The organism is Lentzea sp. NPDC058450, from assembly GCF_042721395.1.
GTDB lineage: Bacteria > Actinomycetota > Actinomycetes > Mycobacteriales > Pseudonocardiaceae > Lentzea.
This window is the reverse complement of sequence record NZ_JBHXLO010000008.1, coordinates 1-113,765: the sequence shown is the minus strand read 5'-3', so window position 1 is coordinate 113,765 and position 113,765 is coordinate 1. Positions and strand designations below refer to the sequence as shown.

At 69.6% G+C, this 113,765-nt stretch carries 108 protein-coding genes and 1 rRNA gene (1 of these 109 running past the window's edge); 37 read left to right on the top strand and 72 right to left on the bottom strand.

The features are described from left to right. Positions 1–883: the 3' portion of a thiamine pyrophosphate-binding protein gene (locus ACFWNN_RS15240; protein WP_382440507.1), read on the top strand. 734 nt of this gene lie to the left of the window's left edge; the window shows 883 of its 1,617 coding nt (coding positions 735–1,617); its start codon lies beyond the left edge, outside the window; its stop codon occupies positions 881–883. Then, a complete protein-coding gene (locus ACFWNN_RS15235) occupies positions 880–2,268 on the top strand; it encodes an aminobutyraldehyde dehydrogenase (protein WP_382440506.1) in 1,389 nt (462 codons plus the stop codon). Before ACFWNN_RS15240 ends, ACFWNN_RS15235 begins: the two co-directional genes overlap by 4 nt. Here the strand turns inward: ACFWNN_RS15235 and ACFWNN_RS15230 are convergent. Both ACFWNN_RS15230 and ACFWNN_RS15225 read right to left on the bottom strand, forming a co-directional pair. After that, on the bottom strand, positions 2,243–3,061 hold the full coding sequence (locus ACFWNN_RS15230) for an oxygenase MpaB family protein (RefSeq protein ID WP_382440505.1): 819 nt from the start codon (positions 3,059–3,061) through the stop codon (positions 2,243–2,245). The genes ACFWNN_RS15235 and ACFWNN_RS15230 overlap by 26 nt on opposite strands. 189 nt (positions 3,062–3,250) lie before the next feature. Continuing rightward, positions 3,251–5,068, bottom strand: coding sequence for a penicillin acylase family protein (locus ACFWNN_RS15225; RefSeq protein WP_382440504.1), 1,818 nt, complete (start codon positions 5,066–5,068; stop codon positions 3,251–3,253). A 97-nt stretch (positions 5,069–5,165) separates the two neighbouring features. Between ACFWNN_RS15225 and ACFWNN_RS15220 the strand changes: the two genes are divergently transcribed. Next, on the top strand, positions 5,166–6,110 hold the full coding sequence (locus ACFWNN_RS15220) for a zinc-binding dehydrogenase (protein WP_382440503.1): 945 nt from the start codon (positions 5,166–5,168) through the stop codon (positions 6,108–6,110). A gap of 52 nt (positions 6,111–6,162) precedes the next feature. Here the strand turns inward: ACFWNN_RS15220 and ACFWNN_RS15215 are convergent, their stop codons facing one another. The 5 genes from ACFWNN_RS15215 to ACFWNN_RS15195 all read right to left on the bottom strand — a co-directional run bounded on the left by ACFWNN_RS15215 (position 6,163) and on the right by ACFWNN_RS15195 (position 9,808). Beyond that, positions 6,163–6,870: an anti-sigma factor family protein gene (locus ACFWNN_RS15215; RefSeq protein WP_382440502.1), complete on the bottom strand. Its 708-nt coding sequence runs from the start codon at positions 6,868–6,870 to the stop codon at positions 6,163–6,165. Continuing rightward, the gene (locus ACFWNN_RS15210) at positions 6,867–7,418 is read right to left on the bottom strand and encodes a sigma-70 family RNA polymerase sigma factor (protein ID WP_325516962.1); all 552 of its coding nucleotides are present in this window, start codon (positions 7,416–7,418) and stop codon (positions 6,867–6,869) included. The genes ACFWNN_RS15215 and ACFWNN_RS15210 overlap by 4 nt, the downstream gene beginning before the upstream one ends. A gap of 123 nt (positions 7,419–7,541) precedes the next feature. After that, complete coding sequence (locus tag ACFWNN_RS15205; RefSeq protein WP_382440501.1) at positions 7,542–8,480, bottom strand: DUF1996 domain-containing protein; 939 nt, start codon at positions 8,478–8,480, stop codon at positions 7,542–7,544. A 58-nt stretch (positions 8,481–8,538) separates the two neighbouring features. Beyond that, positions 8,539–9,186, bottom strand: a complete 648-nt coding sequence (locus tag ACFWNN_RS15200) for a GntR family transcriptional regulator (RefSeq protein ID WP_382440500.1) — start codon at positions 9,184–9,186, stop codon at positions 8,539–8,541. Positions 9,187–9,304: 118 nt separating this feature from the next. Beyond that, positions 9,305–9,808: an anti-sigma factor gene (locus ACFWNN_RS15195; RefSeq protein WP_382440499.1), complete on the bottom strand. Its 504-nt coding sequence runs from the start codon at positions 9,806–9,808 to the stop codon at positions 9,305–9,307. A 246-nt stretch (positions 9,809–10,054) separates the two neighbouring features. Between ACFWNN_RS15195 and ACFWNN_RS15190 the strand changes: the two genes are divergently transcribed. Genes ACFWNN_RS15190 through araD form a run of 3 tightly spaced genes read left to right on the top strand, consistent with a single transcriptional unit; the run spans position 10,055 to position 13,294 of the window. Next, positions 10,055–10,699 carry a GntR family transcriptional regulator gene (locus ACFWNN_RS15190; RefSeq protein ID WP_382440703.1) on the top strand — a complete coding sequence of 215 codons (645 nt, stop codon included), beginning with the start codon at positions 10,055–10,057 and terminating at the stop codon, positions 10,697–10,699. After that, entirely contained in the window at positions 10,686–11,591 is a 906-nt protein-coding gene (locus ACFWNN_RS15185; protein WP_382440498.1) for a dihydrodipicolinate synthase family protein, read from the top strand. The genes ACFWNN_RS15190 and ACFWNN_RS15185 overlap by 14 nt, the downstream gene beginning before the upstream one ends. After that, positions 11,588–13,294 (top strand): L-arabinonate dehydratase, encoded by a 1,707-nt coding sequence (gene araD, locus ACFWNN_RS15180; RefSeq protein ID WP_382440497.1) that lies wholly within the window; start codon positions 11,588–11,590, stop codon positions 13,292–13,294. Before ACFWNN_RS15185 ends, araD begins: the two co-directional genes overlap by 4 nt. Here the strand turns inward: araD and ACFWNN_RS15175 are convergent, their stop codons facing one another. Beyond that, complete coding sequence (locus ACFWNN_RS15175; RefSeq protein ID WP_382440496.1) at positions 13,295–14,167, bottom strand: alpha/beta hydrolase family protein; 873 nt, start codon at positions 14,165–14,167, stop codon at positions 13,295–13,297. Positions 14,168–14,270: 103 nt separating this feature from the next. On the opposite strand from ACFWNN_RS15175, the gene ACFWNN_RS15170 reads away from it, so the two are divergent. Next, positions 14,271–14,831 (top strand): TetR/AcrR family transcriptional regulator, encoded by a 561-nt coding sequence (locus ACFWNN_RS15170; protein ID WP_382440495.1) that lies wholly within the window; start codon positions 14,271–14,273, stop codon positions 14,829–14,831. Here ACFWNN_RS15170 and ACFWNN_RS15165 read toward each other — a convergent pair. Then, positions 14,824–16,893, bottom strand: a complete 2,070-nt coding sequence (locus ACFWNN_RS15165) for a PQQ-dependent sugar dehydrogenase (protein WP_382440494.1) — start codon at positions 16,891–16,893, stop codon at positions 14,824–14,826. The genes ACFWNN_RS15170 and ACFWNN_RS15165 overlap by 8 nt on opposite strands. A 138-nt stretch (positions 16,894–17,031) precedes the next feature. Between ACFWNN_RS15165 and ACFWNN_RS15160 the strand changes: the two genes are divergently transcribed. Genes ACFWNN_RS15160 through ACFWNN_RS15140 form a run of 5 tightly spaced genes read left to right on the top strand, consistent with a single transcriptional unit; the run spans position 17,032 to position 21,986 of the window. Beyond that, entirely contained in the window at positions 17,032–18,225 is a 1,194-nt protein-coding gene (locus ACFWNN_RS15160) for an extracellular solute-binding protein (RefSeq protein WP_382440493.1), read from the top strand. Further along, a complete protein-coding gene (locus ACFWNN_RS15155) occupies positions 18,222–19,268 on the top strand; it encodes an ABC transporter ATP-binding protein (RefSeq protein WP_382440492.1) in 1,047 nt (348 codons plus the stop codon). Before ACFWNN_RS15160 ends, ACFWNN_RS15155 begins: the two co-directional genes overlap by 4 nt. Next, the gene (locus ACFWNN_RS15150; RefSeq protein ID WP_382440491.1) at positions 19,265–20,143 is read left to right on the top strand and encodes an ABC transporter permease; all 879 of its coding nucleotides are present in this window, start codon (positions 19,265–19,267) and stop codon (positions 20,141–20,143) included. The genes ACFWNN_RS15155 and ACFWNN_RS15150 overlap by 4 nt, the downstream gene beginning before the upstream one ends. After that, the gene (locus tag ACFWNN_RS15145) at positions 20,140–20,952 is read left to right on the top strand and encodes an ABC transporter permease (RefSeq protein ID WP_382440490.1); all 813 of its coding nucleotides are present in this window, start codon (positions 20,140–20,142) and stop codon (positions 20,950–20,952) included. The genes ACFWNN_RS15150 and ACFWNN_RS15145 overlap by 4 nt, the downstream gene beginning before the upstream one ends. A gap of 50 nt (positions 20,953–21,002) precedes the next feature. After that, positions 21,003–21,986 (top strand): LacI family DNA-binding transcriptional regulator, encoded by a 984-nt coding sequence (locus ACFWNN_RS15140; protein ID WP_382440489.1) that lies wholly within the window; start codon positions 21,003–21,005, stop codon positions 21,984–21,986. A gap of 256 nt (positions 21,987–22,242) precedes the next feature. Here the strand turns inward: ACFWNN_RS15140 and ACFWNN_RS15135 are convergent, their stop codons facing one another. The 4 genes from ACFWNN_RS15135 to ACFWNN_RS15120 are packed head-to-tail and all read right to left on the bottom strand — an operon-like array spanning position 22,243 to position 27,926. After that, the gene (locus ACFWNN_RS15135; RefSeq protein WP_382440488.1) at positions 22,243–24,024 is read right to left on the bottom strand and encodes an AMP-dependent synthetase/ligase; all 1,782 of its coding nucleotides are present in this window, start codon (positions 24,022–24,024) and stop codon (positions 22,243–22,245) included. A 29-nt stretch (positions 24,025–24,053) separates the two neighbouring features. Further along, positions 24,054–26,192, bottom strand: a complete 2,139-nt coding sequence (locus ACFWNN_RS15130; RefSeq protein WP_382440487.1) for a molybdopterin-dependent oxidoreductase — start codon at positions 26,190–26,192, stop codon at positions 24,054–24,056. Positions 26,193–26,224: 32 nt separating this feature from the next. Continuing rightward, positions 26,225–26,872: a zinc-binding dehydrogenase gene (locus ACFWNN_RS15125; protein ID WP_382440486.1), complete on the bottom strand. Its 648-nt coding sequence runs from the start codon at positions 26,870–26,872 to the stop codon at positions 26,225–26,227. A gap of 55 nt (positions 26,873–26,927) precedes the next feature. Then, positions 26,928–27,926: a polyprenyl synthetase family protein gene (locus tag ACFWNN_RS15120; RefSeq protein ID WP_382440485.1), complete on the bottom strand. Its 999-nt coding sequence runs from the start codon at positions 27,924–27,926 to the stop codon at positions 26,928–26,930. A gap of 84 nt (positions 27,927–28,010) precedes the next feature. On the opposite strand from ACFWNN_RS15120, the gene ACFWNN_RS15115 reads away from it, so the two are divergent. Continuing rightward, positions 28,011–28,973 carry an MASE1 domain-containing protein gene (locus ACFWNN_RS15115; RefSeq protein ID WP_382440484.1) on the top strand — a complete coding sequence of 321 codons (963 nt, stop codon included), beginning with the start codon at positions 28,011–28,013 and terminating at the stop codon, positions 28,971–28,973. On the opposite strand, the gene ACFWNN_RS15110 is transcribed toward ACFWNN_RS15115, so the two are convergent. Further along, positions 28,955–30,142 carry a serine hydrolase domain-containing protein gene (locus ACFWNN_RS15110; protein WP_382440483.1) on the bottom strand — a complete coding sequence of 396 codons (1,188 nt, stop codon included), beginning with the start codon at positions 30,140–30,142 and terminating at the stop codon, positions 28,955–28,957. The two genes, ACFWNN_RS15115 and ACFWNN_RS15110, sit on opposite strands and share 19 nt — an antisense overlap. Here ACFWNN_RS15110 and ACFWNN_RS15105 point away from each other — a divergent pair. Beyond that, positions 30,142–32,991, top strand: coding sequence for an ATP-binding protein (locus tag ACFWNN_RS15105; protein ID WP_382440482.1), 2,850 nt, complete (start codon positions 30,142–30,144; stop codon positions 32,989–32,991). The two genes, ACFWNN_RS15110 and ACFWNN_RS15105, sit on opposite strands and share 1 nt — an antisense overlap. 413 nt (positions 32,992–33,404) lie before the next feature. Here the strand turns inward: ACFWNN_RS15105 and ACFWNN_RS15100 are convergent, their stop codons facing one another. After that, on the bottom strand, positions 33,405–34,976 hold the full coding sequence (locus ACFWNN_RS15100; protein WP_382440481.1) for an alpha/beta fold hydrolase: 1,572 nt from the start codon (positions 34,974–34,976) through the stop codon (positions 33,405–33,407). Positions 34,977–35,062: 86 nt separating this feature from the next. Beyond that, positions 35,063–35,476, bottom strand: coding sequence for a DUF3237 domain-containing protein (locus ACFWNN_RS15095; RefSeq protein ID WP_382440702.1), 414 nt, complete (start codon positions 35,474–35,476; stop codon positions 35,063–35,065). 108 nt (positions 35,477–35,584) lie between these two features. On the opposite strand from ACFWNN_RS15095, the gene ACFWNN_RS15090 reads away from it, so the two are divergent. Next, complete coding sequence (locus tag ACFWNN_RS15090; RefSeq protein WP_382440480.1) at positions 35,585–36,571, top strand: PHP domain-containing protein; 987 nt, start codon at positions 35,585–35,587, stop codon at positions 36,569–36,571. Here ACFWNN_RS15090 and ACFWNN_RS15085 read toward each other — a convergent pair. Further along, a complete protein-coding gene (locus tag ACFWNN_RS15085) occupies positions 36,534–37,112 on the bottom strand; it encodes a hypothetical protein (protein ID WP_382440479.1) in 579 nt (192 codons plus the stop codon). The genes ACFWNN_RS15090 and ACFWNN_RS15085 overlap by 38 nt on opposite strands. 154 nt (positions 37,113–37,266) lie before the next feature. On the opposite strand from ACFWNN_RS15085, the gene ACFWNN_RS15080 reads away from it, so the two are divergent. The 5 genes from ACFWNN_RS15080 to ACFWNN_RS15060 all read left to right on the top strand — a co-directional run bounded on the left by ACFWNN_RS15080 (position 37,267) and on the right by ACFWNN_RS15060 (position 42,087). Then, on the top strand, positions 37,267–38,628 hold the full coding sequence (locus ACFWNN_RS15080; protein WP_382440478.1) for a DNRLRE domain-containing protein: 1,362 nt from the start codon (positions 37,267–37,269) through the stop codon (positions 38,626–38,628). 20 nt (positions 38,629–38,648) lie between these two features. After that, entirely contained in the window at positions 38,649–39,854 is a 1,206-nt protein-coding gene (locus ACFWNN_RS15075; RefSeq protein WP_382440701.1) for an MFS transporter, read from the top strand. Continuing rightward, positions 39,851–40,807 (top strand): TolB family protein, encoded by a 957-nt coding sequence (locus tag ACFWNN_RS15070; RefSeq protein WP_382440477.1) that lies wholly within the window; start codon positions 39,851–39,853, stop codon positions 40,805–40,807. The genes ACFWNN_RS15075 and ACFWNN_RS15070 overlap by 4 nt, the downstream gene beginning before the upstream one ends. A gap of 96 nt (positions 40,808–40,903) precedes the next feature. Further along, complete coding sequence (locus tag ACFWNN_RS15065) at positions 40,904–41,209, top strand: putative quinol monooxygenase (protein WP_382440476.1); 306 nt, start codon at positions 40,904–40,906, stop codon at positions 41,207–41,209. After that, entirely contained in the window at positions 41,209–42,087 is an 879-nt protein-coding gene (locus ACFWNN_RS15060) for an alpha/beta hydrolase (protein ID WP_382440475.1), read from the top strand. The genes ACFWNN_RS15065 and ACFWNN_RS15060 overlap by 1 nt, the downstream gene beginning before the upstream one ends. Here ACFWNN_RS15060 and ACFWNN_RS15055 read toward each other — a convergent pair. The 7 genes from ACFWNN_RS15055 to ACFWNN_RS15025 all read right to left on the bottom strand — a co-directional run bounded on the left by ACFWNN_RS15055 (position 42,084) and on the right by ACFWNN_RS15025 (position 49,113). Continuing rightward, the gene (locus ACFWNN_RS15055; protein WP_382440474.1) at positions 42,084–42,392 is read right to left on the bottom strand and encodes a hypothetical protein; all 309 of its coding nucleotides are present in this window, start codon (positions 42,390–42,392) and stop codon (positions 42,084–42,086) included. The genes ACFWNN_RS15060 and ACFWNN_RS15055 overlap by 4 nt on opposite strands. 79 nt (positions 42,393–42,471) lie before the next feature. Next, entirely contained in the window at positions 42,472–43,728 is a 1,257-nt protein-coding gene (locus ACFWNN_RS15050; protein WP_382440473.1) for an ABC transporter substrate-binding protein, read from the bottom strand. A 41-nt stretch (positions 43,729–43,769) separates the two neighbouring features. Then, positions 43,770–44,870, bottom strand: coding sequence for a branched-chain amino acid ABC transporter permease (locus tag ACFWNN_RS15045; RefSeq protein WP_382440472.1), 1,101 nt, complete (start codon positions 44,868–44,870; stop codon positions 43,770–43,772). Beyond that, the gene (locus ACFWNN_RS15040; RefSeq protein WP_382440471.1) at positions 44,867–45,754 is read right to left on the bottom strand and encodes a branched-chain amino acid ABC transporter permease; all 888 of its coding nucleotides are present in this window, start codon (positions 45,752–45,754) and stop codon (positions 44,867–44,869) included. The genes ACFWNN_RS15045 and ACFWNN_RS15040 overlap by 4 nt, the downstream gene beginning before the upstream one ends. After that, positions 45,747–47,567, bottom strand: a complete 1,821-nt coding sequence (locus tag ACFWNN_RS15035; protein ID WP_382440470.1) for an AMP-dependent synthetase/ligase — start codon at positions 47,565–47,567, stop codon at positions 45,747–45,749. The genes ACFWNN_RS15040 and ACFWNN_RS15035 overlap by 8 nt, the downstream gene beginning before the upstream one ends. Further along, positions 47,564–48,352 (bottom strand): ABC transporter ATP-binding protein, encoded by a 789-nt coding sequence (locus ACFWNN_RS15030; RefSeq protein WP_382440469.1) that lies wholly within the window; start codon positions 48,350–48,352, stop codon positions 47,564–47,566. Before ACFWNN_RS15030 ends, ACFWNN_RS15035 begins: the two co-directional genes overlap by 4 nt. Continuing rightward, complete coding sequence (locus ACFWNN_RS15025; RefSeq protein WP_382440468.1) at positions 48,340–49,113, bottom strand: ABC transporter ATP-binding protein; 774 nt, start codon at positions 49,111–49,113, stop codon at positions 48,340–48,342. Before ACFWNN_RS15025 ends, ACFWNN_RS15030 begins: the two co-directional genes overlap by 13 nt. A 218-nt stretch (positions 49,114–49,331) precedes the next feature. Here ACFWNN_RS15025 and ACFWNN_RS15020 point away from each other — a divergent pair, with 218 nt between their 5' ends. From ACFWNN_RS15020 to ACFWNN_RS15010, 3 genes are read left to right on the top strand one after another with little or no spacing between them, the layout of a single operon-like run. Beyond that, positions 49,332–49,796, top strand: coding sequence for an SRPBCC family protein (locus ACFWNN_RS15020; RefSeq protein WP_382440467.1), 465 nt, complete (start codon positions 49,332–49,334; stop codon positions 49,794–49,796). Between the two features lie 12 nt (positions 49,797–49,808). Beyond that, positions 49,809–50,528: a SigB/SigF/SigG family RNA polymerase sigma factor gene (locus ACFWNN_RS15015; RefSeq protein WP_382440466.1), complete on the top strand. Its 720-nt coding sequence runs from the start codon at positions 49,809–49,811 to the stop codon at positions 50,526–50,528. Positions 50,529–50,570: 42 nt separating this feature from the next. Continuing rightward, positions 50,571–50,996 carry a DUF4383 domain-containing protein gene (locus ACFWNN_RS15010; RefSeq protein WP_382440465.1) on the top strand — a complete coding sequence of 142 codons (426 nt, stop codon included), beginning with the start codon at positions 50,571–50,573 and terminating at the stop codon, positions 50,994–50,996. A 6-nt stretch (positions 50,997–51,002) separates the two neighbouring features. Here ACFWNN_RS15010 and ACFWNN_RS15005 read toward each other — a convergent pair whose 3' ends face one another. Continuing rightward, entirely contained in the window at positions 51,003–51,764 is a 762-nt protein-coding gene (locus tag ACFWNN_RS15005; protein ID WP_382440464.1) for a DNA topoisomerase IB, read from the bottom strand. A 49-nt stretch (positions 51,765–51,813) separates the two neighbouring features. On the opposite strand from ACFWNN_RS15005, the gene ACFWNN_RS15000 reads away from it, so the two are divergent. The 3 genes from ACFWNN_RS15000 to ACFWNN_RS14990 are packed head-to-tail and all read left to right on the top strand — an operon-like array spanning position 51,814 to position 54,033. Continuing rightward, positions 51,814–52,881, top strand: coding sequence for a glutamate--cysteine ligase (locus ACFWNN_RS15000; RefSeq protein WP_382440463.1), 1,068 nt, complete (start codon positions 51,814–51,816; stop codon positions 52,879–52,881). After that, positions 52,881–53,648 carry an iron-containing redox enzyme family protein gene (locus ACFWNN_RS14995; protein WP_382440462.1) on the top strand — a complete coding sequence of 256 codons (768 nt, stop codon included), beginning with the start codon at positions 52,881–52,883 and terminating at the stop codon, positions 53,646–53,648. Before ACFWNN_RS15000 ends, ACFWNN_RS14995 begins: the two co-directional genes overlap by 1 nt. A gap of 22 nt (positions 53,649–53,670) precedes the next feature. Next, positions 53,671–54,033 (top strand): STAS domain-containing protein, encoded by a 363-nt coding sequence (locus ACFWNN_RS14990; RefSeq protein ID WP_382440461.1) that lies wholly within the window; start codon positions 53,671–53,673, stop codon positions 54,031–54,033. Here the strand turns inward: ACFWNN_RS14990 and ACFWNN_RS14985 are convergent. Genes ACFWNN_RS14985 through ACFWNN_RS14970 form a run of 4 tightly spaced genes read right to left on the bottom strand, consistent with a single transcriptional unit; the run spans position 53,984 to position 58,381 of the window. After that, positions 53,984–55,165 carry a pentapeptide repeat-containing protein gene (locus ACFWNN_RS14985; protein ID WP_382440460.1) on the bottom strand — a complete coding sequence of 394 codons (1,182 nt, stop codon included), beginning with the start codon at positions 55,163–55,165 and terminating at the stop codon, positions 53,984–53,986. The genes ACFWNN_RS14990 and ACFWNN_RS14985 overlap by 50 nt on opposite strands. A 31-nt stretch (positions 55,166–55,196) precedes the next feature. Beyond that, a complete protein-coding gene (locus ACFWNN_RS14980; RefSeq protein WP_382440459.1) occupies positions 55,197–55,592 on the bottom strand; it encodes a hypothetical protein in 396 nt (131 codons plus the stop codon). Between the two features lie 10 nt (positions 55,593–55,602). After that, positions 55,603–56,046, bottom strand: a complete 444-nt coding sequence (locus ACFWNN_RS14975) for a nucleoside deaminase (RefSeq protein WP_382440458.1) — start codon at positions 56,044–56,046, stop codon at positions 55,603–55,605. 10 nt (positions 56,047–56,056) lie between these two features. Beyond that, positions 56,057–58,381, bottom strand: a complete 2,325-nt coding sequence (locus ACFWNN_RS14970) for an immune inhibitor A domain-containing protein (protein ID WP_382440457.1) — start codon at positions 58,379–58,381, stop codon at positions 56,057–56,059. Between the two features lie 165 nt (positions 58,382–58,546). On the opposite strand from ACFWNN_RS14970, the gene ACFWNN_RS14965 reads away from it, so the two are divergent. Continuing rightward, positions 58,547–60,025, top strand: a complete 1,479-nt coding sequence (locus ACFWNN_RS14965) for an Nramp family divalent metal transporter (RefSeq protein ID WP_382440456.1) — start codon at positions 58,547–58,549, stop codon at positions 60,023–60,025. Here the strand turns inward: ACFWNN_RS14965 and ACFWNN_RS14960 are convergent. Together ACFWNN_RS14960 and ACFWNN_RS14955 are read right to left on the bottom strand one after the other, a co-directional pair. Continuing rightward, positions 60,015–60,458: a hypothetical protein gene (locus ACFWNN_RS14960; RefSeq protein ID WP_382440455.1), complete on the bottom strand. Its 444-nt coding sequence runs from the start codon at positions 60,456–60,458 to the stop codon at positions 60,015–60,017. The genes ACFWNN_RS14965 and ACFWNN_RS14960 overlap by 11 nt on opposite strands. Before the next feature lie 38 nt (positions 60,459–60,496). Beyond that, a complete protein-coding gene (locus ACFWNN_RS14955; protein WP_382440454.1) occupies positions 60,497–60,826 on the bottom strand; it encodes a TfoX/Sxy family protein in 330 nt (109 codons plus the stop codon). Positions 60,827–60,944: 118 nt separating this feature from the next. Here ACFWNN_RS14955 and ACFWNN_RS14950 point away from each other — a divergent pair, with 118 nt between their 5' ends. Continuing rightward, a complete protein-coding gene (locus ACFWNN_RS14950; RefSeq protein ID WP_382440453.1) occupies positions 60,945–61,184 on the top strand; it encodes a YggT family protein in 240 nt (79 codons plus the stop codon). Here ACFWNN_RS14950 and ACFWNN_RS14945 read toward each other — a convergent pair. The 5 genes from ACFWNN_RS14945 to ACFWNN_RS14925 form a co-directional block, all read right to left on the bottom strand. Beyond that, positions 61,147–62,700: an FAD-binding oxidoreductase gene (locus ACFWNN_RS14945; protein ID WP_382440452.1), complete on the bottom strand. Its 1,554-nt coding sequence runs from the start codon at positions 62,698–62,700 to the stop codon at positions 61,147–61,149. The two genes, ACFWNN_RS14950 and ACFWNN_RS14945, sit on opposite strands and share 38 nt — an antisense overlap. A 25-nt stretch (positions 62,701–62,725) precedes the next feature. Further along, on the bottom strand, positions 62,726–62,890 hold the full coding sequence (locus tag ACFWNN_RS14940) for a DUF397 domain-containing protein (protein WP_382440451.1): 165 nt from the start codon (positions 62,888–62,890) through the stop codon (positions 62,726–62,728). 10 nt (positions 62,891–62,900) lie between these two features. After that, positions 62,901–63,731, bottom strand: coding sequence for a helix-turn-helix domain-containing protein (locus ACFWNN_RS14935; RefSeq protein ID WP_382440450.1), 831 nt, complete (start codon positions 63,729–63,731; stop codon positions 62,901–62,903). Between the two features lie 85 nt (positions 63,732–63,816). Next, positions 63,817–66,405 (bottom strand): CHAT domain-containing protein, encoded by a 2,589-nt coding sequence (locus ACFWNN_RS14930; RefSeq protein ID WP_382440449.1) that lies wholly within the window; start codon positions 66,403–66,405, stop codon positions 63,817–63,819. Further along, positions 66,402–66,806 carry a hypothetical protein gene (locus ACFWNN_RS14925; protein ID WP_382440448.1) on the bottom strand — a complete coding sequence of 135 codons (405 nt, stop codon included), beginning with the start codon at positions 66,804–66,806 and terminating at the stop codon, positions 66,402–66,404. Before ACFWNN_RS14925 ends, ACFWNN_RS14930 begins: the two co-directional genes overlap by 4 nt. Here ACFWNN_RS14925 and ACFWNN_RS14920 point away from each other — a divergent pair. From ACFWNN_RS14920 to ACFWNN_RS14900, 5 genes are all read left to right on the top strand, one after another. Then, on the top strand, positions 66,786–67,682 hold the full coding sequence (locus ACFWNN_RS14920; protein ID WP_382440447.1) for a S8 family serine peptidase: 897 nt from the start codon (positions 66,786–66,788) through the stop codon (positions 67,680–67,682). The two genes, ACFWNN_RS14925 and ACFWNN_RS14920, sit on opposite strands and share 21 nt — an antisense overlap. A gap of 54 nt (positions 67,683–67,736) precedes the next feature. After that, entirely contained in the window at positions 67,737–68,354 is a 618-nt protein-coding gene (locus tag ACFWNN_RS14915; RefSeq protein WP_382440446.1) for an RNA polymerase sigma factor, read from the top strand. Next, positions 68,332–68,775, top strand: coding sequence for a hypothetical protein (locus tag ACFWNN_RS14910; RefSeq protein ID WP_382440445.1), 444 nt, complete (start codon positions 68,332–68,334; stop codon positions 68,773–68,775). Before ACFWNN_RS14915 ends, ACFWNN_RS14910 begins: the two co-directional genes overlap by 23 nt. Before the next feature lie 264 nt (positions 68,776–69,039). Next, the gene (locus ACFWNN_RS14905; RefSeq protein ID WP_382440444.1) at positions 69,040–69,840 is read left to right on the top strand and encodes an SAM-dependent methyltransferase; all 801 of its coding nucleotides are present in this window, start codon (positions 69,040–69,042) and stop codon (positions 69,838–69,840) included. Continuing rightward, entirely contained in the window at positions 69,840–71,672 is a 1,833-nt protein-coding gene (locus ACFWNN_RS14900; protein WP_382440443.1) for a diguanylate cyclase domain-containing protein, read from the top strand. The genes ACFWNN_RS14905 and ACFWNN_RS14900 overlap by 1 nt, the downstream gene beginning before the upstream one ends. A gap of 43 nt (positions 71,673–71,715) precedes the next feature. On the opposite strand, the gene ACFWNN_RS14895 is transcribed toward ACFWNN_RS14900, so the two are convergent. The 6 genes from ACFWNN_RS14895 to ACFWNN_RS14870 all read right to left on the bottom strand — a co-directional run bounded on the left by ACFWNN_RS14895 (position 71,716) and on the right by ACFWNN_RS14870 (position 78,566). Then, entirely contained in the window at positions 71,716–72,237 is a 522-nt protein-coding gene (locus ACFWNN_RS14895) for a snapalysin family zinc-dependent metalloprotease (RefSeq protein WP_382440442.1), read from the bottom strand. Positions 72,238–72,512: 275 nt separating this feature from the next. Next, positions 72,513–73,367 carry a hypothetical protein gene (locus ACFWNN_RS14890; protein ID WP_382440441.1) on the bottom strand — a complete coding sequence of 285 codons (855 nt, stop codon included), beginning with the start codon at positions 73,365–73,367 and terminating at the stop codon, positions 72,513–72,515. Between the two features lie 141 nt (positions 73,368–73,508). Further along, a complete protein-coding gene (locus ACFWNN_RS14885) occupies positions 73,509–74,105 on the bottom strand; it encodes an ATP/GTP-binding protein (protein WP_285644521.1) in 597 nt (198 codons plus the stop codon). Positions 74,106–74,127: 22 nt separating this feature from the next. Then, positions 74,128–74,550, bottom strand: a complete 423-nt coding sequence (locus tag ACFWNN_RS14880; RefSeq protein WP_065917166.1) for a roadblock/LC7 domain-containing protein — start codon at positions 74,548–74,550, stop codon at positions 74,128–74,130. Further along, positions 74,547–77,252, bottom strand: coding sequence for a nitrate- and nitrite sensing domain-containing protein (locus tag ACFWNN_RS14875; protein ID WP_382440440.1), 2,706 nt, complete (start codon positions 77,250–77,252; stop codon positions 74,547–74,549). The genes ACFWNN_RS14880 and ACFWNN_RS14875 overlap by 4 nt, the downstream gene beginning before the upstream one ends. A gap of 297 nt (positions 77,253–77,549) precedes the next feature. Beyond that, the gene (locus ACFWNN_RS14870) at positions 77,550–78,566 is read right to left on the bottom strand and encodes an ABC transporter substrate-binding protein (RefSeq protein WP_382440439.1); all 1,017 of its coding nucleotides are present in this window, start codon (positions 78,564–78,566) and stop codon (positions 77,550–77,552) included. Between the two features lie 179 nt (positions 78,567–78,745). On the opposite strand from ACFWNN_RS14870, the gene ACFWNN_RS14865 reads away from it, so the two are divergent. Both ACFWNN_RS14865 and ACFWNN_RS14860 read left to right on the top strand, forming a co-directional pair. Beyond that, positions 78,746–79,915 (top strand): 4-hydroxybenzoate 3-monooxygenase, encoded by a 1,170-nt coding sequence (locus tag ACFWNN_RS14865; protein ID WP_382440438.1) that lies wholly within the window; start codon positions 78,746–78,748, stop codon positions 79,913–79,915. A 177-nt stretch (positions 79,916–80,092) separates the two neighbouring features. Continuing rightward, entirely contained in the window at positions 80,093–80,809 is a 717-nt protein-coding gene (locus ACFWNN_RS14860; protein ID WP_382440437.1) for an IniB N-terminal domain-containing protein, read from the top strand. A 179-nt stretch (positions 80,810–80,988) separates the two neighbouring features. On the opposite strand, the gene ACFWNN_RS14855 is transcribed toward ACFWNN_RS14860, so the two are convergent. From ACFWNN_RS14855 to ald, 14 genes are all read right to left on the bottom strand, one after another. Next, the gene (locus tag ACFWNN_RS14855) at positions 80,989–81,789 is read right to left on the bottom strand and encodes an ABC transporter ATP-binding protein (RefSeq protein WP_382440436.1); all 801 of its coding nucleotides are present in this window, start codon (positions 81,787–81,789) and stop codon (positions 80,989–80,991) included. Further along, positions 81,773–82,540 (bottom strand): ABC transporter permease, encoded by a 768-nt coding sequence (locus ACFWNN_RS14850; protein ID WP_382440435.1) that lies wholly within the window; start codon positions 82,538–82,540, stop codon positions 81,773–81,775. The genes ACFWNN_RS14855 and ACFWNN_RS14850 overlap by 17 nt, the downstream gene beginning before the upstream one ends. Then, positions 82,537–83,115, bottom strand: a complete 579-nt coding sequence (locus ACFWNN_RS14845; RefSeq protein ID WP_382440434.1) for an ABC transporter permease — start codon at positions 83,113–83,115, stop codon at positions 82,537–82,539. The genes ACFWNN_RS14850 and ACFWNN_RS14845 overlap by 4 nt, the downstream gene beginning before the upstream one ends. 245 nt (positions 83,116–83,360) lie before the next feature. Then, positions 83,361–86,111 (bottom strand): helix-turn-helix domain-containing protein, encoded by a 2,751-nt coding sequence (locus ACFWNN_RS14840; RefSeq protein ID WP_382440433.1) that lies wholly within the window; start codon positions 86,109–86,111, stop codon positions 83,361–83,363. A 115-nt stretch (positions 86,112–86,226) separates the two neighbouring features. Next, positions 86,227–88,941 carry a helix-turn-helix domain-containing protein gene (locus tag ACFWNN_RS14835; RefSeq protein ID WP_382440432.1) on the bottom strand — a complete coding sequence of 905 codons (2,715 nt, stop codon included), beginning with the start codon at positions 88,939–88,941 and terminating at the stop codon, positions 86,227–86,229. 177 nt (positions 88,942–89,118) lie between these two features. Further along, on the bottom strand, positions 89,119–91,836 hold the full coding sequence (locus ACFWNN_RS14830; RefSeq protein WP_382440431.1) for a helix-turn-helix domain-containing protein: 2,718 nt from the start codon (positions 91,834–91,836) through the stop codon (positions 89,119–89,121). A 167-nt stretch (positions 91,837–92,003) separates the two neighbouring features. Beyond that, positions 92,004–92,738 (bottom strand): pseudouridine synthase, encoded by a 735-nt coding sequence (locus ACFWNN_RS14825; RefSeq protein ID WP_382440430.1) that lies wholly within the window; start codon positions 92,736–92,738, stop codon positions 92,004–92,006. Then, a complete protein-coding gene (gene scpB / locus ACFWNN_RS14820; protein WP_382440700.1) occupies positions 92,731–93,612 on the bottom strand; it encodes an SMC-Scp complex subunit ScpB in 882 nt (293 codons plus the stop codon). Before scpB ends, ACFWNN_RS14825 begins: the two co-directional genes overlap by 8 nt. 323 nt (positions 93,613–93,935) lie before the next feature. Then, on the bottom strand, positions 93,936–94,787 hold the full coding sequence (locus tag ACFWNN_RS14815) for a segregation and condensation protein A (protein ID WP_382440429.1): 852 nt from the start codon (positions 94,785–94,787) through the stop codon (positions 93,936–93,938). Further along, positions 94,784–95,134: a hypothetical protein gene (locus tag ACFWNN_RS14810; RefSeq protein ID WP_382440428.1), complete on the bottom strand. Its 351-nt coding sequence runs from the start codon at positions 95,132–95,134 to the stop codon at positions 94,784–94,786. Before ACFWNN_RS14810 ends, ACFWNN_RS14815 begins: the two co-directional genes overlap by 4 nt. After that, positions 95,131–96,054 (bottom strand): ParA family protein, encoded by a 924-nt coding sequence (locus ACFWNN_RS14805; RefSeq protein WP_382440427.1) that lies wholly within the window; start codon positions 96,052–96,054, stop codon positions 95,131–95,133. Before ACFWNN_RS14805 ends, ACFWNN_RS14810 begins: the two co-directional genes overlap by 4 nt. Before the next feature lie 101 nt (positions 96,055–96,155). Continuing rightward, the gene (locus ACFWNN_RS14800; protein WP_285644500.1) at positions 96,156–96,485 is read right to left on the bottom strand and encodes a helix-turn-helix transcriptional regulator; all 330 of its coding nucleotides are present in this window, start codon (positions 96,483–96,485) and stop codon (positions 96,156–96,158) included. Between the two features lie 24 nt (positions 96,486–96,509). Continuing rightward, entirely contained in the window at positions 96,510–97,430 is a 921-nt protein-coding gene (gene xerD / locus ACFWNN_RS14795; protein ID WP_382440426.1) for a site-specific tyrosine recombinase XerD, read from the bottom strand. Beyond that, a complete protein-coding gene (gene ald / locus ACFWNN_RS14790) occupies positions 97,394–98,464 on the bottom strand; it encodes an alanine dehydrogenase (RefSeq protein ID WP_382440425.1) in 1,071 nt (356 codons plus the stop codon). The genes xerD and ald overlap by 37 nt, the downstream gene beginning before the upstream one ends. Positions 98,465–98,517: 53 nt before the next feature. On the opposite strand from ald, the gene ACFWNN_RS14785 reads away from it, so the two are divergent. Beyond that, the gene (locus tag ACFWNN_RS14785; protein WP_382440424.1) at positions 98,518–99,117 is read left to right on the top strand and encodes an NINE protein; all 600 of its coding nucleotides are present in this window, start codon (positions 98,518–98,520) and stop codon (positions 99,115–99,117) included. Here ACFWNN_RS14785 and ACFWNN_RS14780 read toward each other — a convergent pair. The 3 genes from ACFWNN_RS14780 to ACFWNN_RS14770 are packed head-to-tail and all read right to left on the bottom strand — an operon-like array spanning position 99,114 to position 101,812. Next, positions 99,114–99,479 carry a DUF2752 domain-containing protein gene (locus ACFWNN_RS14780; RefSeq protein ID WP_382440423.1) on the bottom strand — a complete coding sequence of 122 codons (366 nt, stop codon included), beginning with the start codon at positions 99,477–99,479 and terminating at the stop codon, positions 99,114–99,116. The genes ACFWNN_RS14785 and ACFWNN_RS14780 overlap by 4 nt on opposite strands. A gap of 39 nt (positions 99,480–99,518) precedes the next feature. Continuing rightward, positions 99,519–100,133, bottom strand: coding sequence for an NUDIX domain-containing protein (locus ACFWNN_RS14775; protein WP_382440422.1), 615 nt, complete (start codon positions 100,131–100,133; stop codon positions 99,519–99,521). Beyond that, complete coding sequence (locus ACFWNN_RS14770; RefSeq protein WP_382440421.1) at positions 100,130–101,812, bottom strand: CTP synthase; 1,683 nt, start codon at positions 101,810–101,812, stop codon at positions 100,130–100,132. Before ACFWNN_RS14770 ends, ACFWNN_RS14775 begins: the two co-directional genes overlap by 4 nt. Before the next feature lie 179 nt (positions 101,813–101,991). Here ACFWNN_RS14770 and ACFWNN_RS14765 point away from each other — a divergent pair, with 179 nt between their 5' ends. After that, entirely contained in the window at positions 101,992–102,675 is a 684-nt protein-coding gene (locus ACFWNN_RS14765; RefSeq protein ID WP_382440420.1) for a hypothetical protein, read from the top strand. Here ACFWNN_RS14765 and ACFWNN_RS14760 read toward each other — a convergent pair. From ACFWNN_RS14760 to rrf, 13 genes are all read right to left on the bottom strand, one after another. Continuing rightward, complete coding sequence (locus tag ACFWNN_RS14760; protein ID WP_382440419.1) at positions 102,672–103,610, bottom strand: copper transporter; 939 nt, start codon at positions 103,608–103,610, stop codon at positions 102,672–102,674. The genes ACFWNN_RS14765 and ACFWNN_RS14760 overlap by 4 nt on opposite strands. Then, positions 103,607–104,791, bottom strand: a complete 1,185-nt coding sequence (gene steA / locus ACFWNN_RS14755) for a putative cytokinetic ring protein SteA (protein ID WP_382440418.1) — start codon at positions 104,789–104,791, stop codon at positions 103,607–103,609. Before steA ends, ACFWNN_RS14760 begins: the two co-directional genes overlap by 4 nt. A 63-nt stretch (positions 104,792–104,854) precedes the next feature. After that, positions 104,855–105,295, bottom strand: a complete 441-nt coding sequence (locus ACFWNN_RS14750) for a hypothetical protein (protein WP_382440417.1) — start codon at positions 105,293–105,295, stop codon at positions 104,855–104,857. Then, entirely contained in the window at positions 105,292–105,723 is a 432-nt protein-coding gene (locus ACFWNN_RS14745; protein ID WP_382440416.1) for a hypothetical protein, read from the bottom strand. The genes ACFWNN_RS14750 and ACFWNN_RS14745 overlap by 4 nt, the downstream gene beginning before the upstream one ends. Further along, positions 105,720–106,352 (bottom strand): hypothetical protein, encoded by a 633-nt coding sequence (locus ACFWNN_RS14740; RefSeq protein ID WP_382440415.1) that lies wholly within the window; start codon positions 106,350–106,352, stop codon positions 105,720–105,722. The genes ACFWNN_RS14745 and ACFWNN_RS14740 overlap by 4 nt, the downstream gene beginning before the upstream one ends. Further along, positions 106,345–106,941 (bottom strand): hypothetical protein, encoded by a 597-nt coding sequence (locus ACFWNN_RS14735; protein WP_382440414.1) that lies wholly within the window; start codon positions 106,939–106,941, stop codon positions 106,345–106,347. The genes ACFWNN_RS14740 and ACFWNN_RS14735 overlap by 8 nt, the downstream gene beginning before the upstream one ends. Before the next feature lie 29 nt (positions 106,942–106,970). Continuing rightward, positions 106,971–108,752, bottom strand: a complete 1,782-nt coding sequence (gene recN / locus ACFWNN_RS14730) for a DNA repair protein RecN (protein ID WP_382440413.1) — start codon at positions 108,750–108,752, stop codon at positions 106,971–106,973. Positions 108,753–108,832: 80 nt separating this feature from the next. Beyond that, entirely contained in the window at positions 108,833–109,723 is an 891-nt protein-coding gene (locus ACFWNN_RS14725; RefSeq protein WP_382440412.1) for an NAD kinase, read from the bottom strand. Continuing rightward, complete coding sequence (locus tag ACFWNN_RS14720) at positions 109,720–110,517, bottom strand: TlyA family RNA methyltransferase (RefSeq protein WP_382440411.1); 798 nt, start codon at positions 110,515–110,517, stop codon at positions 109,720–109,722. Before ACFWNN_RS14720 ends, ACFWNN_RS14725 begins: the two co-directional genes overlap by 4 nt. 6 nt (positions 110,518–110,523) lie before the next feature. After that, on the bottom strand, positions 110,524–110,691 hold the full coding sequence (locus ACFWNN_RS14715; protein ID WP_191300801.1) for a hypothetical protein: 168 nt from the start codon (positions 110,689–110,691) through the stop codon (positions 110,524–110,526). A 4-nt stretch (positions 110,692–110,695) separates the two neighbouring features. Then, a complete protein-coding gene (locus tag ACFWNN_RS14710) occupies positions 110,696–111,490 on the bottom strand; it encodes an HAD-IIA family hydrolase (protein ID WP_382440410.1) in 795 nt (264 codons plus the stop codon). After that, positions 111,487–113,577 carry a hypothetical protein gene (locus tag ACFWNN_RS14705; protein WP_382440409.1) on the bottom strand — a complete coding sequence of 697 codons (2,091 nt, stop codon included), beginning with the start codon at positions 113,575–113,577 and terminating at the stop codon, positions 111,487–111,489. The genes ACFWNN_RS14710 and ACFWNN_RS14705 overlap by 4 nt, the downstream gene beginning before the upstream one ends. Positions 113,578–113,672: 95 nt before the next feature. Next, positions 113,673–113,765, bottom strand: a 5S ribosomal RNA gene (gene rrf, locus ACFWNN_RS14700); the annotation flags it as partial.

Here is a 113,765-nt window from a genome sequence, read left to right as displayed (position 1 = left end):
GTGGGACCACCCGCTGTCGGCGCAGTCGTGGCTGGAGGACTGGCACACCACCGAGTTCCTCGCCGACGCGGACGTGCTGCTGGTCGTCGGGTCGGGGCTGGGTGAGCTGTCCAGCAACTACCGGACGTTCCGGCCGCGCGGCACGGTGGTCCAGGTCGAGGCGGACCTCGGCAAGCTGGAGTCCAACTACCCCGCGCTCGGCATCCACGCCGACGCCGCGCACACCCTGAGCGCGTTGACCAAGGCCACCAGGCGGAAACCCTCCGACGGGGTCGCCGAGGAACGGGTGCTCGGGCTGCTCGCGAGCGTCCGGGAACGGCTCGCGGCACAGCACCTCGACCTCGAGTGGCAGGTGCTGGACGCCGTGCGCGAGGCCGTGCCGGACGGGACGCCGACCTGCTGGGACATGACGATCCTGGCCTACTGGGCCTGGTCGGCGTGGGACCCGCGGGGTGGCGCGCAGTTCACGGCGCAGGGCGCGGGCGGGCTCGGGTACGGGTTCCCCGCCGCGCTCGGGGTCGCGGCCGCCACCGGCGGGCCCGTGCTCGCGGTGTCCGGCGACGGCGGCGCGATGTACGGGATCTCCGAGCTCGCGACGGCCGCGCAGCACGGGTCGCGGGTGGTGTGGCTGATCGTCGACGACGGCGGCTACGGCATCCTGCGCGAGTACATGACCGACGCGTTCGGCCAGGCCACCGCCACCGAGCTGGCCCGCCCGGACTTCGTCGCGCTCGCGCGGGCGTTCGGGGTGCCCGCCACCCGCAGCACGCCCGAGTCGTTGCGCGAAGATCTGGCCAAGGCGTTCGCCGGGGACGGCCCGCACGTGGTGGTGCTGCCCGCGGTCCTGCGCATGTTCGCCCCCACGCACCTGGAGCACACGTGATCGTCGCGAACTTCGTCAACGGCACCTCCGCGAGTGCCGAGGAGACCTCTCCGCTCGTCGATCCCCGCACCGGCGAGGAGTTCGGCCGTGCCGTCGTCTCGCGCGCGGACGAGGTGGACGCCGCCGTCCAGGCCGCCGCGCAAGCGTTTCCGCGGTGGTCGCGCACGACACCGGGCGAACGGCAGCAGGCGTTGCTGAAGCTCGCGGACCTGCTGAAGGCGAACGCCGAGCAGGTCGCGGACGCCGAGGTGCGCGAGACCGGCAAGATCCGGTCGGTGCTGCTGGACGAGGAGATCCCGCAGTGCGTGGACCAGATCCGGTTCTTCGCCGGGGCCGCCCGCGCGCTCGGCACGGCCGCCGCCGGTGAGTACCTCCCCGGCCACACCTCGTACCAGCGCCGGGAGGCCGTCGGGGTCATCGCGCAGATCACGCCGTGGAACTACCCGCTGATGATGGCGGTGTGGAAGATCGCGCCGGCGCTGGCCGCGGGCAACGCGGTGGTGCTCAAGCCCGCCGACACCACGCCGTCGTCCACGGTGCTGCTGGCCGAGCTGGCGTCCCGGGTGCTGCCTGCCGGAGTGTTCAACGTCGTGCTGGGCGATCGCGACACCGGGCGGCTGCTGGTCGAGCACCCCGTGCCGGCGATGGTGTCGCTGACCGGGTCGACCAGGGCCGGGGTCGAGGTGGCGCGCAGTGCCGCCGCGACGGTGAAGCGCACGCACCTCGAACTCGGGGGCAACGCGCCGGTGCTGGTGTTCGACGACGTCGACGTGGCCAAGGCCGCGGAAGGGATCGTCGGGGCCGCGTTCTACAACGCAGGTCAGGACTGCACGGCCGCCAGCCGCGTGCTGGTGCACTCGGCCGTGCACGACGAGTTCGTGGCGGCACTGGTGAAGGTGGCGTCCGCGACCGTTCCCGGCACGGACTTCGGTCCTCTCAACAGCCAGGCGCAGCTGGACCGCGTGCTGGGCCTGCTGTCCCGGTCGTCCGCCACCGTCCACTGCGGAGGCAGGCGGCACGGCGACGAGGGCTTCTTCCTGGAGCCCACGGTGATCTCCGGGCTGGGTCAGGACGACGAACTGGTGCAGGAGGAGGCGTTCGCGCCGCTGATCACCGTGCAGTCGTTCGCGGACGACGACGAGGCCATCGCGCTCGCCAACGGTGTGCCGCAAGGGCTTGCGTCGTCGGTCTGGACCCGCGACACCAGCCGGGCGGCGGCACTGACGGCCCGGCTCGACTTCGGCATCGTCTGGGTCAACACGCACGGCGCGGTGGCGTCCGAGATGCCGCACGGCGGTTTCGGCGCGTCAGGTTATGGCAAGGACCTGTCGATGCACGGCCTGGAGGACTACACGCGCGTCAAGCACGTGATGATCGCGCACTGAGCATCGCCTGGTACGGCACGGGGTAGTGCAGCAGGCTCGCCGGGACGACCGCGGAGACCACCCGGATCGCGCGGATCCACCGGCGCAGCCTGCGGTCGTCCCGGTCCGTCCACTCCAGACCGAGCTTGTCCCGCAACGCCTCCGGCAGCGTCCCGACGGCGAAGTCCGGCAACACCTGCGCCGCGACGGGCCGCACCAACGGCCACAGGGCGCTGGGCACGTGCTCCGCGCCCGGCGCCTTGCCGGTCCGCAGCTCGAACGCCTCCAGCAGGCCGTCCACGCCGTCGGTCGGCTTGAGCTGGGTGGCGATCACGTCGTCCAGGTACTCCCGCAACGCCGTGAGGTCGCTCGGCATCGTCCTTATGCCGAGCGACCGTCCCGTCTCCCGCCACTCGCGGTACAGCCGCTCCTCGCGGATCGCCGGCATCCTGGGCCGCAGCAACCGGTACGCGGTGAGCAGCGAGTCGAAGCTGGTGGCGTGCACCCACCGGAACAGCTCCTCGTCCGCACCCGGAATCGACGCGTGCGAGCGCACCAGCCGGTCCGACTCCACCGATGCCTGCTCCCCGCCGAACAACCGCAGCTGCGACGACGTGATCGTCCGCGTCAACCGCGCGAACGGATCGGCGCGGTAGCCGTCGCGCACGGCGGCCGCGATGACCGGGTGGGCGACCTGCATGAGCACCGCGCGGCCCAGCACCACCAGCTCGAACCGGGTGTACCAGCCGAGCCGCCACGTCACCGACTCAGGTCCCAGCGTCACGTCCATGATCATTCCGAAGTAGACGGACACGTTGAAGGTCCTTACCCCGAAAGGATTAGGGCCTGTGTCGAAGTCTGATTCGATGAGAGTCGCGCCTGAGGTGGTTCCTGGTCGTGCGGCCGGGTGGCCCGCGCACCGGTGTTGTACGTGGGCCACCCGGCCGTGCCGCCAGGGGCCGCCTCAGGCCCGGCTATCGCGGATCAGACTTCGACACAGGCCCTAGCAGAGGGCGCCCTTCTGCCACTTCTTCGCGCCGTAGAGGTCCGGCCGTGCGGGCGCCATCAGCGTGTACGCGGTCGGGCAGGCCCGATCCGTGTACTCGACGGCGAAGACGAAGCTCGACCCGTCGCTGACCTCCTGCTTCTCCCAGTCCATGTTGATGAGGTTGTAGACGCCGGACAAGCCGGACCCGCCGTGCAGCGGGATCTTCCTCCCGTCCCGCACCACGTACTGGTTCTCCCCCAACGGCTGGTGGATCTTCGGCCCGAGCCTCGCCACCACCTCGTCGAACGCCTTCTCCGTGCCACCGGCCGCGAACCACTGGTCGAACAGCAACGCCCCCACGCTGCCGACCTCGTTGCGGCGGTCCCACTTCCGCAGCACCTCGCACTCCGGGCGGCCGCACGGCATCGAGTCCAGGTACTTCTCGGCGGCGGTGTTCCTGTTCTCCAGCACCAGCTTCCGCATGGTCGCCGCGTCGAACCGACCCAGGTGACGTGGAATCTCCCCCAGTCCGAACTCGGTGCGCAGGTTCGCGATGGTCTCGTCGCCGAACACCGGAGGGAACCCGGTCAACGGCTTGTCCGCGCGCACGAAGGCGTGCGACGCGTTGGAGTTCGTGGCGTAGGTGTCGCTCTCGATCCACGGCATCCGGTCCACCGGCAGCAGTCCCGCCCGGCAGGACGACCGCGTGCCGTCGACGATCGCGACCCCGGTGCGCTCCAGGAACCCCTGGTCCACCACACAGTCCCGCTCCACGTCCGGCACGACCTGGATGCCGGCGTAGAGCGTCTGCCCGCGCCGGTCCGCCGCGACGATGTTGGTGCGCACGGTGCCGCCGAACCGGTCGAGGCCCGCCTTGAGGTCGGCGGTGGTGCGCGCCTCCAGGAAGGTCGCGACCGAGTTCAGCGTCGTCAGCCGGTCCGCCGCGAGGTCGGTGACGGCGTAGGCCTCGGTGTCGGTCCACGGCAGCGGGGTCATCTCGTGGCCGGTGAGGTGCGGGTTGGTGCGGAGCAACCGGGTGACCGGGCCGTAGCGGGTGTCCCAGTGGGTGCCGCGGTCGACCATCTTCTCCGGCTTCCCGTCGACCACGTAGGTGTGCCGGTCGGCGAGCTTCAGCTTCGTGAGCGTGTAGCTCGACGCCGTCGACACCGTGGCCGACCAGGCGACGCCGCGGTTGTAGCCGTTGAACACGACCGGGATGCCGAGCACGGTGACGCCGTCGACGTCGACCTCGCCCGGGATGGTGAGCCTGGCGTGCCAGAACGACACCATGCCGCGCCACGGCACGTGCGGGTTCCCCAGCAGCACGCCACGACCTCCGTTGGTACCCCTCGAACCAACGGCGATCGTGTTGCTGCCCCGCTCCTTCACTTCCTTGGACAGCGACGGCCAGATGCCCTCGTACGCCCGGAAGACGCCTTCGTTGAACGCCACGTGGTTGAACCGGTAGAGCTCGGCCTCGGTGATCGGCCGCGCTCCACAGCCCGGATTCCGCGCCGCGTAACGGTTGTAGCCCTGCACGTACCCGGTGAACAGGTCTCGTACCTGCCGCGTCGGGCCGATCGGCGGCGGTTGGGCGACTATCCCCTCGACCACCTTCCGGCGTTCCAGGTCCCGGAACTGGGGATCGGCGGCGAACTCGGTGAACAGCTTCGCGAGGTCGCACAGGTGCGCCTTCGCCTGCCCGTACCCGATGCCGTCCCCCAGGCCGCGGTGATGCGCCGCGACGACGTGCGGCACCTGCTCGGGTCCGGCCGCGGACGCCACGGGCGCCGAGGTGACCAGGAGCAGGCTCGCGATGACGGTTTTCCACACGACCGTGTTTTTAGCACAGTCGTGTCACCAACCGCCACCGAGTTGCGTCGTCACGGCTGTTGACCTCCAGTTAGGTGGAGTTCCTACGGTCAGACGCATGTTCGCGATTCGGCAGTACGAGTTCGGCCCGGCGGAGAACCTGCGCTTCGAGGAGGTTCCCGACCCGGAGCCCGCGGCGGGCCAGGTCCGCGTCACCGTGGCCGCCGCCGGCGTCCACCTCGTCGACACCACCATCCGCCAGGGCGGCTTCGGCCCGGTCGAGTTCCCGATGACGCCCGGCCGCGAGGTCGCCGGGGTCGTCACGGCGCTCGGCGAGGACGTGGCGCCGGACTGGCTCGGCCGCCGGGTCGTCGCGCACCTCGGCACGGCCAACGGCGGGTACGCCGAGCTCGCGGTGGCGAACGTCCAGGCACTGCACGCGCTGCCCGACGCCGTGTCGTTCGAGGCGGCGGTCGCGATGATCGGCACCGGGCGGACGGTCGTCGGGGTGCTGGACGCCGCGAAGCTCACGAAGGACGACGTCGTGCTCGTCCTGTCGGCGGCGGGCGGCATGGGCACGTTGTTCGTGCAGGAGGCGCGCAACGTCGGCGCGCAGGTCATCGGGCTCGCGAGCACCGACAAGCTCGACCTGGTGATGGACAACGGGGCTGACGCCGCCATCGACTACACCCGGCCGGGCTGGGCGGACGGGCTCAAGGACATGACGGTCGTGCTGGACGGGGTCGGCGGCGAGGCGGGCGCGCTGGCGTTGAAGACGCTCGGGCCGGGCGGCCGGCAGATCATCTACGGCTGGGCGTCCGGGAGCTCGACGCCGATCAGCACCGAGGCGTTGTTCGCCAACAGTCTCACCGCGACTGTCGCGTTGGGACCGAACCTGATGCGGAGAGGCCTGCGGACACTGGAAGACGAGTCGATGGCGGGGCTGGCGAGCGGCAGGTTCGTGCCGGCCGTGCACCCGCCGTTCGCGCTGAAAGACGCCCCGCAAGCCCACGAGGCACTGGAGTCCAGGGCCACCGCGGGCAAGGTCGTGCTCAGGCCGTGAAAGAAAAGGGGCCGCTCCCATGCAGCGGAAGCGGCCCCTCGTCATCTCGCGATCACGCCTGCACCGGCACCTCGACGAACTTCTTGCCTTCGAAGTTCTCCACCACCACGGACTTCACGTCCGCGGGGGCGACGAGTGCTGATCCGTCCAGGTTCGTGCCCTCGGCGGCGCCCTTCTTGGACACCACCCACGAGCCGGCCTCCTGGCGGCTGCCGTCCTTCGCCACGACGAAGATCCGGCACTTCTCGCCCTCGGGGATGCCGTTGATCGACATGTTCGTCCGCACCCAACCGGCGGCGGGGACGACCTTGACGGTCATCGACGCCTTCGTGGTCGGATCGGTGAACGTGGCGAGCCTGGTACCGCTCGGATCCGGCGCCACCGTCGGAGTGGGAGAGGCAATGTTCGCATCGGGCGACGTTGCCTTGCCGACGAAAACTCCAGCTCCGAGCACCACCGCGGCCACCACGGCCGCCGCGGCACCGAGCGCGAACTGACGGCGTTTCGCGACGCCGCCCCGTTCCGTGCGCACCTGGCGGAGCGTGCGCTGCAACAACAGGTCGCCGCCCTCGGGCGGCCCGTCCATCATGATCTCCGGCGGAACCTCGCCGAGGAACGCCTCCATGTCGCGGAGCTCGTCGAGTTCACGCGTGCATTCGGGGCAGGACGCCAGGTGCTCGTCCATCTCGCGCACCTCCTGCTCGTCGAGTGCTCCGAGAACGTAAGCACCGAGCAGCTGCGGGTCGTGCTGCGTCGTCATCCAGCCACCCCCTTCAGTGCGACCTTCTGACCTCCGAAGGTCTCCCTCAAGGCTCGCAACGCGTAATACGATCTCGACTTCACTGTGCCAGGTGGCACCCCGAGCGCCTCCGCCGCCTCCGTCACGCTCCGGCCTCGGAAGTAGATCTCCATCAGCACGTCGCGGTGATCCGAGGACAGCCGGTCGAGCGCTTCGAGCACCACCACCGAGTCAACCACCTGGTCAGCGTGGTCGCGCTCGATGGGGGGCGTCGTCGGGGACTCGGCCACCTCCTGCGGGCGTGCCGCCTTCGCACGCACACGGTCCGTGACGATGTTGCGCGCCACGGTCAGCAACCAACCGCGCACCGATCCCTTGCCGTTCACGAGGGCGTCGGGATGGCGCCACGCTCGGACCAGGGTCTCCTGGACCACGTCCTCGGCAGCCGCCCGATCACCGGTCAACCGCGTCGCGTAGGCCAGCAGAGCCCGACCGTGCTCCTCGTAGAGCGATCGGATCAGCGCCTCGTCGGCCGCGGTCTCCCGTTTGCGGGAGAACAAAGCCGCCATCCACCCACTCCTCCCCGCCCGCGAACACCTCGTGCGGGCGTCCTGTTCAAGACCTCAGCCGTCACACGAGCGGCAGAGAGCTTCGGTTCAACGGGTTTCAACTAAAAAATGAGATGCCGGATGCTAGCGGGACCGGTTGAGGTGCCCGACCAGCTCCGCCATCCGCGCCTCCGGCATGACGATGATGGCCATCCCGTGGTCGGTCGCCGGGTCGCGCAGTTCCTCCTTGAAGGAGTCGATGGCGAACGGCCGACCTGCGGGGATGTCGTAGCCCACGGTGATGTGCAGCCGCGGGACGGGGAAGGTCTTGGCCGGGCAGTTGCCACCGGCCAGGGGGAACACCAGGTGCGTGCGGTGCGAGGCGCTGTCCTTGTTGTTGCCGTCCCAGCAGCTGCCGAAGTCGTAGGTGCGCGTGGTGGTCGCGCTTCCACACAGCGGGTACTTCGTCGTGTACCGGCCGGGCTGGTCCGAGCAGCCCCAGCGGGCGCGCGTGTTCGGGCCGTAGTCGTTGGTGAACGCGGCCGGGTCGCCGGTGATCATCCGCAGGAACCCCGGCATCGGCAGCACGTCGCTGGTGGAGCTGCCCTCGTAGCGGATCTCGACGCTCTTCGGGGCGAGCACCTCGCCGGTGTTGCCGTGCAGGCCGCCGCCGTCGGCGTGCGCGTCGTGGCCCGCGCCGTCGGTCAGCCGCAGGACCGGCCAGTAGTAGGTGGAGCGGTCGTCGTTCTCGCACGTCGTGGGCGCCGCCGCGAGGGACTCGTCGGTCGACATCGCGTCGGCCGAGCGGTTGCCGACGTACTCGTGCGTGTGGTGCGCGCCGAACGGGATGCCGGGCGAGACGACCGGGTTGTCCGCGTTGAGGTGCCGTTCCTCGTTGACACCGCACTGGATCACGACGTTCGGCGTCTTCGGTTCGGCGATCACCTGGTCGAGCTCGCTGACGTAGTGCTCTGCGGACGGCGCGCCGTTGGACGTACCGCGCAGCACCACCGTCGCCGAACCCACGACCACGAGGACGGCCACCACCGCGACCGCGAGGGTCGCCGGTTTGTTCCGGGCCACGGTTACAGCCTGCCAATCCGATCGGGCAAACCAAAGTGCCCTGTCTCAATACGACCGCTCACCGCTTCTCCACCAGTTTCACGTAGGACCCGCGCAGGTGTTCTTCCGCCGCACACCCCGCCGCCGCCGGGTCGCCCGTGCGCAGCACGGCCGCGAGACCGGCGTGCTCCGGAACGACTATGTCCTGGTAGGAGGGGTCGTCGGCGACCCTCGCGAGCAGGAAGAGGTGCACCTGGCAGCGGATCGCCCGCCACGCCTCGCGGAGCCGCCGATGTCCGGTCGCAGCGTAGACGGCGTCGTGGAACCTCATGTCCAGCGCGACTCGCTCGGCGTCGGTTCGGGCATCCTTCATTGCCCTGACGACCTCGTCGATCGGGCCCAGATCGGACGCTTTCGCGGCCGCGGTGCGCATCGCGAGGACGTCCAGCGAGGTCCGCAGGGTGTAGAGCTCGTCCACGTCCTCGGGCGTCAGCTCGCGCACCCAGGTGCCGCGGTGCCACTCCGAGACGACGAGGCCCTCGCTCTCCAGCACCACCAGGCCTTCGCGCACCGACCCGCGGCTCACGCCCAGCACGCTCGCGAGCTCGACCTCTTTCAACGCGGTGCCGGCGGCCAGCTCACCGGCCAGGATGGCGTCCCTGATCCGGTCGGCGGCCTCTCCCGCGACACCGCGGCGGGCGACGGGCCGGACGGCGGGAGGGGGCATGTCCGAATGTTGACATTGCCCGATCGAGGGGTCAAATCACTCGACCGAGCGAACGCCCGGCCGAGGATCGACCCCGGCCTTCAAGGGGTGGTAGCGGCGTGGCTGCGGGGCCACGCCGCTACTTCGCGGTCACCAGCGGAAGGCGATCGTGGTTGACGACGCTGACCCCGGCGACGTCCCCTGCCCGCACCAGCGCGGACCCGTTCAGCGTCACTTCACCCTCGTGCGCCCTCCAGGAGCCCGCGGTGAAGGTGCGGCCGTCCTTCGTGTGCACGACCAGCCAGCAGGCTTCCCCGTCCTGCATCCCGGCGACGGTGGCGACCAGCCTCAGCCCGCCCTCGGTGTCGGTGACCTGCACGGCCATGTGCGCACCCGCCGCCGAGGTCCCCTGCAGGACCGCGTCGGTGGTGCCGCCGACCCCCATGCCCTGGCCCATCCAGACGCCTCCGGCGAGGACGCCGGCGACCATCAGGGTCGACGACAGGGCCGTGATGCGCCCACGGCGGCGCACGGCCTGTTGTCTCTCTTCGCGGACCGACCCGAGCGTGCGTTGCAACAGGTGGTCCATGTTCGGTGGAGGCCCGTCGAGCGCGGCCTCCGGTGGCAGTTCTTCCATCAGCATGTCGTTCTCGTTCAACTCGTTGGTGCCCAGGACGTTCGGTGCCAAGCGCTGGCGGACGCGGCTACGGACACGGTTACGCGGAACGATGCACTCAAATTTCTCCTTCTCCAGTCCCGCGTACTGCGGTGACCAACACCTTCAAAACGAGCCGTCGAGGAAGTTGGTTCAAACCAGATACAGGGACGTTGCGCAGCCCACACAAGACGGTTGACCGGCCTTCTACCTGCACCTACGCTCTCATATATGATGTATGACCGGGCTGGAGCCCTTCCGGCGTCCCGGACCGACTTTGTTCTGGAATCGATCAAAGAAGCGATTCTTTATGGAAAACTGAGGCCGGGTCAGGCGCTCGTCGAAAGTGATCTCGCCTCCTCTCTCGCCGTCTCGAAGACGCCCGTGCGCGAGGCGCTCAAGACGCTCGCCGGGTCGGGGCTCGTCGTGATGAGCCCGTACAAGGGGGCGACGGTCCGCACGGTCGACGCCGCCATGGCCGCGTCCGTCTACGACGTGCGACTGCTGCTCGAACCCGAGGCGCTGAGCAGGGCCGTTGCCCTCGGGGCCGACTTCGCCGAGGCCAGGGCGGCGCTGGACGACACCGAGGACCTGGCGGTGCGCAACCTCGCCAACCGCCGGTTCCACCGCGCGCTGTACGCGGGCTGCGGCAACCCGTTGCTGGTCTCCCTGCTCGACGGCCTGCACGACCAGGCCGCGCTCGTCACCGCCGCCGGCTGGGGGCTGCGCCCGACGTGGGAGGCGGAGGCCGCCGAGCACCGGGCGATCCTCGTCACCGCCGAGGAGGGCCACGGCGAGGCCGCGGCCGACCTGCTGCGCCGCCACCTGCGGACCTTCGCCGACCGACTCGCCGAGGAGCTTCCCGATGTCGTTCGATGACCTGACCGAGCAGCTGGCGTCCGTCGTGGCGATCACCGTCACGCCGTTCGACGCCGACGGGGCCGTGGACGAGAAGAGCTACGCGGCCGTCCTGGACCGGATGGCCGACGGCGGGATCTCGGTCGTCACGCCGAACGGCAACACGAGCGAGTTCTACACGCTGTCCGCGGCCGAGACCGAACGCGCCGTGGAGATCACCGTCGACACGGTCGGGGGCCGCGCGGCCGTGGTCGCCGGGGTCGGACATGACGTGGCGTCCGCAGTGGCGTCGGCTCGGTTCGCTGACCGGGCCGGGGCTTCCGGGATCATGATCCACCAGCCGGTGCACCCGTACGTGTCGTTGGACGGGTGGGTGGACTACCACCGGGCCGTCGCGTCCGCGGTACCGGAGCTGAGCGTCGTGTTGTACGTGCGGAACCCGCGGATCGGCGGGGCGCAGATCGCGGCGCTGGCCGACGCGTGCCCGAACGTCGTCGGCGTGAAGTACGCGGTGCCGGATCCCGTCCGGTTCGCGTCGGTGGCGCGGGACGCCGGACTGGAGCGGCTGACGTGGATCGCGGGGCTCGCCGAGCTGTCCGCGCCGGGGTACTTCGCGGTCGGGGCCACCGGGTTCACCTCCGGGCTCGCGAACGTGGCGCCGCAGCTGTCGGTGCAGATGTTCCGGTGCCTGCGGGCGGGTGAGTTCGGCGCGGCGATGGAGTTCTGGGAGTTCCTCCGCGGGTTCGAGGAGCTGCGGGCGGTGCACGAGTCCGCGAACAACGTGTCGGTGGTCAAGGAAGCGTTGGCACAGCTGGGGTTGTGCCGCCGGGACGTGCGGCCGCCTGCCTCGGTGTTGTCAGACGCCGATCGGTCGGCGGTGGGTGTGCTGCTGAACTCGTGGAGCCTCGTGTGAGGCTGCGCAGCTCGGAGTGGTTCGAGGGCGAGGGGCTGCGGGCGTTCTCCCACAACGCGCGCATGCGGCAGCTCGGCGTGAACTCGGTCGAGCACCTCGGCAAGCCGGTGATCGCGATCCTGAACACGTGGAGCGGGATCAACCCGTGCCACATGCACCTGCGGGAACGGGCGCAGCAGGTCGAGCGCGGGGTGTGGGAGGCCGGCGGCTTTCCGTTGGAGTTCCCCGTTTCGACGCTGTCGGAGACGTACCAGAAGCCGACGCCGATGCTGTACCGGAACATGCTCTCGATGGAGACCGAGGAGATCCTGCGGTCCTACCCCGTCGACGGGTGCGTGCTGATGGGCGGGTGCGACAAGACGACGCCCGCGTTGCTGATGGGGGCGGCGTCCGCAGGCCTGCCGACGGTGTTCGTGCCCGCCGGGCCGATGTTGCGCGGGCACTGGCGCGGCGAGCAGCTCGCGTCCGGCACGGACATGTGGCGGTTCTGGGACGAGAAGCGGGCCGGCACGATCTCGGCGGAGGCCTGGGCGGAGATCCAGTCCGGGCTGGCCCGCTCCCCCGGCACGTGCATGACGATGGGCACGGCGTCGACGATGACGGCCGCGGCGGAGGCGCTGGGGCTGACGTTGCCCGGGGCGTCGTCGATTCCGGCCGTCGACTCGGCGCACCACCGGATGGCGGCCGCGTCCGGGATGCGCGTGGTCGAGATGGTGCGCGAGGGGCTGACGATCGGCGACGTGCTGTCGGCCGAGGCGTACGAGGACGCGATCAGGACCGTGCTGGCGCTCGGCGGGTCCACGAACTCGTACATCCACCTGATCGCGATGGCCGGGCGGTCGCAGATCCCGTTGACGCTGGACGACTTCGACCGGTTGTCGCGGGAAACCCCTGTGCTGGCCTCGGTTCAGCCCGCCGGGACGCACCTGATGGAGGACTTCTACTACGCGGGCGGGCTGCGCGGGTTGCTGTCGCGGTTGCGGGAGTCGTTGCACCTCAAGCGGATCACGGTGACCGGCCGGACGTTCGGCGAGGACCTCGAAGGCGCGGAGGTGCACGACTCCTCGGTGATCCGTGAGGTGGACGACCCGATCTCCGCCGAGGGCGGGCTGGCTGTGCTGCGGGGCAATCTGGCTCCGGACGGTGCGGTGATCAAGTACGTGGCGGCTGATCCCGCGTTGTGGAGGCACACCGGGCCCGCCGTGGTCTTCCACGGGTACAAGGACTTGCAGGCACGGATCAACTCGCCGTCGCTGGACGTCACGAAGGACTCGGTGATCGTGCTGGCCGGTGGCGGGCCCAAGGGCGGGCCCGGCATGCCTGAGTACGGGATGCTGCCCATTCCGGACAAGCTGCTGCGCGAGGGCGTCCGGGACATGGTGCGCGTGTCGGACGCGCGGATGAGCGGAACTTCTTACGGCGCCTGCGTTCTGCACGTGGCGCCAGAGGCGCACATCGGCGGGCCGCTGGCGTTGGTGCGCGACGGCGACCTCGTGACGCTGGACGTCGAGGCGCGGGTGTTGCGCGTGGAGATCTCCGACGAGGAGATGACGCGTCGCCGGGACGCGTGGACGACGCCGCCGCCGAAGTTCGAACGCGGGTACGGCGCTTTGTACTACGAGCACATCACGCAGGCCGACGAGGGCTGCGACTTCGAGTTCCTGTCACGGCCGGGGCGCAACCCCGAACCGAACGCGCACTGACTACTTGGACTCGACGCGGCCGTTCGTGACCTCGGCCTTGGCCCAGTCGTCGGTGCCGTGCAGCTGCGTGCGCAGGTACGCCGTGGTGAGGCGTTGCACGTCCGCGACGCGCTCCGGGCTCTCGTCCGTGGTCTCGGCGACGTCGTACCCGCTGACGCCGCCGAACCCGTGCTCGGCGCCGAACAGCGTGAGCAGCACCTTCTCGCCGGGCGCGAGGTGGTACGGGTCGGCGTGCCAGTCCGGGCCCATGGTGGTGAGGTGCGCGGACGCGTCGGCGTCCCCGGCGACGACCAGCGCGGGCGTGGTCATCTCGCTGAAGTCCGTGCTCTGCATGAAGGGGTAGTTCTCCTTCACCACGTCGGTGACGGCGTCGCCGCGGCCGGTCGAGCCGAGCAGCACCCCCGCCGTGATCCGCTCGTCCTTGAGGCTGGTGTTCTCCGTGCGCATGCCCAGCAGCAGGCTCGCGGTGTGGCCGCCCATGGAGTGACCCACGACGGCGACCTTGGCCCGGTTCCACCGGCTTTGCAGCTGCGGCACGGCCTTCTCGATCTCGTCGAGGCGGTCGAGGATCGCGGACATGTCCTCGGCGCGGGAACGCCAGAACAGCGGCGCGCCGGGCGTGGTCGCGGGCAGGTTCAGGCTGCGGCTGCTCAGGTGCGTCGGCTGGAGCACCACGAAGCCCTGCTCGGCCCAGTGGTTCGCGAGCGGCGCGTAGCCGTTGAGCGAGGACAGGTGGTTCGAGTAGCCCTGGCCGTGCGAGAGCAACAGGATCGGCAGGTCGGTGCCCTCGGTCGGCGCGGAGACCTTCACCTGCAGGTCAACGGGCCTGCCGGGGATCTCGAGGACGACGGGGCTCACCGTGAAGACGGTCATCTGGTTCCCTTCGGGTACGCTCTCCGACTGAAGCGGAGCGACGTTCCGGAACGATACGGAGCACTGTTCCGCTTTGTCAACCGCTCACGAGGGGAGTGCGCGCGTGCCACCACGCAAGCGAGCCGATGCCGTGCGCAACGAGCAGACGCTGCTCGCCGCGGCGGCCGAGGTGTTCGTCCGGTCCGGCGTCGACGCGCCCATCCGCGAGATCGCCACCGCGGCGGGCGTCGGCATGGGCACGATCTACCGCCACTTCCCCACCCGCGCGGACCTCGTCGTGGCCGTCTACCGGCACCAGGTGGAGGCGTGCGCGGAGGCCGGCCCCGCACTGCTGTCCACTTCGGACTCCGCCTTCGCGGCTTTGCGTTCTTGGATCGACCTGTTCGTCGACTTCCTGGTGACCAAGCACGGGCTGGCCGGCGCGATGCAGTCGGACAGCAGCGGGTTCCAGTCGTTGCACGCGTACTTCCTCGACCGGCTCGGGCCGGTGTGCGAGGAGTTGCTGACGGCCGCCGCCGACGCCGGGGAGATCCGGGTCGACGTGCGGCCGGTCGAGCTGATGCGCGGGATCGGCAACCTGTGCATCGGACGGGACGACGATCCTCGCTACGACCCGCGCCGGTTGATCGCCCTGTTGCTGGACGGCCTGCGCCGCACTAGTTGAGCGCCACCTTCAGAATCCTCGTGGAGCTGTTGCCCGCCGTGGAGTCCTTGTCCCCGTTGGACGTCGTGACCCACAGCGAGCCGTCCGGCGCGGGTTCCGGGGTGCGGAGCCTGCCGTAGGTGCCCTGGAAGTGCGACGTCGTCGTGCCGACGGACGAGCCGCTGATCTGCATGCGGTACAGGCGTTCGCCGCGCAACGCGGCGAGGAACAGCACGTCGTTCACGATCGCGAGGCCCGACGGCGAGGCGGAGCCGACCGAGAAGGTCTTCTTCGGGGCCACGTAACCGCCGCACGAACCCGAGGTGCCCTCGCACGACGGCCAGCCGTAGTTGCCGCCCTTCTGCAGCAGGTTGACCTCGTCCATGTTCGAGTTGCCGAGTTCCGCCTGCCACAGGAGGCCCTGCGAGTCCACGGCGAGGCCCTGGACGTTGCGGTGGCCGTAGGTCCAGACGTAGCGCGCGTTGCCGCCCTCGCCGAAGAACGGGTTGTCGGACGGCGCCGTGCCGTCCGGGTTGAGGCGCAGCACCTTGCCGCCGAGGTTCTGCTTGTCCTGGGCGTTGGCGCCGTTCTGGCCGTCGCCGGTGCCCGCGTAGAGCTTGCCGTCGGCGCCGAAGCGCAGGCGGCCGCCGTTGTGGAACTTGTTGCGCGGGATGCCGGTCAGCAACGTCGTCCAGCCGGTGAGGGAGTTGCCCTCGACCTTGGCGCGCACGATCCGGTTGTCGCCGGAAGCCGTGTGGTAGACGTAGATCAGGCCGTCGGTGGCGAACGTCGGCGAGAGCTCGATGCCGAGCAGGCCGCCCTCGCCGTTGGTGCCGGAGACGCCGGGGACCTTGCCCAGCGTGGTCTTCGTGCCGGACGGGGTGATCCGGACGATGTCCTGCGCGTCGCGGCGGGAGTAGACGCCGTCGCCGTTCGGCAGGAACGCGAGGCCCCACGGGACGTCGTTGTCGGTCGCGATCTGCGTGACGGCACCGACCTGGTCGCCGCCGGACCTCGTGCGCGCGGTCAGTTCGTTCGACGCGGGTGAGGTGTTGCCGACGGCGTCGAAGGCCTTGGCGGTGAACTTGTACTCGGTGTTGGCCTTCAGGCCGCCGATCACGGCGGACGTCGTGGTCGAGTCACCGATCTTGGTACCACCGCTGTAGATCTCGTAGCGCGTCACGCCGACGTTGTCGGTCGACGGGTCCCAGGCCAGTGAGACGGAGTTCGCCGTGACGCCGGTGGAACGCAGGTTCTTCGGTGCGGTCGGCGGGATCGGGTCCTCCTGGGCCGGCGGGGTCCTGAACTCCACCGTGTTGGAGGCCTGCGAGATGTTGCCCGCCGCGTCCTTCGCGTTGACGTAGAAGCCGTAGGTGGTGTTCGGCTTCAGGCCCTCCATCACCGTGGAGGTGGTGGCGGGCACGGACTTCACGAACTGGCCCAGGTTGTAGATCTCGTACGACGTCACCGCGACGTTGTCGGTCGACGGCTGCCAGGTCAGCTTCGCCGAGTCCGAGCGCACGTCCGAGGCGACGAGGTTCGTTGGCGCCGAAGGAGGTTCGGCGTCAGCGGGGCCGGTGGTGCCGAACACCTGGAACTCCTGCAACGAGTAGCCGTACGAGGAACCCGTGCGGCAGCGCGTGGTGCCGTAGACGCGGACGTACCGGCCACGACCCGAGACCGTCAGGTCCTCGACGCCGCCCTTGCCGTCGGCGGTCGTGTGAACAGCAGTCCACGCCGAGTCGTTCTCGGACGTCTCGACGCGATAGGCCTTGGCGCACGAGAGGTCCCACAGCAACCGGACCCTGCTGATGGTCGCGGACGTGCCGAGATCCACCCGGATCCAGGCGGGGTCAGTGTTCGACTTGCTGGCCCAGCGCGTCGACGAGTCGCCGTCGACGGCGTTGCGCGGCGCGTAGTTCGCGCCACCGGACGCCGACTCGGTCGCCGGTTTGCCTTGGGACAGCAGGACATCCGCGGCGACGGCCTGCGGAGTGGCGGAGACGAGCGAGCTCACCGCCACCGCGAGCGCGGTGGCCAGGATGCCGGTTCTCGCCGGCAACCGCCGTGAACGGGGTGCCACAGAAGCCTCCCACTTTCGTTGGGAACGGGATGTGCGGCGGCGGCGTTGCGTTCGACCCGGCGGCGGGTGTACTGGTGTTACAGAAAAACCGTAAACGTTTTCGCGCGCCAGGTCCAGAGTCAGTTAGGGAGCCGTGAGATGCGCTGGACAAGGAAGTTGCAGCTCGTCATCCCCACCCTGTTGGTCGTCACCGCGTGCGGTGCGCCGGAGGTCCCGCAGGCGCAGGACGCACCCACCGCCGTCCCGGACAAGCCCTCGAAACCGGTCGAGCTGAACGTGCTCGACGTGGCCGGCAACCTGCAGCTCACGCAGGGCATGATCGACGATTTCGTGCGGTCGCACCCCGACGTCGTGTCGAAGGTGAACGCCACCAAGGCGACCGCGCCGGACATGCCCGGCAAGCTCAAGGCCGAGCAGAACTCGGGCACCTCGCAGACCCACCTCGTGCTCACCGGCACCGACGGGCTCGCGAGCGTGATCGACCAGAAACTGGTTCATCCGCTGCTCCCCGAATATTCGGCGAGGCTGCCGAAGCTCGAAGACGTGTACTTGCCCGCCGCGAACGAAATGCAGAAGCTCGCGCAGAACCAGGGCGTCGCGATCACCTACTACCCGGCGGGGCCGCTGCTGGAGTACGACCCGGCGAAGGTGCCGTCGCCGCCGAGCTCCCCCGCCGACCTGCTGGCGTGGGCGCGCGCGAACCCCGGGAAGTTCCAGTACGCGCGGCCCGCGAACTCCGGGCCCGGCCGGACGTTCCTGATGGGGCTGCCGTACCTGTTGGGGGACAAGGATCCCAAGGACCCGGAGAACGGCTGGGACAAGACCTGGGCGTATCTCGAGGAGCTCGGGCAGTACGTCGACAACTACCCCGGCGGCACGACGGACGTCATGAAGAACCTCGCGAACGGCACGTCGTGGATGGTCGCCTCGACCACCGGCTGGGACATCAACCCGCGCGTGCTCGGCACCGTGCCGGACGGCATGAAGATCGCGACCTTCAAGGACTTCCACTGGGTCACGGACGCGCACTACGCCGTGATCCCCAAGGGCGTGTCCGCGGACGTGCTGTCGGCGAACCTCGCGCTGATCAGGTTCATGCTGGAGCCGCAGCAGCAGGCGAAGGCCTACGACAAGGGCTACTTCTACCCCGGCCCGGCGGTCAAGGGCGTCACGCTCGACATGGCGCCGCAGGAGTCGCGGGACGCCATCGCGAAGTTCGGCCGGCCCGAGTACGACGCGCTGATCGAGAAGAACCCGAAGGAGCAGTCGCTGCCGGCCGCGCAGCAGGTGAAGGCGTTCCAGCGGTGGGACCGCGAGATCGGCAGGAAATGAGGTTCGCCGAGCTGCACCTGGACCACGTGCGGCGCGCGTTCGGGGACACCGTCGCGTTGCGGGACATGGATCTCACGATCAAGGGCGGCGAGTTCGTGGCGCTGCTCGGGCCGTCGGGCTGCGGGAAGTCGACGGCGCTGAACTGCCTGGCGGGCCTGCTGCCGCTGACCGGCGGCCGGATCACCCTGGACGGGCGGCGGATCGACGATCTGCCACCCGAGAAACGCGGCTTCGGCATGGTGTTCCAGAACTACGCGCTGTTCCCGCACATGTCGGTGCGGCGCAACATCGCGTTCGGGCTCACGATGCGACGGCTGGCGAAGGCCGAGATCGCCCGGCGCGTGGACGACGCCGTGCGGCTCGTGCAGCTGGAGGAGCACCAGCACAAGTTCCCGGCGCAGCTGTCCGGCGGCCAGCAGCAACGGGTCGCGATCGCCCGTGCGATCGTGCTCGAACCGCCGCTGGTGCTGATGGACGAGCCACTGTCCAACCTGGACGCCTCGCTGCGGCTGGAGATGCGCACGGAGATCCGCCGGCTGCACCAGTCGCTCGGGCTCACCACCGTCTACGTCACGCACGACCAGGAGGAGGCGCTGGCCCTCGCCGACCGTCTGGTGGTGCTGCGGCTGGGCGAGGTGCAGCAGGTCGGGTCGCCGGAGGAGGTGTACGCGCACCCGGCGAACCGGTACGTGGCGGCGTTCATGGGGTATCGCAACCTGATCCCGGTGACCGTCGACTCCCAGGACGGCGAGCGCGCGACCGTCCACACCGGAGACGGCGTGCGGCTCGTCGGCGTGAAGCGCGAGGTGCTTGGGACCCAGGCCGTGGCGGCGGTGCGGCCGGAGGACTTCGTGCTGGACGGGTCCGGCGAGAACACGCTCGAAGCCGTGGTCGAGATCGTCGAGTACCACGGCCGGGAGCAGGCGGTCGAGGCACGGCTGCGCGACGGCACCCGGTTGCACCTCCGGACGGCCTCCCGGCTGGCGCCGGGCGACACGATCGCGGCGAAGGTGCCGGTCGAGCGCGTGCTGGTGTTCTCGTGACGGCCGTGGCGGTGCGGCACCGGCTCGCCGAGAAGGGCGTCGACCGGGTGCTCTGGCTGCTGCTGCCGGGCGCGGTGTTCGTGGTGCTGCTGTTCGTCTACCCGTTCCTGTACGGGTTGCAGCTGTCATTCCAGCCCAAGGGCGGCGGCAACCCGTTCCAGAACTACGTCACGTTCTTCTCCGACCCCTACCTGGCCGAGACGGTGTGGATCACGCTCCGGCTCGGGCTCCCGGCCGCGCTGGTGAACGTGCTGGCGTCGATCCCGATCGCGTTCCGGATGCGCGGGCGGTTTCGGGGCAAGCGGGCGCTCACGACGGTGCTGGTCGTGCCGATCACGCTCGGCACCGTGCTGACGGCCGAGGGCCTGCTCGCGTTCTTCGGCCCCACCGGCTGGTTCAACCGCGTCTGGCTCGCGCTCGGCGCGGACGAGCCGGCGAGGCTCACCCACAACTACTGGGGCGTGCTGTTCAGCCTGGTCATCACCGGGTTCCCGTTCGCGTTCCTGCTGACGCTGTCGTACCTGTCCGGCATCGACCCGACACTGGAACAGGCCGCGGCGACGCTGGGCGCGTCGCGGCGGCAGCGGTTCCGGTCGATCACCATGCCGCTGCTCGCACCCGGTCTCGCGGTGACGTTCTGCCTGAGCTTCGTGCTGGCGTTCAGCGTGTTCCCGTCGGCGGTGATGGTCGGCGACCCGGTGGGCGAGACGCACGTGATGTCGATCGCCGCGTACGAGACCGCGTTGCGGGACAACGACTTCGCGCTGGGTTCGGCGATCGCGATGCTGATGGCGCTGGTGATGCTGGCCGTCATCGGCGTGGTGCTGGTCTGGCGCACGACCCTGTACCGCGGTGCGACGGGAGGCAAGGGATGAGGCCCCTGGTGTGGCTGACGTGGGGCGCTCTGGCGTTCTTCCTGCTGAACCTGCTCGGTGTCGTCGGCGCGGTCGTGACGAACTCGTTCGCGGAGACGTGGTTCGCCACGTGGCTGCCCGACGGCTACACCGGCCAGTGGTACGGCGAGGCGTGGCGCGACTACCGGCTGCTGGACGTGCTGGTGGTGACGTTCCAGGTGGCGCTGTCCGTCGTCGTCGTCTCCGTCCTCATCGGAGTGCCGGCGGCGTACGCGCTGGCCCGCCGCGACTTCCCCGGCAAGAAGCTGCTGAGCGTGCTGTTCCTGCTGCCGATCCTGATGCCACCGATGACGTACGGCATCCCGCTCGCCACGGTGCTCTACAAGTTCGGGTTGGCGGGCAGCATGGCGGGTGTGATCGCGGCGAACCTCGTGCCAGCGGTGCCGTTCGTGGTGCTGACGATGACGCCGTTCATCGAGCAGATCGACACGAAGGTCGAGGCGGCGGCGCGGATGTGCGGGGCGTCGACGTTCGCCCTCTTCACACGCGTCCTGGCACCGTTGCTGGTTCCTGGTGTGCTGGCGGCGTCGATCCTGGTGCTGGTGAGGACGGTGGGCATGTTCGAGCTGACGTTCCTCACGGCGGGCCCGACCAGCCAGACCCTGGTGGTGTCGCTGTACGAGGCCATGTCGTCGGCGGGGATCAGGCCGCAGCAGATGGTCGACTCGATGGCGGTGATCTACACGGGATCGATGCTGGTGCTGCTGGTGGTGGCGCTGCGGTTCGTGAACCCGACCCAGCTCGTCACCAGACTCAAGGACCCGGCCTGACCTCGGACCCGTCATGATTGTTTCAACCGGCTGGTGAGGGTGAGGTACAAGTGGCAGTCACGATCCGCGACGTGGCCCGCAGGGCGCACGTGTCGGTCGCCACCGTTTCGCGTGCGCTGACGTCGCCGGAGCTGGTGCGGCCGGAGACCAGATCACGTGTGCTGGCCGCCGCGACCGAGCTCGGCTACCAGCCGAACAGGGCCGCGCGCGGGCTCATCACGGGCAAGACGGGCAACATCGGCATCGTCGTGCCAGACCTCGACAACCCGTTCTTCACCGGCGTGCTGAAGGCCGTGCAGGCGCGGGCCGTGCAGGCCGACTACGCGGTGTTCGTGGCGGACAGCGACGAGGACCCGGTCACCGAGGCCAAGCTCGTGCACGCGATGGCCAAGCAGGTCGACGGCGTGGTGCTGTGCGCGCCCGGCCTGGAGGACTCGCAGATCTACGAGATGGCCGGGGCCACGTCGCTGGTGCTGCTCAACCGGCGGCTGCCCGGCGTGCCCGCCGCGTTGATGGACTCGGCGGGCGGCATGCACGCGATCATCGACCACCTCGTGGCGCTCGGGCACCACCGGATCGCCTACCTCAACGGGCCGCGCACGTCGTGGTCGAACCAGGAACGCCGGCGCGGGCTGATGAAGGCCGTCGCGAAGCACGAGGTGGACCTGGTCGACCTCGGGCCGTTCGCGCCGCGCTACGAGGGCGGCCTGCAGGCGGCGGACCTCGCGGTGGCGGCCGACACGACGGCGATCGTCGCCTACAACGACATCATGGCGCTGGGCGTGCTGGCGCGGCTGCGCGACCGGGGCATCTCGGTGCCGGGGGACGTGTCGGTGACCGGGTTCGACGACCTCACCTACGCGTCGCTCTGCTCCCCCGCGTTGACGACGGTCGCCATGCCGGTCGCCCAGGCGGGACGCACGGCGGTGAACCTGTTGCTCGACTGGCTCGACTCGGACAACACCGAGGTGCCGCAGATAGTGGCCGAGACGCAACTCATCGTGCGCGGTACGACCACTCCTCCCCGCAAGTAGTGGTGAATTGACAACGGGTCACTTTGTTTCAAAACGAGAAGTTTCGAAACAAAGTGACCCGAGCAGGACACAGGTCCCGAAATGCAAGGCGGCCCCGGCTGGGCGTCTGGGGGGAGTACGCCTTGAGCCGGGGCCGCGAAGCGGCTGGGCCCGAGGGGGGAGGGGGCCTAGCGCCGCTTGGTGTCCCACTCTGCCCTGACCGGAACAAATGCGCCAGGGTGGATGTACCTGTTTTTGGATTTCTCGTACGTACGGGTTACTCGTAGAGCCCTTCGTACAACTCAGAGTGAACTCGGTGCACCACGTTCCGTTTGACCTTCAACGTGGGGGTGAGCTCCCCTTCCTCCTGGGACAGATCACGGGTGAGCAGCACGAACTTCTTCACCTGGGAAACACTGGCGAAGTGCGAGTTCGCTTCGTCAACGACTTCCTGGATGAGCGTTCGCACGTCCGGGTGACCCACCAACGATTCGAGGTCGGACGGCAAGTCACGCTGGGCGGCCCACGGCCCGATCTCGTCGGCGTCGAGTGTGATCAGCGCCACGCAGTACGGCTTGCGGTCGCCGAACAGCACGGCGTGCGAGATCCAGCGGGACTGGCGCAGCACGTTCTCCACGTTGGCCGGCGCGATGTTCTTGCCGCCCGCGGTGATGATGATGTCCTTCTTGCGGCCGGTGATCGTGACGAAGCCGTCCTCGTCGATCTCGCCCAGGTCGCCGGTGTGCAGCCAGCCGTCCTGCAACGTGGCCGCGGTGGCCTCCTCGTTGCGCCAGTAGCCCGCGAAGACGTGCGGGCCGCGCATGAGCAGCTCGCCGTCCTCGGCCACCTTCATCTCCAGGCCCGCGATGCCGGACGCGCCGACGGAGCCGAGCTTGAACGCGTGCAGGGTGTTGATCGTGCCGACGGCCGTGGACTCGGTCATGCCGTAGCCCTCCAGCACCGGGACGCCGGCCGCGTGGAAGAACTGGAGCACCTCGCGGGAGATCGGCGCGGCACCGGACAGCGCCTGCACGAGCCTGCCGCCGAACGCACCGCGGACGTTCGCGAACAACGCGTCGACCTGCGCGAACGCGGCCGCCATCTCGGCGGGCACCGGCTCGCCGGCAGCACGCCGGCGACGCACCTCCAGGCCGAGCTGGACGGCCTGCGCGAGCTGTTCCGCGGGCACGCTGGAGGTGACGAACGTGTAGATCTTCTCGAAGATCCGCGGCACTGACGGCAGGAACGTCGGCTTGACCTCGGCGAGCTCCGGCACGATCGCCTTCATGTCGCCGCCGAAGTACGCGAGCGCGCCGCCCCGGTACATCGTGCCGAACATGATGATCTGCGCGAAGACGTGCGCCAGCGGCAGGAACAGGTAGACGACGCCGGTCATCGCGTCGATGCGGGCCTGCTCCGCGACTCGGCAAAGCGCGACCCAGTTGGCGTTGGTCAGCACGCAGCCCTTGGGCGGGCCGGTGGTGCCCGAGGTGTAGATGATCAGGCTCGGGTCCTCGGGCCTGATCGCCGCGCGGCGGGAGTCCAGCACGTCGGCGAGCGGGGAGGTGCGGCCGGAGTCCTGGACCTCGGCGACGCGCGGGCGGTCACCGGCCGGGTCGATCGAGAAGACCGTGCGCAGCTCGGGGAGCTCGGGCGCGACGACCTCGACCTTGACGCACTGCTCCTCGTTCTCCGCCACCACGATCGACGCGCCGGAGTCGCCGACGACCCAGGCGATCTCCTCGGAGGTGCTCGACGGGTAGATCGGCACGACGATGCCGCCCGCCGCGAGCACCGCGAGCTCGACGGCCGTCCACTCCGGACGGGTGTTCGCGAGCACGCAGACCCGGTCGCCCGCCTTCAGTCCGGCGTGGACGAACCCGGACGCGAGGTCCAGCACCACCTCGGCGACCTCGGCGTAGGTCTGCTCGTGCCACTGCCCGTCCCGCTTGAACCGCCACGCCACCGCGTCGCCGTACGCCTGCTCCGCGAGGAACGGCAGGTCGGCTATCCGGCGGACGGCTTGCACCGCGTTCGGGCTGGTGACTCCGGCGGTCATGGCGGCTCCTAGAGGCGCTGAGGGGTTCTTCAGGCGGGCACGACCTGCACGCGGGTGCCGTTCAGGACGGCGGTGCCCGAGAGCGGGTCGAGGCGGAGGTCGTCGGTCAGCAGGTTCACGTTCACCCCGGCGTGCTCGCTCGCGACGGTGAGCCGGGTGCCGGGCTGGTCGTGCCCCCAGCCGTGCGGCATCGACACGACGCCGGGCGCGATGTCGTCGGTGACCTCGACCAGCACCTCGACCTCACCGACGCGCGAGGTGACCTGGGCGGGTTTGCCGTCGGCGAGGCCGAGCCGGTCGGCGTCGCCGGGGTTGACCAGGAGCGTGCACAACGGCTTGCCCTTCACCAGCGCGGGCACGTTGTGCATCCAGGAGTTGTTGGTGCGCAGGTGCCGGCGGCCGACGAGGACCAGGTCGGTCTCGGACGTGCCGAGCGCCTCCCGCACGCGCGGCAGGTCGTCCACGATCGGCTGCGGGGTGAGCTCGACCTTGCCCGACGGCGTGCGGAGGATCTCCGGCAGGCGCGGGGTGAGCGAGCCGAGGTCTATGCCGTGCGGGTTGTCCAGCAACTGCTGGAGGCTCACGCCGTACGCGCCGGTGCGGAGCTTGAGGTCCAGCAGGCGTTCCTCGCGCGTCTCGCCGTCCGGTTCGAAGTCGACGCCGGCCTTCTTCTTCAGGTCGTTCAGCTGGAACTCCGCGATGGCGTCGAGGTCGGCGGCCGGGCCCATGCCGGAGAAGATCGTGATGAGGCGGAAGAAGATGTCCGTCTCGTCGACCCTGCCTTCTTCCAACGGGATCGCGGCGCGCGAGTACTTCACGACGTTGCGCACGGTGTGGTTGAGGAACGCGATGTCGTAGTGGACGCGGCGGGACGGCGGCGGCGTCGGCAGGATGACGTCGGCGTGCCGGGTGGTCTCGTTGAGGTAGGGGTCGACGCTGACCATGAAGTCCAAAGAGGACAGCGCGGTGGTCACGCGGGCGGAGTTCGGCAACGACAGCGCGGGGTTGCCGCCGATCGTGAACAGCGCGCGCACCTGGCCGTCGCCGGGCGTCTCGATCTCGTCGACCAGCGTGACGGCCGGGTACTCCCCCATCACCTCGGGGTGGCCCGCGACGCGGCTGTGCCAACGGCCGACGGTGAACCCCTTGCCGCTGCCCTTGCCGCGGTTCAGGTGCGCGGGCAGCGGCCACATCATGCCGCCGGGCCGGTCGAGGTTGCCGGTGAGGACGTTGAGGACGTCGACCGCCCAGGACGCGACCGTGCCGAACTCGACGGTCGTCGTGCCGATGCGGCCGTAGACGGCGGCCCGGTCCGCGTCGGCGAGTTGCCTTGCCAGCGAACGGATCGTGGCCGCGTCGATGCCGGTGCGGTCCGCGACGGCCTCGGGGCTGAACGACTCGACGTGCGCGCGGATCGGGAGGTGGTCGGTGACGTGATCGGCGAGGTCCCTGAGGTTCACCAGGTCCTGCGCGAACAGTTCGTGGATCAACGCCAGCAGCAGGAACACGTCGGTGCCCGGCCGGATCACGACGTGCTGGTCCGCCGCTGCCGCCGTGCGACTGCGGCGCGGGTCGACCACGACGAACCTGCCGCCGCGCTTCTGCAACGCCTTGAAGCGGCCAGGCGCGTCCGGCACCGTCCACAGGCTGCCGTTGGACGCGAACGGGTCGGCGCCCAGCACCAGCATGAAGTCGGTGCGGTCGATGTCGGGCACGGGGATCGAGAAGATGCCGCCGAACATGTGGCCGACCTGGACGTGCTTGGGCATCTGGTCGACGGTGCTGGCGGAGAAGATGTTGCGGCTGCCGAGCGCCTTGCGCAGCGGTCCGGCGTAGAGGCCGCCGGCGAGCGAGTGCGCGACGGGGTTGCCGAGGTACATGGCGACGGCGTTGCGGTCCGGGAAGTCCTTCAGGCGTTCGTCGACGTACGCGAACGCCTCCTCCCAGGTGACCTCGTGGAACTCGCCGTCGCGCTTGACCATCGGGGCGCGCAGCCGGTCCGGGTCGGCGTCGAGCGTGCCGAGCGAGGCGCCCTTGGGGCAGAGGAACCCCTTGCTGAACTCGTCCTCCCGGTCGCCGCGCACCTTCGTGATGCGGTCGCCCTCGACCGTCAGTTCCAGCCCGCACGTGGCTTCGCAGAGCGGGCAGGTCGTGAACACGGTCCTCATGGGTCCCCTTATCGGCTTGTTACCAACGAGTACTAGCTGTCCGCCATCGGACGCAATCGCCCAGCCGAGGTCAACCCGAACAGCTCACTGACAGCCCTGGCGACCATTTCCGGCTGGTCGAGAGTGTCGTCGAAGCGAAATCCGATGATCGCCCGCGACCCGCTCAGCAGACCGGTCAGCTTGATGGATTCGTCCTGGTCAGGGCCGTAGCAGACGACCCTGCCGAACGGCGCGAGGGCGTCCAGCGAGGACCCCAGCGCACCACCGGGATCGAGCGCCACGTCGACCTGTTCACCCTCGTTCGCGGCGACCAATCGTGCAGTCAGACCGTCTCGATTGGAGTCGACGGCCACGTCCGCACCGAGCCGGACGGCCTGCCTGCGGCGGGCCTGAGTGGACTCGGTCGCGATGACCCGGCCGGCCGCGAACCCACGAGCGAGCTGAACCGCGATAGCGCCGACCTCGCTCATCGCGTCGTGCACCACGATCGACTCGTCCGGCCGCATGTGCGCGCACGTGCGGAGGAGGTGCCACGCCGTCGTGCCGGCCCTCGCGAGGGTCAGCGCCTGCTCGTCCGTGACGCCCGCGGAGACCGGCAGGCACACGCGGCCCGCGATGACGACCACGCGGCGCCCACCGTCCTCCACCTGGATCTCGTCGGCGGCCTCGGCTGTGCGCATGCCGTCCATCTCACCGGGTCCGCGGCGGCAGGGTGTAGTGCGGCTTCCACAACAGCTAAGAGTCCGCGCTGTTCAGGGACCGGTAGTAGGCGAAGGCGAGCTTCGCGAGGGTGGTCAGTTCGGGCGTTTCGTACGGCTGCACGGACGTGAGCGCGAGGTCGACGCGGCGGTGGATCTCGGCCTCCGCCCACTCCCGCGCGCCCGTCCGCGCGACCAGTTCGGCCGCCTCACGGGTCTGCGCGGGGTCGAGCTCGACGCCGCGTGCGTACAGCTCGGCGAGCCGCGTGCCCGCCTCGGTCCCCGACCGGAGCGCGCGGATCACCGGCAGGGTCTTCTTGAGGCGGGCGAGGTCGGAGCCGGTGGGCTTGCCGGTCGCGCGCTCGTCGCCCCAGATGCCGAGCAGGTCGTTGGCGAACTGGAAGGCGATGCCGAGTTCCGTGCCGAAGTCGTGGAACGCGCGGAAGGCGGCGGTGTCCGCGCCCGCGTTGAGGGCGGTGAGGGAGCAGGCGGTGCCGATCAGGACGCCGGTCTTGCCCACCGACATCCGCAAGCAGTCCTCCAGGCTCACGTCCGCGCGGCTCTCGAACTCGATGTCGAGGCTCTGGCCCTCGCACAGGTCGACCGCGCAGCCCGCGAGCAGGCCCGCGCCCTTGTGCCCGGACAGGGTCTGGATCCCGGCCGCCAGCAGGGCGTTGCCGACGAGCAGGGCCTCCGACGTGCCGCAGACCGTCCAGAGCGCCGGACGGCCGTGGCGTTCCGCGTCCTGGTCGTGCACGTCGTCGTGGATCAGGGTGAAGTTGTGGACCAGCTCGACGGCCGCGGCGACGGTGAGGGCGCGGTGCTCGTCGGCGCCGAGGGCGCGGGCGGTGGCGAGGACGAGGGCGGGGCGGACGGCCTTGCCGGTGCCGCTGCCGGGGACGTCCCAGCCGAAGTGGTGGACCGCGCGCTCGCGCAGGGTCGGCGGCAACAGGCCGACCCTGCGCCGCAGCACGGGTTCGACGGCTTCGCGGGCGTCGTCGAGCAGCTGGATCTTCACCACGTGATCATCCTCCACCGCACCACCTACGGGGTGAGTCCAGGTGGGTACGCCCTGTCAGGAGGTATGGCCATCGTGTGTGCACAGGTGCAGCATGTTGCGGTGAACGCCGCACTCCGGACCGTCGCCACGATCGCCGTCGTCGCGCTCGCGTACTTCGCGACCGCGCAGGTCGGCCTGGTCCTGGCCCTGGTGCAGGGTCAGGTCACTCCACTGTGGCTGCCGACGGGGATCTCCGTGGCGGCACTGCTGTTCTTCGGCCGCGGGATCTGGCCGGGCATCGCGCTTGGCGCGTTCGCCGCCAACATCGCCCTGACCGCGCCGCTGTTCTCGGCGGTGCTGATCACCGCGGGCAACACCGCCGCGCCCCTGCTGGCCTGGTACCTGCTGACCCGCTTCGGTTTCCGCCCGGCGATCGACCGGCTGAAGGACGCGCTGCTGCTGGTGTTCGCGGGCGCGCTGGGCGCGATGCTGGTGAGCGCGCTGGTCGGCACGATGGCGTTGCGGATCGGCGGCGTGATCCCGTGGCGGGACGTGCCCGCGGTGATGTCGGTGTGGTGGACCGGGGACGCGATGGGCGTGCTGGTGTTCACGCCGTTGCTGCTGACGTTGCCCAAGCAGTGGCGGGCCCCGCCCGCCCGGCTGGCCGAGGCGGTCGTGCTGCTGGTGTCGACGGCGCTGGTGGCGTCCTTCGTGACGACGTCGAGCGAGCGGCTGCTGTTCCTGGTGTTCCCGATGCTGATCTGGGCGGCGCTGCGGTTCCAGCACGCGATCGCGGCCCCGTGCGCGGCGATCATCTCCGTGGCGGCCGTGATGTCGGCCGCCGGCGGCCACTTCTCCGCGAGTTCGTTGCTCACCACGATGATCGTGCTGCAGGCGTTCAACGGCTCGGTGGCGCTGACCAGCCTGATCCTCGCCGCGATCACCAGTGAGCGCAACGAGGCGAAGCGGGCGATCGAGCGGGCGTGCGAACAGCTGGCCGCCACCGTCGCGCGCTCTCAGGAGGAGAACGCGCGCAGGCGGTTCGGCCGGGTCGTGCCGCCCGGTCAGGCGAGCGCCCGGTAGACGGCGTCCACAAGGGACTGACCGCGCTCGTTCAGGGCGAGCCCCGGTCCCTGCCGGTTCATGGTGTACCCGAACGACAGCCGTGCCCCCGGGTCGGCGAACCCGAGCGAGCCGCCCATTCCGGTGTGCCCGAACGCTTCCTCCGGCAGCAGCAGCCCTTCCCGGTCGTTCGGCGGCAGGTAGCGGTTGTCGGTGGCCTTCTGGAAACCGAGCGCGAACCGCGACGGCACCATGACCACCGCGTCCATCCCGGCGACCGCGACGGTCGACATCAACGGCAGCTGGAACTCCTCGACCAGCCGCACCCCCTGGTACGCGCCGCCGAGCGCGAGCGGCCGGTAGAGGCCGGCGAGGCCCCTGGCGTTGGAGATGCCGCCGATCGCGCCCATCTCGGCGGCGTGGGCGGCGCGGGAGTCGGACTCGCCGGGCAGCATGTAGCCGCCGTTGTTGAGCAACATCAGGCCCGGCAACGACTCCGGCTGGGTGAGCGCCGTGACGAACATCGACGGCAGCAGCACCCCCGGCTGCGTCGGGTCGACCGGGATCGTGGGGGCGACGTGGGGTTCGAGGTCCTCGGGCAGGCCCAGCCAGAAGTCGAGGCCGAGCGGTCCGGAGACCTCCTTCTCGAAGAACCGCCCGAGCGTGAGCCCGCTGACCCGCCGCACGATCTCGCCGACGAGGAACCCGAACGTCAGCCCGTGGTAGCCGTGCCGCGTGCCCGGTTCCCACAACGGCCGTTGCGCGGCGAGCGTCGAGGTCATCAGGTTCCAGTCGTAGAACGCCCCGGCGGGCAGCGGCGACGTCACGGCGGGCAGTCCCGCCTGGTGCGCCAGCACGTGCCGAACGAGCGTCGCCTCCTTGCCCTCGGCGCCGTACTCGGGCCAGTAGCGGACGACCGGCGCGTCGAGGTCGAGCTCGCCGCGCGAGGCGAGGACGTGCGCGGCGAGCGCGGTGGCGCCCTTGGTGCACGACCACACGTGCCCGACGGTCTCCTCGGACCAGAGTCGCCCGCTCACCGGATCGGCGACACCGCCCCAGAGGTCCACCACGGGTTCGCCGTCGAGCGTCACGTGCACGGACGCGCCGATCTCGTCCCGTTCGGCGAAGTTGCGTTCGAACTCCTCGCGCACCTCGGCGAACCGCGGCGCACAGCTTCCCTGGATCGACATTGATCCTCCTCGGACGGCGGGGCCACCAGACCACCACCGGCGGCGGCCACGCGTCAGTAGGGAAGCCTCAACGTCTAACGCGTGGAAGACTTCGAGACAGCCCGACCCACCCGGAGGCCGTCATCGCCGACACGCCGCTAGTTGGCCGCGACCAGGAGCTGCGCACGGTGCTGGCCTGCGCCGCCGGCTCCCCCGCGACCGGCCTGGCCGTGATCGGGATCAGCGGCGAACCGGGCATCGGCAAGACGTCGCTGCTGGCCGAGATCGCCCGCCGCCTGCGCGACGAGCAGTGCGCCGTCCTCACCTCGGCGTCGGACGTCCTGGGCAAGCGCATCCCGTACGGCACGATCACGGCCCTGGTCCGCTCGCTCCCCGCCGACCGGCTCCGCGCGGAAGCGCTGGCAGCACTGGAGACCACGACCGAGGACTCCGGCACGTGGTTCGGCAGGGCCTGCGACCAGGTGGTCCGCCTGCTGACCGCGCTGACCGCCACCCGCCCGGCCGCGGTGCTGATCGACGACCTGGACCACGCGGACGACGACTCCCTGTCCCTGCTGACCCTGGTGCTGCGCCGGCTGACCTCCGCCCCGCTGGTCCTGGTCACCACGAGCCGTTCCGCCGACCCCGGCCACCTGGACCGCGTGGAGGAGCACGCCGAGACCGTCCGCCTGGTCCTGCCTCCGCTGACCGGCGCCGAGGTGACGCGGGTCGTGGAGTCGTTCCTGGACAGCAAAGTGGACGACGGTCTGGCCCGCGAGGTACTGCACCGCTCGGACGGCAACCCGTTCTTCGTCACGGAGATAGCCCGCTCCCTGCGCGACCTGAACCTGCTGGCCGTCGACAACGACCGCGCCCGCCTGGCCGTCTCGCCGGACGCCATCCGCCTGACCCGCCGGGAAGCCCTGCTGCGCCGGGTGGCGCCGCTGGAGAACGACACCCGGCTGGTGGCCAGGGCCGTGGCGGTGTTCCGGCGCGTGCGCCTGGACCAGATCCCCCTGCTCGCCCGAGTCGCGTCCCTGCCGGAACCCACCGTCGCCGAAGCCTTCGACGCGTTGCTGCAAGCGAACATCGTCGTGCACGACGACACCGGCTATCGCTTCTCGCACGCCCTGGTGGGCGAGGCCCTCTACCAGGAACTGGGCCCGGCCCAGCGCCGCCACCTGCACTCCCTGATCTCGGCCCGCCTGCTCGACGACCGCGCCCACCACCTCCCGGTGGACCTGCTCCAACTCGCCTGGCACCTGGCCGAGTCCGCCGCACCCGGCGACCACCGGGCGGTCTCAGTGCTGACCGAGGCGGCCACCGAGGCCCGCACCTCGGCCCCGGAGACAGCGGCCGCCCTCTGCACCCGAGCCCTGCAGCTGCTGCCGGTCAACGCCCCGGACCGGATCCCGTTGCTGGCCCTGCAATGCCGGATCCTGGCCAGGGCCTCCCGTCCGGCCCTGGCCGTCGCCCCGGGCCTGGAAGCTCTGAAGTCCCTGTCCCCTGGCCCGGAACGCACCCGCGTGGCCACCGCGACGATCTCGTCCCTCTTCTCCGTGGGCCGCACCGCCGAAGCCCTGGCCCTGGCCGACGCCGAGGTGGCCGCGGGCTCCACCCCGACCTCCCTGCAAGCCCAGCGAGCCGTCCTGCTCGTCTACAACGACCGCTACCCCGAAGCGCTGGCCGAGGCGGCCCGCCTGCCGTCCCTCCCGATCACCTCCCCGGCCGAGGGCGTGATCGTCCACGAGCACCTGGCGCTGCTCAACTCGTTCCTGTTCCAGCACGACAGGACCGTCGAGCACGCCGACCAGGCCCTCGCCCACAGCGGCGACCACCTGATGCTGGAACTCCAGGCCCTCTCCGTCTGCGCCTCGATCACCGCGCTGGCGGGCCTGGTCCACGACGCCGACTGGCGTTACCGCCGGGCGGAGGACCTGGCCACCCGGACGGGCACGCACAGCTTCCGGGCAGAACGCCAGGCCACCCGAGTGACCCTCGACTGGCTGGGCGGCCAGTGGGACGCGGCCCTGGACAACATCGGCCGCTACCTCCCGGACATGGCCGCCTCCCAGTCCGATCAGGCCCACGGCGCCCTGCAGGCGATCGAGCTGTCGATCCGCACCTGGCGAGGCCAGCTGGACCTGGCCGCCCGCCTGGCGGCCCTGCCACCCCCGCGGTCGACGAACATCTCCCGCCTGCACGCCGCGGCCCAGGCCGAGTACCTGATCGCCAAAGGCGACCAGGCCGCCGCGTACGACCTGCTGAAGGCCGGCGTCGGCGAAGACCTGGAGGCCCCGTACTCCTGCCTCCTGGTCGCGCGCCTGATCGAACTGGACCTGGAGCGGGGCGACCCGGCGGCGGCCCACCGATCCCTGGACCGGCTGGCCGAAGTCGCCCCCACCCGAGTCTCCCCGTGGTCGCGCACCACCATCAGCCGCATCACCGGCATCGTCCGCGCAGACCAGGACCAGCTCCGGGCGGCGGCAGCGGAGGCGGCCCAGGGCGGCCTGGAGTTCGAGAAGGCGAGAGCCCACCTGGCCCTGGGCGAGGTCCCGGCCCTGCTGGAGGCCTACACGACGTTCCAGCGGCTGGGCGCCCACGGCCTGCGCCGGCAGGCGGGCAACCAGCTGCGGGCTCTGGGCGCCAAGGTGCCCAGAGCCCGGTCCAAGACCCCGGGTCTCCTCACCACGGCCGAGGAGAACGTGGCCCGGCTGGTGCAGCAGGGAATGCGCAACCGCGACATCGCCGCGGCCCTGCACTACAGCCCGCGCACGATCGAGGTGTACCTCTCCCGCGTCTACGCGAAGCTGCACGTCTCCTCGCGCCTGGAGCTCGCCAGGGCCCTGGACGCGATGCAACAGCGCTGAGCGACCACAACGCAAGCCCGGCGCCCGCACCAACCGGACAGCCGTCAACGCAAGCCGACCACCCACGCAAGCCAGGCGCGCGCCCTCAACCGGACAGCCGACATCGCAAGCCAACCACCCACGAAACCCGGCGTTGCGAAGCGAAGCGAGCCCGAACGGGCTGATGCCACCCCGAGAGCCGGTTCCACCGCTCAAGGCGATTGGGGCTTGACCTTGAGGGGGCGGGATGCCAACCTGTCCGGTCCGGCCGGGGCGCTTTCAACCCCGGCTTGTGAAGGCCGCGAACGCATCCCGCCAGAGGCTCAAGGTCAAGCCCCAATCGCACACCCCAGGTCTTTCGTCACGACCCGCGCAACCAACCCTCGCAACCGCAGCCAAACCAGCCCAACGCAACCAGCCCCTCCACAACAGGCTCAGAACGGCTTGGTCTCCACCGCGATCTCTCCCAGAATCGCGCTCAACGGCCGCCCAACAGACTGCACCCCAACGGAAGCCGCGCCCACCGGCACGTCCTCGGCGATGTCCGTGCCGGCACAGGTGACCCGGGACGCCGGCAGAATCCCCGACACCAGGTACTTGTTGACCAGCGCGTCCACACATCCGTTGCGCCGCAACGCGTAGTGGCCGTGCTGCCCGTCGTTGGCCACGCTGATCAACGGCTGCGCGAGGTGCTCGGCCATGACCCGCCCGTTGGCGAGCGGCGTCTGCGTGTCGCCGTCGGAGTTGACCACCAGCCCGGCCGGGTACTTCCGCGTGATGGCGGGGATCTTCTCCGGCCGCTGGAACGCGCGGAACGTGCAGTTGGTCGGCGCCATGTAGTCGACGGTGCCGCCGTAGGGATTGGTGTCCCGCCACCGCTTCATGTCGTTGTAGTACGTGTTGACGTCGGTGAACCAGTCCCACTCGCACACGACGGCCTGGAACGTCCCCGGAGAGGTGGGCTCGATGTCGCCCTTCTTCAACGCGGCCACGATCGCCGTGGCCTCACCGGAGTCGGCGACGCCGGCCTTGACCGAGGCGATGTGCCGGGAGAACGCGGCCCATGACCGGCGGTACCGGGTGGCCCCGACCGCGTAGTCGAACGACGAGACGTCCGCGTATCCGCCGTACGGCCCGGTCTTCAGCTTCGCCGCGATCGCGTCCAGCTCACCGCGGACCGCGGCGGCAGTGGTGCCGAGGCCGTAGGTCGAGTTGCGGGCGGCCGTCCACTCGGTCCACTTGCGCAGGTTGTCCGTGATCGCGTCCACCACGTCGACGTCCTGCTCATGCCAGGTCTTCAACGGGTCCAGCGCGGAGTCCAGCACGCTGCGGTCCAGGTTCTTCGGGAACATGGAGCCGTAGACAGCGCCGAGCTGGGTTCCGTACGAGTACCCGACGTAGGAGATCTTCTTCTCCCCCATGGCCCCGCGGATCACGTCCATGTCCCGAGCGGTGTTCATGGTGGAGATGAACCGGCGCATCTCCCCACCGCCGCGCTGGCAGTTCTCCTCGATGGCGCGGGCGTACTCCGACCAGTTGGCCAGCTGCGCATCCGTTGGCCGGGAAGGGAACTCGTCGTCAGAAGGCGTGGAGATGCACCGGATCTGCGTGGAGCGACCGACCCCGCGAGGGTCCATCCCGATGACATCGTAGATCTTCAGCACGTCCGTCTGCGCGTTGAACCAGTGCACGGCCCCGAGCCCGGATCCGCCAGGCCCACCGGGGTTGGTCATCAACACGCCTCTGCGCCGGGAAGGATCGGTGGCCTTCTTCCGGGAGAGGGCGATCTCCAGGTTCCCGTTGCCGGGGTTCTTGTAGTCCAGCGGCACCACGACCGAGGCGCACTCGACGCCCGTGGAAGGCGACACCCATCCGGCCGGGCACTCGGCCCAGGCGACGGTCTGCGCGTAGTACTCGTCCAGCGGCCCAGGCGCGGCCTGGGCGGTCCCCACCAACGACACGAACAACGGGGCGACCAAAGCCGCCGCACCCCAACGCTTCCGCACCGCGCACCCTCCGATTCGATCAGGTCAGCGACAGAACGCTTCCGCAGTCGCGGACCTGGTCGACACCGACGAAGGTCGGGTGAAATTCACCGCACCTCGCACACCTCGTAGGTCAGCACGAGCCCGTCCAGCACGCCCTTCGACACCGCCTGCACCCGGTTCAACCAGCGGTAGCGGTCGTCGCCCGTCTCGAACAGCGGCGCCGCGTACAACGGCGCCCCGAAGCCATTCGAGACGTCAACCCGTCCCGAGTAGTGCAGATAAACCAAAGCGTCGTCATGAGTGCGCAGCAGAGAACGCACGTCGAGGGTCGCGATCCCGTCCGGACCGATCGTCAGCCAGTCCGCGGACGACGACCCGCACATCACCCCGGAGAGCCGTTCCCCGGCGAACGTCCCGGACTCCACCTCGTACACGAACCGATCACCGGCCGGCGTCTTCGGCAGCCGGTAGGGCTTGCGCAGCTGAGCGGTCAGGACACCAAGAGGCACGAGTTCCATCACGGCCCGAAGCTATGCGAGCCGACGCGCGCGACCAACGCCGAACGCTTATCTGTCGCGGAACCCCGTACACAGCGCAAGGCACGGCCCGATGGGGTAGGAAGAGGTATGGATCCGGTCAAGGCGTTGAAGCAGGTGGCCTTCCACCTGGAACGGGCGGGCGAGCCGACCTACCGCGTCCAGGCGTTCCGCAACGCGGCCGCCGTCCTCGCCGACCTGGATCCCGCCGACGTCGAGAAACGCGCGAAGCTCGGCACGCTCACCGACCTCAAGGGCGTCGGCAAGTCGACCGCGGGCGTCGTCGTGGACGCGCTGGCCAACCGCGAACCGGCCTACCTCGCGAAGCTCCGGCACGTCGACATCACCGGCGGCGACGAGATGCGCGCGCGGCTCAAGGGCGACTGCCACGTGCACTCCGACTGGTCCGACGGCGGCAGCCCGATCAGGGACATGGCGGAGGCGGCCCGCGACCTCGGCCACGAGTTCATGGTCCTGACCGACCACTCCCCGCGCCTGACCGTCGCGAATGGACTCACCCGCGCACGGCTCGAGAAGCAGCTCGAAGTCATCGCCCAGCTCAACGAGGAGCTGGCGCCGTTCCGGATCCTCACCGGCATCGAGGTCGACATCCTCGACGACGGCAGCCTGGACCAGGACGAGGACCTGTTGGCACGCCTGGACGTCGTGGTCGCGAGCGTCCACTCGAAACTCAAGATGCCCAGGGCCGACATGACCCGGCGCATGATCAACGCGGTCAGGAACCCGCACGTCGACATCCTCGGCCACTGCACGGGCCGCCTGGTCGTGGGCAAGGGCAGGCCGGAGTCGCAGTTCGACGCGGCACGGGTCTTCGAGGCCTGCGCCGAGCACGGCACCGCGGTGGAGATCAACTCACGCCCGGAACGCCTCGATCCCCCGAGAAGGCTCCTCAACCTCGCCGTGGACGCCGGCTGCACGTTCTCCATCGACAGCGACGCGCACGCTCCTGGCCAGCTCGACTGGCTGAACTACGGCTGCGCGCGAGCGGAGGAGTGCGGCGTCACCCCTGACCTGGTGATCAACACCCAGACCGCAGATCGGCTGCTGTCCGGGTGAGGTGCTCGTACCACGACACCAGGGGCCCGGTGTCGGCCAAGGCACGGGTCAGCGCCACCCGGCACAGATCGCGGACGGGCTCGGGATCCCACTCCTCCAGCAGGTCGTCGAGCGACCCCAGCCGTCCCAGCGCGAACCCCTCCAGCCCGGCGCAGATCGGCACGACGGTCCCGTCCCCCAGCACCACCAGCGGATCAGCCCGCACGAACGCCGAGGGATCGGCCCGCAGCAACGCCGCGGACGTGACGTCGAACTGCACCTCGACGGCGTCGTCCTCGGCCACGCGCCCCAGTTCCACCGCCGCGTAGACGAGATCGACCCGGTCCACCCCGTGCGGCCGCACCCGCACCTTCCGGGCGCCCTCCCCCACGGCCTCCGAAGCCAGTCCACGCAGCATGGCAACGTTGTCGGGCACCAGGTCGATCAGCACCGTCACCCGGTGCCCCGCGGCGGCGTGCGACCCGACCTCGTCCAGCGCGACCACGAGCTCGGCCCCCGGCACGGCCGTGAGCCAGCGAGGGTCGCAGACCTCGACTCCCATGTGTTGACGGAGTCCCGAGCACACCGGGAAATACCCGCAATAACGTCATTCGACCGGCGTTCACCCAACTGCCGCCGAACGAACATGAGGCACCGAACGATTTAGCTCTACCCTTTCCGACGGCCCATGTCCGCCCACCACCACAAGGACAGGCATGTCACGTCGCAGGGCTCCTCTGGCCGTGCTCTCCACCGTCATCGTCACGGCGGCCACTCTCACCGCCTCCACCGCAGCTCACGCTGCCACGACCACGTTCACGCCCACCGCCGACACCTACGTCGACAACGGGTCCACCGGAACGAACTACGGCACCGCGAGCCAGCTCGGCACCGACAACTCGCCGATCAAGCGGACGTTCCTCAAGTTCACGGTCTCCGGCATCACCGGCGGCGTCAGCAACGCCAAGCTGCGCATCCACACCGACGACGTCTCCGGCGCGGAAAGCCCGAACGGCGGCACGTTCCGGGCGATGTCGAACGTCAGCTGGACCGAGACCGCGGTCACCTGGGCCAACCAGCCCGCGGTCGACGGCGCCACGCTCGGGTCGCTCGGCTCGGTCGTGCGCAACGCCTGGTACGAGGTCGACGTGTCGAGCTACGTGACCGGCAACGGCACGTACAGCATCGGCATCACGTCGAGCAGCACGGACGGCGCCGACTACGACTCGCGCGAGAGCGGGTCGTCGACGGCTCCGCAGCTCGTGGTCACCGACGGCACGACGCCGCCTCCCGGCGACCCGGTGTGGGTCGGCGCGGGCGACATCGCCGACTCGGGTTCCGGCGACACCGCCACGGCCGCGTTGCTGGACAACATCCAGGGCACCGTCTGGACGACCGGCGACAACGTCTACACCAACGGCACCGCCTCGGAGTTCGCCAACTACTACGAACCGACGTGGGGCCGGCACAAGGCGCGCACCAAGCCGTCGCCCGGCAACCACGACTACAACACGAGCGGCGCGACGGGGTACTACAACTACTTCGGCGCGCAGGCCGGTCCGTCGGGCCGGGGTTACTACTCCTACGACCTCGGCAACTGGCACATCGTGTCGCTGAACTCCAACATCAGCATGTCGGCGGGCAGCGCGCAGGAGCAGTGGCTGCGACAGGACCTGGCGGCGAGCACGAAGCCGTGCACCGCGGCGTACTGGCACCACCCGCTGTTCACCAGCGGCGCCAACCACGCGCCCTCGACGGCCACCAGGCCGTTGTTCCAGGCGCTGTACGACTACAACGCGGACGTGGTCGTCACCGGCCACAACCACCAGTACGAGCGGTTCGCCCCGCAGAACCCGAGCGGTGCGCTGGACAACGCGCGCGGCATCCGGACGTTCGTCGCGGGCATGGGCGGCGCGGGCGCGTACGGCTTCGGCACGATCAAGCCGAACAGCGAGGCCCGCAACACCGGCACCCAGGGCGTGCTGAAGCTGACGCTGCACAGCACCAGCTTCGACTGGCAGTTCGTCCCGGTCGCGGGCAAGACCTACACCGACAGCGGCACCACCAACTGCCACTGACGGACCGCTGGAGGCCGATGATGTACCTGTCCACGATCGACAAACCCAAGACGGCGAACTGGAAAGGGCTGAGCGGCAACGTCTTCGCGCTCGGCACGGTCAGTCTCATCACCGACGTGTCGTCGGAGATGGTGGCCGCGATCCTGCCGCTGTACCTCGTCATCGGCCTCCAGCTCAGCCCGGCCGCGTACGGGCTGATCGACGGCGTCTACACCGGCGCCACCACCCTGCTCAGACTCGCGGGCGGCTACCTCGCCGACCGCACGCACCGCCGCAAGGCCGTGGCGGGCTTCGGGTACGGGCTCTCCGCCGTGGCCAAGCTCGGCCTGCTGGCGGCGGGCAACTCGCTGACCGCGCTCGGCGTCGTGATCACCGCCGACCGCGCGGGCAAGGGACTGCGCACCGCGCCGCGCGACGCGTTGATCACGCTCTCGACGCCCAGCCAAGACCTCGGGCGTGCGTTCGGCGTGCACCGGGCGATGGACGGCATCGGCGCGTTCGCCGGGCCTCTCGTCGCGATGGCCGTGCTCGCCGCGTCGGCCCAGTCGTTCGACGCCGTGTTCGTGGTGAGCTTCTGCATCGCCGCGTTCGGCGTGCTGGTGCTGGTCCTGTACGTCAAAGACCGGCCGGAACCGGTGGAGCGCAAGGAACCTCTGAAGCTCGCGCTGCTCAAGGACCCGGCCGTCCGCAAGATCGTGCTGGCCGCGTCGCTGCTCGGGCTCGTCACGATCGGCGACGGGTTCGTGTACCTGTTGCTGCAGAAGCGCGAGGGGCTGGCGTTCGGCTGGTTCCCGTTGCTCGCGGTCGGCACGAGCCTCGTCTACCTGCTGCTCGCCGCACCGCTGGGCGCCCTGGCCGACCGGGTCGGCAGGCTGAAGGTGATGCTGGCCGGGTACGGCGCACTCACGCTGGTCTACCTGCTGCTGCACGGGCCGATCGGCGGCTGGCCGCTGCTGGTGCTGGTCGTGCTGCTGTACGGCGTGTTCTACGCGTGCACGGACGGCGTGCTGATGGCGCTCGCGGGCCCGGTGCTGCCGGAACGCCTGCGCACCACCGGGATCGCGCTGATCCAGAGCGGGCAGGCGCTCGCCTACCTCGGCTCGTCCGTGCTGTTCGGTCTCGCGTGGCAGTTCACCAGCCCGGAGACCGCCACCAGGATCGCCGCCGTCGCGGTCGTCCTCGCCCTGATCGCCACCGCCGCACTGCTGGGACGTCGCCGCTCATGAACCAACGCCTGCTGATCACGCTGACCGCCGCCGTGCTGCTCGGCGGCGTCGCCGTCGGGTACACCGCGCTCTCCGGTGCCGCGCCCGACAACGCCGCCCAGTCCGTGACGTCCGGTGGCGGACCTCGGTTGATGGTGCTGAGCAACGGCAAGCTGTCCACGGTCTCGCGCACCGATCCAGCCGGGTCGCGCGAGGTGACCGCGCAGAACTGCGACCGCGTCTACGAGGCCGCCGGCACGATCTCCTGCCTGCGGCCGGTCGGCGCGCTGAAGGCCGGTGAGCTCGCGGTGCTCGACCGCGACCTCAAGGAGCTGAAGACCGTGCCGCTGACCGGTTTCCCGAACCGCACGCGGGTGTCGGCGAGCGGCCGGATGGTGGCGTGGACGTTGTTCGTCGACGGGCATTCCTACGCCGCCAACGGGTTCTCCACGAGCACAGGCATCCTCGACACGAAGACCGGCGCGCTCGTCACGTCGCTGGAGGAGTTCACCGTCGAGGGCATGCCGCAACGCCCGGTCGACACGAACTACTGGGGCGTCACGTTCACCGCCGACGACAACCGCTTCTACGCCACCATGTCCACCGGCGGCCACCGCTACCTGCTCGAAGGCGACTTCGCGGCACGCACGGTGAAGCCGCTGAACGACTTCGACAACGTCGAGTGCCCGTCACTGTCCCCGGACGGCACCCGGATCGCCTACAAGAAGGCGGTCGAGGGCGACCCGCAGCAGGGCTGGCGCGTCTCGGTGCTCGACCTGGCCACCCGCGGGATCACCGAACTGGCCGAGACGCGCAGCGTCGACGACCAGCCCGCGTGGGTCGACGACAGGACCGTGGCGTACTCGATCCAGCGCGAGGACGGCCTGAACGACGTGTGGTCGGTGCCGGCCGACGGCAGCGGCACCCCGGCGGTCCTGGTACCCGAGGCCAGCTCACCCGCGCCGATCAGCTGAGAGGATCAGGCAAGAGGGCGGCAGCATCGATCTCCCACCTTCGCAGTTCAGGCGGTTGTATTGAGTCATCGCCAGAACGACGAGAGGTAGGAACAGATGAGCGTCCAGCACGGCTTCCACGCCACCCTGACCGCCCGGTCCGGCAAGGGCGACGAGGTGATCGAGTTCCTGCTCGACGCGCCGTCGCTGACCAACGACGACTGCGTGGTCTTCCTGGTCGGCCGCTCGACCACGAACCCGGACGTCGTCTACGTGACCGAGGGCTGGACGACGGCCGAGGCGCACAGCACGTTCTTCGCGAGCGAGGAAGCGCAGGCGCTGGTCGCGAAGCTGGGGACGTTGCTCGACGGCGAGTCCAGCTACCTGGACGAGCTGCCCGTCGGCGGCAAGGCGGCGTTCTGATGACCCTCGACCCCGAACTCCGCACGCTGCTCGCCGACATGCCGTTGTCGACCGAGCTGAGCTTCGAAATGCTCCAGCAGATCCGCCAGATGCCGTCCCCGCCGTTCACGACCGACGCCGAACGGGAGGACGTCACCCTCGGCGAGATCGGGCTGACCGTGTTCCGCCCCAGGGGAATCACGCCGACCGCGTGCGTCTACTGGATCCACGGCGGCGGCATGGTGATGGGCGACCGGTTCTCGCAGATCGACATCCCCTTGCAGTGGCTCGCGGAGCTCGGCGTCGCCGTGGTCACCGTCGAGCACCGGCTCGCCCCGGAGGCGACCGGCAGCACGCTCGTCGACGACTGCTACCGCGGTCTGGTGTGGACGGCCGAGCACTTCGGCGCCGGGAAGCTCGTCGTGGCGGGCATCAGCGCGGGTGGCGGACTCGCCGCCGGGGTCACGTTGATGGCCCGCGACCTCGGTGGTCCGGAGATCGCCGCGCAGGTGCTGATCTGCCCGATGCTGGACCACCGCAACGATTCCACGTCGAGCAGGCAGCACTCCGGCACACCGGGCGTGTGGACGCGGGAGATGAACGAGTTCGGCTGGCGCGCCGTGCTCGGTGACCGCACGACCGTTTCCCGTTACGTGTCACCGGCTCTGGCCGACGACCTGGCGGGGCTGCCCGCCACCTACGTCGACACCGGTACCGCGGAGGTGTTCCGGGACGAGGACGTCGCCTACGCCTCACGCATCTGGGCTGCGGGCGGGGACGCGGAACTGCACACCTGGGCAGGCGGGTTCCACGGGTTCGACGCGATCTTCCCGGAGGCCGCGCTGTCCGTGCGGGCGCGGCGCACCCGCACGGACTGGCTCGCGGCAAAACTCATTTAGGCCGGCAACGGCCTCATGCGGTCCGGCATGTGAGCTCGAAGCGCGGTGGACAACGTGGCCACCTCTTCGGCGTCCAGCAGAACGGACCCGGTCTGGCACTTCAGCACCGCTTCACCGGTGCGCTGGTCGGGCACGAACGTCAGTGCCACGTCCGGCACCGAGCAGGACTCGACCTGTCGAATGGCTTCCAGCAACTCCGACACCCGCTCGTACCCCAGCCGCGCGTTCCAGCTCAGCGCGGCCGGGGGACGGACGAATAACCGGAGCCCTCCGGCGGATCGGCGGACCTCGACGCACGACAACACCGTTCACAACCTCCTCAGGGCTCAACCCCGAGACTAGTCAGAGATCGCGACAGTCAGGGTCGAGCATCACCCGTTCGGTTCATTGGTAGCACGGCTTCTCGAACTTGAAATCCTTGGCCGTTGAACCGGTAAAGAAGTCCTCTACCAGGGAAACTCCGGTCGGGGACGCGTCATCGGGCCGGTAGATGAGTGACTGACGGAACAGTGCGTCCTGGGGCGAAGCGGAGAAATTGCCTGCACCCGAAGGGAGCATCCCCTCGTAGTCCACAGAGGTGAGTTGTTTCACAGCGTTCAGCACACCGGCCCGCGTCAGGTCCTTGTTGGACGCCGCCTTCTCGAGCGCCGCCTTGAGCGGGTAGGCCCACACCCAACCGGCCGTGTAGCCGTCGTTCGGCGTCACGCCCGGCAGCGCCGCCCGCATCGCGGTGTGGCCGACGGACTCGGTGCTCCACGACTTCCACGGCGCCGACTGCATGTACAGCGCCTTGATCGCGGGCGCGGCCGGCGACTTCAGCAGACCGGGGTTCCACGTCGGCGAGGTGCCGATGAACCGGCCCTTGAAGCCACGCGCGGCGGCCTGGCCGATGATCACGGCCGCGTCCGTCGGGCCGGTCGTCAGCACGACCAGGTCCGGGTTCTTCGACACCACCGCGTCGATCGCGCCGCCCTGGTTGTCCTGGCCCGCCTGGGTGGTGACGTTCTCGAACGTCAGCCCGCGCTTCTCCGCCGCGATCTTCGCGCCGGCCGCCGCGTCGTCGCCGTAGTCACCGGCGTTGTGCACGGCCATCACGGACTTCACGCCCATCTTCTCGACGGCGTAGTCGACGGTGTTCATCGACTCGACGCAGTAGTTCGCGCCGGACTCCAGCACGCCGTCCTCGAGGCCCCACAACGAGGTCCACGACGCCGGCACCGCGACCATCTTGGTGTTCTTCATGTCCGGCAGGATCGCGGCGGTCGTCGGCGAGCCCAGGGTCTGGGTCAGCGCCAGCACGTTGCCCTTGATCTCCTGGTAGACCTGGTTGTGGATCTGCGGGTTGTACTTGTTGTCCTTGACGTACTTGGTGACGTCGATCTCGTAGCCGCCGATGCCGCCCTTGTCGTTGACGCGCTTCCAGAACGCCTTCTGCGAGTCCGTGATCGGCACGGCCAGCGTCTTGAACGGGCCCTCGGTGAGGTCCGAGATGGTGCCCAGGTAGATGCAGCCCTTGGCCTTGTCGACGGCGTTCGGGCACGCCTCCGACGTCACGCCGACGTCGACCTTGATGCCACCCGCGCCCTCCTGCGGCGCCGCGCCGTCCCCTCCTCGGCACGATGCCAGGGCTAACGCCCCCACGAAAATTACCGCGACTCTCTTACCATGCATGGGGAATCTCCTCAGTACGAGAACGGCCAGGTGCGCCAGTAGTTGCGGACGCGGACCCAGATGCCGAACAACCCGCGTGGCTCGACGATGAGGAACACGATGATGAGCACGCCGTAGAGCACGGCCTCCACCTGGAAGACCGTGATCACGCCGGTCGCGTCACCACTGATGAACGGCAGCACCGTGGGCAGTTCCCTGGTGATGCGTGGCAGCAGAGTGATGAAGAGCGCGCCCATGATCGCTCCGGAGATGGTGCCCGCGCCGCCGATGAGCACCATCGCGATGTACTGCACTGACAACAACAGGTTGAACGAGCCGGGATCGAAGAACCCGTTCACCACGAACAACAACGCGCCCGCGACACCCGCGTAGAACGAGGACACCGCGAACGCGAGCACCTTGTACTTCGTCAGGTCCACGCCGATCACCGACGCGGCCAGGTCCCGGTCGCGCACCGCCGCGAACGCCCGCCCGACCCTCGACCTGACCAGGTTGCGGGCCAGCACGCCGAAGATCACCAGCAGCACGAACATCAGCAGGTAGAGCATCTGCGCCGCCGTGAACACCGAGTTGCTCTGGTCCAGCCGCACCCCGAACAGCTCGGGGACCGCCGCCGGCCGCCCGATGCCGGGACCGCCGGTGAGCGAGGTCCACTCCTTGAAGACGTGCTCGCCCAGGAAGACGAGGCCCAGAGTCACGATCGCGAGGTAGAGACCGCGCAACCGCACCGCCACCGGCGCCACCAGCACACCGAAGAACGCGGCCACCAGACCTGCGGCCAGCAGCCAGATCGGCAACGAGGTGATGCCGAACCCGATCACCCGTCCCGTCTCGGGACCGGACAACGCCGCGGCCGTGTAGGCGCCGATCGCGAGGAAGAACGCGTGGCCCAGCGAGACCTGGCCCGCGTAGCCCGTGACGATGTTCAGGCCGATCGCGCCGATCGCCGCCACGAACCCCGTCGCCAGCAACTGGAGCAGATCGTCGGTGATCATGAACGGCATGATGAGCGCGAACACGACGAGCCCGCCCGTCCACGCGCGCTTGGGACGCGTGTTCAGGAACGCCATGTCCTGCCCGTACGAGGTGTACAGCTCTGGACGACCCTTCACAGCCGTTCGACCTCCTTCTTGCCGAACAGTCCGTACGGTCTGACGAGCAACACGAGCAGCATCAACGCGTACGGCGCGACCAGCCCGAAGTTCGGTCCAAGCCACGGCGCGAAGTCGTTCTGGTAGGTGCCGAAGAGCGACTCGACGACCCCGACCGTGAGCCCGCCGACGACAGCCCCGCCCAACGACTCCAGGCCGCCGATGATGATGGCGGGCAACGCTTTCAGCGCCACGATCCAGAGCTGCTGGTCGACGCCCGCGCCCGTCGCGACGAACACCCCGGCCAGTGCGGCGAGCCCGCCCGCCAGCGCCCACGACAACGCGAACACCGACCCGACCGAAACACCCTGTGCCAAAGCCACTTCCTGGTCGTACGCGACGGCCCGCATGGCCAGGCCGATGCGCGAGTACCGGAAGAACAGGAACAGCGCGGCCGTCACGACCGCGGTCGTCGCGATCATGACCAGGTACCGCTGCTGCACCTCGGCGCCGAGGAAGCTCACCGTGTTCAGGCCCCACGGGTCGCCGACCTGCCGCACGTCGAGGCCGATGAACGCGTTGGTGACGACCCTGACCACGACGTCCACGCCGATGGTGATGATCGCGACCACGAACACCGGCTTGCCGACCATCGGCCGCAGCACCGTGCGTTCGACGCCCAAAGCCAGCACCGCGATCACCACGGCGGCCACGACCACCGCGCCCAGGAACGTCACCGCGGGCGAGAGGTACGAGACCAGCACTGCACCGGCCAGCATGAACGCCGGCTGCGCGAAGCTGATCACCTGCGTCGACTTGTAGATGATCACGAAGCCGAGCGCGAGCAGCGAGTAGATCGACCCGGTGCCGAGACCCCGGATCAACGACTGGAGAAACTCATCCATACATGCTCTCCACGAGGTCGTCGAACATCTTGCCCAGCGCGGATCTCTTCACCTTCTGCGTCGCGGTCAGCTCGCCGTCCTCGTGGTCGAGCTCCTTGGGGAACATCCGGAACTTCTTGATCTGCTCGACCTGGGCGAACTTGCCGTTCGTCTCGGTCACGATCTTCTGCACCAGTTCCAGGACCTCGGCCTTCTCCGACAGGTCGCGGTAGGTGGTGTAGGTGATCTTGCGTTGCTGCGCCCAGTGGCCGACGGTCTCGTACTCGATGCCGATCAGCGCCACGAGGTACGCGCGCTGGTCGCCGATGACGACCGCCTCCTTGATGTACGGGGAGGTCTTGAGGGCGTTCTCCAGCTCGGACGGCGCGATGTTCTTGCCGCCCGCGGTGATGATGATGTCCTTCATCCGGTCGGTGATCTTCACGTGCGTGCCGTCGACCCACTCGCCGACGTCGCCGGTGTGCAGCCAGCCGTCGCTCATGACCCGTTGCGTCGCCTCGGGGTCCTGCCAGTAGCCGGCGAACGTGCCGCCGTGCCTGGTGAGCACCTCGCCGGTCTCGTCGTCGATCCGCAGTTCGGTGCCCGGCTGAGGTTCGCCGACGGTGCCGAGCTTGACCCGGCCGGGGCGGTTTCCGGTGGCCACGGCGGTGTTCTCGGTCATGCCGTAGACCTCGTGCATCGGCACCCCGATGCCCATGAAGAACTTCAGCACGTCCGGGGCGATCGGCGCGGCACCCGAGGCGGCGTAGCGGACGTGCCGCATGCCGATGCGGGCTTTGAGGGCGCGGAAGCAGAACAGCCAGCCCAGCGCGTAGACCATCCGGCTCTGCGCGGTGTGCTTGCCGCCGGTCTGCACCAGCGTCTCGCCGATGCTTTCGGCCCTGCTGAGCCAGAACCGCGTGGTCGTGCGCTTGGTCCAGGACGCGCTGGAGACGCCGATCTTGACGCCCGCCAGCACCTTCTCCCAGATCCGGGGGACGCCGAACAGGATCGTCGGCTGCACCTCGCGCAGGTTCGCCTGCACCGTCTCGATCGACTCGGCGAAGTGGACGCGCACGCCGCTCGCCGCGCTGAACCACGTCGTGAAGATGCGCTCGGCGACGTGGCACAACGGCAGGTACGACAGCGTGACGTCGGCGGAGGACGGCGGTGGCGAAGTGAAACCGCCGCCCTCCACCAGCACGTGGACGGCGAACTCCACGTTGGCCACGGTGAGCATCGCGCCCTTGGGAGGCCCGGTGGTTCCGGACGTGTAAATCAACGTCATGACGTCTTCCGGTGCGGTCGCCGCCATCCGCTCGGCGAGTTCGGTGCCGAACTCGTCGCGGTGGGCGGCACCGAGTGCCAGGAAGTCGTCCCAGGCCATCAGCTTCGGGTTGTCGTAGCGGCCCTTGATGCCCCGAGGTTCGAGGTAGACGATCCATTCCAGGTCGGGTGTGTCCTCCAGCACCAGCAACGCCTTGTCGACCTGTTCCTGGTCCTCGGCGATCAGGATGCGCGTGCCGGAGTGCGACAGGAGGTAGGCGACCTCGGAGGCGGGGTTCGTCGGGTAGAGGCCGACGGTGATGCCTCGCGCGGCGACGATGCCCAGGTCGGCGTAGAGCCACTCGCGGCGGTTCTCGGCGTGGATCGCGACGCGTTCGCCCGGTTGGAGTCCCAGCGCCAGCAGGGCGTGCCCGACGAGTTCGACGTTCGCCCAGTAGCAGGACCAGGTGACCTCCTGCCAGATGCCGAAGTCCTTGGCACGTAAGGCGACCTGGTCAGGTGTGCTCTCGGCGCGGTCTCGCACGCGCGTGACGACTGTTGTTGTCATGGCGTCACGCTCTTGTGCTGCTCGCCGAGGTAGGCGCGGATGACGTCCGGATCCTGTTGCACCTCAGCGGGTGTGCCGGTGCGGATCGGGCGGCCGAAGTCCATGACCATCACGCGGTCGGCGAGGTCCATGACCAGGCCCATGTCGTGCTCCACCATGATCATCGGGATGTTCAGCTCCTCCCGGACGTCGAGGATGAACCGCGCCATGTCCTCGGTCTCCTCGACGTTCATGCCGGCGACCGGCTCGTCGAGCAGCAGCAGCTTGGGTTCCATGGCGAGCGCGCGGCCCAGTTCGACGCGCTTCTGCACGCCGTAGGGCAGCAGGCCCACCGGGAACCGGCGCCACTGCTCCAGTTCCAGGAAGTCGATGACGTCCTCGACCGCGGCCCGGTTCTTGAGCTCCTCGTTTCTGGCTTTGCCGAGCCAGACGAACGCCGACAGCGCGCCGTACCGCATGTGGTTGTGGCGCCCCAGCATCAGGTTGTCGACGACCGTGAGGTGCGAGAACAGCTCGATGTTCTGGAACGTGCGGGCCATGCCGCGGGCGGCGATCTTGTGCGGGCGCATGCCGACCAGGTCGTCGCCGTGGAACCGCACGGTGCCGCGTTGCGGCCGGTAGACGCCGCTCAGGACGTTGAAGATGGACGTCTTGCCGGCGCCGTTCGGGCCGATGATGGCGAAGAGCTCGCCTTCCCCGACGCTGAACGACACGGTGTCGACGGCCACCACGCCGTCGAACGCGAGCCGGATCTCGGTGACTTCCAGAACGCTCAAGACAACCACCGCTTCCTGCGCTTGTAGTGCTTGACCGCACGGAACGAGGAGGTGCCGAGACCGAGGTAGAACTCGCGGATGTCGTCGTCGGCGAGGAGTGCGTCCGCCGGCTTGTCCATGACGACCTTGCCGGTCTCGAGGACGTAGCCGTGGTCGGCGATGGAGAGCGCCATGCTGGCGTTCTGCTCGACCAGCAGGACCGTGGTGCCCTGTTCGTTGATCTTCACGACGAGGTCGCGGATCTGCTGCACGAGCAGCGGCGCGAGGCCGAGGCTGGGTTCGTCCAGCAGCAGGTAGGACGGTTCCGACATCAGCGCCCGGCCGATCGAGAGCATCTGCTGCTCGCCGCCGGACAGGTAGCCCGCGCTCTGTCTTCGCCTTTCTTGAAGGCGGGGAAACAGCTCGTAGCAGCGTTCGAGGTTGTGGCCGATCCGCTTCGGCCTGGCGTGCCCGCCGACCTTGAGGTTCTCCTCGACCGTGAGCTCCGAGAGGATCCGGCGGCCCTCCAGTGCCTGCTTGATGCCGCGGTCCGCGATCTTCGCCGGTGAGAGGCGGTGGATCGGTTCACCGTCGAGGGTGATCGAGCCCTTGGTGACCTTGCCGTCGTGCACGTCGAGGAGCCCGCTGAAGGCGCGCATCAACGTCGTTTTGCCTGCTCCGTTGGCACCCAGGAGTGCCACGACCTTGCCTCGGGGCACCTTCAGGCTCACGCCCCTGAGCACCAGCATCACGTCGTCGTAGACAACCTCGAGGTTGTTCGCTTCGAGCACCAGCGCCTCCTCGTTGGGGCGTGTGACATACCGCGCAGTATGCCGCTCGTGAGACTTGGATCACAGAGCGGTTTGACCACTGTGGGCGATTTCGTGATGTGCAGATCGCGATTGACGCACCACGCAGCGTGACTGTCCTCAATGGACATATGTCGGATGTGTAACGGCGCGTGACGCGGGTACTCACCTTCCGACACCAAGATGAAGGAGGAGGTTTCGTGACCACCATTGAGAAGTCGGTGGACGTCCTCGTGCCGGTGAGCACCGCTTACAACCAGTGGACGCAGTTCGAATCCTTCCCGGCGTTCATGGACGGCGTCGAGAAGATCGACCAGCTCACGCCGACGAGGACGCACTGGACCACGAAGATCGGCGGCGTCATCCGCGAGTTCGACGCCGAGATCACCGAGCAGCACCCGGACGAGCGGGTCGCCTGGACCACGGTCGACGGCGCGCCGCAGGGTGGCGTGGTCACGTTCCACCGGCTCGACAACGAGACCACGCGGGTGCACGTCCAGATGGAGTACCACCCGGAGACCTTCACCGAGAAGGCGGGCGCGGCGCTCGGCGTCGTCGGCCACCGGGTCGAGGGCGACCTCAAGCGGTTCAAGGAGTTCATCGAGAACCGCGGTGTGGAGACCGGCGCGTGGCGCGGCGACGTGACGCCGCCGCCCCAGGTCTGATCGCGGTGCAAGTTGACGCCGGACCAGCACGCGGCGTTCGAGGAACTCGCCCGCACCGCCCGTGACTCGCCGCGTTACTACGTGATGCGGGACCGGCTGGTGCGCGAGTACCTCCCCCTCGCCCGGCACATAGCCCGCCGCTTCAGCGAACGCGGCGAGCCCATGGAAGACCTCGCTCAGGTGGCGGCGGTCGGCCTCATCAACGCCATCGACCGGTTCGACGTCGGCCGGCAGACGGACTTCCTGTCCTACGCCGTGCCGACGATCACCGGCGAGGTGCGGCGCCACTTCCGCGACCAGTGCTGGGCCGTGCGCGTGCCCCGCAGGTTGAAGGAGCTGTGCGACTCGATCGACGGAGCCACCGCCGAACTGTCGCACCGCACCGGGCGATCTCCCACTCCCTCCGAGATCGCCCGGCACCTGCGGATCCCGCTCACCGACGTCTACGAGGGCCTGCGCATCGAGAAGAACATCGCCTTCGCGCCGTTGGAAGACCTGGCGACCTCCACCGTCGACGACCCGGCGCTGGAAGGCGTGGAGATCCACGAGGCCCTGCAGCCGATGCTGCGGGGCCTCCCCCGCCGCGAGCGCACGATCGTCGTCCTGCGCTTCTTCGACCACCTCACCCAGACCGAGATAGCCCGCCGCGTGGGCATCTCCCAGATGCACGTGTCCCGCCTGCTCACCAAGTCGCTGGAGCAACTCCGGCACGACTTGCTGGCGGAGGAGTGAAATGAGCGAGCGGGAATGTCCGGTTCTGGCGATACTGCTCTCATGAACCGGTTGCGGTGGCCCCAGAAGCTGGCGATCAGCACCGGCGCGCTGCTCGTCGTCTGGGGCGTGGCGGGCTTCGTCGTCACCGGCTTCGCGCCGTTCGCGAGCGAGGCCGACACCTGGATCCTCGGCCTGCGCGTGAACCCGCTGCAGAACCTGATCCACGTGGTGTTCGGCGCGGCGCTGCTGGCGTCTTATGCCCGCTTGAAGGCTTTGAGCAGCACCGGGCTGCTGCTCGCGATGCTGTTCCTCGTGATGTTCGGGCTGGGGCTCGCGCGGTATGACGAACAGGTCGTGAACTTCCTGAACGTCAACCCCGGGTCGAACGCGCTGCACTTCCTCGCCGGGTTCGCGTGCCTGGCGGCGGCGCAGGGGGCCGCGTGGTGCCGTCAGTGCGACAAGGCCCCGGTGGTCAAGCCGGCCTGAGGAGTCTCAGCACGGCGCGTTCCGGCTCGCGACAGCCGGGGTGTTGCCGAGGTTCTCGGCGACCTCCTTCATGACCTTGCTGACCGCTCGTCGGGACGGCTTGGGCTGCCGCGCGAACGCCTGGGCGGCGAAGACCGTGGCGTGCCAGGTGCGGAGGTCCTTGGCGCTGTACTCGTCGCCGACGAGGTCGCGGAAGCGGTCGTTGACGTCGTCGGCGGTGAGGTCGAAGACGCGGTCGTTCGCGGCCCTGCCCTTGAGCAGTGGCTTGAGGGCCTTGGCGAGGCGGGCGTCGGTGACCGCGAGGTGCTCGCGCAGCAGGGTCGTGACGCCGTGCGTGCCGTTCTCCTCCACGTACTGCTCGTGGCCCACGCGGAAGACGCCCAGGTCGAGCATCCTCAGCGCGGTGGCGAGGGCTCTCTTGCGGCCGCGCGACTTCATGTCGTGCTCCACCTGGTCGCGGAACGCTTTGAGCTTCGGGGCGAGCTTGAGGACGCGGTCGAACTTCTCGGCGTCGCGGTCGGTGCGCCACTGGTCGTGGTAGAGGTACTGGCGCCTGCCCGCGTCGTCGTAGCCGAGGGCCTGGATGTGGCCGTCGGGGTGCGCGCAGATCCACACCTGCTGCCACGCGGGTGGGATGACCAGTGCTTTCACCCTCTTCGTGGCGTCGGCGGGCAGTGCTTTGCCGTGCTCGTCCAGGTAGCGGAAGCCGGTGCCGTGCCGCCGTCTGGTCCAGCCCGGTCCGGCCGGATCGCTGCGTTTCAGTCTCAAGTGGTCACTCCGAGATTGATCTCCGTGGAACACGGGTACCCGCTCGCCGATGAGTCACTACACGGTCGGTGTGGAGCAGGAGTTCCTGCTCGTGGACCCCGAGTCGCGGCGGCCGGTAGCGCTGGCGCCGCGCGTGCGGGAGATCTCGCGCGCGCCCGGCGACCTCGACGTGCAGGGTGAGCTCACGCCGTTCCAGATCGAGATCGCCACCGGGGTCACGTCGTCGTTCGAGGAGATGTCCGAGCAGGTGCGGCTGGGGCGCCGGGTGCTCGTGGACGCCGCTCTCGAGGCCGGGTGCCGACTCGTGGCCACGGGCATGCCGCCGATCGGCGAGGCCGGTCCGCCTCCCGGATCGGATGACCCCCGCTATCACCGGATCGAGTACTCCCACCGAAGACTCGTGACCGGAACGGGTGCGTGCGGACTCCACGTCCACGTCGGGGTTTCGTCCGTGAACGAAGCGTTGTCCGCGTCGAACAAGCTCCGGGTATGGCTGCCGACGTTGCTGGCGTTGAGCGCGAACTCTCCCTACTACCAGGGGGAGGACACCGGTTATGCGAGCTGGCGGTCGATGGTGTGGTCGCGCTGGCCGGTGAGCGGGCCGCCGCCGTTCTGGCGCGGGCCCGCCGACTACGACCGGACCGTGCAGGCGCTGATCAGCTCGGAAGCGTTGATGGACAGGGCGATGGTGTACTGGGACGTCCGCCCATCGGCTGATCATCCGACGGTTGAGGTGCGCGTCGCGGACATTCCGCAGCTGGCAACGGAAGTCGCGGTTCTCGCGGAGCTGATCCGGGCCCTCGTCGTGACGGAACCCTCCGAAGGGCGGGTGGACGATTCCGTGCTGCGGGCGGCATATTGGCGGGCGTCGCGCGACGGGGTCGACGGACTGGCCGCCGATCCACACACCGGAAAACTCTCCCCCGCGTTCGACCGGGCAGTGTCGCTCGTAGAGCACGTCGAGGTCGCGCTGCGCGATCGTGGCACTCTGTCTACTGTGGAGCAGCAGTTGGACTGGTTGCGCCACAACGGCTGCGGTGCCGCTCGGCAACGACGCTGCCCGGACCCCGAGTCCCTTGTGGACATGCTGATCGCCCGAACGCGTGAGGAAACCTGATGCGCCTCCCCGCTCCCCGCGGCCACATGAGCTCAGCCCTGGTCGCGGCGCTGCGCCTGCCTCCCCCGCCCCGGCCGGCGCTGCTCGTCAGCGGCGGCACCAGGGACGCCTGGCAGGACGACGACCTGCAGCTGTCGCTGTGGATCTGCTACGAGCTGCGCACCAGCGGGTTCGACGACGCCGCCGCAGGCTGGGACGAACACCCGGCCCTGACCCAGTTCCACGCGGCGCTGGAAGCCCGCTGGGAGGAGGCGCTGAGGTCGCTGACCGAGGCCACCTCCCCCGCCGCTTTGAGCGCCGAGGGGCTGGCCGAACTGCGCAAGCACCACGCGTTCTGGCAACCGCGCCGCGAGATGCGCTCGGTGCTGCGCGACCTCCACGGCGACGCGTACGGCACCCGCTCCGAACGCACCCACTCGGTGCTGTTCTCCGTGACGCTTCGCGACCTCGTCCCGGCCGCCGGCGTAGACGAAATGCCCGCCCCGACCCTCGCCCTGGTGAACGCGCTGGCGCTGTTCGGCCAGCACCGCCGCCTGGTCGGCGCACTCGTAGGCTTCCTGACCGCCGTCGACACCATCGGCGGCGACCCGTTCGCCCAACTGCTGCCCGTCCAGTGCCCGCCGGAGGACGTCCGCCTCGGCTTCACCGCGTGCCACGAACTGCACGCCCGCCTCACCCAGCACGTGCAGTCGTCGCTGCTCGCGGGCCGCACGTCACTGAGGGGGCGTTGGATGGCCCCGCAGCCCCGCGTTAACGTGGGGTGCTGACATTCTCTTGAAGGGAGACAGCGTGCCCGACCCCTCCGCCCTGGCCACCGTGGTCGCAGACCGGATCGCGCCCGACGTCGTCGTGCTGCACGCGTCCGGCGAGTTCGACACCACGTCCAGCGGTGAGCTCACCGGGCCGCTCGAAGAGCACGTGACGGAGGGCCTGCGGGCGGTCGTCGTGGACCTCGGCGGGGTGCGGTTCCTCGGCTCGGCCGGGTTGGAAGCGCTGGTGCTGGGGCAGCAGCGGGCCGCCAAGGCCGGGGTCGAGTTCGTGGTGGTCGCTTCTACGCGGGCGGCGTTGCGGCCGATCGAGGCGACGGGGCTGGACCTGGTGTTCACGATCCTGGGGTCGGTGGACGAGGCGGCTGCTCGCTACTCGTCCTGACCAGCGGAAACCACTCGCCGTCGCCCTCGGGGTCGGCGCCGAGGTGCCAGCCGGGTGGCAACGACGTTCTCTCGTGCCGACGGACCCGCGCGCCATCGAGAAGGACCTCGCCACCGAAGTCCTCGTCCCTGAAGATCACGGCGTCTCCGAACGACGCATTGCGGAAGTCGGCTACGTCGGCGAACGAAGTCTCGAAGAAGAGCACTGGAAGGCCGCTGAACCACGTGTCGTGGAGTTGAGCGTCGGCACGAAACCTCGTCGCGGTGAAGGAAGCGCCTGACTCGAACGACGACTCGTAAAAGTTGACCGTGCTTTCAAACGTTGTTCCAGCGAATCTGGCGTGACCCGAGAACTTGACGGACGACAAGTAGGTGTAGCCGACGAACGAAGCCCTGTCGAACACGGCTCTGCCGAACCTGCAGTCGATCATGATGACGTCGAACAGAACGGCGCCGGTCAGGTCGATGTCGTGCTCGCCCCAGTACTCCGGGTCTTCGACCTCGTCACGCGGACGCGCATGGGCGATCAGGATGCGTTGCGCGGTGAGCCGCACGTCCTTCTCCTGACGTGCCTCGACCAGCGCCGCACCTCCGCTCGGCCCCTCCGGCCGCCGAATGCCCGCCCGCAGCCGCGAGTTCCGCAGCAACGGCCGCGCCACCCGGCTCGCCGAGCCCGACTCCGGCGGAGGCGTGTACGGCTGCCGCAGGTAGGCGCAAAGCACGTTGACGATCGTGCGTCGCTGGTCCGGCTGTTGCTGCCCAAGGCGTTCCAACGCGTACAGCCCGCCCAGCCGCACCGGCGCCTTCTCGTCACCGAGCTGCTGCACGGCCTTGGTATACAGCTCGGTGATCCGCCGCGCCTCCGCGTCGGCGTTGGTGTCGGCCTGCGCCTCCTCCTGAGTGCGCTGCCGCCGCGCCGCCAGGTAGAGCGTGAACAACCCGCCGCCGCCCAGCGCGATCCCCGACGCCACCTTCACCACGTCGAGCTGCGCCAGCGTGCGCTTCTCCTGGTCGTTCCAAGCCTGGTGGTCCACCCACGTCCACAGGCCGCACCCCACCCCGGCCGTCAGCAGCAGGATCGCCGCCGAGACCAGCGGCATCGTCCAGGGCGACATCGGCTTCTTGGCCTTCACGCCCTGCAAGTCGCACCACGGCCCGGAAGCGCTACACGGCCTCGAAGTAGGCGCCCGACGGTCCGTCCGGCCCGAGCTGCGCCGTCCGCGCGATCACCGCGGCGTCCGGCCCGGCGCCGTTGATGCGCAGCCGCGGGAACGTGCTCGCGTACCGCACGGCCACGAGGGTGGCGACGGCCCTGGCCAGCGCGTCGTGCCCGGTGATCACCACGACCGGCGTGGCCGACCGTTCCAACGCCGGCAGGTGCGACTGCAGGACGCGCACCACGTCGATGAGCGCGCTCTCGAACTCCCGAGGGGCGCCGGCGTCGATGATCAGCACGTCCAGGTCCGGCCCGGTGGAGATGGTGTGCCCGGCCGCGGTGAGCAGGGCGGAGGTCTCGCGTGCGAGGGCCTCGTCCGCGCCGGTGATCAGCACAGCAGCCACGCCGCCCACGCTAGTCCTGACCGATGTCCTCGTACCAGAGCTCGGGGCGGTCGGCGATGAACGTGGTCATCAGCTCGATCAAAGAAGGGTCCTCGACGACGGTGATGCCCACGCCGTGTTCGGCCAGCCAGTCGTGGCCTCCAACGAACGTCGTGGCCTCGCCGATCAGGACGTGCGAGATGCCGAACTGGCGGACCAGGCCGCTGCAGTACCAGCACGGCGACAACGTCGTGACCATCGTCGTGCCGCGGTAGCTGCGCTGGCGGCCCGCGTTGCGGAAGGCCGAGGTCTCGGCGTGCATGGAGGCGTCGCCGTCCTGCACTCGCCGGTTGTGGCCCCTGCCCAGCAGACGGCCGTCGCCGCCGAAGAGGGCCGCGCCGATGGGGATTCCGCCTTCGGCGAGTCCCATCCGCGCCTCTTCGACGGCGACGGCCAGCATTTCCTCAGCTGTCATGCACTGCAAACTACTTGGTCTTGAACAACTTCACCGTCATCGACGTGCCGGACTGCCGCAGCACGCGCAGACCGACGCCCACGGCGGGCAGCTTGACGCCCGCGTTCGGCTGCTCGGCGTACCAGAACTGCTTGGTGTCGTCGAACGTCGGCTGAGCCGCGGCACCGCGGACGTAGGACGCCTTGCCGTTGACGTGCAACGTGAAGGAGTCCGACTTCTGCAGGCCGAACGGCGCGTCGTAGCCGCTGACGGTCGGCGACCAGCGCTGGCCCTCCAGGTTGTACAGAGGCGCCGGGTTGGCGTCGATCGGCAGGATCAGGCCCTCACCGGGGTGCTCGCTGACGTTGTTGTCGAGGAACGAGGTGTTCCACAACGACACCAGCAGGCCGTCCTGGTACGGGAAGTGCTCCACGAAGTCGGGCTTGTCCGGGAAGCTGAAGCGGTACGGGCCGGTCTGGTTGTACTTGCCGTACGACTCGTACGTGCGGTTCGACGCGATGTAGAACTGGTCGAACGCCTTCGTCTCCTTGCCCTCGGTCGTGCGGAAGCCACGGGTGGTCCACACGCCCGCGGTCTCGCCGCCGTCGGTCAGCACCGCGGAACCGTCGGCGGTGACCACGATCTGGTCGGCGAAGAAGCCCTGCAACGCCAGCGCGCCGTCGGTGCGGTAGGCGAAGCGCAGCTTCGTGTTCTTGCCGGCGTACGCGTCGAGGTTCACGTTCACGTCGACCCACTGGCCGCCGGACGAGCTGGAGATCGCGGGCGAGTCGCCGGAGTCGCGGGCGAACGGGACGCCGCCGGCGGTGCCGTCGAGCTGCGTCCAGCTGCCGTCCTCATTGGACGCTTCGACGTAGAGGTAGTCGTAGTCGGCCTCGATGTCGAAGCGGGCCTTCAGCGTCAGCGACGCGGACGTCTTGCCGCGCAGGTCGAGAGGCGCGGTCATGGAGTGGTCGAGGTCGTTGCCCTTCTCGCTCCACCACATCTTGCTGCCCGCGAACGGGGCGCCGTAGTCGAAGTTCTTCGAGATGTCCGGCAGCACGACGACGAGGCCCTGGGCCTTGGCGCTGTTGTACTCGTGCGGGCCGAGCTCGAAGACGCGTTCCTGACCGGCGACCGCGACCTCGTAGTCGAGCCAGCCGAGCTGGAGCTTGTCCCACGCGGAGAACTCGTTGGCGCGCTCACCGGGGGCCTCGCCGGGCGCGTTGACCCGGTTCTGCGCCATGATCGACCACCAGTTGACGCCGTTCGTGCCGCCGTTGGTGTCGTAGTGGTCCGGCAGGCCGAGGTCGTGGCCGTACTCGTGCGCGAAGACGCTCACGCCGCCGTTCTCGGGCTGCACGGTGTAGTCGCCGACCCAGATGCCGGTGTCACCGATCTGCGCGCCGCCGAGCTTGTTGGTGCCGGGACCGGTCGTGTAGTTCTTGAACGCGTAGCCGCGGTGGCTCCACAGCGCGTCCTCGCCCTGCAACGGGTCACCGTCGGCCTGGTCGCCACCCGCGTGCACGATCTGGAAGTGGTCGATGTAGCCGTCGGGCTCGTTGAAGTCGCCGTCACCGTCGTAGTCGTAACGGTCCCAGACGTCGTACTCGGCCAGCGACGCCTTGATCTGCGCGTCGGTCTTGCCGGCGGCCTTCTGGTCGGCGACCCACTGCGTCACCGCGTCCTTGATGAGCTCACGCGAGTTGTTGCAGATGTTGTCGTTGCACGGGAAGCCGTTGCTGCGGCCGTAACGCGCCTCGTTGTACTTGACCTTCACCCAGTCCGTGACGAGACCGTTGACGGTGTAGCGGCCGGACGACTGCTTGTCGTAGAAGTTCGCGACCGAGTTGGCGTCCTTCTTGCGGCTGAAGTACAGGTCCTGGAAGTACTTCTGGCTGAAGTCGGAACGCCAGATCGTCGTGTTGTCGACGGCCCGGTTCGGCTCGGGGATCTGGTTGTGCGTCGGCCCGTCGAACCGCTGCGGCCCCGGCGTGCCCGGGTTCGTGTCGCGGTCGGGGTAGTCGGGGTGCCGCTCGTTGCCGAACTCCGTCAGGATCACGAAGATCTTGTCGGTCTTCTCCCGCTTGAGCTCGACGTACTGGTCCTTGTCCTTCTTCTTGCCGACCTTCGCGACGGTGCTGGTGCCCCGCTTCTCGGTCGTGGCCTGACCGGTCAGCACGTCGGCGAGCGCCTGCTGCTTCAACGCGCGGCGCTTCACCTCCAGCTCGTGCGGCTGCTCGTCGGACTGCCGCGTCTCCTGCACCTCGGGCTGCACGGGCGGCGTCGCGGTGGCCGGTGTGACCATGGCCGCGCTGATGAGCGCGAGCGCCGCTGCTCCCGCCAGAACTCTTCGCACTTGTGTTCCCTCCTCGGAAATCCCGAGGGGAACCTACGTTCGGGATCTGCGGCTCGACACGTCCGAAAGTCGGGTTCCCGCAACAGGTGTTGACCGATTGCCCGGTACGTCGGGAAAGTGGTGGATTCCGTTCCCCGACGTGTCGGGAGGTCGACTGTGTCGTCGATGCAAATCGGAGTGAGCAGGCCGCCGCTGGATGTCGCGGACCTGCCGGAACCGGAGAAGGTGTTCAAGGTCCGCAAGCTCGGGCCTGTCCAGGTGGTCCAGTTCGTGATCGGCCCGAGCCTCATCGCGCTCGGCATCTCGATCGGCAGCGGCGAGTGGTTGCTCGGCCCGCAGGCGGTCGGCAAGTTCGGCTTCGTCGGCATCGGCTGGGTGATCACGGTGTCGGCGTTGCTGCAGACGTTCTACAACGTGGAGATCGCCCGCTACGTCGTGGCGACGGGCGAGACCCCGGTCGTCGGCTGGGGCCGGGTGCCGCCGGGCTGGAAGTTCTGGGTACCGGTGTCACTGGCGGTGTTCTACTTCGCGTTCATCTTCGGCGGCTGGGCGGCGGGCGCCGGACAGGGGCTCTTCGCCCTGATCGCGGGCCGCGGCTACCGCCCTGACGAGATCGAGTACGTGCGGCTGCTCGCGATCGGGCTGCTCGTCGTGGTCTTCCTGATCACGGCGGGCGCCCGCAAGGTGTCGAGAGCGCTGGAGCTCACGAACTGGGTGCTCGTCGGCTCGCTGCTGCTGGTGCTGCTCGCGGTGACGATCGCGATCGTGCCGTTCTCCGTGTGGTGGGAGGGAGTGCGCGGCCTCGTGACCCCGGCCGCTCCTCCGGCCGGCATCACGGCGACGCAGCTCGGCGGCCTCGCCGGCTTCACCGCGCTCGCGTCCGGACTGAACTGGTACGCGATGAGCCACTACCGCGACAAGGGCTACGGCATGGGCCACCACGTCGGGTTCATCGCGGGCCTGCGCGGCGGCAAGCAGGAGCTGCGCCCGGTCGGCGTGACCTTTGTGGACACTCCGGCCAACGCCTCGCTGTGGCGACGCTGGTACCGGCTGCTGCTGATCGACCAGTGGGCGGTGTTCTTCGTCGGCGCGATGCTCGGCATGCTGCTCCCGACCGTGCTGATGGCGCACATCGTCGCGGTGTCCGGCCAGCAGCCGACAGCGGCGAACGTGCCGACGTTCTCCGCCGAACAGCTCGGGCTCTTGTACGGGCAGGGCATGTTCTACCTGATGCTCGTGGTCGGGGTGCTGGTGCTGTTCTCCACGCAGCTCGGCATCTTCGAGGCGCTGGTGCGCAACTTCACCGACGCCATGCACGCCGTGTCACCGCGGCTGCGGCGCCGGATCGAGGACGACCCGCGCCGGTTCTACTACCCGTTCATGCTGGTGGTGCTGGCGATCATCGCCGGCGCGCTGCACCTCGCGCTGCCCGTGGAGCTCGTGCAGATCTCGGCGAACATGTCGAACCTGGGCGCGCTGATGTTCCCGTTCGCGTTGATGTACCTGAACTCCCGGCTGCCGCAGCCGGCCCGGCCGCGGTGGTGGCACCACGTGATCCTGGTGCTGAACGTGGTGTTCTTCGGGTTCTTCTTCGTGAACTTCGTCTACGAGTTCTTCACGGGAGGGCCGCTGGTCAGGTTCTGACCCACACCTCGGCGGTCGCGATGGTGTGGCCCTCCACGCTGTTGAAGCCGTCCGCCTTGAACACGTCCATCACCGGCTGGCTCACGACGAGGCCGGTGCCCTTGTTGGCGAGCCCGAGGTCGTCCACCCCGGGCTCGCCGTGCACCTTGAGCCACACCAGGTCCGGCAGCACGCCGTCCGGGTTGAAGACGTGGTGCTGGTCGCTCGCCGTCACGAGCGCCTCGTCCAGCGAGAAGCCGGTGAAGCCCGCCTCGGTCAGGCGCTTGCCCGTCTCCCGCAGCACGAGGTACACCATGTGCCCCTTGACGACGCAGTCACCGAACCAGTCGGCCACCTCGTAGTGCACGCGGGTGACGACATCGTTCGCGCGGTCGATCTCGAACTCGTCGCCCCAGCTGCCCGCGACCTCGGGCCTGACCAAGTAGAACGTCATGCCCGCACTCTAGAACGCGGTGGATCAGCGCCCGGCGCTCACTTCGGCGGCAGCGCTTCCACGTAGTCGCGGCACCGCGCGATCCAGTCGTCGAGGGCCTCGTCCTCCGAGATCGCCTCGCCGTCCACCACGACCCAGCCCCGCATCGGCTTGCCGGTGAAGTCGAACACGCGCGTGCCCGGCAACCCCAGCGCCTCTTCCTGCGCCTCCGGGCCGACGCGGGCCAGCAGGTCCGAGCCCAGGGCTCCTACCAGCATGTTTCCCCGCCACATGAACACCAGCGTGCCGAACATCTTGCGAGTGCTGAGGTCCGGGAGGTCGCCGAGCGACTCGCCGAGACGGTGGGCCAGGCCCTCGTCGTACGCCATGCGCTGAATACTGTCTCAGCGAGTTGCCAGGCGCCTCTCAGGTTCGTGTGGCTTCATGGACATACAGGACATAAGGAGGCCCGAGTTGTTCGGCTTGGTCGGGTGGATCGTCGGTTGGGTGTTGACGCTGTTCATCATCGTGATGATCGGCCGGATGATCGTGGACTGGGCTGTCACGTTGCAGGCGCGCGGCGACTGGGTGTGGCAGGTGCGGCGGGTGACGCACGGCGTGACGGAGCCCGTGCTGGCGCCGGTGCGCAAGGTGTTGCCGCCCGTGCGGTTCGGCGGGTTCGGGTTGGACCTGGCGTTCACGGTCGTGTTCATCGCGGCGTTGATCCTGCGGTCGATCGTGTGGTGAGGACTCCTGGGTTGAGCAGGCCCTGAGGGTCCAGCGCGGCCTTGGCACCGGACAGGGCCGCGTGGAAGACGTCCGGCCGTTGGCGCGCGTACCAGGGCATGTGGTCGCGGCCGACGGCGTGGTGGTGCGTGATCGTGCCGCCGGAGCTGATCAACGCCTCGGAGACGGCTGCCTTGATGTCGTCCCACTGCGCGGTGAGGCTGCCCCAGCGGCCCGGCGCGTAGATGCCGTAATAGGGCGCGGGGCCGTCCGGGTAGACGTGGGTGAAGCGGCACGTGACGATGCCGACGCCGCACACCTCCTGCAACGCCTTGGTCGCCGCCTCGACGACGGCCGCGTGCAGCGCGGGGAACCGGTCCCAGGTGCAGGCCGTCTCGAACGTCTCGGTGATCATCCCGTGCTGCGCCATCGCGTCGCGCTGGTAGGGCATGCGCAGGAACGACTTCCGCCATCGGCCGGCGGCGCCTTCGACGACCTCGCCATCGCCGCACAGCTCCAGTGCCCGTGCCAGCAGCGCGTCGACCGGGTGGTCGGCCGACTCGAACGCCAGCACCAGCACGGACTGCGGTGACCCGGCGTTGAGGAACGCCTCGGCGGGGTCCAGGAGGCGGCAGTTGGCCGGGTTCAGACCGGACTGCGCGATCAGCCTCGTCGCCTCCACGGCCCGTTCCCACGACGCGAACCGCACCGAGGCCCCCGCGCGATGCACCGGCGGCGACTGGAGCCTCATCCAAGCCTCGGTGATCACGCCCAGGGTGCCCTCGGAGCCCAGAAAGAGGCGGTCCGGCGACGGTCCGGCGCCCGAGCCCGGCAGCCGGCGCGACTCGGAGATCCCCTGCGGCGTCACGACTCTGAGCGACTCGGTCAGGTCGTCGATGTGCGTGTAGAGCGTGGCGTAGTGGCCGCCCGCGCGGGTCGCGAGCCAGCCGCCGAGCGTCGAGAACTCGAACGACTGCGGGAAGTGCCGCAACGTCAGCCCGTGCGGCTTGAGCTGCGCTTCGAGCGACGGCCCGAACACGCCCGCCTGGATCCGCGCCGCCCGGCTGACCGGGTCGACCTCCAGCACCTGGTCGAGGTGGCCGAGGTCGAGCGTCACGACCCGGTCCAGGTCCCGAGGTTCGACCCCGCCGACCACGGAAGTGCCGCCCCCGAACGGAATCACCGCGACACCCCGCGAGGAACACCAGTCCAGCACGTCCACGACGTCCTGCTCGGTGCGCGGCCGCGCCACGGCGTCGGGCAACGGCCCGACGTCCCCGGCGAGGTTGCGGGTCACGTCGCGGTAGGCCTGGCCACGGGCGTGCGCGAGCCGATCGACCGGATCGGTCGAGAACAGGTCGGAAGGCGGCTCCACCCGCGAGGCCGGTAAGGAGAGCGAGGCGGGATCAGGCGGTTCGTGGAACGTCAGGTCGGCGTCCGGCAACACCGCCCGCACCCGATCGACCAGCGCCCGGCGTTCCTCCGGGGTGACGGCGTCCTCGACGTTGCCCCAGCCCCACCACGACCTCGTTGTCATGGCGAGCAACCATAAGTGAAACGCGTCAGTTCCGGAAGTGATCGCCCTTGGCCGAGTCGAGGAACGCCTCCCACGCCTGAGCGGACAGCGGGATGTGCGCCGCAGGAGCCTTGCTGTCCCTGACGCCGATCCCCGCGCCGATCTCCACGCAGTTGTTGCCGTCGGGGCTGTAGCTGCTCTTGCGCCACACGGTGGCCTCCTCAGGACACGATGCCGGTGATCAACCTCCTCGATTGTTCCGCATCCAAGGCCACGCCAGCCAGGGACTTCAGGATGTCCGTGTAGAGGTCGACGGACGCCTTGTCCTCCATGAAGATGCCCGAGTTCATCGTGTCCGTGTAAACGATGGACGGGATCTTCTTGAACTTCATCAGGCTGAACTCGCCCATGACTCCGGCGTGCGCGCCGATCAGCGTGGGGACGACCAGGACGGTGATGTTCGGCCGCACCGACATCCGCAGCAGGTGGTGCATCTGGTCGCGCCACACCGCTTCACCGCCCACGGGCAGCATCAACGCCTGCTCGTGCACGTAGAAGAAGAACTTCCGCGTGCCGTCCAGGATCTGCTGCCGGGCGACACGGGCCTCGACCCGCAGGGCGATGTCCTTGGCTTCGATCTTCGGCCACACCTCGTACAGCGGCCGCATGTAGTCGGGGGTCTGCAACAGGCCCGGCACCAGCGTCAGGTGCCAGCTGTACAGCTCGCTCACGACCGCCTCGTGCTCGACGAGCGTGCGCATCTTGATCGGCAGCACACCCTGGTAGTGCTGCCACCACCCCTTCTCCCTGGACATCTTGAACAGGGTCATGAGGTGATCGAACTCTTCTTCTTTCACCCGGCAGAGGCCGAGCAACCGGGCGAAGTCGAGCTCGGTGACCCCACCCTTCCCCGTGAGCAGGTCCGAGAGCTTCTGCGGATCCCACCCCAACACTTCGGCTACGGCGCGGTGCGACATCCCTGTCGAATCGACCGCCGCGCGGACGAGCGCGGCGAACTCGCGGCCGCGCACCGTGGAGGCTCGTACTGGCATGTCAGGAAAGTAGGGCCGGTTCCGCTCGCCGCAGCACCGTTTGGGGCCAAGTCCAACCGAAGAGATGGACGTTGGAAGCCCTCCATCACCCCGCGCCGAAACAGACGAACCCCACGGCCGCGGCGTAGGCGGCGTCGTCGACCGCCGCCCGTTGCACGGCGGCCAGGGCCTCGGCCGGGGCCATGCCGGCGGCGAGTTTCTGGTGCAGCTCCACCATGACGGGCGCGGTGCCGTCGGTCGGCACCGGGACCACCGGCGCGATCAACGTGCGGGTGCCCAGGCCCAGCAGGGCCGCCGTGAAGCCCATCAGCTCGTCGCCGGGACGCACGGCCGACTGGCCCGTGTCGCACGCCGACAGCACGACGCGGGTCGGTGGGCGGCGCAGGCGTTCGATGTCGTAGACGGTCAGCGGGCCGTCGGCTAGTTCCAGCGCCGAGAACAGGGGGTTGTCCACGCGGAACGAGCCGTGCGCGGCGATGTGGGCCAGCGCGGCACCGTCCATTGAGGACGCGACGGCGCTCACGGTGGCCTCGGCGTCGACGAGCACGCGGCCGGGGACGTGCGCGCTGATGGCCTTGATCTCGGTGGGGGCGGCGGCCATCCGCGGCCCGGCGGCGAGCACGGCCTCGCCCGCGGCGTCCGGGACCGAGCAGGCGCGCAGCCAGACGGAGGCGGACGGGGCGACGGTCACCTGGCGGTTCAGCACGGCCCACGGGAGGCCGTTCAGGGCGCCGGTCGGGACGACCACCAGCGGTCTGCCGTCGATGCGCCCGGCCAGCGGGTCGAGCAGGCGCCGCGCCAGCAACGCGGCCGCGTGCGAGGCCGAGGAACGCGCCACGGCGAGGTTCGGCAGCTGCGGCGGCAGGGTCACCAGGCGGTGCAGGGCGAAGCGGAGCAGGCGGATCTCGCGCACCACGCCGTCGACCGGGCCCAGCGGGTGCAGCGTGGCGCGGCCGTCCGCCAGCACGACCGCGAGCAACGAGCCGTCGTGCTCCACGAACTCGATCAGGGCCGACGACCCCAGGGCCGCCGCGAGCGACGCGACCGACGGGGGCTTGAAGACGGCGACCTCGCCGGAGGTCTGGCGGGTGAGGTCGCGGACGCGTTGCTCGGCGCGGACCAGCTTGGCGCGCAACGACCCGGCGGGTTTCCCGGCCAGCACGGCGGACTCGACGTCGGCGGAGACCGCGCGCAGCGACGCGAGGGCGTCCTCCAGGCGCGGGTCGTCCGGCGGCGACACCGACTTCATCCGCAACGCCCCGGCCCGCCAGGTCTCGGTCCACGACAGCACGCGGGACGCGCTGCCGGACGCCATCGCCAGCGCCAGCCCCTCGGCCGCCAGCGCCTGGCCCTGCACACCGGCCGACGCACGCAACTCGGCCGCGCCCAGCGACACCCGGTACTCGTCGAGCAGCCCGATACCCCGGCGCAGCGCCGACGAGGTGCCCCGGACGTCGCCGGAGAGCTTGCGCCGCAACGCTTCCGCGTACCAGCCGCGGACGCGCAGACCGGCCGGGCCACGACGGCGAGCGGCGGCGGCGACCGACAGCTCCGAGACGGCACGGGCGCGGTGGCCGAGGTCGGCGGCGACCAGCCCGGCGTCGATGCGGGCCTCCAGCGCGGGCAACCGCCAGTCCATCGCGTCCAGCTCGGAGGCCACCCGCGACAGGGCGAGCCGCAACGGCCGGGAGCGGTCGCCGCGCAGCACGGCCGCGTGCAGCTCCAGGTACCGCGCGCCGGCCGCCCACAGCAGCCGTTGCTCGCGGCGGAACCGGCGGCGGGCCTCGGCGGCGAACGAGTTGGCCGCGTCCGGGTCGTCGTCCAGCAGGGCGATGCGGGCGCGGAAGTACAGCGCCTCCGACACGCCCAGGGGGTTCTTCAACGCCTTCAGCTCGACGATCGCGCGGTCGGCGGCGGCCCGCGCCTCGTCCAGCAGCGGCACGGAGACGAGCAGCTCCAGGCGGTTCACCAGCAGCACCGGGCGCATGACGTCGAGGCGGCGGTGGACCTCCTCGGCCTTGTCGAACAGGGACAGCGCGGCCGGCACGTCACCACCGCGGGTGGCCATGATGCCCGCGTTCCAGTTGACGTCGGCGACGCCGAGCTCCTGCCCCAACTCGCCCAGCAGGGAGGCCGCGAGCGAGAAGTCGGCCGACGCCTCGCGCATGTTGCCGACGTACGCGCGCACGAGCCCGCGGTTGTTGAGGGCGCGTGCTTCGACGAGTTGGTCGCCCACGCGCCGGGCACCGGCGATGGCGGCGGTGTAGTCGCGTTGCGCGTCGTCGTAGCGGGTCAGGTAGTGGAAGACGACACCGCGTTGCATCAGGGCCGCCACCGAGTCCGCTCCGGACAGCTCCGGCATCGCGTCGTCCAGCAACGTCAGCGCGGCCTTCTGCTTGCCCGTGTAGGCGAGCACCCACGCGAGGCTCATCTGCGCCAGCGCGGCCAGCCGGGGCAACGAGGCCTCGGAGGCGATGCGGATCGAGCGGCGGAGGTGCCGGGCCGCGCCGGGGAAGTCGTGCATCTCGCGCAGCGCGAGGCCGATCGCGCGTTCGGCGATCGAGGATTCCGAGCGGTCTTCCGTCGCGCGGAGCACCGCGCGCGCCATCTCCACGGCGGCGCGCGGGTTGCGCTGCCTGGCCTCCAGCGCGTCCTCGGCGGAAAAGTCGGTCACGGCAACACTTTATCCGCTGTGGTAGCTTGATCAAGCTCGGTCGGGGTGCCCGTCAACGCTGCTTTAGTGAGGCCGTGGTGTCGAAAACGCCAGAAAGCGCGGAGCTTTACCAAAGAGCTTTCCTGCAGCTCATCGCCGAGGACAAGAACATCAGCTTCCACGCCGAACGCGGGCGTGAATTCCTTTATCGGCCGGGGCAGTTGCTCGTCGGAGCCGAGGACCAACAACGCGTGATCGAAAAGCTGCGCGAAAACAACATCGACGCGCGGCCCGGCGAAGGATTCGCCGGATTGGCGCGATTGACGTTGCCGAACAACGCCGAGGACATTCCGCGCATTGTTCGCCTGTTGCGCGACCAGCGGAACTGGCCGAACGCGCGCGTGCCGCTCGTGCAGCCGCACCACGTGATCGTCGGGCACGGCGGTCTGGTGATGGGCAACCCGGGCGACCGTCCATATCCGACGGACCCGGTCGTGGCGCCGAAGTTCGACGAGCGCCTCAAGGACGTCCGGGTCGGCATCATCGACACCGGCATCTCGCAGGGCGCGAGCAGCGAGCACTCCGACTGGTTCGACGGCCGCTACGCCAAGGAGGCCGACGACGTCGACCCCGCCTACGCGAGCGGCGACAACTTCGCGTTGCAGGGCGGGCACGGCACGTTCGTCGCGGGCGTGATCCAGAACGCGGCCCCCGGCGTCACGTTCGACCCGGAGGTCGGCCTCGACCCCAACGGGTTCGGTGACGAGGAGCGGATCTGCCGCAAGATCACCGAGCTGGGCCGCAAGAAGATCAACCTGCTGAACCTGTCCCTCGGCTGCTTCACCGAGGACGACGTGGCGTCCGAACCGTTCCGGCGCACCATCGAGGCGCTGCCCGAGGACGTCGTCGTGGTCGCCTCCGCCGGCAACCAGGGCACGCAACGGCCGAGCTGGCCCGCCGCGCTGTGCGGGGTCACCGCCGTCGCCGCCGCCCAGCAGGAACGCGACGGCTCGCTCGCCCCGGCGTTCTACTCGAACTGGGGCCACTGGGTCGACGCGTGCGCGGTCGGCAACCGCGCCTCGACCTACCTCAAGGGCGAGTGGCAGCTGCCCGGTGAGGCCTCCGCTACGCCGTTCGCGCTGTGGGCGTACTGGTACGGCACGTCGTTCGCCGCTCCGCTGGTCACCGGCCGGATCGCCGCCACGATGGTGTCCGAGGGCATCGACGCACGTCAGGCACGTGACAAGCTGCTCACCGGGCCGGTCTTCCACCCCGGCTACGGAATTTTCGTCAAATAGTTGTATCTGCGAGGCAACCTCGGCCTCCGCCAGTTGTGACCGCAAGGAGTCGACGTGACCTCTGCATCCCCGATCGCCGCGCTCGTGAGCGCGGCGGCCGAGGGCGACCAGTCGGCGTGGAACGAGATCGTGGACCGTTACACGCCGCTGGTGGTGTCGGTGATCTACAGGCACCGGCTGCGCCCGTCGGATGCGGCCGACGTGAACCAGACGCTGTGGCTGCGGCTCGTGGAGCAGATCGGACGGCTCCGCGAGCCGGAGGCGCTGCCCGGCTGGATCATGACGACCACCCGCAACGAGTGCCTGCGCGTGCTGCGCGTGCAGCAGCGGACGCACCTGTACGACCCACTGTCCGAATCGGACGCGCTGGAGTCGGAGCAGGTGGACGCGGACGTGGAGGCCGACCTGCTGGCGGTCGAGCGGCGGCAGGCGTTGCGAGACGGGTTCGCGGAGCTCACGGACCAGTGCAAGCGGTTGCTGACGAAGCTGATGACCGACCCGCCGCCGAGCTACCAGGTCGTGAGCGAGGAGCTCGCGATGCCGGTCGGCAGCATCGGCCCGACGCGGATACGTTGCCTGGAGAAACTGCGGAAGACCCCCGCGATCTCAGCGTTCCTGGGGTCTCCGGTGAAGAGAGGAGGTGTGCTGGGTGCGGCACGACTGGGACAGTGACGAAGTACTGCTCGACGCCTTGCGCGACGCGTTGAGCACACCTTCCGAGGAAGTTCCGCCGGAGTTCGTGGAGGCCGCGAAGGCCGCCTTCACCTGGCGGAACATCGACGAGGAGCTGTTGCTCATCACGTCGTACGACTCCGTTCTCGACGACACGTTGTTCGCCCGTGCGCGCTCCACGGCCACGGCGCGGCAGCTGGTGTTCGACGCGGACGGCGTGATGTTGCAGGTCGAGGTGTCGGCGGCCGGGGTGACCGGGCAGCTGATGCCGGCGTCCGGACCGATCACGCTCGTGACGCCGAGCGGCGACCACGAGACGGCCGACGTGGACGAACTGGGGACTTTCGTGATGGGGGTCGCGCCGCGAGGGCCGGTGAAGTTCCGGTTCGCCAGCGGTTGCACCGATTGGTTCATCCTCTGACCAGGCCCTGTCCCGCAAGTCTCGCCGGGCGAGAGCGGCGGCCGAGGGCCCCGGAGGCGATACCGCCGCGACACCCGAATACGCCCGGTATGAGGCCGTCGCGGCGGCACCGCCTCCGGGACTCTCGCCCGCGTCTCTCACCTGACGAACTCGCAGGACAGGGCCTAGCCATTCGTGTGAAGGCCTAATTCCCTCATTCGGCCCACACCTGCCGCCAGTAGGGTTGTCGACGCTCAGAATTCGCATCGCGAGAGGTGTGCTGCTGTGGTCGATCGAGTCAGCTGGGTACCGGACGGTGTCAACGTCGACGTTCCGAGTTCCGCCCGGATCTACGACTACCTGCTCGGCGGCGGGCACAACTTCGAGGCGGACCGCACGACCGCGGAGGCCCTGATCAGGGTTCTGCCCGTGCGGGCGATGGCCCGGCTGAACCGTTCCTATCTGCGCAGGGCCGTTCTGGAACTGGCCGGGCTCGGGATCAGGCAGTTCCTCGACCTCGGCTCGGGCATTCCGACGGTCGGCAACGTGCACGAGGTGGCGCACGAGGTCGCCGCCGACTCGAAGGTCGTCTACGTCGACTTCGAACCGGTCGCGATCACGCACGCCGAGCTGATGCTGTCGGACGAGCCGAACGTGACGGCGTTGCTCGCCGACCTGCGCGAGCCGGAGAAAGTCGTTGCGCAGGCAAGGGAACACCTCGACTTCACTCAGCCGATCGGGCTGCTGGTCGTCGGTGTCCTCCAGTTCATCCCTGACTCGGACGACCCCTGGGGCGTATTGTCCCGTTACGTGGAATCGCTGCCCCCGGGCTCGTACCTCGCGCTGTCGCACTTCACCGCGGACAGCATGCCGGCGGCCATGGCGGCCGGCGCGGAGATCTTCGCGAAGACCGCGGAGCCGATCACGCCCCGCACCAAGGAGCAGGTCGGGAACATGTTGGCGGGCACCGAGATCATCGAACCCGGCATCGTGTTCACGCCCGAATGGCGGCCCGAGTCCCCCGAGGACATCGGCGACGAACCGTCGAAGGCGAACCTCTACGCCGCGGTGGGTCGCAAGCCCTGATGGCCTCTTCGCCCCTCGCACAGCACTGGGCGGCTGTTCTGATCGAGAGCGCGTACTCGCCGATGTCCCGGCGGAAGCTGACGCAGCACCTCGACGAACACGCCGCCCGGCTGCGTGCCGGGCAGGCGGCGATCGCAATCGGGGAATGGTTGGTGCGCAAGCGTTTCACCGGCCCCGACTCGTTGCGCCGCACGCTGGAGGTGCTCGGGCCGGAGTTCCCGCCCGAGGTGCTCGGCGCGCTCGCGTCCGGGTACGTGCGGGCGACGCGCGACCAGTTGTTCGCCGAGCAGGAGAAGGTCAGGGACTCGCTGCTGAAGGCCGTCGAGGACGCGCAGCGCGACCTGCACGACAGCGAGGCCCGGTTCGCCCAGGTCTTCGCGACCACGGCGGTGGGCATCGCGATCTTCGACCTGCACGGCTCGGTCGTGGAGGCGAACGAGGCGCTGGCGGCGATCCTCGGGTACGAGGAGATGCCCAAGGAGCTGTTCTCCGAGACCGACGCGGCCGCGCTGGCCGCCGCGTGCCTGCGCATGGCCGAGTCCTCTGTGGACACCGACCGGCGCGAGTGGGAGCTCGCGCGGGAGAACGGCGACACGGTGTGGGCCAACGTCGTCCTGTCGGTGCTGCGCGGGTCCGACGGGCTGCCGAAGTTCCACGTCGCGTTGATCGAGGACGTCACCGAGCAGCGGATGCTGCAGGAGTGGTTGCGGCACCAGTCGTTGACGGACCTGCTGACCGGGCTGCCGAACCGGGCGTCGTTCACCGACAAGCTGGAGTCCGCGCTCGCGACCGGCGAGCCGTACACGCTGGGGTACCTGGACGTCGACAGCCTCACGATCGTCAACGACGGCCTCGGGTACGTGGCCGGGGACTCCGTGCTGATCGAGGTCGCGCGGCGGTTGCGGGTGGTGCTGCCGGACGCCGTGGTGGCGCGGGTCGGCGGCGACGAGTTCGTGGTGCTGATCCACGGCTCCCCCGACGTCGCGGCGCTGGCGGCGATGATCGACGAGGAACTGTCCGAGCCGGTGTACCTGCAGGGCGCGGGTGTCGCGGTGTCGACGTCGATCGGGTTCGTGCACACGTCCGGCTTCGGCGCCGACCCGACGGCGGTGCTGCGGCGCGCGCACTCGACGTTGCGCAGAGCCGAGGCCGGCGGCAAGCGGCAGTGGGGGCTCTACGACCACGAGGCCGACGTCGCCGGTCGTACCCGGTACGCGCGGATCGCGGCCATGCCCGGCGCCTTCGAGAACGGCGAGATCACCGTGGAGTACTCGCCGGTGTCGTGGGTCTCGGGAGACCTGGCCTTCGTGGAGGCCTCGCTGCGGTGGGGCGCCACCGGGCACGACGAGGTGGCGGCTTACGCCGATGCGCTGGGACTGGCTTCGCGGGTGGGGCAGATGGTGCTGCAGGACGGGTGCTCGCGCGGCGAGCCGGTGCTGATCAGGCTGTCCCGCGACCAGTCGCGCGACCAGGACCTCACCGCGCACGTGCGGTCGACCCTGCGGGCCTGCGCGCTGCCGGCGTCGTCGTTGTTCCTGGCGCTGGACGTCCGGGCGATGCCGGACGGCGAGGAGAACCTCGAGGTGCTGCACGACATGGGCGTGCACGTGCTGCTGCACGAGTTCGGCGGCGGGTTCACCGGGTTGTCCACTGTGGACCGCAACCAGGTGTGGGGCGTCCGGCTGGCCAGGCCGCCGTCGGAACGCCTGGCGCGGCAGGGACTGGCGTTGCTGGTGCCGCTGCTGCGCGCTTCCGGGGTGCACGTGATCGGCGGGCCGGGCGACCCGGACGAGCTGCGCGCGTTGGGCGTGGACCTGGTGGTGACGCGCTGAGCGGTCGTGGCCGTCAGGGAGACCACGACCGCTCACTCACGCCTTAGGCGGCGTCGTGGAACGTCTCGGCCTGGACCGTGACGGACCCGCCGAAGTTCCGCACGACCTGAGCCTTCTCCGCGGAGTTCGGGTTGGCGTTCGTGCACGACGTGCCGGCACTCGCACCGGACATCAGGTCGGTGCACAGCCCGGTCCGGCGGTCCGGCAGGCCCAGGATGTGGCCGAGCTCGTGCGCGGCGATCCGGACCGTGTTGTGGCCCTCGTTGACGGCCTGGCGGCCCATCCACACGCGGCCGTTGCCGAGGCTGGTCGTCTGGGCACGGGGCCAGCCGTTGTCCGCGACGATGGTGATGTTCACGGAACCGCTGTTCCGCTTCACCAGCTTGACGGTGTTCGGGAGCTGCGTGTTCCACACGTTCGCACCCGCGTCGACGGCCGAGACGAACTCGGCGGCGCCGGCGGAGTTGTAGTACAGCGTGCGGGGCGCGGCCTCAGCCGTACCGATGAGGCCGACCGAGAGGGCGGCCACGCTGGCCGCCACACCGATTGTTTTCCGCAGGGACACAGGAATCTCCTCGCAATGCAGGGTGATTGCCCACCGACTGTATCGCCGAGGTGTTGGCGCACAAGAAGAGTCAAGTGTGAAGCGGCACTGACACGATCAAGGGCGTTCGTAGGTGAGGTCCGGCCGGGACGCTCCGATCCCGCGCGTGGCAAGGGAAAACGCGCCCTACCACCGGGTTGCGGGGCACCGGTCCACCCCGAACAGGCCGCCGCCGAACGGGCGAATAACTGTTCACACGCGACTGGTTCTGATGGACCGGTCGGCGCAACGCCGGCTCACGGGCCGCGACCGATCTCGGCGAGCACCGACCGCACCTTCTCCAGCGAGCAGTCGAACGTGTCCTCGATCTCGTCCCCTTCCCGCGGCCTCCACCTGCTGTACCCGGCCGGGTAGAGCTCGCATCGGAAGCCGTCCTTCGTCTGCCCGGGCGACACGATCAGCCGTCCGTACCTGCCGAGGCCGATGCGGTCGAACTTCGCGGGGTCCTCCCCGTTCAGCGGAAGGGACACCGTCTTCTTGGCCGTTCCCGTCGTCACGTCGGCGACGATGCGACCCGAGTACGAATAGGTGTCGTCGTTCAGCAGCCAGAGTTCGAGGTTGCCCTGCTCGCCGGGTTCCAGGTTGAACGCGAACGGGCGGGTGTTGTCAGACGAGCCGTTGACGAGTTCCAGTGCCGTGCGGTCACGGTCGAGCCGGAGCTCCAGGATCGCCGTGTCGGCGTTGCCCGCGTCGGGGCACTGGAAGTGCATGACGGGCTGGGGTTCGTAGCGGTTGACGTCCACCGCGCGCAGGTTGTCGACCACCAGCATCGCGCCGTCCTCCGCCGCGCTGCGGATGGAGATCCGGTGGTAGGGCGGCACTTCCGTGCCGAACCGGCGCAGCCACTCGATCATCCCGGTGTCGCAGAAGTTGCCGACGTCGGTCTGCGGCAACTGGTCGAGGGGTGTGTCGAGGGGCAGGGCGAACTCGGTCACGGTGTCCTGGTTGACGGGTTCGGCGACGAGGCTCGTCACCTCGGTCCGGCTCTTGCTGACCTCGGACGCGGGACCAGTGATCGCCACGACGAGAGACAGCGCGGCAACGATCACACCGGCCAGCAGAAACCACGGGCTCTTCACGGCTGTGCTCAAGCGGTTGCCCACCTGACTCGCTCCCTCCCGAGTTCGGTGACTCCGCAAAGTCATCGCCGGACTCGCCGGAAGGGTTACGGCACAACGCCAAAAGGCCGGTGTCCCCTGGACACCGGCCTTTCTTTCCGCGGGAGTGCGGTCCTAGGCGAACGACGGCTGGCGCAGCGCGTGTTCCACCAACGCGATGAGGATCTGCTTCGTCGACTGCCGGTTCCGCGCGTCGCACGGGATGATCGGCACCGACGCGGAGATGGTCAGGGCGTCCCTGATCTCCTCGGCCCGGTGGTGCATGAGGCCGTCGAAGCAGTTCACCGCGATCACGTACGGCAGGTCGCGGTCCTCGAAGAAGTCGATGGGTGCGAACGCCTCGTCGATGCGCCGGGTGTCGACCATGACCACGGCGCCGATCGCGCCGCGGACCAGGTCGTCCCACATGAACCAGAACCGGTGCTGACCGGGCGTGCCGAACAGGTACAGGATCAGGTCCTTGTCCAGCGACACGCGGCCGAAGTCCATGGCCACCGTGGTGGTCACCTTGTCCGGCACGTGGGACAGGTCGTCGACGCCGACCGATGCCTGGGTCATCACGGCCTCGGTCGTCAACGGGGTGATCTCGGAGACCGACCCGACGAACGTCGTCTTGCCGACGCCGAACCCGCCCGCGACGACGATCTTCGACGACACCACGTTCAGGTCGGCCCCAGGTGACCCCGGACGACCCGGAGCACCGTTGCTCATGGGAACTTCTCTCTACTCGAACTCAGGCTCGCATGGACACGTGCAGCTGGGCGCGGATCTCCGGCGTGAGCTGGAGGCCGACCCGCTCCACCAGGCGGGTCATCGCGTAACCGATGAGCCCGATGTCGCAGTTGGGCGCGGCGAGCACGGCGAGGCACGACCCGTCGCTGATGGACATCAGGAAAAGATAGCCGCGTTCCATCTCCACGACGGTCTGTTTGACCTCACCCGCCTCGAAACAGCGGGCCGCGCCGAGGTTCAGCGAGACGAGACCCGACGAGACGGCGGCGAGCTGCTCGGCGCGGTCGTGCGGAAGCCGTTCCGACGTCGCGAGCAACAGGCCGTCCGCGGAGACGACGATCGCGTGTGCGACACCGGCAACCCTGCTGACGAAGTCCTCGACCAGCCAGCTGAAGTTGTCCAGTTCCTCAGTCGCGGTGGTCACTGGCGTTCCCTTTCTGCGATCACGGGGATGCCTCCGACGGCGGAGTCGAAGAGCGACTCACGGCCCATCTGGACGCCCTTCTGATACGTGGCGAACCGTGCGCGCAGCCTGTCGGCCGAACGGCCGGGGATGGCGGCTGCGGTGGCGAGCTGCGGTGCGGGAGACGACGGCTTCGGCAGCGATCCGGGGACCAGCCGCGCCTGGGGGACGCGCTTGGGCAGACCGTTCTCCGTCGTCGTGGCGGGTGCGTTCTTGTCGAGCGCGCCCGCTGCCTTCCAGCCTTCGTCCGCGGCTCCCCAGTCGGAGTCCGCGTAGTCGGCGACCGCACGCGGCACCGCCGTTGGTGCCTCGATCTTCGCGGTCTCCGCCGAACGCTGCCGCTTGGGCAGGCCGTTCACGGTGGAGGGCTCCGCGTCGTCCTCGTCGTGCTGGGCGCGCACCGGCTCCGCTGACGGTACGTCCCTTGTGGAGGGTTCCGGCGCCGAGGGGGTCTGGAACCACCTCGACAGGTCGTCGTGCGAGATCAGCGGCTCGTCGACGATGGCGGGGAAGATCTCCGTGGCCGGGTCGGCGGAGCGCTGGGCCGGGGGCTGCGACGGGGGCTCGTAGGTGTAGCCCTCCTCCGCGGCGTCCTCGGTCGCCTCGATCCGCGCCGTGAACAGGCCGTCCGCGGACGTCTGCTCGATGCGGTGCCGGCCCGAGTTGTCGTCCGCCGAGGCGGGCGACGGCATCAGAGCGGGCTGCTCCGGAGTCCACTTCGGAACGCCGGACAACGCCTCGCCCGCGCTGGTGGACTCGATCGCGGCCTGCTGCGGGGCGGCCGGCAACGGCAGTGCCGGTGCGGGTCCCTTGTGCAGCAACGAGATCGGCAGGATCACCTGCGCGGTGACGCCACCCTCTATGTCGTCGTTGTTCGCCAGCGTCACGCGGATCTCGTGGCGCTTGGCGAGCTGACCGACCACGTACAGGCCCATCTCGCGGGCCACCGAGACGTCGACCTCCGGCGGCTCGGCGAGCTTCGCGTTGAACTCGACGACCTCGTGCTCCTGCATGCCGACACCGCGGTCGTGGATGCGGATCGCGACTTCGCCCTTGCGGGTCTCTATCGTCCGCACCGTGACCTTGGTGCTGGGCTTGGAGAACGCGGTCGCGTTGTCCAGCAGCTCGGCGACGAGGTGCGCGAGGTCGTTGACCACGCGGCCCTGCACCATGAGCTCCGGCGTCGGCGCGATCTGCACGCGTGCGTACTTCTCGACCTCGGACACCGCGGCGCCGAGGACCTCGGCGATGGCGACCGGGCGGGTGACGCGGCGGTTGACCGTGGTGCCCGAGAGCACCAGCAGGTTCTCGCTGTTGCGGCGCATCTGCGTCGCGAGGTGGTCGAGCTCGAACAGCGACGCGAGGTGGTCGGGGTCCTGCTCGTCCTGCTCCAGCCGGTCGATCACGCTGATCTGACGTTCCACCAACGCCTGCGAGCGCCGCGACAGGTTGATGAACATGTCGTTGACGTTCGCGCGCAGTGCCACCTGCTCGACGGCGAGGCGGACCGCTTCGCGTTGCACGAGGTCGAACGCCCGCGCGACCTGCCCGACCTCTTCGGTCGTGTTGATCGGCACGGGGACGATCGCCTCTTCGGCGGCGCGTTCCGGCTCGCGGTGCGACCGGATTCGCTTGATGGCCTCGGGCAGCTGGTTGCGCGCCACGTCGAGGGCGCTGCGCCGAAGAACGCGCAGCGGCCGCAGCATGGACTGCGCGACCATCGCCATGAGACCGAACGCGATCAGCAGCGAGATGGCGACCAGGGCCGCGTCTCGCCACGCGTCCGAGCGCGCGGTCGACTGCAACCGCACGGTCGTCGCGTCCGCCTGGCCCTCCAGGTCGGCCGCGACCTCGCGAACGAGGTTCGCGGTGTCCTGGCCGATCTTCAGCACCTCGGCGTCGGTGATGGTCACCGCTTCGCGTTCGAAGTCCTGCGCCAGCGCCAGGCGCACGAGCCGGTTGCGACCGTCCACGGACGAACCGGACACGATGTCCTGGAACTTCTGCCTGTTCTCCGCCGACGCCGCGTCGTTGAACTCGCCGAACGCGGCGTCCAGACGGGACTGCGCGGCACGCAGCTCGTCGGCGGCACCGGGTGCGAAGCTCCGGCGCAGCGCGGTGGACGTCAGGATCGCGTTCTGCTGGCCCAGCTGCTCCTGCGCGCTGTAGAGGGCCTGCGCCGCGGACACCAGCGGAACGATCTCCGGCTCGCTGAGACTGGAGATCGCGGCGCGGTGCACCGTGGTCAACGACGCGATGATCTGGTTGTACGCACTGATCACCGCGACGTCGGGGTACTTCGTGCTCAGCAACGTCACGCGCAAGCTCGCCAGTCCGTCGAGGGACTGGAGCGACTTCGTGAACGTGTCCTGAAGGGGCGCGCTCAAGGCCGAAGCCGTCGCGCCCGAGTCTCGGTACTTGCCGAGTTCAACATCGGTGAGGCCCGTCCGGGCGGCGTGCTCGGGGCACGCGTTCTGCCTGCCCGCGGCCACACACTGCACTGCCCAGTCACGTTCGACCTGTAGAGCGTTCTCCACCTTCGCAGCCTGGTGGCTCACGGCGAGTTCGCGCTGGACGCTGCCGAAGAGTTCGACGTCGTCGAGCTGGGTGTTCAGCCTCAGGCCCGCGAGAGTCGCGGTGCTCAGGGCCGGAACTAGCAACACCACTGCGAGCTTGCTCCGCAGCCGCCAGTTGCGTAGGCGAAACCGGTCGATGCCTCGCTGGTCCTCACGACCGCGCACCGTCAACACTCCCCGCCCCGTTTAATAGCAGCAAACCTGGTGGATCTTGGAGTAAAACGCGCTGTTCTCATACCGCCGTTCGGACGACAAAACGTTGGTTCGAGAATCAACAACTTTGACCAGCGCGGCTAAACGGCCCTCCGCCGATAATTCATCTGGAGGAAACGGCAGCGCGGGTGACCGTGATCACGGCCTGATCACAGTCACCCGCGCTGTTCGTCAACTACCGGAGGGCTGGATGAGCATCGGCTTGACGTCGAGCTCCTTGTCCAGCATCTGGTACCGCTGCATCAGCTGGACGACCCGCTGGAGCCGCGTCGCGTCGAGCGTCGTCGGGAACGCGCCGAAGTGGACGAGACCTGCGGTTTCCTTGTCGACCTTGGCGTACTCGACGAGCAGCGGCTCGACCGTGGGACGGTCGGTCGCGGCGGCCTGGCCCTTGGCCATCGCGCGCTGGAAGGCGGCGACGGTCTTGGGGTTCTCCTTCGCGAAGGCACCGGTGGTGGCGTAGCCCGCGATCGGGATGTTGTCGGTCGGGCCGGACGCCGCGTCCAGCACCTTGATCTGACCGGCGGCGCGCTGCGCGCGGGTGATGAACGGCTCGACCATGAAGGCCGCGTCAACGGTCTTGTTCTGGACCGCCGCCTGCATGTCCGGGAACGGCATCTCCTTGAACTTGACCGTGCTCACGTCCACGTTCGCGGCCTCGAGCGTGGCCTTCGCGGTGAGCTCCGCGATGTTCTTGAACGTGTTGATCGCGATGGTCTTGCCGGCGAGGTCGGCAGGACTCTTGATGGCCGAGTCCCCGTTCGCCAAGATCAGGAACATGTCGGGTTTCGCCTGGTAGCCGTCGGAGATGAGCTTGATTCCGTCGACCGACTTGGCGGTGTCCTTCGCCTGGGCCGCGAAGAACGAGACCCAGTTGCCGAACGTGAAGTCCAGCTCCTTGCTGACCAGCCCGGGGATGGCCGCGGCGCCACCCTGGATGACCTTCAGGTCGACCTCGAGGCCTTCGGCCTTGAAGAATCCCTGCTTGATCGCTACGTGAACGGACGCCACGTCGAGAATCGGCAGAACACCGAGGGTGATCTTGGCCTTCTCGACCGGACCGCCGCTGTTCGCGTCGGACGCGGGCGCCTGTTCCTTGCCGCCCAGAGCACCACAGCTCGCCACTGTGGCGAGCAGCGTGGCGAGGGCGATGCCACGGATGGTGATGCGGCGGACTCTTCGAGTCATCGGGAGCACTCTCCTGTCGGAGCGGTGTCGTCATTGCGGGGGGATGAGCCGCGCCGGTCAACCACTCAGAGTAATGATGCTGCTCCAAAAGACCCCAGTTGACCGACACGAGCAGGTTCCAGTCCACTACCTGCGGTGAGCATCTAAGCACAGCTGGTCTAGGGCTAGGAGAACCCCAAGTGAAGCGTCCCGTGACCGTTGTCGGTGCAGGGCCGGCCGGTCTGACCTTGGCAAACCTGATCCAGCAGTCAGGTATCGACTGCGTTGTGCTCGAAAAGGCTAGTCGCACCCATGTGGAAACCCGGCCACGCGCGGGAGTCCTGGAGCACCGCTCCGTGACCATGTTGGAGTCACTCGGTCTGGCAGATCGTTTGCTGATGGAAGCAGACCGTCACGGAACGTGTGAATTCCGCGTCAACGGCCAGTCCTTCCAGGTGTCCTACAGCGACCTGTATGGGGGGCGCGAACACTACGTCTACCCCCAGCAGGAAGTGGTCAAGGACCTCATCGGGGGATTTCTGGCCCGAGGGGGTGACATCCGGTTCGAGGTCAGCGACGTGGAGTTGGCCGATCTGACCTCGTCCACCCCGACGGTGGCCTTCACCAGCGCGGACGGCACCCGCGAAACCATCACGAGCGACTTCGTGGCGGGGTGCGACGGCTTCCACGGGGTGAGCCGGCCGTCCATTCCTGTGGGAGCGCTCTCAGAATTTACCCACCAACACGGCATCGAGTGGCTCGCCATTCTCGCGGAGGCCCCTCCGTCGACTAAAGCCATCATTTACGCATTGCACGAGGATGGATTCGCCGGCCACATGTTGCGGTCGCCCACGGTGTCCCGCTTCTACCTTCAGGTGCCGGTTGGAACTAAAGCTTCGGATTGGTCCGACGAACAGGTCTGGGAAGCGCTCCACAAACGCTTCGCACTGCACAACTCGACCTGGGCGCTGAACGAGGGAAAGATCATCGAGAAGCGCGTGCTGGACATGCGCAGCCACGTGGTGGAGCCGATGTCGTACGGCCGGCTGTACCTGCTGGGTGACGCAGCACACATCATCACCCCGGTCGGCGCCAAGGGCATGAACCTCGCCATGAACGACGCCGCAACGTTCGGACGTGCACTTATCGACTTCTACGCCACCGGATCCGAGACCGGGCTGAAGACCTACTCCGAGGACTGCCTCCACCGCGTCTGGCGGGCCCAGGAGTTCTCGCAGTGGATGGTGAACATGATCCACACCGATGTCAGCTCGCCGTTCTTCGGACGGTTGGCGCAGGCGAGACTGGAGCACCTGGCCGAGTCCCCCGCCTACCGCGCGACCTTCGCGGAGAACTACGTAGGTCCATGAGGGTGAAAAATCGACCCTGTGGGGTGAAATCCCCGCTCCCCTAACGGGTGAGACAGATCCCCTAGGGACATCGCAGGGTCACGGTTTGGGGCCAACTCCCGATGCAGGGGGATGTCGTTCATCCATACGGTTCATCACGACATCCCCCGATCGATCTACACAGGAGCTTGAGTTTCCATGAGCACCCAGACGCTGCACGACTTCACTCTCAACCTGCTCGGCGACCTGGACGCTCGTGAGGCGTTCCAGCTCGACCCGGAAGGCGCCCTGGAGGCGGCCGGCCTGGGTGACATCTCCCCCGTCGACGTGCAGGAGATCCTGCCGCTGGTGCTCGACAGCGCGTCCGTCGTGAAGATCGACGCCATCGACAAGGTCCTGGTCGAGGCCGGTGACCTCACCGCCGTCGACAGCCTCAAGCTCATCACGGGCAACATCGAGGGCGTCACGCACATCACCGACGTCGCCGGCGTCTCCGGCGTCACCGCGCTGGTCACGGACCTCGACGGCCTCGGCGGCATCACCGACGTCGTGGCCGGCAACGACGTCGTCTCCAAGGTCACCGACGTCGTGGACGTCAAGAACGTCACCGACGTGTCCCACGTGGTCGGCGACCTCGACGCCGACGTGCTCGTGAAGGACGTCGTGGACTCCGACGTGCTGGTCAAGGACGTCATCGGCGCCACCGACGTCGACGTCAAGGACGTCCTCGACGTGACCGACAACCTCACCGGCGACCTGACCGGTGACGTCACCGGCAACATCGTCCAGGACGTCGCTCAGGTCGGCGACGTGCACACCGACCTCGGCCAGGTCATCGGCGACGTGAAGCTCGGCGACATCGACCTGCTCGACGGCGGCATCGGTAACGGCAACGACTTCGACCTGCACCTGTAAAGAGCCACACCAGGGGACCTCGAACGGACGCTCAGAGCCCTGCCCCCGGGCTTGTGCGTCCGCCTCCCCACAACAGCGCTGACAACCTCCCGCCGGCGCTGAGAACAACACTGAGGGCCCCGACCGCGACGGTCGGGGCCCTCAGTGTTTTCCGAACTGGTAAAGCTTTCAGGCTTCTGTCAGGACGAGACGGTCTCGCTCAGCGACTCGCGCTCCGCCGCCGCCCACTTGTCGACGTCCATCGCGGGCTTGCCGCCCACGTTCAGCAGCCGGGCCACCTTCGACCGGAGCTCCACGAACTTCTCGTCGGTGCGCGTGGTGACCTGGTCGCGGTCCGCCGGCAGCGGCACCTCCAGGTTCGCCACCAGCCGCGCGGGCGAGGTGGACAGGACCAGGATGCGGTCGCCGAGGTACACGGACTCGTCGATGTCGTGCGTGACGACGAGGACGGTCGTGTCGTGTTCACGGCGCACGCGCAGCAACAGGTCCTCCAGCTCGAAGCGGGTCTGCGCGTCCACGGAGGCGAACGGCTCGTCCATCAACAGCAACGCCGGGCGGTAGGCCAGAGCGCGCGCGATCGCCACACGCTGTTGCATGCCACCGGAAAGCTGCCACGGGCGCTTCTTGGCCGCGGCGGACAGTCCCACCCAGTCCAGTGCCTCGGCCGCGCGCTTGCGGCGCTCGGCGCGGGGCAGGGACCGCAGCGGGAACTCGACGTTGCCCTGCACCGTGAGCCACGGGAACAGGGAGCGCTGGTAGTCCTGGAACACCACCGCGAGGTGGGAGCCGTTCAGGGTCACGTCGCCGCGGGACGGCTTGATGAGTCCCGAGATCGTGCGCAGCAGCGTGGACTTGCCGCAGCCGGAAGGTCCGACCACGCACACCAGCTCGCCGGCCCGCACGGTGAAGGTGAGGCCGCCGATGGCCTCGTAGTCGCCGTAGGTGTGGCCTAGGTCGGCCACCTCAAGCATGTTGCTCATCCCTGCTCCTCGGTTGCCATGCCAAAGCCCTGCGTTCCACCGCGAGCAACGCGGTGTTGAGTCCGTAGCCGAGGACGCCCAGCAAGACGATCCCGGCCCACATGCGCGTGTAGTCGAACTCGCGCTGCGCCACCATGAGTTGCGAACCGATGCCGTTGTCCGTGCCCACGAGCTCGGAGATGACCATCAGCACCAGGGAGAGCGACAACGACACCCGCAGTCCCGCGAAGATCTTCGGGGAGGCCGCGGGCAGCACGACTCCGAGAACCCACTGGTAGCGCGGGATCCGGAAGACGGCCGAAGTGTCCACTTTGGTCACGTCGACGGAACGGGCCCCGTCGACGCTGTTGAGCAGCACCGGCCAGATGACGCCGAAGATGATCGTGGCGAGCTGCATCGACGTGCCCGCCTTGAACAGCAGCAGGAACACCGGCACCAGCGCGGGCGGCGGGATCGAGCGCAGGAACACGAGCAACGGGCCCGCGTACTCCATCGCCCGGTCCGACCGGCCGAGCAGCAGCCCGAGCGCGACGCCGATGACCGACGCGATCGCCCAGCCCGACAGCAGTCTGCCGATGGACGGGAGGATGTGCTCGGTGACGTTCTCGGGTTCGAGGACCCACCACTCCCACGCGGCCGTCACGATCTCGGACGGCGGCGGGAAGAACGGGTCGTCGGCCCACATGCCGAAGGCCTGCCACACGACGATCAGGCCGGCGAACACGGTCCACCGTTGAAGGAACTTGTTCACCAGGCCACCCAACGCCGGCGGATGCGCTCCAGACCGCTGTTCAGCAGGACGCCGAGGGCGCCCGCGACCACGGTGCCGACCAGCACCTGGTCCATCCGGCCCGGTCCGCTGCGGGCCTCCATGATGAAGTAGCCGAGTCCGATCTGAGCGCCTGCCATGAGTTCCACGCTGACCATGACGATCAGAGCGGTGGTCGCGGCGAGCCTGATTCCGGTCAGGACGAACGGCAACGCGCTCGGCAGCGCGACCCGGAACAGCACGCCCACGCGTCCGGTGCCGAAAACCCGTGACGTCTCAACGAGCAGGGGGTCCAGTTCGTCGAGCGCGTAAATGGTGTTGAACAAGATCGGCCACAGCGCGGCGTAGACCGCGAGCGTGATCTTCGTTTCCGGGCCGAAGCCCAGCACCACGAGAGCGAGCGGAATCAGTGCCACAGAAGGGATCGGGCGGAGGAACTCGATCACGGCACGGGTCGCGTGCCGCACGGCGGGGACGCTGCCGAGCACGAGTCCACTCGGCACCGCGATGGCGATGGCGATCCCGATCGCGATCAGCACCGCCAAAACCGTTGCCACGACATGACTGATGAATTCGGGAGAAGTCAACTGCGTCACGAGCTCACCGATCACTGCGGACGGTGGCGGGAGCGCGTGAGCGGGGATGAGGGGGGAGCGCCCGAGAAGTTCCCAGAGCGCGAGGAACCCGGCTATGCCGATGAGTCCCCTTGTGAACGCACGCACTCGGTCACCCTAGAGAGTGGATCTCCAGTTCACAATGCGTGCACATGCAACTGCGCGTTGTTTCCCGCACAGGCGGCGGTTCAGCAGACTTCCACGCGCTCCACTTCGCCGAAGCTCTTCACCCATTCGGAGTCCGTGAGCCGGGCGCCGTCCTTGGCGTGGCACATCCGGTCGATGATCCGGGTCGTGTCGAGGTCGTACGGCAGCAGTTCTGGATCTTGACCGCCGCTGCGCACCAGGAAGTCGCGGTTCTGCGGCCGGTACACCGCGCGCATCGAGTTGCCGTGCCCGACGACGTACACGAGCCGGTCCGCCGGACGGTCGTTCGTGTAGAGCTGCTGGACCTCGAAGACGTTGTCCCGCACGACCGCCACCCGGCCGTCGTCGGAGAACGACACACGTGCACCCGCGCGCAACGCCGTGTCGAGCCGTGCGCGCAGCACGGGCGTGCCGCTCGGCACCCGTTGCCACACCTCGACGACCGACTCCGGCGCCGAGTGCTCGACGGCGAGCCAGCGCCCGTCCCCGCTGTAGGTGATGCCGCGGACGTAGACGTGCTGCGACAGCGCCGGTCCGGCGGACTCGACGGTGCCGCCGATGCGCCAGAACTCGATCGTCGTCACGCCACCGGCCGGGTCCCACGTGCCGGTCGCGAGCTCGCGGCCGTCCTGGCTGAGCGCCACGGTCTCCGGGTTGCGCACCGGCATCGGCAGCTTGCGAGGGCTGCGCGGGTCGCTCAGGTCGTAGAGCTCGGCGTGCTCGGACTCGTCCGGGGTCGGCAGCCCGATCTCGACGGCCTCGCCGACCTTGCCGACGAGCCGCGAGCCGTCCGGGCTGAGGTCGAGCGTGCGGAACCGCCGGGGCAGCGCGGTGAGGTAGCTGATGTCGCCCGCGTCGTTGACGGCCCACAGGTGCTCGTCGCCGTTGAAGTCGCGGGTGACGGCCCGGCGTTCGGCGAGCTTCACGACCCGGTGGCGTTCGGCGAACCGCTTGCCCGGCGTCGCCTTGTCCTCGTCGATCGACCACATCCGGTCGGTGCCGTCCTGGTCGGTCACGGCGGCCATGTCGCCGCGCGGGCCGACCAGCACGTCCGCGTCGTCCTTGGGCGTGCCGGTGAACGGGATGCCGCGCGCGACGGCGTTCGCGAGCCGCAGCACCTTCTCGGCCTCGGGCGACGGGCTGACCTCGTAGCCGACGAGCGCGTACTTGTCCGCGTACGGGCGGCGTTGCTCCAGCAGCGCCTCCGACTGCGACAACGCCTTGCCTCCGAGCGCGGTCGCGTTCATCTCGGTGATCTTGCGTTCGTTCGCGAGCGCGTAGACGACCGTGCCGGGCACGAGGGCGAGCAGCACGGCCATCACCGCGATCAACGCCGTCGAGCGGCGGTTCTCGCGTTTGGTGCTCATGTCGACGAACCGGCGTTCCCGCACGGTCAGGAACTCGCCGAGATCCTTGGCCTTGCGCAGCCGCACGCCCCGGTAGAGCGCCAGCGGGTCGCGGTCGCTCGCCTCCCACAGCTCGATGGCTGTGACGAGCTGCTGGTGCGTCCTGAGGTTCTCGCGGTCCTCGTCGATCCAGCCGGCGAGGCGGTGCCAGCGCAGCGCGGCGTCGTGGGCGAGCTCGGCGCCGTCCTCGGTGAGGGTGACCAGCCGGGCCTTCGCGAGGAGCTCCAGGAGGCTGCCAAGACCGGTGTCACCGTCCAGGTCGCGTCTGCGGTCGCCGCGTTGCGCGAGTCCGTTGCGCTGCACCGAGACCAGTCTCAGCAGGAGCTGACGGACCGCCTGCCGGTCGTCTTCGGCGAGGCCCTCGTAGAACGACTCGGCGGCCTGCGCGACGACGTGCTCGATGCCGCCGGACTCCTCGAAGCCCGCGAACGGCAGCGTCATGCCGCGCTTGCGCCGCCACGTCTCGACCAGCGCCTGCTGCACGAGCGGCAGCGCGTGCTGGTTCGCGGCGTCGGCCACGAGATGCGCGATGACCGCGGTCTCGACGGTGGCACCGATCTTGGCGGCGGGTTCGGTGATGGCCCGGCGCAGCTGGTCCGCGCTCATGGGCTCGATGACGATCTCGGTCGCGTCGAGGTTCTTCGCCCGCCAGCGGTGCTGGTGGTCGGCGCGGATCGCGAGCACGACGTGGGGGCAGCCGGTGACGGCCTTGAGGAAGTCCTCGGCGTCGAGCGCCCGTTCGGCGTCGTCGACCAGCAGGACGAGCTCGGGGCGGTGCTGGCGCAGCCGCAGCCGCAGGTGGTCGGGGTCGGCGCGGAACTCGGCGGCGAGTCCGTCGGCCGTGGTGTGTTCGAAGACCTCCGCGAGCGCCTCGGCGAGGTCGTGCAGCGGGTCGGCGCCGGGCGTGACCAGGACGGCGTCGTCGAGCGCCGGCAGCAGGCCCGCGCGCAGCAGTGAGGTGCGGCCCGACCCGGAGACGCCGAGCACGACGGTGAGGGGCTTGAGCTTGACCGACTCGACGACCTGTTCCACGAGGCACTCACGGCCGAAGAACCGCTTCTCGTCGTGCTCGGTGAACGGCTCGAGGCCGGGGTACGGAGCGTTCGGCTGCAACGGCTGGGTGTGCTCGGCGGCGAGCTCACGCCAACGGCGGGTCCACGGCGCGGGATCGGCCTCGCAGGCGCGCACGAACGCGAGCGTCAGGGCGAGCGAGGGCAGCTTCCGCCCACCGGCCGCGTCGGACAGCGCGGTCGGCGAGTAGTTCGCTCGCCTGGCCAGTTCGCGATAGCTCGGTTTGCCCGCCTGGTCACGCAGTCTGCGCAGGTCACCGGCGAACCGCAGCAACGCGGTGTCCTCCGGACCCAGCGGTCGTTCCCCTCGTGGCATGCCGCCTCCTGGCCGGATTGTCCACCAGAGGTTCGTCCGCCGTCTAACGGGCCGCTAATCGCTCACCACCCCGGCGTGCGCTTCGTGATCGTTCCACCTGCCCGGTGCTGGGGGTTCAGTCCGGACAGGGTGGCGTGAAGTCGAGTCCGGGGAAGAACCTGTCCCATTCCGCCCTGGTCATCCGGGGGTAGGCCTGCTCGCAGATGCGGGCGGCGGGGTCGCGCGGGTCGGCGTTCCACAGCCGCACGGCCCGGTCCGCACCCCCCGTCACCACCTCGTCACCGCGTGGGGTCAGGCCGACCGCGGTGACCGGTCCGGCGTGGCCGCGCAGCAGGGCCTGCTCCACCGGTTCGCCGCCGTCGACCACCCAGAGCCGCACGAGGCCGTCGTCGGTGGCGACCGCGGCCCTGCCCGCGCCGAGCCAGGCCGCGGTGACCTCGCCGCCGCCGGACGGGATCTCGGCGCGGCGCACCGGGTTGCGCGGGTCGGTCGTGTCCCAGAGGTGCACGGCCGCGCTCGCCGTGGTGATCAGGTCGTTGTGGCCCGCGAACTGGGCGCCGCCGGCGAACTCCCTGGTCAGCGACAGGAGCTTCACGTCACGCGGGTCCGTGACGTCGACCAGGTGCACGGCGCGGCCGGTGGTGACGGCGGCGAGGACGTGGCCGTCGGGGCGGAACGACAGCCCCGCGAGCGGGCCGAGGCCGAGCTGGGCCGTGGTGACGAGGCGGGCGCGCCCGAGGCGCAGGTCGGTCCAGAAGCTCAGCGCGCCGTCGTCGTCGGTCGTGACGAGGGTCGTGCCCTGCCAGGCGATCGCCTTGGCGCGGACGGGCAGCACGGTCAGCTCGCGCGGCCTGCCCAGTGACACGTCGACGACGTGGACAGCGCCGTCCTCGCCGACGCTAGCCACGAACCCTCCCGCCGGGTCCATCGCGAGCGCGGTCACGGCGCCGGTGTGCCGGGTCGCGTCGAGGGAGGTCCGCGGGGACGGCAGGTCGTTCAACGTCGTCAGCACGACCGTGCCGTCGCGGTGCCCGGTCACGACCTGCTGCTGGGTGGGGCCGACGACGAGCGCGGTGACGTCGGACTGGGCCTCCCTGAGCACCTGGGACGGCACGTCCTCCTGCCGGAGTCCGTTGCGCGCCTGGGGCAACGGCACGAGCCGGTACGCGGCGAGGGCGACCTGCTGGGCCAGTGCGGGGTTGGTGGACCTCAGGGAGTTCGCCTCCCCCACCGCTCTCAGCACGACGGCGGTGGCGCGTTGCTCGTCGGCGGTTCTGTTGGCCTGCAAGGCGAACGCCGTGGAACTGGCGGCGACGACCACGAGCGCGGCGAGGGCGGCGAGCAGCTGGCGGTGCCGGCGGGTGCGTCTTCGCGTGCTCAGCGAGACCTCTTCCTCCGCCGCTCTGCTCGCGGCGAGGAAGGCGCGCTCCCTGGCGTTGAGGGACAGTCCGTCCGGGACGTTCGCGAGGCGACGGCCGCGCAGCAACGCTCCCGCGTCCCGGTCGAGGGACTCCCAGGTGCGCGTGGCGTGCGTGATCTCGCGCTGTGCCTTGATGTTCTCGCGTTCCTGCTCCACCCAGCCCTGGAACTCGGGCCAGCCGCGGATCAACGCCTCGTGCGCGAGCTCCACGCCGTCGCGGTCGATCACGACGAGCCTCGCCGCCGCGAGGGCGAGGAGCACGTCGTCGTCTGCTTCGAGTTCGTCGTGCTGTGCGCGGCGTTTGGTGTCCTCCGCCGTGACGAGCCGCAGCAGGATTCGTTTGGCCTGGTGCCGTCCCTGCGGGGAAAGGGTGTCGAAGACCTCCTGCGCGGTGCGGGCGACGGCGTGGTCGAGGCCGCCGACCTCCTCGTAGCCCGCGAGGGTGAGCGTCATGCCGCGCCGGTGCTGCCAGGTCTGCGCGAGGGCGTGCGACAGCAGCGGGAGCACGGCGGCCTGGCCCACCGCGTCGGCCATGAGCCGTGCCAGCAGGGCGGTCTCGACCTTGGCGCCGACGGCCGCGGCGGGTTCGGTGATGGCGAGCCTGAGCTCGTCCGGGGTCATCGGGCCGAGCAGGAGGTGCGCGCCTTCGAGCGCCTCGACGAGGTCGGGGTACCGCGCGCAGTGGCCGTAGAAGTCGGCGCGCACCCCGATGACGACCTTGGTGCAGTGCAGGAGCGCGGTGATGAGCCACTGGCGGTGGTCCTCGTCGCGGCACAGCGTGAAGAGCTCCTCGAACTGGTCCACGACCACGAGGTGCGGGTGCTCCTCGGTGAGCCGCACCGGATCCGCGAGCTCGTCGGCGAGGTCGGCGGCCTCCCGGCCGGTGAGCCTCGCCAGGGCGAGCGCGCACTCCTCGACGGGGTTGGCGCCGGGCGTGAAGAGCAGGACGGGGTCGCGGGTGCGGGCGATCAGACCGGCGCGCAGCAACGACGACTTCCCCACCCCGGACGGGCCGAACACCCCGGTGAAGCGGTTCTTCGTGACGAGCAGCTCGGCCGTCAGCCGCTCACGCCCGAAGAACTTCGGTGCGTCGCCGGGCTGGAACATCGCGAGCCCGACGTACGGACTGTCGTTGGCCGCGTGGGGTTCCGACTCGACCACGGCGCGCCACCGCCGTGCCCACTCCTCCGGGTCGGCGTCGCAGGCCTTCGCGTACGCCTTCGTCACGGCGAGGCTCGGCAGCTTGCGCCCGCCCGCCGCCTCCGACAACGCCGCCGCCGAGTAGTGCGCCCGCCGGGACAGTTCCCGGTAGGTGGGGCTTCCCGCGCGTTCCCGCAGCCGGCGCAGATCCGCCGCGAACCGCAGGAGACCGCTCTCGCCCTCGTCGAGAGGGCGTTCCCGTCTCGGCATCCCGTCATTGTTCAGAGAACTTTGTTCAGCGGCCAACACATGACCGTGAACAACCCGTTCGCCCTAACGTGCTGGGCAGACACCTTTGAGCGGGGAAGACCCGGTGCTCGCGCCCCGAACCGGCGCCGGAGGTGGCCGTGGGTGGCCCGCGCATCGCGCCACCCACGGCTCACGAACTCAGCACACGGGCTTGCGGTCGATGCCCGGGAAGTACTGCTCCCACTCCTTGTCGGACAGTTCGGCGCCACCGAGGCAGAGTTCCTTCGCGACCTGTTCGGGGTCGAGGCGCAGCTGCCAGATGACGTTGTCCGTCGTCATCGCCGCGAACCCCTGCTGCCACGAGAAGACCGTCTTCACGTCGGTGGTGAAGTTGTCGAAGGCCGCGAGCCTGCGCGGGGCGTCACGCCGCCCGATGTCCCAGACGTTCACCGTCTGCGCCGTGCCGAGCACGACCTGACGGCCGTCCGGCGAGAACTTGGTCATCGGCACCTGGTTGTGGGCGAGCTGGTCCCGAAGCTCCGCCCAGCGCACCGGGTTCGCCGGATCGGAGACGTCCCACACGGTCGTCGTCGCGCTGGTCGGGGTGGCCATCAACAGCAGGCGGCCGTCCGGGCTGAACCGCGGTCCCGCCAGGGCGAGCGGGGAGGCGAAGCCGCCCGCGCGGTGGAGCTCCGAGCCGTCGAACCTCCAGAGCTCGACGCCCGCGCCGTCCCGTCGTTCCACCGCGAGCACCTCGCCGTTCGGGGAGAACCGCAGGGAGTGGACCTCTCCCTCGCCGGGCAGCTCGATCTCCTCGACGTGACCGGACCCGTCGTGCACCCAGACCCGCGGTGCCGCGTCGTCGTCCTCGTACTCCATCCCGGCGATGACGTCGACGCCGTTCCTCGTGGCGACCGAGGAGTCGGCGTGCGCCGGGAGGTCGGCGAGCCGCTCCACCTCGCCGGTGGGCGCGATGTCGTAGAGGCCGAACCGGGACCGGGTCTCGGGCACCACCGCGCGGCGGTCGTCGTCGCTGATCACGACCGGGACGGTCGGCAGGGAGCCGACGAACCTGTCCGTCTCGACGTCCCAGAGCACCGAGTCCTCGCCCTCGCCCTCGGCCAGGAAGTACCTGCCGCCGTTGGCCTTCGCGGCGATCTGGCGGTTGCCCGGCCGGAACTGCTTCTGGTGGAGGGCGGCGTCGGCGCCGAGGAGCAGGTCGCGGCTCGAGTCGGTGGGCGCCACCCGGTGCACGGCGAGGGCGAGGCGCGCGGCACGTCCGTTGTCCATCGGCAGCCGGGCGAGCCAGCGCGCCTCGGTGGCGGCGTTGCCGGCGATCGCGAGGTCGCGCTGGTCGGCGGCCTCGTCCGCCTTGCGATTCGCGAACACGACCGTGCCGGCGAGGAGCAGCACCAGGACCGCGAGGACCGCGGTGGTCGCGCGGGCCCGTCTGGTTCTGCGGCGGCCTTCTGCCTGGCTCTGTTCGAGGAACGCCGTCTCCTGCTCGGTCAGGTCGCCGGGGTCGAGCTCGGTGGCCTGGGCGAGTCGGGCGCCCTGGTAGAGGACGTCGCGGTCGCCGTCCCAGTTCCTGGCGGCCTCGGTGAGGCGGTGGTGCACGCGCAGGGTCTCGCGGTCCTCGGCGATCCAGTCGCGCAGCCTCGGCCAGGAGCGGATGAGCGCCTCGTGGGTGAGTTCGGCGTGCTGCTCGGTGAGCGTGACCAGGCGGGCGGTGGCGAGACGTTCGAGCACGTCGGCGTCGAGGTCCTCGCGGTTCGCGCGGCGCTTGGTGTCCTCGGTGCCTTCGCCCAACGCGATCAGGCGCAGGAACGTCTTCCTGGTCGTGCGCTGCTGTTCTTCGCTCAGGTGCCCGTAGACGGCCTCCGCCGTGCGGGCGATGGCGTGTTCCACGCCGCCCGCTTCCTCGTAGCCGACGAGCGAGAGCGTCATCCCCCGGCGGCGGTGCCACGTCTCGACGAGTGCGTGCTGGACGAGCGGGAGGGCGGCGGCCTGGCCCGCGACGTCCGCCACCAGCCTCGTGACCAGGGCGGACTCGACGGTGGCGCCGACGTGCTGGGCGGGTTCGACGATGGCGCGGCGGAGCTCGTCGGTGGTCAGCGGTCCGACCAGGACCTGGGCGCCTTCGAGAGCCTCGACGAGTTCGGGGTGGCGGCCGACGTGGCCGTAGAAGTCGGCGCGGACGCCGATGACCACGTGCGGGGCCTGGGTGAGGGCCTGCACGAACCAGTCGCGTTGCTCGGGGCTCGCCAGCGTGAAGACCTCCTCGAACTGGTCGATGACCAGGACAAGGTGCTCGTCGTGCTGCCTGATGATGAGGTCGAGCGCTCGCGGGTCTTCGAGCTCGGCGCGCAGGACGACGGCGGAGTGGCCGGTGAGCTGGGCCAGCCGGACCGCGCACTCGTCCTTCGGTCGCGGGCCGGGGGTGAAGATCAGCGCTTGGCCGAGGTTCGGCAGCAGGCCCGCCCGGATGAGCGACGACTTGCCGGAGCCGCTCGCGCCGAAGACCCCGACGAACGGGCGGGCGTGCGTGAGTTCCGTGAGCTTCGCGGTGAGCTTCTCGCGGCCGTGGAACCTCGCCGCGTCTTCCTGCTGGAACGCCTTGAGGCCGACGTACGGGGGCTCCGCGGTCGGTTCCGGCGGGGCGGCGATGGCACGCCACCGCTGTTCCCACTCCGTCTCGTCGCCCCCGCAGGCCTTCGCGTAGGCGAGCGTGACGGCGAGACTCGGCAGCTTCTTGCCGCCGGCGGCGTCCGAGAGCGTCGCCGCCGAGTAATGCGCGCGTGAAGCGAGCTCGCGATAGGACGGTGTGCCCGCCTTCTCGCGCAGTTTCCTCAGGTCCGCCGCGAACCGGCCGAGTTCGGTGTCCTCACTGGCCAGCGGGCTTTCAGTACGTGGCATCTCGATCTCCCCCAGAGACCGATTGTCTACACGTTGATGTTCACTGCGCACTTCCGACCCCTTACAACGTCGTCGCCGTAGCGTTCTCGTCGCAAGGTGAACGGGGGTTCACCGCAGGTCGCCCCTCCGGCTCTGGGGGCCGGAGGGGCGAGCGGTTCAGTACTCGGTCACATGCCGACGAGCTTGTACAGCCCGCCGACCTCCTGGCGGTTCAGCACCCGCATCGAGCCGGGACGCTGGTTGCCGAGCGACACGTCACCGACCGCGACGCGCACGAGCGACTGCACCGGGTACCCGGCCGTCTCCATCAGGCGGCGGACGATGTGCTTGCGGCCCTCGTGCAGCACGATCTCGACCAGCGCCTTGCCCGGCACCGCGCTGATGAGCTTGAAGGAGTCGACCTTGACCGGCCCGTCCTCCAGCTCGATGCCCGCCTTGAGCTTCTTGTTGAGGCCCTTCTCGACCGGCCCCGGCACCTCGGCGAGGTACGTCTTCTTGACGTTGTAGCTGGGGTGCATCAGCCGGTGCGCGAGCTCACCGTCGTTCGTGAGCAGCAACAGCCCCTCGGTCTCGGCGTCCAGCCGGCCGACGTGGAACAGCCGCTCCTTGCGGTTGCGCACCAGATCGCCGACGCACGGCCGCCCGAGGTCGTCCTCCATCGTGGACAACATCCCGAACGGCTTGTTGAGCGCGATCGTCACGACGTCCTCGCGGATCTGCACCCGCACCCCGTCGACGTGCACGACGGCCGTCTCGGGGTCGATGCGCCGCCCCTGCTCCTTGACGACCTTGCCGTCGACCTGCACCCGCCCCTGGTCGATCAGCTCCTCCGAAGCACGGCGCGAGGCGATCCCCGCCTGCGCGAGCACCTTCTGCAGGCGCACGCCCTCGTTCTCAGACATCGTCGATCGCATCCACTTCGGGCAGGAGCGGAGCAATCGGCGGCAGGTCGCGCAGTGACGACAGCCCCAACCGCTCCAGGAACAGTTCGGTCGTGCGGTACAGGATCCCACCAGTGTCGCTGTCGGTGCCCGTCTCCTCGATGAGCCCCCTCGCGACAAGGGTCCGGATCACACCGTCCACGTTGACGCCGCGAACCGCCGCGATCCGCGCCCGCGTCACAGGCTGCCGGTAGGCGATCACCGCGAGCGTCTCCAGGGCAGCGCGGGTGAGTTTCGCGCGCTGGCCGTCGAGCAACAGCTTCTCCACGAACGGGGCGAACCGGTCCCGCGTGTAGAACCGCCAGCCGTCCCCCGCCCGACGCAGATCAATGCCGCTGCCGGACTCGGTGTACCGGTGGGAAAGTGTACGGAGTGCCTGCTTGATTCGCTTAACCGGCTGTTCGAGGGCACTGCTGAGCTGGTCCTCGGCGATCGGGCTGTCCACCACGAGCAGCACCGACTCGAGCGCGGCCTCGAAGGTGGCGTCGTCGGTGAGGTCGGGCAGGCCGCTGTCCTCGATGGCCTCTTCGGGGGCGACGGCGAGCAGCTGCGCCTCGAGGGCGGCGGCGTCCCCGGAGTCGGCGGAGTCGGGCTCCGGCTCGGGCTCGCCGGCAGGGTCAGCGGCGGGCTCCGGGGCCGGTTCGGGGGTGGGCGCAGGCTCGGCGGGCTTGGCTTTGGCCTTGGCGGCGCGGGCCTTCTTGGCGGGCTGGGGTTCCGCGGCGGGCTCGGCCAGCACGACCGCCGCGGGGGCGGCGTCGTCGAGGGCGGCGTCCGCGGGCTGCTCGTCCGTTTCCGGCGCGGCGGTCACCTCAGGTGCGGCGCCGGACTCCTCCAGCACGACGGCGGCCGGTGCGGCGTCGTCGAGGGCGGCGTCCGCAAGGGCGGCGTCCGGCGCGGGGTCGCCGAGGGCGGCGCCAGCAAGAGCGGCGGCCGGCGTGGCTGCCGCGTTGTCCACAGGCTCGACCTCTGACGTGCCGTTTTCGTCGGTGCCGGTCGATAGACTGGAGCCGGGGGGCGGAGCCGTCTCGCTCGGCGCGTTCCCGGCTTCCACAGCGGTCTCGGGCTCCGCGGTCTCGGGTTCGCCTGCCGGCTCGGCGCCGTCGAAGGCCGGGCCCGGGCGGTCGATCTCTGCCGCGTCCGGTCCCACCAGTGGGTCGCTCATCCGCCGTAGTCCTCATCCTCGTCGCCGGCGTGCACCTGTGCCTGCGCCTGTTCGATCGTGCCGCCCACCCAGGTCACCTGCAGCGGGCCCAGGGGGTCTTCCTGTTCGAAGGCCAGTGACTTCTCCCGGTACAGCTCCAGCAGTGCCAGGAACCTCGCCACGACCTGCATGGTCTCGGTGCAGTCGGCGACGATCTCCGTGAACGAGGCCGTGCCCTTCTCGATGAGGAGGGCGCGGAGCTCGTCCGCCGTCTCGCGGATCGAGACCCGGTGCTGGTGGATGTGGTCCGTGGAGAGGGTGCGCTTCTGCTTCGGTCGGAAGGACGCCGCCGCGATCAGGGCGAACTTGTCCGGGGTGACGCCCAGCATCACCTCGGGCAGCAGGCCCTCGAAGCGGGGTTCCAGGGACACCGAGCGCGGGTAGCGGCGGTAGGCGCCCTGTTCGAGCTCGGCGAAGAGTGCTGCCACCTGCTTGTAGGCGCGGTACTGGAGGAGGCGGGCGAAGAGGAGGTCGCGGGCCTCCAGGAGGGCCAGGTCGTCCTCGTCCTCCACGTCGCCGGTGGGGAGCAGGCGCGCCGCCTTGAGGTCCAGCAGGGTGGCGGCGATGACCAGGAACTCCGTGGTCTCGTCCAGGTCCCACTGGTCGCCCATGCCCCGGATGTGGGCGATGAAGTCGTCGGTCACCTGGTGCAGGGCCACTTCGGTGACGTCGAGGGTGTGCTGCGAGATCAGCTGCAGGAGCAGGTCGAAGGGGCCCTCGAAGTTCGTGAGCCTGACCTTGAACTTGCCGTCGTCCGGAGCGGGAACCTCAGCGACCTCGGTGACCTCGGCAGGGGCTTCCTCGGTCACCGCTCGCGCAACCTGCGTACCAGCAACGACTCGTCACCGTGCGACTCGAGGTCGTCCAGCACGATCGCGATCGCCTCGCGGACCACGCGGCCCCGGTCGACGCCCAGGCCGTGCGCGGCGCGCAGCGTCAGGCGGGCCTGTTCGAGGGCGAGGAGCTCCTCGTCGGAGACGTAGACCGTGATCTTGGTGGTGTGCTTGGTGCGGCCGGAGCCTCGGCGTTGCTGCGGGGCGTCCTCCGCCGACGCCACCGAGGACACCGGCGAGACCGGGGAGTCGGCGGGCACGGGCGCGGCAGCGGTCAGCCTGAAGAGCTCCGCCGCCCCTGGCAGTGACGGGCGACGGTTCACCGGGCGATCACCTCGCGGGCCAGCGCGCGGTAGGCGTTGGCGCCGGACGAACGCGGGGCCCAGCGGGTGATCGGTTCGCCGGCCACCGTGGTCTCGGGGAAGCGCACGGTGCGGTTGATGACCGAGTCGAACACGATGTCGCCGAACGCCTCCACGACGCGGGCCATGACCTCGCGCGAGTGCAGGGTGCGCGGGTCGTACATCGTGGCGAGGATGCCGGTGATGTTGAGCTTCGGGTTCAAGCGTTCCTTGACCTTCTCGATGGTGTCGATGAGCAGCGCCACCCCGCGCAGCGAGAAGAACTCGCACTCCAGCGGGATCAGCACACCGTCCGCGGCCGCGAGGGCGTTCACCGTGAGCAGGCCCAGCGAGGGCTGGCAGTCGACCAGCACGTAGTCGTAGTGGTCGATGACGGGACGGAGGGTGCGCACGAGCGTGTGCTCGCGGCCCACCTCCGACACCAGCTGGATCTCGGCCGCCGACAGGTCGATGTTGCTCGGCAGCAGGTCCATGTCGTCGACCATGGTCTTGCGGATCACGTCGGGAACGGCGGTGTCGTTCTCCATGATGACGTTGTAGATCGTGGTTTCGAGCTGGTGCGGGTGCACGCCGAGGCCGACCGACAGCGCGCCCTGGGGGTCGAAGTCGACGAGCAGCACGCGGCGCCCGTACTCGGCCAGCGCCGCGCCCAGGTTGATGGTCGTCGTCGTCTTGCCGACGCCGCCCTTCTGGTTGCAGACCGCCAGGATCTTCGCCGGGCCGTGGTGCAGCAACGCCGGCGGATCGGGGATCACGCGGCGTGGTCTGCCGGTCGGGCCGATGCCGTCGACCTGCTCGGTGGCGACGTCGTCCACCGGCGCGGCGTGCGGGGCCAGGTTCAGGTCGGCACGGGGCGCGAAAGCGTGCTCCGGTGTCGACATGGCTGGCGTTCCCTCACTGGTCGTAGTCGTCTCTCCGGGCGCAGCCTAGGCCGCACCCGTGCGAGCGGCAACGCGCCTCGCCGGTGTTTGTCAAGACTGAGTTAGACCGCGACATCCGTTCGTGTTCGCCTGTCGACGGCGGAGAGCACGACGTCCAGCAGTCCCGGGAACAGCAGATCCAGGTCATCGCGACGCAGGGAGACCCACCGCTGGTTGCCCCGGCAGCGTGTTCGCGTGATGCCCGCCTCGCGCAGCACGCGCAGGTGCTGGGAGAGAGTCGACTTCGCCACGTCAACCTCGAAGGCCCCGCACAGCCGTTCGCCGCTCGACTGGATCTGGCGCACGACCGCGAGCCTTGTCGGGTCACTCAGCGCGTGGAGCACAGCGGCTAGATCAATGGCCTGTGGGGACGGCTCGTCCAAGTTCGGCACCTGCCCACCGTACCCGTGGAAGCCTCATGTTCCAGTGGCCCGAGGGTGTGCAGTTGCGTAGACCTCCCTCAAAGTCGTAACGGTTACCAGTGTGTACACCTGAGTGGTCGTAACGGATGCGTGCCCGAGGAGTTCTTGCACCACCCGAACGTCAGCACCCCCTTCGAGCAGATGGGTGGCGAACGAATGTCGCAACGTGTGCGGAGACACCGCGGAACTGATTCCCGCCTCCTCCGCGGCGGTCTTCAACACCGTCCACGCGCTCTGCCGCGACAGCCTTCCGCCGCGTGCGTTCAGGAACAAAGCCGGTGTGCCACGCCCCTTCGCCGCCAGCGCGGGGCGCGCGCGAACCAGGTACGCGTCCACCGCCGCCAACGCCGGACGCCCCACCGGAACCAGCCTCTGCTTGCCTCCCTTCCCGTCGAGCAGCACGGTGCGCTCGGACGCGTCGATGTCGTCGACGTCGAGCCCCACCACCTCGGAAATTCGGGCTCCTGTCGAGTACAGCAGCTCCAGCAACGCTTTGTCCCTGAGGTTTCCCACAGTTTCGAGGAGGGTGAGAACCTCATTCACAGGTAAGGCTTTCGGCAACCGCTTGGGCGGCGAAGGCGGATGCACGGCCCGTGCGACGTCATGGGGCACAACGCCTTCACGATGCGCAAAGCGGTGCAAACCGCGCACAGCGACCAACGTCCGCGCGGCAGAAGAAGCCGCAAGCCCGCTTTCCCGCAACACGGCGAGAAACTCACTCACCTGCATCTCGGTCACAGCGCCCAGTTCCGTGACACCAAGGGAGTCCAGGTGCTCGGTGTAGCGGCGAAGGTCGCGAGTGTACGAATCGAGCGTGTTGCGAGCGGTGCCGCGTTCCACGGCGAGGTGGTCCAGATAGGTCGCCACCAGCTGAGCGATCACGCCAGCCCTTCCAACACGATCTTCCCGTCCCATGCGTTGACACCCTTGGCCAGCGCCGGATCGCCGGCGACGGCTGTTTCGAAACCCTTGTCCGCCAACGCGATGACGTACGGCAGCGTCACGTTCGTGAGCGCGTACGTCGACGTGTTCGGCACGGCACCGGGCATGTTCGCGACGCAGTAGAACACGGAGTCGTGGACACGGTAGGTAGGCGCATCGTGTGTGGTGGGCCGCGTGTCCTCAAAACACCCGCCCTGATCGACGGCGATGTCCACCAACACGCTGCCCGGACGCATCGTCGACACCAGCTGGTTGCTCACGAGCTTCGGCGCCCGCGCCCCCGGCACCAGCACGGCACCCACGACGAGATCCGCCCACCGACAGGCCTTCTCGACCTCGTACGCGTTGGACGCGATCGTCTGCAGATGCCCGCGGTACACGAAGTCGATCTGCCGCAACCGGTTGACGTTGTTGTCCAGCACCACGACCTCGGCCTGCATCCCGACCGCCATCGTCGCCGCGTTCATCCCCGCCACCCCGGCGCCGATCACCGCGACCTTGCCCGCGGCCACCCCGGGCGCACCGCCCAGCAGCACCCCGCGCCCACCTTGCGCGCGTTCCAGGCAGTGCGCGCCGACCTGGGCCGCCATCCGCCCGGCGATCTCGCTCATCGGCGCCAGCAACGGCAACGACCCGTCCGCGAGCTGCACGGTCTCGTACGCGATGGCTGTAATGCCCGAAGCGGCGATCGCCGAGGTGCACTCGGGCGACGCCGCCAGGTGCAGGTAGGTGAACAGCACCTGGTCGCGGCGCATCCGGTGGTACTCGGGCTCGATCGGCTCCTTGACCTTCAGCACCAGGTCCGCGAGGCCCCACACCTCGTCGGCGGTGACGGCGATCCTCGCTCCCGCCGCCACGTACTCGTGGTCGGGGAACGACGAGCCCGCGCCGGCGTCCCGTTCGATCACGACGGAGTGCCCGCGACGCACGAGCTCGACCACACCGGCGGGCGTGATGGCCACGCGGTACTCGTGGTTCTTGATCTCCTTTGGGACACCGACCAGCATCGTCGCAGCGTATTCCCGATATCGGCACGCTGCATCGGATAACGTGCGGGGCTGTGTCAGAAGCATTCGGGCCAGAGCAGCAGCGCATCGGCAACCAACAGCGCGAAGAGGCGATCACCGCCCTCAACGACCACTTCGCGATGGCGCGGCTCGACATCGGCGAGTACCAGGAACGCGTGAACCGCGCGTCCGGCGCGCAGTCCTACGTCGAGCTCGCGGAGCTGTTCCGCGACCTGCCGCAGCCCCACCCGCCGTTCCTCGCGCCGAACTCGGTGCCGTTCACCGCCGTGCCGCCGCCGCCCGGCTACATGCCTCCGCCCACGCAGGCGTACTACCCGCCGCCGACGGGCCCGCAGCAGCAGTACGCGGTGCCCCCGCCGCCGCCCATGGGCTACCCGGCCCCCGGCGCGCCGTACGGCATCGACCCGTACACGGGCATCCCGCTGTCGGACAAGTCGAAGATCGTCGCGGGCCTGTTGCAGCTGTTCCTGGGCAACCTGGGCATCGGCCGCTTCTACACCGGCCACACCGGCATCGCCGTCGCCCAGCTGCTGACCTGCGGCGGCTGCGGCATCTGGTCACTGGTCGACGCGATCATCATCCTGGTCAACGGCGGCGAGGACTCCGAAGGCCGCAGGCTCCGGGACTCCTAAACACCGGCGAGATTGCGTCCCACGCCCCACACGACCGCAACGACGATGACGGCGACACCGACCACCCGAGGCACGGGTCGCCGTTCTCCCGTCCACTTGGCACGGCTCCAGCGCGCGAACAGCCACAAGACCAGCGGCACACCGAACGCGAGCATCACGGCGTTGAAGTGGAACGCGCTGACGACATCGCCGTGCAGCAACGCGTGCAGCATGCGCGTGACGCCACACGCGGGGCAGTTCAGGCCCGTCAGCCAGTTGAACGGGCACTTGGGGAGCAGGTTCCCCGGCTGGTTCGGGTCCACGAACATCAGCAACGCAGCCCCGGCCGCACCGGCCGCGAGCACGCCGAGGGGTCCCCTCATCCGTGTGAAGGAACCCGTCAGCGTCTGCATGAACCCAACTTACTTCTTGCGCGCGGCGAACCGGGTCGGCCGGTCGCGGAACGGTGCGTCGGCCGGACGCGGCTCGGCCCGTCCCGCCAGCACCTCACGGGCCGCGAGCAGCCCGGCGACGGCCGAGGAGTTCACGATCTCCCCCGCCAGCACCATCCGCACGGCCTCGTCGATCGGGAAGCGGTGGATCTCCAGGTCCGCCTCCTCCTCGCCCTGCACCTCGCGCGGCACCTCGGTCAGCTCCCGCGCCAGGTAGACGCGCACGACCTCGTCGGTGAACCCCGGCGACGCGGCGGAGTCGACCAGCACGTCCCAGCGCGCGGCGTCGAGCCCGACCTCCTCCGCCAGCTCCCGACGGGCACCGATGACCGGCTCCTCGCCGTCGTGGTCGAGCAGCCCGGCCGGCAGCTCCCACAGGTGGCGGCCCAACGGGTGCCGGTACTGGTGGATCAGCACGACCTGACCGTCGGAGTCGACGGCCACGACCGCCACGGCGCCCATGTGCTCGACGACCTCGCGCTTGGCCGTGCCACCACCGGGCATCTCCACGTCGTCGACGCGCAACGCGACAACCCGACCGACGTGCACGTCCGCGCTGGAGACCGTCCGGAAGTCGTGCCTCACTTGGACGCGCCCGCGGTCAAAGGGAGGCGGTCGGCCACCCGGTAGTCGATCGCGGCCTTCACGAACGCCGCGAACAACGGGTGCGGCTTCGTCGGACGCGACTTCAGCTCCGGGTGCGCCTGCGTGCCCGCGTAGAACGGGTGCACGTCGGACGGCAGCTCCACGAACTCGACCAGGCGCCCGTCCGGCGACGTGCCGGAGAACACCAGGCCGGCGTCGGCGAGCTTGCCCCGGTACGCGTTGTTGACCTCGTAGCGGTGCCGGTGCCGCTCGGACACCTCGGTCGAGCCGTACGCCGAAGCGACCACCGAACCGGGCGTGAGCTTCGCGACGTACGCGCCCAGGCGCATCGTGCCGCCCATGTCGCGCTGACCGGAGACGACGTCCTGCTGGTCGGCCATGGTCGAGATGACGGGCGTGCCGCCCTCCTCGAACTCCGCCGAGTTGGCGTCCTCGATGCCCGCGAGGTTCCGCGCGGCCTCGATCACCATGCACTGCAGGCCGAGGCACAGGCCCAGCGTCGGCACACCGCGCGTGCGGGTGTACTTCAACGCACCGAGCTTGCCCTCGATGCCGCGCACCCCGAACCCGCCGGGGACCAGCACCGCGTCCATGCCGGACAACGCCCGTGCGGCGCCTTCCGGCGTCTGGCACTCGTCCGACGGCACCCACTTGATCTCGACCTTGGCGTGGTGCGCGAACCCGCCCGCACGCAGCGCCTCGGTCACCGACAGGTAGGCGTCCGGCAGGTCGACGTACTTGCCGACCAGCGCGATCTTCACCGTCTCGGACGGGTTGTGCACCCGCTCCAGCAGGTCGCCCCACACCGTCCAGTCGACGTCGCGGAACGGCAGCCCGAGGCGGCGCACGACGTAGGCGTCGAGGCCCTCGGAGTGCAGCACCTTCGGGATGTCGTAGATCGACGGCGCGTCCACCGCGGCGACGACGGCGTCGGTGTCGACGTCGCACATCAGGCCGATCTTGCGCTTGAGCGCGTCCGGGATCTCCCGGTCCGCGCGGCACACGATCGCGTCCGGCTGGATGCCGATGTTGCGCAACGCGGCGACGGAGTGCTGCGTCGGCTTGGTCTTCAGCTCACCCGACGGCGCCAGGTACGGAATCAGGCTGACGTGCAGGAAGAAGACGTTGTCGCGGCCGACGTCGTGGCGGACCTGGCGGGCCGCCTCGAGGAACGGCAGCGACTCGATGTCACCGACCGTGCCGCCGACCTCGGTGATGACGACGTCCGGCGTCACGCCGTCGGCGTCCGGCTCCGCCATCATCCGGATGCGGCGCTTGATCTCGTCGGTGATGTGCGGGATCACCTGGACCGTGTCGCCCAGGTACTCACCGCGCCGTTCCTTGGCGATCACCTCGGAGTACACCTGGCCGGTGGTCACGTTGGCTTCGCCGCTCAGGTCTCGCGCGAGGAACCGCTCGTAGTGGCCGATGTCGAGGTCCGTCTCCGCGCCGTCGTCGGTCACGAAGACCTCGCCGTGCTGGAACGGGTTCATCGTGCCGGGGTCCACGTTGAGGTACGGGTCGAGCTTCTGCATCGTCACCCGCAGGCCGCGCGAGGTGAGCAACTGACCGAGGCTGGAGGCCGTGAGCCCCTTGCCCAGGGAAGACGCGACGCCTCCCGTGACGAAGACGTGCTTGGTCGTACGTGCCTGCTGCACCAACGGGGCTCCCGTGAAAATCGTGGGGGCCGAAATCCCCCTATCCACGGGCCATAACGCTAACACGCCGTCCGTCACTCAGCGCACCACGACCCGGCAGATCACATCACCCGATCGGCGCAGCGAGGGGTTTTGCCGAACCTCCCACGGCACGGCCCGGCATCAGGAAAAGTTGTCACGTGACCTTCGACGTGGTGGGGAACGCGGCACTGGCACTGCACGACCGCTCGGCGGCGTGGCGTTTCGTCGAGGGATTCGCGGCCGAGTGGGCCGAGCCGATCGAGGCGAGCGACGGCTGGAACCACGCCGACCTGAACGCCGCCGAGGACCGTCTCGGCGTGCGGCTGCCCGACGCCGTGCGCGACGCCTACGCGTTGTTCGGCAAGCGCCCCGACCTGACGAGCAACCAGGACTGGCTGCTCACCCCGGCCGAGCTGCGCCTCGACGGCGACGTGCTGGTGTTCCGCGACGAGAACCAGTCGGTCGCGTCGTGGGGTGTCGCGCTCGACGCCGACGACCCGCGCGTGGTGGTCAAGCTCGACCTCGTGCACAAGGCGGAGGAGCACTGGGACTCCTGGCTGCCCCGCTTCTCCCTGGCGTGCGTGGAGCTGGTGCTGTCCGAGTCGCTGTTCCGCGACGGGGCCCAGACAGCCGACAGGGAGATGTCCGAGTCGGACATCTCCCTGCTCGAAGCCGGTTTCGCCCTGCTACCGCTGCACAGTCCCGGCACCCGCTGGTTCGTCTCCGACGACCTGGTCGTCCGCGAGGACGAGGGCGAGTGGCTGTGGGCCCGCGCCCGCACCCCGCACGCATTGGAGCAGCTCCAACGGACGCTGCCCGGCGAGTGGACGACCGAGCACTAGCCCGCCGTGCCGGGCGAGGACGCCTCCGCGTTGCCCGCCACGCCGTAACGGCCGGAGCGGCCCTCCAGCTGTTCGCGCAACGCCATCACCACGACGACCTGGCCCGCCGGGGTGTCGGAGTTGTCGACCGTGGACAGGATCGAGGTGGCGGCGGTGTCCGCGCGGACCACGCCGATCGCGCCCGTGCCGTTCGCGGACCCGTTGGCCCCGGCCAGCACCACGCCCGCGCCGGTCCGGTCGAGCTGGGTCGCGAACCGGGCGACGGTCGACGCGCGGTCCGCGGCGGAGTCACCGATCGCGGCACCACCGGTCAGCACGATCGCGAGCTGCGCCGGCTTCACGCCCGAGGTCGCCTTGACGAACCCCGCGTTGGTCAGGCCGGACAGCGCGGACGCCATCTCGTCGGCCGTGGCCTGCGGCTGGTTGGTCGAGGAGTTGAGCAGCAGCAACGTGCCGAACAGGCCACCCGCGCGGGTGCCGGGGTCGGCGGCTGTGGGCAGCTGCGACCCGGCGGGCTGCAACCGGGCCACGAGGTCGCGCAGCTGGTCCCCGCGAGACGGGTCGGTGACCGCGTCGGTCAGCTGGATCTCGCCGGTGACGGTGGCGCCCGCGGACTTCAGCAGGCTCGTGAGCGCGTCACGGTCGGACGGGCGCGCATCGGCCGTGGTGACGATGACGACCGTGCGGTCGGTGAGCCGGTCCTTGACCGCGAGCGGGCCGACGGACGAGGCGAACTTGTCCGCCTCGGTCAGCTTGGCGTTCAACGCGTTGCGGTCGTTCTGCAGGTCGTTCACCTGCTGTGCCAACGAGTTCTTCTCGTCGCTCAGCCCGGACAGCAACCGTCCGCTGATCGCGGTCGACCCCAGCACGACGCCGACCGCCAGCGCGAGGAACACGGCGGTGATCGAGACTATGTGGTAGCGCAGCGTGATCACGAGAAGAACCCCTTGAACCAGTTGACGACGGATTGCCAGCCGTCGACCACGATGTCGACGTAGACGTGACCGACGCCGGACACCGCGAGTGCCGCCACCATGGCGACGACCGCTGCGGTCACCAGCAGGACGATCACGCCCAGCGAGACCCGGCTGCGGTGCAGGGTCGCGACGGCCTCCCCGTCGACGAGCTTGCTGCCGAGCTTGAGCCTGGTGAGGAACGTGGAGGGGTTGGAACCGGAGTGGCCCCGGTCGAGGAACTCGCGCAGCGTCGCGCGGAGGCCCACCGTGACGACCAGGGACGCGCCGTGTGCTTCGGCGAGCAGCAACGCGAGGTCCTCCGCGTTGCCGGACGCGGGGAACGTCACCGCGCCGATGCCGAGGTCCTGGATCCGCTGCAGGCCCGGCGCGTGGCCGTCGGTCTGCGCGGGCACGACCACCTCGGCGGCCGCGCGCAACGACGCGGTGCCGATGCCGTCGGGGTCGCCGACGATGATGTCCGGCTTGAGCCCGGCGTCGTGCAGGGTGTCCGCGCCGGTGTCGACACCGATCAGCACCGGCCGGTACTCGCGGATGTACTTGCGCAGCTTGCGGAGCTCCTCGGCGTGCGACGGGCCGCCCGCGACGACGAGCACCTGCCGGTCGCGCATCGGCACGTACACCTCGGGCACGCCGACGCCGTCGAGCACGAGCGCGCGTTCGCGGCGCAGGAACTCGATGGTGTTGGCGGAGAACGCCTCCAGCTGAGCCGACATGCCGGCCTTCGCCTCGATCATCGCGTCGGCGATGCTTTCGGCGTTCTGCTCGATCCCCTTGGCGAGCTCGCGTTCCCCGGCGTACACGACACCTTCGTGCAGCCGGATCTTCGTGCCTTCCTTGATCTCCCGCAGCGCGACCGCGCCGACGTTGTCGATCAGCGGAATGCCGGCCTCGATCAGCAGTTCCGGGCCGAGGTTGGGAAAACGCCCCGAAATGGACGGCGAGGCGTTCACGACGCCGACGACCTCGGCCGTGACGAGCGCTTCCACGGTGCGCCGGTCGAGGTCGACGAGGTCCATCACCGCGATGTCACCGGCACTGACGCGCCGGACCAGGTCGCTCGCGCGCCGATCAACCCGCGCGACGCCCGTGACACCGGGAAGTTCGTGGTTGGTGCGGCTCAGCAGCCCGGAAAGCTTCATGGGCCGATAGTGACTCACGGTGCCCACGCGACAGGTGAGGCACGCCGGGCAATTCCAGGCGGCTCAGTCGTCGGGGTGAACTACTACGGCACCAAACGCCAGAACCACCGCGGCGATGAGGACCCAAATGCCGTTGCCGAACCCGGCTTCCAGCGCCGGGTCGATGGCGATGTTGCCTTCCTTGTGAAAGCTGATCGCGTTCAGCAAATACACGAACAACATTCCGGTGACGCCCGCGAGGGCCGCCGCTCCGGCATAAGCGACTTTTCGCCACCTGATGCCCGCGAGCACCGCGGCGGCCGCGAGCACGACCGGGACGGCGAACAACGGGCCGTGCTCGTCCTTCGTGCCACCGAACTGCGTGCTCCACCCCGTGGTGACGTACGAGGTCTGCGGCTGGCCGGGCGCGAGCCTGATCAGCAGCTCCGAGAACGGCAGCAGCGTGGCGCCGACGGCGGCGGCCGCGGCGAGCACGAACAACGCGGTTCCGACGATCTTCCTCATGCCGCCTCCCGTTGCAGCGCAACGGCTCCGGCGAGCGCGACCAGCGTTCCGACGGCGAGGAACACCAGTCCGAACCCGACCGCGAAGTCGGCCTGCTGCTCGAGCGCGTGGCCGCGTTCGGACACCACCAGTGCGCCGATGATCCCGGCCGCGCCGAGCTGTCCGGCCGCGCCGGCCAGTGCCGCGCGGGTGACCCAGACGCCCGCGACGAGCAACGCGAGCGTGACCGCGACGGGGACGCCGTACCAGGGCGACAGCTCACCCGCGGGCCAGTCTCCGGGCTTGTTGAGGATCTCGGTGCCCCACGCGCGGACGACGACCTCGACGCCCCCGGCGTACCCCGTGGAGTACCAGGGCAGCACGAGCGCCGTCGCGGTGAGCACCACTCCGGCCGCGATCAGCGCGATCGCCGTGGGTCTGCCGATCACCGGGTCTCCTGCTGGGGTTCGTCGTGCGGGATGGCGAGCCCGAACGGCGGTGTGTCGTCGTCGTTGCCGAGCTGGTGCACGACCACTCCGTCCTCGTTCTCGTCGTCTTCTTCTTCGGTCTCCGCGGGTTCGGGGTGCCGTCGCTGCGCGAGTGCCGCACCGACGACCGCGATGACCGCTGCCACGACCAGCAGGTACAGCGCGGAGTGGTAGACGAGCTCCTGGCTCTCCCGCGCGTCGGTCTGGGGCGGGACCTGGGACCGGATGATCCGCTCCATCGACCGCAGCTCGGTGACGTAGAGGAACACGACACCGGCGAGGAACCCGGCACCGCCGGCGGCGAGCGGCCGTCCGGCGAACGCGGTCCGGTCGCGCACCAGCAGTACGACGGCGACCACGATGATCACCAGCGACCAGACGACCGGCCACCCGGCGGCGAAGAGGGCGGGCTGGTCGGGAGGACCGTCCGGCGGCTCCGAGTTGGTCGTCCACAACGAGGTGACGATCTTGAGATCGAGCGGCCCGAAACCCTTGTAGACCATGCTGTAGGTCGGCTGGAGCGAGCTGACCGCAGCCAGCAGGGCCGCCAGCCCGAGCAGCACCGGGGCGAGCTTGCGTCGATCAATCACTCTTCGGCTCCACAATCACCGGATACCCGTACGGCGGGGTGTCCGTGTCGTCCGCGTCGTCGGCCTGGTGGATGACCGCGCCGTCACCGGTGTCCGGCCGGGGTTCGGGACGCGGCAGTTCCTGGTGCAGCACGGCCGCGACGGCGGCGAGGCCCGCGGCGATGATCAGCATCGTGACGCCGTCGCCCTGCTCGACCTCGATGGGCACGGGCGAGTCGAGCGAGCCGAGCTCCTCGATCAGGCCCTGCACCCGCACGACGGCGGACCAGGCGGCCCCGACCAGCAGACCGGCGCCGAGCAGCGTGCCGACGCGCATCGCGGGCACCCGGAACGCGAGCACGGCGGACACCAGCATCACGACCGCGGCCCCCACCACCGGTTCCCCGTACTCCAGGGGTTTGAGCAGCAGGAACTCGCGGAAGTCGTCGCGTTCCACGGCCCACGTCGTCGCCTCGAAGCGCAGCGTGCGGCGGTTGACCACGAACTGCACCGAGTAGGCGTTCAGGAACGTGGCCACCACCGCGAGCCCGGCCGCGACGCACACCAGCACCGCCCCGAACACGCGGCGCGTCGTCACAGATCCGGTCACCCTGCCCATCATGCCGAACGTGAGCGCTGTCAGCCCTTCTTCTTGCGCCTGCGCACGACCGGCGCCGACGACTTGTCGGCCTTGGCCGCGGCCAGCAGCTCCTCGGCGTGCGCGCGACCGGTGTCGGTCGAGTCCATGCCGGCGAGCATGCGGGCCAGCTCGACGACCCGTTGCGTCTCGTCGAGCTTGCGCACGGCGGACCGCGTGAACGTGCCGTCCGCGGACTTGTCCACGACGAGGTGCCGGTCGGCGAACGCGGCGACCTGCGGCAGGTGCGTCACGACGATGACCTGGTGCGAGCGGGCCAGCCGGGCGAGCCTGCGCCCGACCTCGACCGCCGCTCGGCCACCGACACCGGCGTCGACCTCGTCGAACACCAGCGTGGGCACCGGGTCGGAGTGCGACAGCACGACCTCGAGCGCGAGCATGACGCGCGAGAGCTCACCGCCGGACGCGCCCTTGTGCACCGGCAGCGCGGGCGCGCCGGGGTGCGAGATCAGCCGCAGCTCCACGTCGTCCACGCCGGACGAGCCCGCGTGCAGGATCGAGCGGCCGACGGTCAACGCCTGCGCGTCACCGGCCTCGGCGTGCCGGGGCCGGACGGCCAGCTCGACCGTGGCGTGCGGCATGGCGAGCCCATCGAGCTCCTCGCTGACGGCCTTGCCGAGCTCCAGCGCGGCCTCGGTGCGCGCGGCGGTGACCCGTTCGGCCAGGCCGGCCAGTTCGACGGCCAGCTCGTCGCGCCGGGTGGCCAGCGCGGTCAGCGCCTCCTCCGACGTGTCGAGCCCGTCGAGCCGGGCGCGGGCGTCGGCGGCCCAGGCGATCACGCCGTCGACGTCCGCCGCGTACTTGCGGGTCAGCGCCTTCAGCTCGGCCTGCCGTTGCAGCACGGCCTCCAGGCGGCCGGGGTCGGCCTCCAGGTGGTCGAGGTAGCCGGAGATCTCGGCACCGACGTCGGCGAGCAGCGTGGCGGCCTCGACGAGACGGGGTTCCATCTCGCGCAGCTTCGGGTCCTCGGACGCCGACAGCCGGCGGGCGGCCTCGGAGATCAACCCGAGCGCGCCGGGGTTGTCCGGGTCGCCCTCGAGCGAGCCGGACACCGCGAACTGCGCGCCCTGGGCGGCTTCGCGGAGCTGGTCGGCGTCGGCGAGGCGACGCGCCTCGTCGTGCAGTTCGGCCTCTTCGCCGGGCTTGGGGTCGACCGCGTCGATCTCGGTCAGCCCGTGCCGCAGCAGGTCGGCCTCGCGAGCGAGCTCGCGGGAGCGTTCGGTGCGTTCGCGCAGCTCGGTCGAGACGCGCAGCCACTCCTCGCGGACCGACTGGTACGCGCGCAGCGGCTCGCCCACGTCGTCGCTCGCGAACCTGTCGAGCACACCGCGTTGCTCGGTCGGCCGCATGAGCCGCAGCTGGTCGTTCTGCCCGTGCACGGCGATGAGCTGCTCGGCCAGTTCGGACAGGACTCCGACCGGCACGGAACGGCCACCGACGTGCGCGCGCGAGCGGCCGTCGGAACCCACGGTGCGGATCGCGATCAGCGACCCGTCCTCGTCGGCCTCGCCGCCGACCTCCTCCGCCACCTTCGCGGCAGGGCTGCCCGCCGGAGCCTGGAAGCGGCCTTCGACCACCGCTTTGTCGGCCCCGGTACGCACCCGCGAAGCCTCTGCTCGGCCACCGCCCAGCAGGTGCAACCCGGTCACGACCATGGTCTTGCCCGCACCCGTCTCACCGGTGACGACGGTGAATCCGGGATCCAGTTCAAGGGTGGCCTCGTCGATCACGCCAAGGCCATTGATGCGCATCTCGGCCAGCACAGGGCGAACCTTACTTGTCGACTCCGACATTTCCTCGCGGGCACCATAACGAGCGAGTGCCGACGCACCGAGCGGCGCGATCAGCCTGCCGATGGTCCCCGCCAGCCCTTCACCGGCAGGTCGAACTTCTCGACCAGCCGGTCCGTGAACGGTGCCTGGCGCAGCCGCACGACCTTCAGCGGTATCGCGCCCTCCACGATCTCGATCCGCGCGCCCGCGGGCAGCTCGAACGTGCGCCGCCCGTCCGCGGACAGCGCCGCCGGGTGCCCGGTCGCCTCGATCTCGAACGCCACGTGCGACTTCGGCGAGACGACCAGCGGTCTGGCGAACAACGCGTGCGCGTTGCTCGGCACGACCAGGATCGCCTGCACGTCCGGCCACACGACCGGTCCGCCCGCGGAGAACGCGTAGGCGGTGGAGCCCGTGGGCGTCGCGCACAGCACGCCGTCGCAGCCGAACGCCGACACCGGCCGTCCGTCGACCTCGACGACGACCTCGAGGATGCGTTCGCGGATCAGCTTCTCGACGCTGATCTCGTTGAGCGCCCAGGTCTTCACGACGACCTCGCCGCCGACCTTGGCGATCAGGTCGAGCGTCATGCGCTCTTCCACGAAGTAGTCGCGTTCCAGCACGTGCCCGACGGCCTCGTGCAACGCGTCCGAGTCGGCCTCGGCGAGGAACCCGACGCGGCCGAGGTTCACGCCGAGCACCGGCACGCGCGCGGGACGGGCCAGTTCGGCGCCGCGCAGCAGCGTGCCGTCACCGCCCAGCACCAGCACGAGCTCGGTGCCCTCGGCGGCGTGGTCGTCGGCGGGCACGACCTTGGTGCAGCACGACGGGCCGAGGTCTCGTGCCTCGTCGTCGAGCACCCTCGTCGTGACGCCTCCGACCGCGAGGCGGCCGGCGACCTGACGGGCGAGATCGATGTTGCTCTGGTGACCGGTGTGGACGACCAGCAGGACTTCCCTCATTGGGGCCCTTCTTCGACGGCGGTGCGCACCATCTCGTCCGCGGGGACCGGTTCTCCCTTGCGGAGCCAGAGGAAGTATTCGACGTTGCCGGACGGGCCGGGCAGCGGGCTCGCGACGACCCCGTGCACGGCCAGGCCGAGTTCGGCTGCCGCCCTGGTCACGTCGAGCACGGCGTCGACGCGGAGCTCGGGCTCGCGCACGACGCCACCGGAGCCGAGGCGTTCCTTGCCGACCTCGAACTGCGGCTTGACCATCGGCAGCAGATCGCCTTCCTCGTCGAGGCACGCGGCCAGTGCGGGAAGCACAAGCCTCAACGAGATAAACGAAAGATCGGCCACCACGAGTTCAACATTGCCGCCGATGTCCTCGGGCGTGAGGGTGCGGACGTTGGTCTTGTCCTTCACCACGACCCGGTCGTCGGTCTGCAGCTTCCAGTCGAGCAGACCCCTGCCGACGTCGGCCGCGACGACCTGCCGTGCGCCCTTGCGCAGCAGCACGTCGGTGAAACCGCCAGTGGATGCTCCCGCGTCGAGACAGCGCTTTCCGGTCGGGTCGATGTGGAACCCGTCGAGCGCGCCGATGAGCTTGTGCGCTCCCCGCGACGCCCAGTTGGGGTCGTTGGCGATGTCCTTGACGACGACCGCGTCGGAGGTCTCCACGGCGGTCGCGGGCTTGGTCGCGACGGTGCCGCGCACCTTCACGCGCCCGTCCGCGACGAGTTGGCTGGCGTGCTCACGGGACCTGGCGAGCCCCCTGCGCACGAGTTCGGCGTCGAGCCGCACCCTGCGAGGCACTGTGCATCACACCTTGTCGATGCTCGACAGTGCGTCGGTGAGCGTCGCGTGCACCGCGTCGAACCGGCCCACGTGCTCTTCCAGGGGAACGTTCTCAAGCCCGTCGAGCCGCTCCAGCGCGCCTTCGATGGCGTCGGCCGGGTTCGGCGGCGGTCCGGGCAGGGGGTAGCTCACGGTCTTACGGTAGCCGATGCAGTACCGACAGGTCCGCGCCGACATACGTGGGCTTTTGCTCATCCGGAAGCGCTTGCGCCTCTTGTTCGGTCGATACACCCGTGAGCACGAGCAGTGAGTCCATGCCGGCGTTGACGGCGCCCAGGACGTCGGTGTCGAGGCGGTCGCCGATGACGAGCGGGCGGTGCGCGCCGAGGTCCTTGGCCGCCTGCTGGAGCAGTGGCGTGGCGGGCTTGCCGGCGACCAGCGGTTCCTGGTCGGTCGCGGCCCTCAGGGCGGCGACGAGGCTGCCGTTGCCGGGGAGGAGGCCGCGTTCGGTGGGCAGGGTGGCGTCGACGTTGCACGCCACCCACAGCGCGCCGCCCCGGATGGCCACGGTGGCCTCGGCCAGCTCGCGCCAGCCGAGGTCCATCGAGAGGCCCTGCAGGACCGCCACCGCGCCCTCGGCGGTGTCGGTCGGGACGAGCCCGCGCTTCAGCACCTCGGCCTGGAGGGCCTTGGTGCCGAGCACGAGCACGGTGGAGCGCTTCGGCAGGCGGTCGGCCAGCATGGCCGCGCCCGCCTGGGAGGAGGTGCTCACCTCGTCGACGTTCGTCTCGAACCCGAGCTCGACGAGGTGATCCGCGACCGCCTGTGGTGAGCGGGAGGCGTTGTTGGTGACGTAGCGGATGCCGACGCCCTTGCTCCTGGCCGCCGCAATCGCTTCGGCGGCTCCCGGCACGGCCTCGTTTCCGCGGTAGACGGTGCCGTCGAGATCGATCAGCAACGCGTCGTACCTGTCGACCAACGTCTCGCTCACTGTTCCGGCGTCTCCTCCTGGGTCAGCTCGAACGCGCGCTCGGCGGCGTCCGTCTCCCCTTCGTCGTCAGCCTCGGCGGCGTTGAGGAACCACTTGACGGCTTCCTCGGTACGCCCGGCCGCGGCCAGGTTGTCGGCGTAAGCGTAGAAGAGCCGCGCGGAGTAGGGCGTGCGCTGCCCCGGGTCGAGGTCCGGCCCCTGCAACGCGACCACGGCCGCGTCCAGCTGACCCATGTCCCGGCGAGCACCGGCCGCGACGATCCGCAGCTCGATCTCGTCCTCCTGGCTGAGCTCCTTGGCCGCCGGGTCCTTGGCGAGGTCGATGGCCCGCTCCGGCCGGCCGAGGGCCCGCTCGCAGTCGGCCATGATCGCCAGGTGGCCCGGTCCGGGCATCATCCGGCGGGCGGCCCGCAGCTCGCTGAGCGCCTCGGACCACTCGTCCGCGAAGTACGCCGTCAGTCCGGCGGCCTCGCGCACGACACCGACCCGCGCCGCCTTGCTGCGCGCGTACCGGGCGTGCTCCAGGGCGAGCTCGGGCTCCTCGTCGATCAGCAGCCCGGCCGCGGCCAGGTGCTTGCCGACGAGCTCCGCGAGGCCCTTGGGGAGGCTGCGCAGCTCGAGCTTGATCTCGGGGTCGAGCAGCGACAGGTCGGCTTCCTCGGGCAGCTCGGGCCGTCCGCCACGGGGCGCGGGCGCCTCGTCGCGAACCTCTTCGGCCTCGCCGCTCTCGTCAGCGTCGTCGTCGCCCTCGTCGTCCTGGGTGGCGGCCTCGACGTCGGCGACCTTCTCGGTCTCGTCGTCCTCGGTCTCGTCGTCGCCCGCGTCCTCGGCGGCGGTGTCGGCCTTGGCGGCCTCACGGCCGGCGGCGCGGGTGGCGGCGGCGCCGTCCCCGAGCCGGTAGCCGGCGCGCTCGCCCTGCTCGGTCACCTCGGCCTCGGCACCGTCCTCGACGGCGTCCTTGGCGGCGGCGTCCTGCTCGGCGATGCGCTCCTGGAACCGCGCGGCCCGCTCACGGCTGCGCTCGTCGCGCTTGTCGTCACTGGCCGAACGCTCGTCGGACCGGACGTCGTCCCGCGCGGCCTCGTCCTTGCGGTAGCCACCGCGGTCGTCGTCGCGCCGGAAACCGCCCCGGTCACCCGAGTCGTTCTTCCGGTAGCCGCCCCGGTCGCCGGAGTCGTTCTTGCGGTACCCGCCGCGGTCACCGGAACCCTGGCCCCGGTGCCCACCGCGCTCGTCGTCCCGGCGGAAGCCGCCGCGGTCGTTCGAACGGTCACCGCGGTACCCACCGCGGTCGCTCGACTCGCTCTTGCGGTAGCCGGGACGGTCGCCCGAGCCCTGGCCGCGGTATCCACCGCGCTCGCCGCCACGCTCGTCATCGCGCCGGAACCCACCGCGGTCGCTGGAACCCTGCCCGCGGTACCCACCACGGTCACCACCGCGATCGTCCTTGCGGTAGCCACCACGGTCGCCGGACTCGCTCTTGCGGTAACCGGGACGGTCACCCGAGTCGCTCTTGCGGAAGCCGGGACGGTCGCCGGAACGCTCGCCGCGGAATCCGCCGCGATCACCGGAGCGGTCGTCCTTGCGGAAGCCGCCGCGCTCGCCCGAGTCGTCCTTGCGGAAGCCGGGACGGTCGCCGCGGTAACCGCCACGGTCACCGGAGTCGTCCTTGCGGTAGCCACCGCGGTCGCTGGAGCCCTGGCCCCGGTAGCCGCCACGGTCGCCCGAGTCGTCCTTGCGGTAGGCCGGCCGATCGCTGCGGTAGCCGCCGCGGTCGCTCGACCCCTGGCCGCGAGAGGCGCCGCGGTCGCTCGAACGGTCGCCGCGGTAGCCACCGCGATCACCGGAGTCGTCCTTGCGGTAGCCACCACGGTCGCTGGAACCCTGACCGCGGTAACCGCCGCGGTCGCCTGAGCCGGCGCGGTTGTCTCGACGGTCGCCGCTGTTGCTGCGGTCGCCGGAGCCTTCACCACGCTGGGAGTTGCTGCTGAACTTTCGATCGCCTGACGTACGGCCACTGTCGGAATGGCGCGGTCGGTCTCCCTGGCCACGCTGACGGTCGCCGGGACGATCCCCGAACCTGGACACCAAATCCTCCTACTTACTTGGACACGCTGAAAGGGGCCTGTGAGCGATGCACTGTAATTGTGCCCCGCGATCACAAGCCCCTTCAGGGAAGTAAAGTTCGGCGGCGACCTACTCTCCCACACCGTAACCAGTGCAGTACCATCGGCGCAGAAGGGCTTAACTACCGGGTTCGGAATGGGACCGGGTGT

Bases quoted from the DNA above. Each gene is read 5' to 3' on its own strand.
- ACFWNN_RS15220 (WP_382440503.1), top strand. From the start codon at position 5,166: ATGTTCGCGATTCGGCAGTACGAGTTCGGCCCGGCGGAGAACCTGCGC.
- ACFWNN_RS15215 (WP_382440502.1), bottom strand. From the start codon at position 6,870: ATGACGACGCAGCACGACCCGCAGCTGCTCGGTGCTTACGTTCTCGGA.
- ACFWNN_RS15210 (WP_325516962.1), bottom strand. From the start codon at position 7,418: ATGGCGGCTTTGTTCTCCCGCAAACGGGAGACCGCGGCCGACGAGGCG.
- ACFWNN_RS15200 (WP_382440500.1), bottom strand. From the start codon at position 9,186: ATGCCCCCTCCCGCCGTCCGGCCCGTCGCCCGCCGCGGTGTCGCGGGA.
- ACFWNN_RS15195 (WP_382440499.1), bottom strand. From the start codon at position 9,808: ATGCTGATGGAAGAACTGCCACCGGAGGCCGCGCTCGACGGGCCTCCA.
- ACFWNN_RS15190 (WP_382440703.1), top strand. From the start codon at position 10,055: ATGTATGACCGGGCTGGAGCCCTTCCGGCGTCCCGGACCGACTTTGTT.
- ACFWNN_RS15185 (WP_382440498.1), top strand. From the start codon at position 10,686: ATGTCGTTCGATGACCTGACCGAGCAGCTGGCGTCCGTCGTGGCGATC.
- ACFWNN_RS15175 (WP_382440496.1), bottom strand. From the start codon at position 14,167: ATGACCGTCTTCACGGTGAGCCCCGTCGTCCTCGAGATCCCCGGCAGG.
- ACFWNN_RS15160 (WP_382440493.1), top strand. From the start codon at position 17,032: ATGCGCTGGACAAGGAAGTTGCAGCTCGTCATCCCCACCCTGTTGGTC.
- ACFWNN_RS15155 (WP_382440492.1), top strand. From the start codon at position 18,222: ATGAGGTTCGCCGAGCTGCACCTGGACCACGTGCGGCGCGCGTTCGGG.
- ACFWNN_RS15145 (WP_382440490.1), top strand. From the start codon at position 20,140: ATGAGGCCCCTGGTGTGGCTGACGTGGGGCGCTCTGGCGTTCTTCCTG.
- ACFWNN_RS15135 (WP_382440488.1), bottom strand. From the start codon at position 24,024: ATGACCGCCGGAGTCACCAGCCCGAACGCGGTGCAAGCCGTCCGCCGG.
- ACFWNN_RS15130 (WP_382440487.1), bottom strand. From the start codon at position 26,192: ATGAGGACCGTGTTCACGACCTGCCCGCTCTGCGAAGCCACGTGCGGG.
- ACFWNN_RS15125 (WP_382440486.1), bottom strand. From the start codon at position 26,872: ATGCGCACAGCCGAGGCCGCCGACGAGATCCAGGTGGAGGACGGTGGG.
- ACFWNN_RS15110 (WP_382440483.1), bottom strand. From the start codon at position 30,142: ATGTCGATCCAGGGAAGCTGTGCGCCGCGGTTCGCCGAGGTGCGCGAG.
- ACFWNN_RS15095 (WP_382440702.1), bottom strand. From the start codon at position 35,476: ATGGAACTCGTGCCTCTTGGTGTCCTGACCGCTCAGCTGCGCAAGCCC.
- ACFWNN_RS15090 (WP_382440480.1), top strand. From the start codon at position 35,585: ATGGATCCGGTCAAGGCGTTGAAGCAGGTGGCCTTCCACCTGGAACGG.
- ACFWNN_RS15085 (WP_382440479.1), bottom strand. From the start codon at position 37,112: ATGGGAGTCGAGGTCTGCGACCCTCGCTGGCTCACGGCCGTGCCGGGG.
- ACFWNN_RS15080 (WP_382440478.1), top strand. From the start codon at position 37,267: ATGTCACGTCGCAGGGCTCCTCTGGCCGTGCTCTCCACCGTCATCGTC.
- ACFWNN_RS15075 (WP_382440701.1), top strand. From the start codon at position 38,649: ATGTACCTGTCCACGATCGACAAACCCAAGACGGCGAACTGGAAAGGG.
- ACFWNN_RS15070 (WP_382440477.1), top strand. From the start codon at position 39,851: ATGAACCAACGCCTGCTGATCACGCTGACCGCCGCCGTGCTGCTCGGC.
- ACFWNN_RS15065 (WP_382440476.1), top strand. From the start codon at position 40,904: ATGAGCGTCCAGCACGGCTTCCACGCCACCCTGACCGCCCGGTCCGGC.
- ACFWNN_RS15060 (WP_382440475.1), top strand. From the start codon at position 41,209: ATGACCCTCGACCCCGAACTCCGCACGCTGCTCGCCGACATGCCGTTG.
- ACFWNN_RS15040 (WP_382440471.1), bottom strand. From the start codon at position 45,754: ATGGATGAGTTTCTCCAGTCGTTGATCCGGGGTCTCGGCACCGGGTCG.
- ACFWNN_RS15035 (WP_382440470.1), bottom strand. From the start codon at position 47,567: ATGACAACAACAGTCGTCACGCGCGTGCGAGACCGCGCCGAGAGCACA.
- ACFWNN_RS15010 (WP_382440465.1), top strand. From the start codon at position 50,571: ATGAACCGGTTGCGGTGGCCCCAGAAGCTGGCGATCAGCACCGGCGCG.
- ACFWNN_RS15000 (WP_382440463.1), top strand. From the start codon at position 51,814: ATGAGTCACTACACGGTCGGTGTGGAGCAGGAGTTCCTGCTCGTGGAC.
- ACFWNN_RS14995 (WP_382440462.1), top strand. From the start codon at position 52,881: ATGCGCCTCCCCGCTCCCCGCGGCCACATGAGCTCAGCCCTGGTCGCG.
- ACFWNN_RS14975 (WP_382440458.1), bottom strand. From the start codon at position 56,046: ATGACAGCTGAGGAAATGCTGGCCGTCGCCGTCGAAGAGGCGCGGATG.
- ACFWNN_RS14965 (WP_382440456.1), top strand. From the start codon at position 58,547: ATGCAAATCGGAGTGAGCAGGCCGCCGCTGGATGTCGCGGACCTGCCG.
- ACFWNN_RS14960 (WP_382440455.1), bottom strand. From the start codon at position 60,458: ATGACGTTCTACTTGGTCAGGCCCGAGGTCGCGGGCAGCTGGGGCGAC.
- ACFWNN_RS14955 (WP_382440454.1), bottom strand. From the start codon at position 60,826: ATGGCGTACGACGAGGGCCTGGCCCACCGTCTCGGCGAGTCGCTCGGC.
- ACFWNN_RS14945 (WP_382440452.1), bottom strand. From the start codon at position 62,700: ATGACAACGAGGTCGTGGTGGGGCTGGGGCAACGTCGAGGACGCCGTC.
- ACFWNN_RS14935 (WP_382440450.1), bottom strand. From the start codon at position 63,731: ATGCCAGTACGAGCCTCCACGGTGCGCGGCCGCGAGTTCGCCGCGCTC.
- ACFWNN_RS14900 (WP_382440443.1), top strand. From the start codon at position 69,840: ATGGCCTCTTCGCCCCTCGCACAGCACTGGGCGGCTGTTCTGATCGAG.
- ACFWNN_RS14885 (WP_285644521.1), bottom strand. From the start codon at position 74,105: ATGAGCAACGGTGCTCCGGGTCGTCCGGGGTCACCTGGGGCCGACCTG.
- ACFWNN_RS14870 (WP_382440439.1), bottom strand. From the start codon at position 78,566: ATGACTCGAAGAGTCCGCCGCATCACCATCCGTGGCATCGCCCTCGCC.
- ACFWNN_RS14860 (WP_382440437.1), top strand. From the start codon at position 80,093: ATGAGCACCCAGACGCTGCACGACTTCACTCTCAACCTGCTCGGCGAC.
- ACFWNN_RS14855 (WP_382440436.1), bottom strand. From the start codon at position 81,789: ATGAGCAACATGCTTGAGGTGGCCGACCTAGGCCACACCTACGGCGAC.
- ACFWNN_RS14840 (WP_382440433.1), bottom strand. From the start codon at position 86,111: ATGCCACGAGGGGAACGACCGCTGGGTCCGGAGGACACCGCGTTGCTG.
- ACFWNN_RS14835 (WP_382440432.1), bottom strand. From the start codon at position 88,941: ATGCCGAGACGGGAACGCCCTCTCGACGAGGGCGAGAGCGGTCTCCTG.
- ACFWNN_RS14830 (WP_382440431.1), bottom strand. From the start codon at position 91,836: ATGCCACGTACTGAAAGCCCGCTGGCCAGTGAGGACACCGAACTCGGC.
- ACFWNN_RS14825 (WP_382440430.1), bottom strand. From the start codon at position 92,738: ATGTCTGAGAACGAGGGCGTGCGCCTGCAGAAGGTGCTCGCGCAGGCG.
- ACFWNN_RS14805 (WP_382440427.1), bottom strand. From the start codon at position 96,054: ATGTCGACACCGGAGCACGCTTTCGCGCCCCGTGCCGACCTGAACCTG.
- xerD (WP_382440426.1), bottom strand. From the start codon at position 97,430: ATGGGACGGGAAGATCGTGTTGGAAGGGCTGGCGTGATCGCTCAGCTG.
- ald (WP_382440425.1), bottom strand. From the start codon at position 98,464: ATGCTGGTCGGTGTCCCAAAGGAGATCAAGAACCACGAGTACCGCGTG.
- ACFWNN_RS14780 (WP_382440423.1), bottom strand. From the start codon at position 99,479: ATGAGGGGACCCCTCGGCGTGCTCGCGGCCGGTGCGGCCGGGGCTGCG.
- steA (WP_382440418.1), bottom strand. From the start codon at position 104,791: ATGAAGCTTTCCGGGCTGCTGAGCCGCACCAACCACGAACTTCCCGGT.
- ACFWNN_RS14750 (WP_382440417.1), bottom strand. From the start codon at position 105,295: ATGAGGAAGATCGTCGGAACCGCGTTGTTCGTGCTCGCCGCGGCCGCC.
- ACFWNN_RS14725 (WP_382440412.1), bottom strand. From the start codon at position 109,723: ATGAGGGAAGTCCTGCTGGTCGTCCACACCGGTCACCAGAGCAACATC.